Genomic DNA, 111,881 nt, shown 5'->3' on the forward strand with positions numbered 1-111,881 from the left:
CGATCGGCTTGTTGGTCTCTTCGACGATCCGGACAGCTCCCTCACGGAACTCCCGGTCGTACTTCTTCCGCTTCTCTGGCATCTCGATCCTCATTGTCGATGCCTCTACGGTCCGGGGGGAACCTCAAACAGGTCGCCTGCGTGCTGCGACCCGGCAGCGTGTCGGCCACCGACCTCGCGCTGCGTTCGTTCACCGCGTTCCTGCTCGAGTGCGCACCCGAGGTCGGCTCGATCGCGCAGGTGACCCGACGCCACATCGAGGACTTCAAGCCCTGGCTGGCCAAACGGCCCGGACGCACCGCCCCGCGGATAGGGCCGGCGACCACGCTCCAACGCCTCGGGACGCTGCGGATGTTCTTCGTCCGGATCGACGAATGGGACTGGCCCGAGGCACCCGCCCGGGTCCCGATCTTCCTCGGCGACCTGCCACGCATCGACCACCCGTTACCCAAGGCACTCGATGACGCGGCCGCGGCCAGGCTGCTCCGTGCCGCTCAGGCCGACCGCCGCATGCTGGTCCGGGTCACCATCGAGGTGCTGCTGCGCACCGGCCTGCGGGTCAGCGAGTACATCGCACTCCAGGCCGACGCTGTCGTCCAGATCGGTGCCGCACCCTGGCTCCACGTGCCGGTCGGCAAGCTCCACGAAGACCGATACCTGCCGCTGCATCCCGACCTGGTCACCCTGATCCAGGACTACCGCGCCACCTTCGTCGACGCCGAGAACTCCTTGCTGCTGCCTAACGAGCGCGGCGGCCCGCTGGACCGTCACTGCGTCACCCGGATGATCAACCGGGCCGGCCGAGCAGCCGGGCTCCCTCACATGCATCCCCACCAACTGCGCCACACCCTGGCCACCCAGGCCATCAACCGCGGCATGTCACTGGAAGCGATCGCAGCCATGCTGGGACACCGCAGTCTGGACATGACCCTGCGCTACGCCAAGATCGCCAACCGCACCGTCGCCGAGGAGTACTTCGCCGTCACCGACAAGGTCGACGCCCTCTACGGAAAGCCCGCCGCCCTGCCCGCCGACGCCATCGGCCCGAACATGGCCAAGCTGCGACGCGAGCACCACCGCCACCTCGGCAACGGCTACTGCACCAGGCCACCCGAACTCGACTGCGCCTTCGAGTCGATCTGCGAGAACTGCACGTTCTTCCAGACCAGCATCGAGTTCCGGCCCACCCTGCAAGCCCAACACGACGACGCCGCCGCGAAGGGCCAGGACCACCGTGCCGCGCTCTTCAACGCAGTCCTCAACACCCTCGACGACAGCGAAGCATCATGACCCCCTTGACGGCGATCACCCGCATAATGCCGAGTAGCGGTCGCGGCCAATAGCTGAAGTCGGGGCGCTGCGTCCGATCGCGGTCTACCGTAACGAGATGGTGCGCCTCCTGACAGTCCTCTTGATGACCGCCGCGGCGTCGATCCTCCCCGCCCTAGCCGGGCCCAGCGCTGACGCAGGCGCGGCGATGTGCGGAGGCTACGTCGTGACCATCGACCTGAGCCAACCGGGAGCGCCCGACCCCGACCGGGACGCGTCTGACGTCGTGCTGGGCACCCCGGGCGACGACCGCATCGAGACCGGCCATGGCGCGGACGTGGTCTGTGCTGGTGCCGGCCACGACGTGGTGCGGGGCGGTCAGGGCCCCGACGTGCTGTACGGCGAGGCTGGCAACGACCTGGTCGACGGAGCCGACGGCTTCGACGACCTCCACGGCAACGCAGGGGCGGACACACTGCTTGGCGGGCGCCTCCACGACAACCTCTACCCGGGCGGAGGAGCGCCGAGCGGTAGGCGGGACCGATCGTACGGCGGCGGTGACCACGACCGCCTCTACAGCAGCGCCGGCGAAGACCTGCTCGTCGGGGGCAGCGGGCCGGACGCCGTCTTGTACGTCGATCTCGGTGGCGCGACCGGCGGCGTCACGGTCGACCTCATGGTGGCCGGGCGACAGGACACCGGAACCGGCGGCGTGGACGAGCTCGTCAGCATCCGCGGTCTCGACGGCAGCGCCGGCGACGACGTCCTGTCCGGGAACGGCGGAAACAACACGATCTCTGGCCAGGGCGGGGTCGACATCCTGAAGGGCCGAGACGGGAACGACCACCTGACGGGTGGGCAGGGCACCACTGCCCGCGGCGGGAGGGGCAGAGACTGGATCTACGGCGCCGAGTGGGTCTACGCGGGACCGGGCGACGACCAGCTCCCGTCCAGCACCGCTGACGAGCTCATCGTCGGTGGCCCCGGAAGCGACACCATCAGGTACCTCTACCGGGAGTGCCGGCCCGGATGTGAGGACGACCCAGGGCCCGTGTCGCTGACGATCGACCTCGCGAGGAACGGACCTCAGGACACCGGAGGCGGGGGCATGGACGAGCTCGTCGGCATCGAGAACATCATCACCGGCGCCGGCGACGACGTCCTGTCCGGCAACGGCGAAGCCAACCGGCTGGAGAGCCGGTGGGGAGACGACATCCTCAACGGTCGCGCGGGCGCCGACTGGCTGGACGGCGGCGACGACCACGACACCTGCAACGGGGGGCCCGGGCGCGACCGGATCGAAGACTGCGAGTGACGCCCGGAGCGCCACGCTACTGTCGCCCTGCGTGCTCGCGGAGCTGCACGCTATTGCTGCTCGAGGGGCGTTCTTCTCGGACTGACGGGTACTGGTCATGTGCGTGCCCGTCGAGTCTCGCCTTCGGGTGAGACACGCTCATACCCGTGGGTGCGAGCGCGGCGGGCACGCCCACGGGCGGCGCCCTAACGCCGCGCGCCTCGTGCGCGATCAGGCGGTGCGGACGGCGACGACGTCGGCGAAGGCCTCGAGGGCGCTGCGGACGGAGCCCTCGGGGAGTACGCCGAGGCGGGCCTTGGCCTCCTGGGCGCGGGCGACGACGTACGCGCGGGCCTCGTCCATCGCAGGGTGCTTCCGCAGCAGGTCGAGGGCCTCGGCGTGGAGAGCGTCGTCGGTGAGCGGAGCGGCCAGCAGCTCGTGCAGCCGGGCGTCGGCCGGGTCGGTCGACGCCTTCGCCATCAGCACCGGCAGGGTCGGCACGCCCTCTCGGAGGTCGGTGCCGGGCGTCTTGCCGGACTCGGCCGACTCCGAGGCGATGTCGAGGATGTCGTCGGAGAGCTGGAAGGCGGTGCCGACGAGCTCGCCGTACGCCGTCAGGGCGGTGACCACCTCTGCCGGCGCACCGCCGAACAGCGCGCCGTATCGGGCCGACGTGGCGATCAGCGAGCCGGTCTTGCCGGCGACGACCTCGAGGTAGTGCTGCAGCGGGTCCTCGTCGGGTCCCGGTACGACGGTCTCGAGGATCTGGCCCTCGACCAGCCGGGTGAACGTCTCCGCCTGGATCCGCACCGCCTCCGGGCCGAGCTGCGCGGTCAGCTCGGAGGACTTCGCGAACAGCCAGTCGCCGGTGAGGATCGCGACCAGGTTGTCGTAGCGTGAGTTCGCCGAGTCGGCACCGCGGCGCAGCGCGGCCTCGTCCATGACATCGTCGTGGTACAGCGAGCCGACGTGGGTGATCTCGACGACGCACGCCGCGGTCCTGACCTCGTCGGCGTCGGGCCGGTTGCCGGCCTCGGCAGCCAGCAGCACCAGCAGCGGCCGGAACCGCTTGCCGCCGGCGGCGAGCAGGTGGCGGGCCGCCTCGGTGACGTACGGCGCCCGGCTGCTCGCGTGCTCGAAGAGTGCCGCTTCGACGGCCGTCATCCGCTCGCGCAGGCGGTTGGCGAGTGCGTCGTCGGTGATCGGCAAAGCCAGTTCGGCAGGGCTCACCTGATGAAGTCTCCCGCACTCCCCACCAGGTCGAGCACCGGCCCCGGCACAACGCCGAGCACGACCGTCGCGGCGAGGCAGATCGCGACCGTGCCGACGGTCAGCAGCGAGGGCTCACTGACGGCAGCCGTCCCGTCCGGGTCGGGGTCGCTGAAGAACATCACCCGGATGTGCCGGATGTAGAAGTAGACCGCCACGATGCTGGTCCCGATCGCGACCAGGACGACCGGCCAGAACCCGGCCGACATCGCCGAGGTGAAGACCGCCCACTTGCCCACGAAGCCCGAGGTGAGCGGGATGCCCGCCATCGAGAGCAGGAAGAACGCGAACGCTCCGGCGACGAGCGGCGAGCGCTTGCCCAGCCCGGTCCACGCGGCCGTGCCCGTCGCCTCGCCGCCGGCGTCGCGGACCACGGTGACGAGCGCGAAGGCGCCGACCGAGGCGAAGCCGTAGGTCGTCAGGTAGAAGAGCACGCCCTCGAGGGAGGAGTACTGACCGATCGCGAGGTCTCCCGTCCCCTGCGCGCCGATCATGCCGGTCAGCAGGAACCCGGTGTGGGCGACCGCGGAGTAGGCGAGCATCCGCTTCACGTCGGTCTGGACCACGGCGAGCACGGCACCGAGCAGCATCGTGGCGATCGCGACCACCGCGAGCATCGGCTGCCAGCTCCACCGCTCGGCGTCGAACGCGACGTAGAAGAGGCGCAGGAGCGCACCGAAGGCCGCGATCTTGGTGGCGGCCGACATGAACGCGGTCACCGCGGTGGGCGCACCCTGGTAGACGTCCGGCGTCCACGCCTGGAACGGCGCGGCGCCGACCTTGAAGAGGAGGCCGACCGCGAGCAGCGCGATGCCCCCCAGGAGCAGGCCGTGGTCGCCGTTGCCGGCCCGCACCGCCTGGTCGATGCCGGCGAACGAGACCGAGCCGGCGTAGCCGTAGACGAGCGCGGCGCCGTACAGGAAGAACCCGGAGGAGAAGGCGCCGAGCAGGAAGTACTTGAGCGCCGCCTCCTGGCTCAGCAGCCGGCGGCGGCGCGCCAAGCCGCACAGCAGGTAGAGCGGGAGCGAGAGCACCTCGAGCGCGACGAACATCGTGAGCAGGTCGCCGGACGCCGGGAAGAGCAGCATGCCGCCGATCGCAAACAGCAGCAGCGGGTAGACCTCGGTGTGGTCGAGGCCCTTGGTGGCGGCCAGCCGCTCGGCCTCGGTGCCGGGCAGCGCCGCGGCCTGGCCGGCGAACGACGAGAGCCCGCCCTCGAGCCGCCGCTCGGCGAAGAGGGCGGTGCCGAGGATCCCGAAGACCAGCAGCAGTCCCCACAGGTAGAGGGTCGGCCCGTCGACGATGATGCTGCCCTCGGCGCCGACCAGACCCCGTGCGGCGCCATCGGCGTGCACCTCGATGTCGGTCGCGATCCAGATGGTGGCGGCCAGCGCTGCAACGAGTCCGCCCACGGTCACCAGGATCTGCGGCAGCCTCCGCCTCTCACGGGGGAAGAAGGCCTCGACCAGCACGCCGGCGCACGCGGCGCCGAAGACGACGAACAGCGGGAGGAGCTCGACGTACTCGAGGGTCGGCTTGCTGAACTCGGGCATCAGTGGCCACCCTCCGTCTCGCTGTTGGCTTCGTCTGCCGGTGGCACGTCCGGGCCGTCGTCATCGACGCCGACGTGGGCCAGCAGGTCGTCGGTGAACGGGTTCGCGACGTCGAGCAGCGGGGCAGGGTAGAAGCCGAAGAGGACCAGCGCGACCATCAGCGGCGCGACGGCGCCGAGCTCGCGCAGGCCGAGGTCGGCGGTGCCCTCGACATCGGGCGGGGTCGGTCCGGTCATCGTGCGCTGGTACATCCACAGCACGTAGACCGCTGCCCACACGACGCCGGTGACGGCGATCGCACCGGCCCACCAGGCGTAGTCGAAGGCCGACACCAGCACCAGGAACTCGGACACGAACGGGCTGAGTCCGGGCAGGCCCAGCGTGGCCAGGCCGGCGACGAGGAACAGGCCGGCGAGCACCGGCGTGGCCTTCTCGAGACCGGCCATCTCGCTGATCAGCATGGTGCCGCGGCGGTGGTAGATGTAGCCGGCGATGAGGAACAGCGCGGCGGTGCCGATGCCATGGTTGACCATGTAGAGCACCGCGCCGGACGAGCCCTGGCTGGTCAGCGCGAAGATGCCGAGCGTGATGAAGCCGAAGTGGCTGAGCGAGGTGAGACCGATCAGGCGCAGGACGTCGTCCTGACCGATCGCCACGAGCGCGCCGTACACGATCGAGATCAGCGCCAGCACGATCACCACCGGCGTCGCCCACTCCGACGCCTCCGGGAAGATCCCGAGGCAGAAGCGCAGCATGCCGAAGGTGCCGATCTTGTCGAGGACGCAGACCAGCAGCACCGACGTGCCGGGGGTCGCCTTCTCTGTGGTGTCGGCAAGCCAGGTGTGCAGCGGGAACAGCGGCGCCTTGATCGCGAACGCGATGAAGAAGCCGATGAACAGCCAGCGGCCGGCGTCGGTGCCGATGTCGAGCGCGGCCAGGTCGGAGAGGAGGTACGACGGCTCGCCCTGCTCGGCGGAGACGACGTAGAGCCCGATCACCGAGGCGAGCAGCACCAGCCCGCCGGCGAGCTGGAACATCAGGAACTTCATCGCGGCGGCGCCACGGCCCTCGCGGCCGAAGCCACCGATCAGGAAGTACGCCGGGATCAGCGTCGCCTCGAAGACGACGTAGAAGAGGAACACGTCGGTCGCGCAGAAGACCGCGAGCGAGAGCGCCTCGAGCGCCAAGGCCCACGCGACGAACGCCCGGGCCCCACCGCCCTTCGCGTCGTCCGCGGCGAACCACTCGGCAGCGAGCACCAGCGGCACGAGCGTCACGGTCAGCAGGACCATCAGCAACCCGAGCCCGTCGAGGCCGAGGGCGTAGTGGACGCCGAACGCCTCGATCCAGGTGTAGGTCTCCTTGAGCTGCATGCCGTCGTCGAGCTGGTACGAGAACGCGGCGACGATGCCGACGACGAGCGTGGCGACCGCCACGCCCATGCCGAGCAGCTTGCTGAGCGTCGCCGGCGCCACGGCGACGAGGATCGCGCCGACCAGCGGGAGCCAGATCAGGGTGGACAACATCAGAGGTTCACCGCCACCAGGGTCAGGACGAGGATCAGGGCGCCCCCGAGCACGGACAGGGCGTAGGACCGCACGTAGCCCGTCTGGAGCCGGCGCAGTCCCTGGCCGATGCCGCCGACGACGGTCGCGCCGCCGGTGAACGCACCGTCGACCACGCCGCGGTCGCTGGCGACCAGCGCGGTCACCAGCTGCCCAGTGGGCCGTACGACGAGCCCGTCGTTGATCGCGTCGCCGTAGAGGTCGGCGCGGGCGGCCTTGGTCACGAAGGAGACGTCCGTCGGTGCCTCACGCGGGACGTCGCGCCTCTGGAACAGCAGGAACGCGAGCGCCACGCCGACACCGACGACGAGGACGACGATCAGGGTGATCACGATCGCTGGCAGCGGCGGCTCCTCGTGCGCGGCGTGGCCGACCACCGGGCTGAGGAAGTCGACGATCCAGTCACCGGCGAGCATCACGCCGCCGAGGACGGAGAGCGCGGCCAGCACGATGAGCGGGACGGTCATCACGGCCGGCGACTCGTGCGGGTGCACGCCGTCCTCCCAGCGCTGCTTCGTGAAGAAGGTCAGCAGCATCATCCGGGTCATGTAGAAGCCGGTGATGCCGGCGCCGAGCAGGGCGCACAGGCCTACCAGCAGGTTCTCGGTCAGCGCGACCTCGATGATCTTGTCCTTGGAGAAGAAGCCCGAGAACCCGGGGAAGCCGATGATCGCCAGGTAGCCCATGGCGAACGTCAGGAACGTCACCGGAAGCAGCTTCTGCAGGCCGCCGTAGTGACGCATGTCCACGTCGTCGTCCATCGCGTGCATGACCGAGCCGGCGCCCAGGAACATGTTGGCCTTGAAGAATCCGTGCGTCAGCAGGTGGAAGATCGCGAACGCGTAGCCGGCGACACCGAGGCCGGCGCCCAGCATCATGTAGCCGATCTGGCTCATCGTGGACCCCGCCAGGCCCTTCTTGATGTCGTCCTTCGCGCAGCCGAGGATCGCACCCCAGAGGAGCGTGACCGTCGCGACGATGACGACCGCCGTCTGTGCGGTCGGCGCCAGCTCGAAGATGAAGTTGGAGCGGGTGATCAGGTAGACGCCCGCGGTCACCATGGTCGCGGCGTGGATGAGCGCCGAGACCGGGGTCGGGCCCTCCATCGCGTCGAGGAGCCAGGCCTGGAGCGGGACCTGGGCGGACTTGCCGCAGGCGCCGATGAGCAGGAGGACGCCGATCCAGTTCAGGGTCGACTCGTCGAGCGCCCCGATCGCGTCGCCCGCCGAGACCGCGGCGCTGATGCCGCTGAAGCTGAGCGTCCCGAAGGTGACGAACATCAGGAAGATCGCCAGCGCCATCCCCATGTCGCCGACCCGGTTGATGACGAACGCCTTCTTGGCGGCCGCGGCCGCGGACGGCTTGTGCTGCCAGAACCCGATGAGGAGGTACGACGCGAGGCCGACGCCCTCCCAGCCGAGGAACAGCCCGACGTAGTTCTCCGACAGCACCAGCATCAGCATCGCTGCGACGAAGAGGTTGAGGTAGCCGAAGAACCGCCGCCGGCGCGGGTCGTGCGCCATGTAGCCGATCGAGTAGACGTGGATCAGCGAGCCGACGCCGGTGATGAGCAGCAGGAACATCGCCGACAGCGGGTCGTAGAGCAGGTCCATCCCGATGTCGAGGCCACCGGTCTGGATCCAGTCGAAGAGGTGCTGGGAGACCTGGCGGTCCGCGTCGTCGCGTCCGAGGACGCTGAAGAAGCAGATCAGGCTGATCACGAACGACCCGATCGGCAGCCCGGCGCCGAGGTAGTGACCCCACTTGTCGGTGTACTTGCCGCCGAGCAGCAGCACCGCAGCACCGAACAGCGGCAGCGCGATGATCAGCCACAGCAGCGAGAAGACGCCGTCGGCGCCGGTCGGCGCGACCACCGGGATGTGGTGCTCGGCCTCCACGGCAGCGGTCAGCAACAGGTGAGAACTCATCGGCCCCTCAGAACTTCAACAGGCTGGCGTCGTCGACGGAGGCCGACCGACGGGTCCGGAAGATGGTCATGATGATCGCGAGCCCGACCACGACCTCGGCCGCGGCCACCACCATCACGAAGAAGGCGGCCACCTGACCGTCGAGGTTGCCGTGCTGGTGGGCGAACGCCACGAAGGCCAGGTTGCAGGCGTTGAGCATCAGCTCGACGCACATGAACACGACGATCGCGTTGCGGCGGGTCAGCACCCCGATCGACCCGATCGTGAACAGGACCGCCGAGAGGACGACGTACTCGGTCATGCCGGGTCCTCCTCACTGCTGGCCGTAGCGGCGTCCTTGCCGCCGGTCTCGGGCTTGGTCGCCAGGTCCTGCTCGAGCTGCGCGGTGAGCTCGTCGATGTCGTCGGCCAGGTCGCCGGCCACCCGGACGGTGCCGCGTGCGGCGAGCACCCGCGACACCGAGGCCGCTGCGGGGCTGCCGTCGGGAAGCAGCGCCGGGGTGTCGACCGCGTTGTGCCGGGCGTAGACGCCGGGTGGCGGGAGCGGGCCGAGGTGGACGCCCTTGTCGCTGAAGTCGCGCACCCGCTTCGCGGCGAGCTCGGCCTGGTTGGCCCGCGGCGTGAGCCGCTCGCGGTGGGTCAGCACCATGGCGCCGACAGCAGCGGTGATCAGGAGCGCGCTGGTGACCTCGAACGCGAAGACGTAGCGGGAGAACAGCAGGCTCGCGAGCGCCGGCACGTTGCCACCGTCGTTGGCCTCGCCGAGACCGACCGCGGAGCCGAAGGTGATCTGCGTCAGCCCGACGACCATCACGACTGCGAACACCAGGCCCGTCGCCCACGCCAGGGCACGCTGGCCCTTGATCGTCTCGACGAGCGAGTCGGACGCGTCGACCCCGACCAGCATCATCACGAACAGGAAGAGCATCAGGATCGCGCCGGTGTAGACGATGATCTGCACGGCGAAGAGGAACGGCGCCTCGAGCACGAGGTAGAGCACCGCGAGGCTCATCATCACGACGGCCAGGAGCAGCGCGGCGTGGACCGCCTTGCGCACGAAGAGGATGCCGAGCGCGGCCAGCACCATGATCGGCGCGAGCACCCAGAACGCGGTCACGCGGTCTCACCTCCGGTGGCTGCCGGCTTGTAGTCGCCGCGGTAGTAGTCCTTCTCGTCCTCACCGAGCAACATCGGGTGCGGCGGCTGCTCCATGCCGGGCAGCAGCGGCGCGAGCAGGTCGGACTTCTCGTAGATCAGGCTGGACCGGCTGTCGTCGGCGAGCTCGTACTCGTTGGTCATCGTGAGCGCCCGGGTCGGGCACGCCTCGATGCAGAGCCCGCAGAGGATGCAGCGCAGGTAGTTGATCTGGTAGACGCGGCCGTAGCGCTCCCCGGGGCTGAACCGCTCGCCGTCGGGCCCGTCGCTGTTGGACGCGCCCTCGACGTAGATCGCGTCGGCCGGGCACGCCCAGGCGCAGAGCTCGCACCCGATGCACTTCTCCAGGCCGTCGGGCCACCGGTTGAGCTGGTGCCGGCCGTGGAACCGCGGCGCGGTCGGGAACTTCTCCTTGGGGTACTGCTCCGTGACGACCTTGCGGAACATGGTCCGGAAGGTGACGCCGAACCCGGCGACCGGGTCCCAGAACTGCTCCTTGAGAGACGGGTTTCCCTTGTTGTCAGCCATCGTTCGCCCCTAGGTCTGCAGTGCGGTCGGTGGTGCCAGCTGGTCCCGGCGTGCTGGTGATCGGTGCGCCCGACGCGAAGACCAGCGGTCGGGCGGCGCCTCGCACCGCGCCGCCGGCGGGCATCGGCGGGACGGGGAAGCCGCCCTCGCGCGGCGCCGCGACCTGCGTCGCCTCGTCCGCGGCCTTCTTCTCGGGGATCAGGAACAGCAGCAGGAACACCGCAAGCAGTACGCCGGCCACGATCATCGCGGTCTGGCGGTCGAACTCGAGGTCGTCGCGGGCGACCCGCATGGTGGCGACCGCGAGGATCCACACCAGCGAGATCGGGATCAGCCGCTTCCACCCGAACGCCATGAACTGGTCGTAGCGCAGTCGCGGCAGCGAGCCGCGCAGCCAGATGAAGATGAAGATGAAGAACAGGACCTTGCCGAAGAACCAGAGCACCGGCCAGTAGCCCTCGTTGGCGCCGGCCCAGACCTCGTCGATCCAGAACGGTGCGTGCCAGCCGCCGAGGAACAGGGTCGTCGCGAGCGCCGAGACCGTCGCCATGTTGATGTACTCGGCGAGGAAGAAGAGCGCGAATTTCAGCGAGGAGTACTCGGTGTGGAAGCCGCCGACCAGCTCGCCCTCCGCCTCCGGGAGGTCGAACGGCGCGCGGTTGGTCTCACCGACCATCGCGATCGTGTAGATCACGAACGACGGCAGCAGGATCAGGCCGAACCAGAAGTCGTCCTGGGCGGCCACGATCTCGCTGGTCGACATCGAGCCGGCGTACATGAAGACCGACACCAGGGCGAGGCCCATCGCGACCTCGTAGGAGATCATCTGGGCGCTCGAGCGGAGGCCGCCGAGCAGGGAGTACGTCGACCCGCTGGACCAGCCGCCGAGCACGATGCCGTAGATGCCGATCGACGCGATCGCCATCACGAACAGCACGGCGACGGGCATGTCGGTGAGCTGGAGCGGGGTGACCGTGTCGGTGAACGGGATCGTCACCTCGGGGCCGAACGGGATCACACTGAAGGTCACGAAGGCGGGGATGACCGCGATGACCGGCGCGATGATGAAGACCAGCTTGTCGGCGGCCTTCGGCGTCAGGTCTTCCTTGAGGGCCAGCTTGACGCCGTCGGCGAGCGACTGGAGCAGGCCGAAGGGGCCGTGCACGTTGGGACCGATCCGGTGCTGCATCCGGGCCACGACCCGCCGCTCCCACCAGATGTTGAAGAGCGTGAGCAGCACCAGGACCAGGAAGATCAGCAGCGTCTTGAGGCCGATGACCCACCACGCGTCGTTGCCGAACGCGGGCAGCTCGTCGTAGTCCGCCGCGAGCGGCGCCATCAACGCGGTCATCCCTGTCCTCCCTCGACTCGCACCCGGCTGCCTGGCGAGGCCAGGTCGCTGAGCACACCGGCACCGAACGAGTTCGCCGGCACCCACACCACGCCCGCGACCAGGTCGTCGCCGACCTCGGCCGGCAGCGTCACCGAGCCGCGGTCCCCGGTCAGCGTGACCGTCGGCCCGCAGGCGTCGAAGACGTCCTGCGGGAGCAGCGCGACCGGGGTGCGGGCCGTGGCCTTGAGGTACTTGTCGCCGTCCTGCATCCGGCCGTTGTCGATCGACTGCTTCCAGGTCGACAGGACCAGGCCGTCGGTGGCCTCGACCGGCTCGACCGCCGTGTCGACTGCTGCCGAGGCGTTCCGCTCGCCGTCCCACGGACCCAGCTGCGCCATCTCGGCGCGGGTCTGCTCGACGGTGCGGAGGCCGAGCGGCGCGCCCACTCCCAACGAGCTCAGCTCGGTCGCGATGCCGGCCAGGATCCGCACCTCCGGGAGCGACGCCGGGTTGCGCAGCGCCGCATCGAACGGCCGCACCCGGCCTTCCCAGTTGACGAACGTGCCGGCCTTGTCGGTCACCGGCGCGACCGGCAGGACGACATCCGCGGCGCGGGTCACCTCGGTCTCGCGGAGGTCGAGGGCGACGACGAAGCCGGCGGCCTTGATGGCGGCACGGGTGGCCGCCGGGTCGGTGGTGTCGGCCGGGTCGACGCCGGCGATCAGCAGACCGCCGAGCTCTCCTGCGGCGAGAGCGGCGACGATGCCGTCGGCGTCGCGGCCCTCGGTCTCGGTCAGGGAGTCCACTCCCCACGCCGTGGCGATGTCTACCCGCGCGCCCGCGTCGGCCACGGGGCGGCCACCGGGGAGCAGGTTCGGCAGGCAGCCGGCCTCGATCGCACCCCGGTCGCCCGCACGGCGCGGCACCCAGGCCAGCCGGGCGCCCGACCTCGCAGCGAGGTCGGCAGCGGCGGTGAGCGCGCCGGGCGAGGTCGCCAGCCGTTCGCCGACCAGGATCACGGTGCCACCGTCCACGTCGTCGCCGAGGTCGGCCAACGCGGCCGCCTCGTCGCCGGGAACGGTGGGGACCAGGCGGGCGCTGAGCTTCGACAGGCCGCGCGAGGTGTACGGCGCGACCGCGATCACCTCGGTGCCACCGGCCAGGACGCTCTTGCGCAGGCGCAGCCAGATCGCGCCGGCCTCGTCCTCGGGCTCGAGCCCGACCAGGACGACCTTCGCGGCCGACTCCAGGTCGCCGTACGTCACCCCGCCGTTGCCGGGCGCGGTCAGCACCACGTGCTGCGCGAGGAACGCCGTCTCCTCGGCCGACAGTGGCCGCGACCGGAAGTCGATGTCGTTGGTGCCGAGCGCGACCCGTGCCAGCTTGCTGTAGGCGTAGGCGTCCTCGACGGTCAGCCGGCCGCCGGTCAGCACCCCTACACCGCTGCCGCCTCCGGCGTTGGCGTCCATCGCGGCAGCCAGGCCGCGGGCGGCGACGGCGAACGCTTCCGGCCACGACGCCGGGCGGAGCACACCGTCGGTGCCCCGGACCTGCGGGTAGGTGATCCGGTCGTCGCCGTGCGCGTAGGCGAAGGCGAACCGGTCCTTGTCGGTGATCCACTCCTCGTTGACCGCCGGGTCGTCGCCGGACTGCCGGCGCATCACCTTGCCGCGCCGGTGGTCGACGCGGATCGCGGAGCCGCAGGCGTCGTGCTCGGCGACCGCGGGGCTGGAGACGAGGTCGAACGGGCGGGACCGGAAGCGGTAGGCCTCGGAGGTCAGCGCACCGACCGGGCAGATCTGGATGACGTTGCCGGAGAAGTACGACAGGAAGGGCGCGTCGTCGGCGATGCCGATCTGCTGCTCGGCACCGCGCTCGACGAGCGCGATGAACGGGTCACCCGCGATCTCGTCGGCGAACCGGGTGCAGCGCTGGCAGACGATGCAGCGCTCGCGGTCGAGCAGCACGATCGGCGAGAGGTTGATCGGCTTGGGGAAGGTGCGCTTGATGTTGCCGGCGAAGCGCGAGTCGCCACGGCCGTTGGACATCGCCTGGTTCTGCAGCGGGCACTCGCCGCCCTTGTCGCAGACCGGGCAGTCGAGCGGGTGGTTGATGAGCAGGAACTCCATGACGCCCTGCTGCGCCTTGTCGGCGACCGGGCTGGTGACCTGGGTGTTGACCACCATGCCCTCAGCCACCGGCAGCGTGCAGGAGGCCTGGGGCTTGGGGAAGCCCCGGCCGTTGCCGGCGTCCGGTACGTCGACCAGGCACTGTCGGCAGGCGCCGACCGGCGCGAGCAGCGGGTGGTCGCAGAACCGCGGGACCTGGACGCCGACCTGCTCGGCCGCGCGGATCACCAGGGTGTCCTTGGGTACGGCGACCTGGATGCCGTCGATCGTGACGTTGACCAGATCCGTGAGCTTGTCCGGGGTGGTGGTCATGCCGACACCTCCACCGTCGACGCGGAGCCGAACACCGTCGACCGGGCGGGGTCGAACGGACAGCCGCCGTGGGTCAGGTGGGCGAGGTACTCGTCGCGGAAGTACTGGATCGAGCTCGAGATCGGGCTGGTCGCGCCGTCACCGAGCGCGCAGAACGAGCGGCCCAGGATGTTGTCGCACTGGTCGAGGAGCAGGTCGAGGTCAGCCTCGGTGCCCTGGCCCTTCTCCAGGCGGGCGAGCGTCTGGACGAGCCACCAGGTGCCCTCACGGCAGGGCGTGCACTTGCCGCACGACTCGTGCTTGTAGAACTCCGTCCAGCGCAGTACCGCACGGACGACGCAGACGGTCTCGTCGAAGATCTGCAGGGCCCGGGTGCCGAGCATGGAGCCGGCCGCGCCGACGCCCTCAAAGTCGAGCGGGACGTCGAGGTGCTCGGCGGTCAGCAGTGGGGTGCTGGACCCGCCCGGGGTCCAGAACTTCAGGTCGTGTCCCTCGCGGATGCCTCCGGCGAGGTCGAGCAGCTCACGCAGGGTGATGCCGAGCGGTGCTTCGTACTGGCCGGGCTTCTGCACGTGCCCGGAGAGGGAGAAGATGCCGAAGCCCTTGGACTTCTCGGTGCCCATCGACGCGAACCACTTGGCGCCGTTGGTGATGATGCTCGGCACCGAGGCGATCGACTCGACGTTGTTGATGACGGTCGGGCTCGCGTAGAGGCCGGCGACGGCGGGGAACGGCGGCCGGAGGCGCGGCTGGCCGCGGCGGCCCTCGAGACCCTCGAGGAGCGCGGTCTCCTCGCCGCAGATGTAGGCGCCGGCACCGGCGTGGACGACGACGTCGAGGTCGTAGCCGGAGCCGTGGATGTTGGTGCCGAGGTGGCCCGCGGCGTACGCCTCGGCGACGGCGGCCTGGACCCGGCGGATGACGTGGAGGACCTCGCCGCGGATGTAGATGAACGCCTTGTTGGCCCGGATCGCGTAGGAGCTGACGATCACGCCCTCCACGAGGACGTGGGGGTTGCCCATCATCAGCGGGATGTCCTTGCAGGTGCCCGGCTCGGACTCGTCGGCGTTGACCACGAGGTACTTCGGCCTGGGGTTGTCCTGCGGGATGAACGACCACTTCATGCCGGTCGGGAAGCCCGCGCCGCCCCGGCCGCGGAGGCCGGAGTCCTTGACGGCGGCGATGACGTCGTCCTGCTTCATGGCGAAGGCCTTGTCGAGCGACTGGTAGCCGCCCTTGGCCTCGTACGCCGGCAGCGTCCACGCGCGGTCGACGTCCCACATGTCGGTGAGGACCGGGGTCAACGTGTCAGGCATCGGCCTGTCCCTCCTTCGGCGCCTCGACCGCGGGCACCGCCGCGACGTCGGGGGCCTTCCAGCCGTTCTCACGCGCGAGCGCCAGGCCGGCGAGACTGGCCGGCCCGGCAGCGGGACCCTCGTCGACGCGGCCGTCGGGGAAGCCGGCGAGCACGCGCTCGGCCTCGCGCCAGGTGCAGAGCCGGGGCCCGCGGGTCGATCGGACGTCGTGGCCGGCGCGGAGCGCCTCGACCATCTGGACGGCCCCTTCGGGGGTCTGGTTGTCCATGAACTCCCAGTTGACCATCACGACCGGGGCGTAGTCGCAGGCCGCGTTGCACTCGACGTGCTCGAGGCTGACGGAGTACTGGTCGCCCTGGCGCTGCTCGGCGACCTCGTCGTTGCCGATGTCGAGGTGCTCCTTGAGCCGGTCGAAGATCGCGTCGCCACCCATCACCGCGCACAGGGTGTTGGTGCAGACGCCGACGTGGAAGTCGCCGACCGCGTGCCGCTTGTACATCGTGTAGAAGGTCGCGACGCCGCTGACCTCCGCCGCCGAGATGTCGAGGATATCGGCGCAGGCCTCGATGGCCTCCGGGGTCACCTTGCCCTGCGCGGACTGCACGAGGTGCAGCATCGGCAGCAGGCCGGAGCGCTTCTCCGGGTAGCGGCCGGCGATCTCACGCAGCTCGTTGAGCGTCTTGTCGTCCAGGGACTGGTTCTTCATCACCGGTCGACGCCTCCCATCACCGGGTCGATGCTGGCGATCGCGACGATGACGTCGGCGATCATGCTGCCCTCGCTCATCACGCCCATGGCCTGCAGGTTGTTGAACGACGGGTCGCGGAAGTGCGCACGGAACGGCCGGGTGCCGCCGTCGGAGACGACGTGGGCACCGAGCTCGCCGCGCGGCGACTCGATGGGGACGTAGGCCTGGCCGGCCGGCACCCGGAAGCCCTCGGTCACCAGCTTGAAGTGGTGGATCAGCGCCTCCATCGACTCGCCCATGATCTGGCGGATGTGGTCGAGGCTGTTGCCCATGCCGTCGCTGCCGATCGCGAGCTGGCTGGGCCAGGCGATCTTCTTGTCGGCGACCATGACCGGCTCGCCCTCCATCCGCGCGAGGCGGTCGGCCGCCTGCTCGATGATCTTGAGCGACTCCCACATCTCGTTGAGGCGCACCCGGAACCGGCCGTAGGAGTCGGCGGTGTCCCACGTCTGGACGTCGAAGTCATAGGTCTCGTAGCCGCAGTACGGCGACGTCTTGCGCAGGTCCCACGGGTAGCCGGTGCTGCGCACGATCGGGCCGGTGAGGCCGAGCGCGAGGCACCCCTCGAGGTCGAGGTGGCCGACGCCCTCGAGCCGGGCCTTGAAGATCGGGTTGGCGTTGCAGAGTGCGGCGTACTCCGGGAGCCGCTTCTTCATCAGGGCGACGAAGCCGCGGATCTCGTCGAGCGCGCCCGGCGGCAGGTCCTGGGCGACGCCGCCGGGGCGGATGAACGCGTGGTTCATCCGCAGGCCCGTGATCAGCTCGAACAGGTCGAGCACCAGCTCCCGCTCGCGGAAGCCGATCGTCATCACGGTGAGTGCGCCGATCTCCATGCCGCCGGTCGCGATGCAGACCAGGTGGGAGGAGATCCGGTTCAGCTCCATGAGCAGTACCCGCATCACCGAGGCCTTCTCGGGGATGTCGTCCTCGATGTCGAGCAGCCGCTCGATGCCGAGCACGTAGGTCATCTCGTTGAAGAACGGGCTCAGGTAGTCCATCCGGGTGCAGAACGTCGTGCCCTGCACCCAGGAGCGGTACTCCATGTTCTTCTCGATGCCGGTGTGGAGGTAGCCGATGCCGCACCGGGCCTCGGTCACCGTCTCGCCCTCGAGCTCGAGGATCAGCCGCAGCACGCCGTGGGTCGACGGGTGCTGCGGGCCCATGTTGACCACGACGCGCTCCTGCGCGTCGCCGCCCTCCTCGCCGAGGCCGGCCGCGATGTCGTCCCAGTCCTGGCCGCTGACGGTGAAGACTCGGTCAGCGGGCGCGTCGGTGGCCTCCGACGCGCCTGCGTAGAGGTCCTCGTTGGTGGTCATGAGTAAGACCTCCTCTGGTCGGGCGGCGGGATGGTGCCGCCCTTGTACTCGACCGGGATGCCGCCGAGCGGGTAGTCCTTGCGCTGCGGGAAGCCGGGCCAGTCGTCGGGCATCAGGATCCGGGTCAGCGCCGGGTGGCCGTCGAAGATGATCCCGAACATGTCGTAGGCCTCGCGCTCGTGCCAGTCCACCGCGGGGTAGACCGGGCACAGCGACGGCAGGTGCGGGTCGGCGTCGGGAACGCTGACCTCGACCCGGATCCGCCGGTTGAAGGTCATCGACAGGAAGCTGTAGACAGCGTGCAGCTCGCGCCCGGTGTCGGCCGGGTAGTGCACGCCGCTGACGCCGGCGCAGAGCTCGAAGCGCAGCTTCGGGTCGTCGCGCAGCAGCTTGGCCGCGGCGATCAGGTTGTCCGGCGCGATGTGGAAGGTGATCTCGCCGCGGTGGATCACGACCGAGTCGATGAGGGGGTCGAGGCCGTCGGCGACGACGTCGAACCAACCGCCGTAGGGGCGCTCGGCCGCGGGCGGGTAGACCACAGGGGCGACCAGTCCGCCGTACCCGCTGGTGTCGCCGGTGCCCTTGACGCCGAACATGCCGTGCCGCTCGCCGATCGGGCGCACCTCGCCGGTCGGGGCGGGGACGTTCTCGGGCGACTGCTCGACGGCGGGCTGCTCGACCGCGGGCGCCGGCCCGGCAGCCTTCTTCTCGTCCGTCACCGCAGCAGACCCTTCATGTCACTGGTGGGCAGCGCGACCAGGCCCTCGGCCTCGAGCTCGCGGATCTGGGCGAGCCGGTTGACGCCGAGCGGGGTCGCCTTGACCTTGTCGTGGAGCTTGAGGATCGCGTCGATCAGCATCTCCGGCCGCGGCGGGCAGCCGGGGAGGTACATGTCGACGGGTACGACGTGGTCGACCCCCTGGACGACCGCGTAGTTGTTGAACATGCCGCCGCTGCTGGCGCAGACGCCCATCGCGAGCACCCACTTGGGCTCAGCCATCTGGTCGTAGATCTGGCGGAGGACCGGTGCCATCTTCTGGCTGACGCGGCCGGCCACGATCATCAGGTCGGCCTGGCGTGGACTGGCACGGAAGACCTCCATGCCGAACCGGGCGAGGTCGTACTTCGGGCCACCGCTGGTCATCATCTCGATGGCGCAGCAGGCGAGGCCGAACGTCGCGGGCCAGAAGCTGGCCTTGCGGAAGTAGCCGGCGACGCCCTCGACCGTGGTCAGCAGGACGCCGCTGGGGAGCTTCTCTTCGAGTCCCACAGATGTTCCCTCTCAGTCCCAGTCGAGTCCGCCGCGGCGCCACACATAGGCGTACGCGACGAAGACGGTGGCGATGAAGACGACCATCTCGATCAACCCGAACCACGACATCTGGTCGAAGTACACGGCCCACGGGTAGAGGAAGATGATCTCGATGTCGAAGACGATGAAGAGCATCGCGGTGATGTAGTACTTCACCGGGAAGCGGCCGCCGATCGCCTGCGGGGTCGGCTCGATGCCGCACTCGTAGGAGTCGAGCTTCGCCCGGTTGTAGCGAGCGGGCCCGGTGAGCGCACTCATCGCGACCGAGCCGACTGCGAAAAGTGCGGCCAGGGCCGCAAGGACCAGTACCGGCGTGTAGAGCTCCAACTGCCGTCCCTTCCCGTGTGCGGGCCCCTCATCGGGCGTCGCGTTCGTGATCTTGTGAACAGAATCACGAGTGGCGCGGCACACATACTGCCACCCCGCGACACCCGCTGCACAACGGGGTAGGAGGGTCGCGTGGCGGTCCGCTGGACGGCGATTTAGGGCAGCAGGACGTGCACTAAATCCGTCGGCTCAACCGAGGTCGATCGCACCCATACCCCAGAGGATCGCGCCGCCGATGATCGCGAAGACGACGAAGCCGAACGCGCCCGAGATCGCGTTCCTGACCCAGTAGCCGCGGCTCCGGAAGATCCGGACTCTCGTCGGGTCGTCGGGGTCGTAGATGATCGGCATCCCTGTGCCCGGCGTCAGCGCCTTGGGCACCCTCAGCCTGACTCCGAAGAGACGCTCGTCGGACGTGGTGAACCGGAGCTTGACGTAGTGCTCGGTCTCGTACCCTCCGACGCCGTTGCGGTCGATCGTGTACGACTCCTCGGTGTCCGCGTCGACGACCTCCGCGGCCGCCTGCCCCCCGCGCGAGGCCAACCGCTGGTAGACGATCCAGTCGACAGGGGTGAAGAGCAGGGCGAAGAGCGCCACCCCGCCGAAGATCAACCAGACGATCCATGCGCCTTCGGCATCCATCTCGGCACCTCCTCCGCGCTGACTCCCAGCCACTCCCGAGGCTAGGGAGACCGGGCCGCGCGCAGGGCCGAACGCCCGGAAATCGTCCCCAGGGATGAGTCAGGCGGAGGCGCGGTGCAGGGCGACGATGCCGCCCGAGAGGTTGCGCCACTCCGGCTGCTGCCACCCCGCCTCGGCGAGCATCGCCGCCAGGCCGGCCTGGTCCGGCCAGGCGCGGATCGACTCGGCCAGGTAGACGTAGGCGTCCGGCGACGAGGACACCGCCTCGGCGACCGCGGGGAGCGTCTTCATCAGGTACTCGAGGTAGACCGTCCGCCACGGGCTCCAGGTCGGGTGGCTGAACTCGCAGACGACGAGACGGCCGCCCGGTCGGGTGACCCGGCGCATCTCGGCGAGGCCCTTGACCGGGTCGACGATGTTGCGGAGGCCGAACGAGATGGTCACCGCGTCGAACGTGTCGTCGGCGAACGGCAGCTGGGTGCCGTCGCCCGCCGTGAAGGGCAGGTGCGGCAGCTGCTTCTTGCCGACCTGCAGCATGCCGATCGAGAAGTCGCACGGGACGACGGTCGCGCCGGCGTCGGCGAACGGCTGGCTCGACGTACCGGTGCCGGCGGCGAGGTCGAGCACCTTCTCGCCGTACGACGGGTCGACGGCCTCGAGCACCTCGCGCCGCCAGCGGCGGTCCTGCCCGAAGGACAGCACGTCATTGGTGATGTCGTACCGCTTCGCGACGGCGTCGAACATGCGACGTACGTCGGCGGGCTGCTTGTCGAGTGCTGCTCGGGCCACGCTCGAACTCTAGGGCGTGCGCGAGGTTCGCAACCAAACGGGCGGCTGCTGCGTCCTCTGTGTACCGAACCAAGTTGCAGCACCAAGACCCCACGAGGATCCCGCTATGTCCACCCTCCGCCGCTTCACCATCGTCACCGTCGTCGCGACGCTCCTCTGTGGGCTCGCCTACGGCGTCGGCTGGGCCAGCCAGTCCGGCAGCCTCCCGTGGCAGCGCCCGGTGGACGACGCCAACACCGCGCCGGCCGCGCAGGACCGTCCCGCGGGCAAGGGCGCTCCCGACGAGGTCGACGAACCGGCCGACGAGCCCGCCGACGAGCCGGACGAGGAGCCGCGCGAGGAGCCCGAGGAGCCGACGCTGGTGCCCGGCCCCGCCCTGCTCGCTCCCGGCGCCTCCGGCGCCGAGGTCCGCGACCTGCAGGCCCGGCTCGCCCAGATCGACTGGTTCAACGCCGACGTCACCGGGTTCTACGGCGACGTCACCACCGAGGCCGTTCGTGGCTTCCAGGCCAAGCGCGAGATCCCGGTGACCGGCGAGGTCGACCAGCGCACGCTGGACCGGCTCCACCGGATGACGACGGAGCCGACCCAGGCCGAGCTGACCAACCAGACGACCGCGAACACGCCGGGCGCGCTGGACCCGCGCTGCCTCGAGGGCCGGGTGCTCTGCGTCGACAAGTCGAGCAGCACGCTGCGCTGGGTGGTCGACGGCGAGGTGCAGAAGACCCTCGATGCCCGCTTCGGCGGGTCGTCGACGCCGACCCGGGAGGGCGTGTTCAGCGTCTTCCAGAAGAGCCGCGACCACGTGTCCAGCCTCTACGACACCTCGATGCCGTTCGCGATGTTCTTCTCCGGCGGCCAGGCCGTGCACTACTCGCCGGACTTCGCGTCGGTCGGCTACAACGGCGCCTCCCACGGTTGCGTCAACACCCGTGACTACGACGGCATCGCCTGGCTCTACGACCAGGTGCAGATCGGTGACACGGTCGTCGTCTACTGGTCGTAGCCGAGAATTTCTCCCGAAAGCGGGCCCGGGGTGTCACACCCCGGGCCCGCTCGGTGTCTTCATGTCCGACACCCCCACCGAGGAGGAACTGACATGAGCAACACCCGGATCCCCGCCGCCGAGATCACCGGTTTCAAGGGAGCCCTGCTGAAGCGGATGATCACCAAGACGCTGGGCCAGGTGCCCTCGTCCGTCGGCGTCTACTGGCACAACCAGAAGGTGCTGATGACGTTGGGCGGCCTCGGCGGCAAGCTGAAGAAGTGGGACGCCTGCGACGAGGCGTTGAAGACGTTCGCGCACATGGCCGTCGCGTCGTACATCGGCTGCACCTGGTGCCTGGACTTCAACTACTTCGAGGCGCACAACAAGAACCTCGACATGGACAAGGCGCGTGAGGTGCCGCGCTGGCGCGAGTCGGACGTGTTCACGCCGCTCGAGCGGGAGGTGATGGGGTACGCCGAGGCGATGAGCCAGACGCCGGTCTCCGTCACCGACGAGATGGTCCAGAGCCTGCGCCAGCAGCTCGGCGACGCGGCGATGGTCGAGCTGACCGCCGTCATCGCGTTCGCCAACTTCACCACCCGGCCCAACGTGGCGCTGGGCATCGAGTCGGACGGCTTCGCCGCGGCGTGCGGGCTCAAGCCCCTTGCCGAGCCGACGGCGGCCGGGGTCGTACGGTCGTGACCGTGACTCCGCCGTCTGTCGATCCGTTCGTCGAGCACCGCAGCCTGCTCTTCACCGTCGCCTACGAGATGCTCGGCTCCGCGGCCGACGCCGAGGACGTCGTGCAGGAGAGCTGGCTGCGGTGGGCAGACGTCGAGCAGGCCGAGGTGCGCGACCCGCGGGCCTACCTGGTCCGCGTCGTCACCCGGCAGTCGCTCAACCGGCTGCGGTCGAACTCGCGTCGACGGGAGGACTACGTCGGGGAGTGGCTGCCGGAGCCGCTGCTCACCTCGCCCGACGTGGCGGAGGACGTCGAGCTCGCCGAGAACGTGTCGATCGCGATGCTCACCGTGCTCGAGACGCTGGGGCCGGCCGAGCGGGCGGTGTTCGTGCTGCGCGAGGTGTTCGACACGCCGTACGACGAGATCGCCGAGGCGGTCGACAAGTCGCCGGCCGCCGTACGGCAGATCGCGCACCGCGCGAAGGAGCACGTCGCCGCGCGGCGGCCCCGGATTCAGGTGAAGCGCGACGAGCAGCAGGCGGCGGTCGAGAAATTCCTCGCAGCCGTCAAGGGCGGAGACATGCAGGACCTGCTGGCCGTGCTGGCGCCCGACGTGGTGATGGTGGCCGACGGCGGCGGTATCGCCCAGGCAGCCCGCAAGCCGATCCACGGCGCCGGGAAGGTGGCAGCGTTCCTCGGGACCGCGAAGCGGATCAACATCGAGTTCACCGGTGTCCCGATCTCCATCAACGGTCTCCCGGGCGCGCGGCTCGACATCCCGTTCGACGGCTCGACCACGGCGCTCAGCTTCGTCGTCGAGGACGGCCTGATCACCCGGATCTACGCCATGCGCAACCCGAACAAGCTGCAGCGGCTCGCGGACGTGACGTCGCTGCAGCGGTGACGGCTACTCCAGGCCGGCCTGGTCGACGACGTCGTCGACGATCTCGGCGGTCTGCTCGACGGTGAGTCCCGGAGCGGCGTACACGTTGACCGTGCGTCCGGCCACCACCCGCTGGCACTGCACCTGGAACGGCGGGGCCTCCTGCTCGAGGGCCTGCACCTGCCACTGGCCGATGCAGACGCTGTCGCCCTCCTGCAGGAAGTCGCTGTAGGTCTGGGAGTTGGCGGCCATCTCGCGCGGGACCGGGGGACCCTGCTGCAGGAACAGGCCGGACTCGCCGTCGTAGATCGTGACGGCGACCTGGGTCTGGATGTCCGCGGTCGTGTAGAGCGCGACCGCCGTGTCGGTGCCGAACGCCTCGGTCAGCTTCTCGCCGCTGTAGGTCTCGACCTGGTTGGCCATCTCGTCGTACTGCGGGTCGACGTCGGGGTAGCGCTGCAGCGCGCCGTCGAGCAGCGTCTCGGGCAGCAGGTCGGCGGCCGGCCGGCCGTCGCCGCCCTGCTCCTCCGCGGTGGCCTCGGGCTCGTCGCCGACGACCTCGGGGAGGCCGACGGCGAAGCCGACGACGCCGGCGAGCAGGACCACGCCGGAGGCGGCGCCGACGATCGTGGAACGCAGTGGCATCGGGCCATCATGCCCTAGAGGTCGGCGCCGTCCGCGAGCCGGACATAGTCCAGACCAGCAGCGCCGAGGAACCGGCCGAAGTGGCCGTCGACGATCCCGAGCCCGGCCTCGGAGTAGACCCGGTCGTGGATCGCGACGTTGCGGGGAGCCGCGACGGACCGGGCGAAGTCGATGCCCTCGGAGGCCTTCATCCACGGTGCGCACACCGGGGCGAGGAGTACGTCGACCGGCCGGCCGGGCCCCGTCAGCGCGTCCCCGGGGTGGAAGACCGTGGTGTCGCCGAGGGTGAGCAGGTAGCCGCTGTTGTCGAAGCGCGGCAGCTCGGGGTGGATGACGGCGTGCAGCTCGCCGACCGCGGTGACGGGGATGGTCCCGGCATCGAAGGCCTCGCCCGGAGCGACCACCGTCACCCGCTCGGCCAGGTCCGGGGACTGGTCGCGAATCTGGGCGGCGACCGCAGCGATCGTGAAGATCCGCGCGTCGGTCCGGCGCAGGTGGTCGGGGTGGAAGTGGTCCGGGTGCTCGTGAGTGATGAGCACGGCGTCGGCCCCGTCGACGGCGTCGGCCTCGGTGAAGACGCCGGGATCGAGCACCAAGGTCGTGCCGCCGTGCTCGACCCGGACGCAGGAGTGGCCGCACTTGGTCAGTCGCATGGACCCACGCTAGCTCCGGAGTCACTGGTCGCCCGCTGGTTAAGGCGCCGCCCGCTGGTTGAGGTGCGAGGACCGGCACCCGACCACCGCCGAGCTGCAGGCACGACGAGCCTCGAAACCAAGGCCCAGGCACCCGGCGAGCCACTTGTGGTCCACAGGCCAGCTTGACGAACCGTCAGTCCACAGGCGGGTTCCGCGCGTTTCGATGTGTCGGTGGTCCCATGTTGAATGTTCAGTATGGATCTCGGGACCGCACCCCTCTTCGACCTCTCCGCCACCCCGGCGGACGAGGCCGCCGAGGGCGCGCCGGTGACGCGGTCGCAGCAGCTGTTGACGGCGATCCGGGGCCGCCGTGCGGCGATTGCCGACCACGAGATCGGCCTGCTTCGTGAAATCGCCGAATGGGCCGGCGAGCACGTCGTGGCCGAGGGGGCGGAGGCTTCGACGATCACCGAGCGGGGTTTCGACACCGGGCTTCCGGTCGCCGGACCCGGTGCCCCGTTGATCGGCGACTTCGCGGTGATGGAGCTCTCCGCGCTGCTGGGCCGGTCCCTGGACTCCGGCCGCGCTTATGTGGGTCAGGTGGTGGAGCTGGCCTACCGGCTCCCGAAGACCTGGGCCCGGGTGCTCGAGGGCCGGGTTCCGGTGTGGAAGGCACTGCGGATCGCGGAGTCCACCCGCACCCTGCGCGAAGAAGCCGTTGGGTTCGTGGACCGGCAGCTCGCCCCGCTCGCCCGCGGCGTCAGCTGGGCGCAGATCGACCGGCTGGTCGAGGAGGCCCTGGTCAGGTTCGAACCCGAAGCGGCCGAGGAGAAGCGCACGGCGGCCCAAGAGACCCGGCACGTCGACATCGACCTCGACCACGCTGGGTTCGACGGCACCGCCGAGGTCACCGCCACCCTCGACATCGCCGACGCCCTCGACCTCGAAGCCGCGGCCGCCCGCCGCGCCAATCTGCTCGGCCAGCTCGGCTGCGAGGACTCCCTCGACGTCCGCCGGTCGGTCGCGCTCGGGGGAGATCGCCCGCCACGACCTCGCCCTCGACCTCCAGGTCGTCGACCCCGACACCGGGGAGATCACCCGCACCGTCCCCGGCCGCAGGGTCGAGCTGATCGTCCACCTCAACGACGCCATCGGCCACACGGCCGACGGCGCGGTCGGCCGGTTCGCCAACACCCGCACCCCGATCTCACCGGAGCAGGTCAAGGAATGGATGGGCACCCCGGGCACCAGCGTGCTGGTGCGGCCGGTGATCGACCTCAACGGTCACCAGCCGGTCGACTCCTACGAGATCCCGGACCGGATCCGCCGCCAGGTCGAGCTGGCCGACCACCACTGCACCTACCCCTGCTGCACCAGGCCAGCCGAACGCTGCGACCTCGACCACAACGTCCCCCACACCCAGGGCGGACCGACGTGTCGGTGCAACCTGAACCCGAAGTGCCGAGGCCACCACCGGTACAAGACCTCAGGACTCGCGACCTGCCGGATCCTCTCACCCGGCACCTACCTGTGGACCCTGCCCAGCGGGCTGTACCTGGTCGACCCCACCGGCACCTACGACCTCACACCCGACCCGGCACCACCCAGCCGTCCGAGCCGCCGACCGACCCGGCCGATCCACCCGACGAGTAGCCACCGAGCCCCGCACCCCCGCCACCTGGTTCCACCGGCGGGGATATCGGCGCGCTCCAGGGGTGGCTTCGAGGCTCCTCGGTGCGTTCGTCGCACCTCAACCACCGCGCGCCCGGCCGCCGACCGCGACCACCCGCCGTACCTGCCCCGGCCGCAACCCGAGCGAGCACCCCAGACCTCGCCGCGCCCTCCCTGGCGCGCGACCAAGTGCCGCAACCCACAACGACGGCGACCACGCCTCCTCGAAAGCTCAACGATCCGCCAGCCGACGACGGCGGTGCGGCTGCCGCTGACGGGATCCGTGGAATCAGGCGACGGACGGTCAGGTTGAGCCGGGCATGATCGCGATCACCGGCGCCACCGGAGCCCTCGGCGGGCAGGTCGCACGCCTGCTGGCCGACCAGTCCCCCACCCTCGTCGTCCGCGACCCGTCGCGGGCACCGGACGTGGGCGGGGAGGTACGGCAGGCGTCGTACGACGACCGGGCCGCTGCCGAGCTCGCCCTCGCCGGCGTCGACACGCTCCTGCTCGTGTCGGCCGCCGAGTCCGCGACCCGGCGCCAGCAGCACCGGACGATGGTGGAGGCGGCTGCGGCGGCGGGCGTCCGGCACCTCGTCTACACCTCGTTCGTGGGCGCGGGTGCCGATGCGACGTTCACCCTCGGCCGGGACCACGGCGACACCGAGCAGGCGATCCGGGACGCCGCGGCGCGCAGCGGGATGACCTACACCCTGCTCCGCGACAACTTCTACGCCGACGTGCTGCCGTGGTTCGCCGACGCGTCCGGGGTGATCCGCGGGCCGGCCGGCGACGGGCGGGTCGCGGCGGTCGCCCGGGCGGACGTGGCGGGCGTGGCGGCCGCCGTACTCCTGGCGCCGGAGGCGCACGCCGGCGCGATCTACGAGCTCACCGGTCCGGAGGCTCTGACGATGGCCGAGGTCGCCGCCCGTGCCGGAGCGGCGGTCGGGCGGGAGCTGCGCTACGAGGAGGAAACGATCGAGGAGGCCTACGCGTCGCGGCGCGCGGGCTATCCCGACGCCGCCGACTTCGAGCTCGACGCCTGGGTGAGCACCTACACCGCGATCGCCGACGGCTCCGTCGCGACCGTGACGAACGACGTCGAGAAGGTCACCGGTCGCCCGGCCCGCACCCTGGAGGAGGCGCTCAGGCCGTGAGGTGGTGCACGTAGCACCAGCGCCAGGTCTCAGCCGGCTCCACGGACCGCATCACCGGGTGGGCGGTCGCATGGAAGTGCGCGGTGGCGTGGCGGTGGGGTGAGGAGTCGCAGCAGCCGATGGTGCCGCAGGTGAGGCACATCCGCAGCGCCACCCAGCGGCTGCCGATCGCGAGGCACTCCCCGCAGCCGAGCTCGCCCGTGGGCTCCGTGAGCGGGGCGGACAACAGGTGGTCGCACTCCTTGCCAGCCGGTCTGCGCACGCGCTCTGCCTCCACGTCTGCTCGTTCCTCCTCGGCGGCGTCCAGCATGGACTCCTCGATGTCGAGCATGGCCAGCACGTCGCTGACCACCTCCGACGGTACGGACCCGGTGGACCGGATCTCCAGCACCCGCCGGCGCTCGGCCTCGATCATCTCCTCGCGCACGCGGGCGTAGAGCGCGGCGGGGCTCTCCTCGCCCGCGGTCGTGCCGAGCCGCTCCCAGGCGGCGAAGTTGCGCTGCTCGATGCGCTGCCGGATGAGGTCGGCGACGCCGTACGGGTCGTCACTGTCGAGATCGTCGAGCACCTGGTGGCCGGCCTTCGACGCCTGCTGCAGCAGCGTCGCGCGGGCCAGGGCGTCGTCCATCGGGTCGGGCGCCGGCACCTTCAGCCGGCGCGCGATCCAGCCCAGGCTCGTGCCCTGCAGCAGGAGGGTGCCAGCGACCACGGTGAACGCGATCATCAGCAGCACCTCACGGTGCGGCACCGTCTCCGGGATGATGAACGCGGCAGCGAGGGTGACCACGCCGCGCATCCCCGCCCAGCCGATGAGGAACGTGTACGACGCCGGTGGCCGGCGCCCGGTCGCGGGGTCGGGCCCGGGGCGGATCAGCAGGTAGCGGGCGGGGAACACCCACGCCATCCGGAGTACGACGACCGCGGCCAGTGTCGCCAGGCAGACGCTCACGATCGTGCCGGTGGGGAGCGTGCTCGCGCGGACGTCGTCGACCAGCCAGCGGGCCTGCAGGCCGATCAGCAGGAAGACGGTGTTCTCGAGGATGAACGCCAGCGTGCGCCAGTTCATCCGCTCCGCGATCCGCGACTGGGCGGTCTGCAGGATCGGGGCCTTGTGGCCGAGCAGCAGGCCGGCCACGACGACCGCGACCACGCCCGACGCGTTGATCTCCTCGGCCGCGATGTAGGTGGCGAACGGCACGACCAGCGAGATGCCGGTGTCGAGCACGGGGTCCTTGACGTGCTTGCGGATCTTCGCGACGAGCAGGAAGCCGAGGATGCCGACGACCAACCCGCCGCCAGCGGCGACGAGGAAGTCGAGCCCGATCTCCCCCGCCGAGGTCATCGCCACGGAGGTGGTCCCGATGGCTGCGATCGCCGTGCGCAGGGCGACCAGCGCGGTCGCGTCGTTGAGCAGGGACTCGCCCTCGAGGATCGTCACGATCCGGCGGGGCAGCCCGATGCGGCGGCCGATCGCGGTCGCCGCGACGGCGTCAGGCGGCGCCACGACAGCGCCGATCGCGAACGCCGCGGGCCACCCGACCTCGGGCAGGATCGCGTGCACCACCAGGGCCACGCCCACGGTCGTGAACGCGACCAGCCCGACCGACAGCAGCAGGATCGGCCTGCGGTTGGCGTTGAAGTCGACGAGTGAGGTGCCGAGGGCCGCCGCGTAGAGCAGGGGCGGCAGCAGGCCGAGGAGCACCACCTCCGGCTCGAGGTGGATGGTCGGCACGCCCGGCAGGTAGGACCCGGCCCAGCCGACCAGGATCAGCGGGATCGGCGCGGCGATCCCCAACCGGCCCGAGATCGCGGTGACCGCGAGCACGGTGACGGCGATGGCCACGAGCAGCAGCGCGATCTCCACGGGCTCATTCTCCCCGGTGCCCGGGGACGGCCGTCAGCGCCACAGCATCGTGAGAAGCCGGGTCGCCCCCTCCACCATCCGCTCGGTGCTGAACCGGTCGGGATCGTCGATCAGCAGCCGACCGAAGTGCTCGCAGACGGCGACCATGGCGTGGGCGTAGAGGTCGGCGTCGAACGGCGGGCCCGGCTGGGACTCGCTGACGCCGGCGATGAACGAGCTGAACACCCCCCGGATCTGCTCCCGGTCCGCCTCGATCCGCTTCAGGACCAGGTCGGGCAGGCCGTCGGGCGGCTGCAGGATCGGACGCCAGGTGTCCGGGTCCTCCCGAATCATCGTGACCAGCCGCTCGATCCCGACCGTCACCAGGGCCACCGGGTCGCTCAGGTCGCCGTCGTCCGGCATCGCCTCCAGCAGCCGGCCGAACGCGCGGACCTGCTGGCGGTCGAGCAGCGCGGTCAGCAGGTCGCCGAGTCCCTCGAACGCGCCGTAGACCACCGGCCGGGTCACCCCGGCCTCCTTGGCGATGGCATCGACCGAGACGCCGCCGTACCCCTCGCGGACGATCACGGCGAGCGCTGCGTCCATCAGCTGTTCGCGCCGTACGTCGATGGGCACCCGCGCGGCGTACGGGCGACGTTGACGCGGGGGACTCGACACAGCGGAGACCTTAATCGCTCCCACTTTCCGGTACAGCCTCTTCCCTAATTACTACAGTTATGTAGTAATAGTGCCATGAGACGCAAGCATGTGCAGCCCCACGAGGACTACGGGTTCTTCGGACCCGACTCCGTCACCTGGAAGGTCTGGTCCTACCCCACGTCGCTCACCATCGGCTTCCAGCGCGCGGTGGTCGTCGAGGAGCTCGACCCCGCGCTCGTGGCGTCGGTGACCGAGACGCATGCGATCTTCGACCGGCCGCGGACCCGCTACGACCGGACGCTGCGGTACTTCGCGCTGGTCGCGTTCGGCTCGAGCCGCGAGACCTCCAAGGCCGCCGACGTGCTGGTGAAGATCCACTCCAAGGGGATCGGCACCTGCCCCGTGACCGGGATCCGGTACGACGCCAACGACCCCGACAGCCAGCTCTGGATCCAGCTCACGGGATGGCACTCGATCCTGCTCGCCTACGAGCGCTACGGCCCCGGCAAGCTGAGCCCGGAGGAGGAGGCGCAGTACTGGGCCGAGTGCGCGGTCGCCGCCGAGCTGCAGACCTGCGACCCGGCCGACATCCCGCGCAGCCGCGAGGAGCTCCGCGCCTACTACGAGCGGATGCGGCCGCAGCTGCTCGGCAGCGACATCGCCAAGCAGGCGATGAACCAGCTGCTCGACGCACGGGTGATGCTGCCGAAGCTGCCCTGGTTCATGGCGCCCGCCAGCTGGGTCGTCGCCTTCGCCCTGCGCACGGGGACGATCGCGACCCTGCCGCAGTGGATGCGCGAGGAGAGCGGGCTGAAGCAGTCGCGGCTGATGGACGCGCTGATCCGGCCGGTGCTGCGGATCGCGTTCTGGCTCGCCGCGCTCAGCGGCGCCGTCCAGGTCCAGCTGCTCCGCCTGATCTCACCGATGACGGTCTCGGTCGCGGCGCCGATCCTGCTCGGCGTCCCTCCGGAGAACGAGGAGGTGCTGACCCCCGCGCAGGCGCGCGAGCGCTACGGCTACGACCGGCCGCGCGACGCCCACCTCGAGCTGCGTGCCCGCCAGCAGGCCAAGGTGTTCGGCGAGGGCGCGAGGCCGAGCGAGGAGGGGATCATCGAGTCCGAGCCGATCCTGGGGCGGATCGGCTGATCGGCTGACCGGGTGGCGCCGGAGCCCGAACCGGCGCCACCACCTCAGAACCGGTCGGGCGAGTCGACGCAGGTCCCGATCGTGAAGTCCGGCGGCGCGGAGCTGTCGCCGCCGATCTCGCCGATGAACGCCTGGAGCTTGGGGTCGCCGAAGAAGGCTTGGAAGTGCTCGATCGTGTCCCACTCGTCGACCACCATGACGTGGTCCGGACCGACGGCGAACTGGTGGTGGAGGGCACCGGCCGCCTGCGCGGCCTGGCCGAACTCGCGGAACTCGTCAGCGCGGTCGACGAGGGACGTGGTGAAGACGTCGACGTCGCCGGGGACCTTGAAGCTGATCAGTACGGACATGGGGTTTCCCCTCTCGGGCAGAGGCTGGGATGACCCATCGACGCTAGACCCGTGGGGCCGCGCTGACGCCTCGAAGCCGGAAAAATTGTCGAAGGAGCTCCAGCGGGCTAGACCGGGTCGGTCGCGAGTGCCCGGATCCGGGCGTCCAGGTCGCGGCGGGTGCTGCGGTCGACGACCGCCTCGACGACCTCGATCCCGCCGTTGGGCGAGGCGAGCGCCTGGTCGAGCTCGGGGCGGGAGGTGACCCGCAGGTGCGGGGTCCGGGTCGCGGCGCAGAGAGCGCCGAGGTCGACGCCGTGCGGGGTGCCGAAGAGCCGCTCGAACGCGTCCGCGTGCGTCGGAGCGCCCTGCTCCAGCATCGAGAAGATCGCACCGCCGTCGTCGTTGACCACCACGATCGTCAGGTCGGGGCGGGCCTCGTCCGGCCCGAGCACCAGCGAGGACTGGTCGTGCAGGAACGTCACGTCGCCCATCAGGGCGATCGCCCGGCTGCTCTCCGGACGGCCGAGCGCGGCGCCGATCGCCGTACTGATGGTGCCGTCGATCCCCGACAGCCCACGGTTGGCGATCACCTTCCGCCGTTCCCCGACCGGCGCGGGCCGCTCGATGATGTCCAGGTCGCGGATCGGGCTCGAGGCGCCGATGACGAAGAGGCTCTCGGCCGGCAGCGCAGCCGCCACCGCGGCCGCGACGTCGTACGGCGTCAGCGCCGGCTGCTCCGCGAGCAGCCGGTCGATCCTCCGGCCCAGGGCACGGTCGGCCTGCTGCCATCCCTCGAGCCAGTCCGGGTCGTCCGGCTCGGTGGGACCCGGCGGTCCGTCGAGGACGACCGAGCCGGGCGGGCGGACCGGCCACACCCCGCGGCCCGGCACGACCAGGACCTCGACGTCCTCGCGCGCGAGCAACCGGGTGACCGGGCGGGACAGGGTCGGGCGGCCGAGGACCACCACCCGCTCGATATGCGCGCCCAGCTCCGTGCCGAGGAGGAGCCGGTAGGTCCGCACCGCGTTGGCTCCGCGTCGGGCCCCGCTCGACGGCTCGGCGAGGAGCGGCCAGCCCGACCGCTCCGCCAGCAGTCGCGCCCCCGGGCCGGCGTCGTCCCCGGCCACCACGACGGTGCGCGGGCCGCGGGGCAGTGCCGGACCCTCGTCGTACCTGAAGTTTCGGCCCCCTTTTTCGCGAATTCGGGGCGGAAAGTTCAGGTACGACGACTCGTCCGGCACCAGCGGCTCGTCGAGCCGGACGTTCACGTGGAGGGGGCCCGGCGTGTCCCAGGGGACGGCGTCGAGGTCGGCGACCTGGGCGATGTCGTACGTCGGCACGAGCGGGCCGAAGATCCCGACCTGGTCGGTCGTCTGGTTGGCGCCGGTGGCGCGGAGCCGCGCCGGTCGGTCCGCGGTCACCGCGACGAGGGGCACCCCGGAGTGGGCGGCCTCGAGCACGGCCGGGTGCAGGTTGGCGACGGCGGTGCCGGACGTGCAGATGACCGCGGTGCGCGCACCGACCTTGGACAGCCCGAGCGCCAGGAACCCGGCCGAGCGCTCGTCGATCCGCGTGTGCAGGTCGAGCTCCTGCCGCCACACCGCGAACGCGAGCGGCGCGTTGCGCGACCCGGGAGCGAGCACGACCGCGGTGACGTGCTCGTCGACGAGCCGTGCGATGACGGCGGCGCCGAGGTCGACCCCACTGATCCCGCTCACGACCGGCGATCCTGCCGCAGCGCGCTGACCTCGTCGTACCTGGCCTGCCACCACCCCACCCGCTCGGCCGACGCGGCCACCCGCTCGAGCGCGGCCTCGTCGACGACCGGCCGGGTCACGGGGAGTGCTCCGTCGACCGGGAGCAGCGGCACGACGGCGACGTCGTCGGTCAGCAGCTGGACGGTGGCGAGCCCACAGGCGTAGGGCAGCTCGGGCAGGGCCGCTGCCAGCGCGACCCCCGCCGCGATCCCGACCGACGTCTCGAGCGCGGATGACACGACGACCGGCAGGGCGATTTCCTCCGCGATCCGCAGGCACGCCCGGACCCCGCCGAGCGGCTGCACCTTGAGGACGGCGATGTCCGCGGCCGCCAGGTCGCGGACCCGGTAGGGGTCCTCGGCCCTCCGGATCGACTCGTCGGCGGCGATCGGCACGGACACGCGGCGGCGTACGGCGGCGAGGTCCTCGACCGAGGGAGACGGCTGCTCGACGTACTCCAGGCCGCCCGCGGCCCGGTCCAGCACCGCGATCGCAGCGACCGCGTCGTCGACGGACCAGCCGCCGTTGGCGTCGACCCGGACCCTGCCGTCGGGCCCGAGCGCGTCGCGCACCGCCTCGAGCCGGGCCTCGTCGTCGGCGAGGGTCTGGCCGGGCGCGGCGACCTTGACCTTCGCCGTGCGGCAGCCGCCGCGGGTCACGATCGTGTGCGCCTGCTCGGGACCGACGGCAGGCACCGTCACGTTCACCGGTACGGCGTCGCGGACGGGCTCGGGCCAGTCGCCTGCCGCGGCCTCCTCCGCGCACCGCAGCCACGGCTCCGCGACCAACGCGCTGTACTCGAGGAACGGGCTCCACTCCCCCCAGCCGGCCGCGCCGGGCAGCAGCACCGCCTCGCGCACCGTCACCCCGCGGAAGCGGGTGCGCATCGGGATCGACACGACCCTCATTCGTCCTCCCACTCCGCGACCTCGGCCAGCATCGCTCGCCGGTCGGGCTTGCCGTTGGGGAGCAGGGGCAGGGCCTCGTCGTAGACGAACACCTCCCGTGGTGCCCACGAACGCGGGTGCACCGCGGCGACCCAGTCGCGCACCTCGGGCAGCGTGACCGACCCGACGACGAACGCGACCACCCGGTTGCCCCACTCGTCGTCCGGCACGCCGAACACCTCCGCCTCGAAGATGGCCGGGTGGTCGCGGAGTCGCGCGGCCACCGCTACCGCCGGGACGTTCACGCCGCCGCTGACGACGACGTCGTCGACCCGACCGAGGACGACCAGCCGGCCGTCCTCGTCGATCCGGCCGGCGTCGGAGGTGAGGTACCACCCGTCGACCAGGGCCTGCGCCGTGAGCACCGGGTCGTCGACGTACTCGTCGAAGAGGGTCGGCCCGCCGATCCGGATCCGGCCGCCATCGCCGACCGCGACCGCCACGCCGTCGAGGGGCAGGCCGTCGTAGACGCAGCCGCCCGCGGTCTCCGCGGCGCCGTACGTCGCCACCACCCGCACGCCCGCCTCCCCCGCACGCCGGCGCAGGCCCGGGTCGATCGGCCCGCCGCCGAGGAGCACGGTGTGCGCGCGGCACAGCGCAGCGACCGCCGCGGCGTCGTCGAGGAGCCGCCCGAGCTGCGTCGGCACCAGCGAGACGAACCAGCCCTCCCCCGCCGGCCAGCCATCGCGTTCCAGCAGCACCGGCTCGTGCCCGGCGACCAGCGAGCGGACGACGACCTGGACGCCCGCGACGTACGTCGGCGGCAGCGCCAGCACCCACGGCCCCGTCGCCCCGAGCCGGCGGGCGGAGGCCGTCACCGAGGCGAGCACCGCGTCCCGGCTGAGCGCGACCCGCTTGGGGGCGCCGGTCGAGCCGGACGTCGCCACGACCAGCCGTCCGGCCCCCGCGTCGGCCAGCCACCCTCGCAGCTGCTCGACCACGTCGGCCGGCGCTCCCTCGGGTGTCAGGTCGGCCATGCGCACGAGGTTAGGGCGTCGCGGATATTCGGTGGCCGGGTGTCGGTCCGGTGGGGTGGAATGCACCAGGTGACGACCACGTTCCCGGGAGACCAGCGCGGCTTCTTCCGCCGCCTGGTCCCGCCCACGCCGCTGTCACGCCGGCTCGCGACTCAGTCGATGCTCTTCGCGACCGGCGAGAGCACCTTCATGACCGGGAGCGCTGTGTTCCTGACCCTCGTCGTCGGGATGTCCGCGGGCAAGGTCGGCATCGCGCTCACGATCATGGGCGTCGCGGAGTTCCTGTTCGCCTACCCCGCCGGCCGGGTCGTCGACCGGTTCGGGCCGAAGCGGATCTGGGCGCTGTCGACCCTGGGCCGCGCCGGCGTGTTCTGCGCCCTCCCATTCGTCACCGGCTTCCAGGAGTACGTCGCCGTCGCCATCGTCTTCGCGCTGTTCGGGTCGCTCGGGGCGTCGAGCCACCAGGCCTACGTGCTCGACGTCCTGCCCCGCGGCGAGCGGGTCGAGACCCAGGCCTACATGTACTCCTGGCTCAACGTCGGCCACACCCTCGGCGCGATGCTCGGCGGGTTCGCGCTCGCGACCGACAGCCTGACCGTGATCCGGTGGACGCCGATCTTCGCCGCGGCGATGATGCTCGCCAACGCGTTCTGGGTCTCCCGACTGCCGGCAGCGCCCCACGACCTGCGGGTCGCCAGCGGCGAGCGTCGGGTCAAGCCCATCGGCCCCGGGCCCATCCGCAACGTCGGCTGGATCCTGACGACGTTCTTCATGGGCGTGCTGTGGACCAACCAGGTCCTGCTCCAGATCGTGATCCCGCTGTGGCTGGTCGAGGCGACCGACGCCCCGCACGTGCTGCTGGCCTGGCTGTTCGGCACCAACACAGTGCTCTGCATCTTCCTGCCGGCGTACACCTCCAAGGGGGTGCGCAACCTGGGCGACGCCCTGCGCTACACCTACATCTCGTCCGCGTTCTTCATCGCGTCCTGCCTCGTCACCATGGTCACCCACTCGACCGTCGGCCTGATCACCGTGCTCCTGGTCTGGCTGGGCCACCTCACCGTGACCGGGGCCGAGCTGGCGATCTCCGGCGCGAGCTGGTCGTTCGAGGCCGAGCTGTCGGATCCGGCGCGACGCGGCGAGTACCAAGGCGTCCAGGAGGTCAGCAGCGCGCTCGGCTTCCAGTGGGCGCCCGCCCTCTACACCTGGCTGGCGCTGTCGTGGGCGGGCGGCCTGGGCTGGCTGGTCATCGCCGGCATCGTGGTCCTGGCGACCCTCGGGCTGGTGCCCTCGGTGCGGATGGCCGAGCGGTTCCGCGACCGCCACTTCCCGCCCGAGCCGGAGTCGGAGCCGGAGCCGGAGCCGGCGGGGATGCACGCTCCACTCGATTTCTCTTGATGTCAAGATACCTGCCCGAGCGGTTGCTCCGCCTGGCCGGCCCCACGTCGCTCGTCCGCCGGCTCTCCGCGCAGTCGGTGCTGTCGGCGTTCGGCGACGGCGTCTTCTTGACGGGCAGCGCGGTGTTCTTCACCCAGATCGTCGGCCTGTCGGCCGCCCAGGTCGGCCTCGGCCTCTCGATCGCCGGCGTCGCGACGTTCGCGCTCGCCGTCCCCCTCGGCAAGCTCAGCGACCGGTACGGCGCCAAGCGGGTCTGGGCGCTCAGCTCGCTGGTCGAGGCGCTGCTCTACCTGGTGTGGCTGTCCATCGGGGACATGGGCTCGTTCGTGGCGATGATGATCGGGCTCGAACTGGTGCAGACCGCGAGCCGATCGTCGCGCAACGCCTACCGTTTCGATGTCTTCCCCCGCGAGGAGCGGGTCCGGTCCAACGCCTACTTCCGCGCGGCCCGCAACGTCGGCTACACCCTCGGCGCGCTCCTGGCCGGCATCGCGCTCGCGACCAACAGCGACGACGTCATCCGGATGGTGCCGGTCGTCACGGCCGGCCTGCTGCTGCTCAACGCCGCGCTCGTCGCCCGGCTCCCGCGCGCCGCCCACCACGTCGACACCGAGCCGCTGCTCGAGGTGGCCCTCGAGGCCTCGGGCGAGCGGCGGAGCGCACTCCGCAACCGCGGCTACGTCGTGATGTCGGTCCTCGGGGGCGTGCTGGCGACCCACCAGGTCCTGCTCAACGTCGTGATCCCGCTGTGGCTGGTCGAGGAGACCGACGCCCCCCGGGTGCTGCTGGCCTGGCTGTTCGGCACCAACACCGTGATGGCGGTGGCACTCCAGGTCGCGGCGGCCCGCGGCATCACGACCGTCGCCGACTCGCTGCGGGCGCAGCGCCGCGGCGCGTTCTTCTTCGTGCTGTCCTGCGGCATCGTCATGGTCACCCACGACACCGTGGGCTGGGTGACCATCGCGCTGGTCTGGATCGGGCACGTCACGGTCACCGGCGCCGAGCTGTTCCACTCGGCGGGCGAGTGGGGCCTCCAGGCCGAGCTCTCGGATCCCGAGCGACGCGGTGAGTACCAAGGCGTCTCCCAGCTCGGCTACACCCTCGGCTCGGTGTGGGCGCCGGCGCTCTACACGTTCCTCGCCATGTCGTGGGGCACGCCGGGCTGGCTGGTGATCGCCGCGATCGTGCTCGTGGCCGCGGTCCTGATCCATCCCGCCGCCCGCGCGGCGGAGCGACACCTGGCCGAACAAGGCGTGACGCAACCTGCTTGAATCCCAGCATCATGGCCACCGCTTCCCACTGGCTCGCAGGCGCCCGTCCGCGCACCCTCCCCGCCGCAGTCGCGCCGGTGATCGCCGGCACCGGCGTCGCGGCGTACGACGACGACGCGGTGTGGTGGAAGGCGCTGCTCGCGCTCGTGGTCAGCCTCGCGCTGCAGGTGGCGGTCAACTACGCCAACGACTACTCCGACGGCATCCGCGGGACCGATGACGAGCGGGTCGGACCGCTCCGGCTGGTCGGGTCCGGGCTCGCCTCGCCGGCCGCGGTGAAGCGGGCGGCGTTCCTGGCGTTCGGCGTCGCCGGTGTCGCGGGGCTGGTGCTCGCCGCCACCACCGCCTGGTGGCTGGTCGCCGTCGGCCTGCTCTGCGTGCTCGCGGCCTGGTTCTACACCGGCGGCTCGAAGCCCTACGGCTACCTCGGGCTCGGCGAGGTCATGGTCTTTGTGTTCTTCGGCCTGGTCGCCGTCGTCGGCACCACCTACGTGCAGACCGAGACCTTCGGCGACAGCGGCTGGGCGGCGGTCGTCGCGGGCGCCGGCATCGGCGCGCTCGCCTGCGCGATCCTCGTCGCCAACAACCTGCGGGACATCCCCACCGACACCGTGTCGGGCAAGATCACGCTCGCGGTCCGGCTCGGCGACCGCCGTACTCGTGGCTTCTTCGCCACGCTCGTCCTGCTCTCGGCCGGCGCCCTGGTCGGGGTCGCCGTGCTCACGACGCCCTGGGCCCTGCTCGGCCTGCCGTTCCTCGCGTTCGCGCTGCCGGCCTGCCGGATCGTGCTCGGCGGCGCGGCCGGCCCCGGCCTGATCCCCGTGCTGCAGCAGACCGGGCTCGCCGAGCTGCTGTGGGCGGTCGGCTGCGGGATCGGGCTCGCCGCCGGGTGACGCGGCCTGCGGGCAACGCGCCCGTGCTACCCGAAGGTCAGTCCGCGTCTTCCTTCGAGCGCTGCTCGGCGAGGCGCTCGGACACCTTGCCCGCGCGCGCCTCGACCTTGGCGGCGAACCCCTCCCGCTGGTGGCGCAGCAGGTAGTACGACGCGACGCCGCTGGCGATGAACGCCACGATGACCGACCAGAAGATCGCCCGGTCCACCTCGTCGCGCACGAGCGACGACCAGTCGCCGCCGCTGATCGCCAGCAGCCAGATGCCGAGCACGATGCCGAACGACCCGGCGAACAGACCGAGGCGCAGCAAGGTGTAGACCCAGAACTCCTTCACCGGTCCAGGGTAGGTGCCGGAGGAGGACTGTTCTCAATCCGTGACCACAGGTGACCAGGGACGATCTACCCTGGAGGTGTGCTCAAGCTGCTGGTGGTCGTCCTGGTCTTCGCGACTGTGACCTACCTCGTCGCTCGTGCGCTCCAGGAGCGCGGGACCGGCGAGCGTCCCAGCATGCCGCGGCCCAAGAGCCCGAAGCGGCCCGGCCCGCCCCCGCGGCCGGTGGCGCCGGACGACGACGAGGACTTCCTGCGCGACCTCGATCGCAAGCGGCTGAACCCGCCCGACGAGACCTGACCTACTCCAGGACCGTCGTCCGCTGCACCAGCTCCGGCCCCTCGATCGCGTAGGAGTGCTGACTGGTGGACGAGAAGTAGTTGATCCCGATGAAGTTGAACCAGAGCGTGGCCAGCCCGACCAGGGCGAGGATCGCCGCGTTGCGGCCCTTCCACCCGGCGGTCGCGCGGGCGTGCAGGTAGCAGGCGTAGACCACCCAGGTGATGAACGCCCACACCTCCTTGGGGTCCCAGTTCCAGTAGCGCGACCAGGCCTCGTGCGCCCAGATCGGCCCGGTGATGAGCACCGCGAAGGTCCACACCGGGAACGCGAACGCGTGCACGCGGTAGGCCAGCTTGTCGAGGGTGTCGAGGCCGGGTACCCGCCTGAGCCAGCCGCCCTTGGTGGTCGAGCCTTCGCCGGCGCGCATCTTGACCAGGTACATGATCGACGCGATGCCGCCGAGCGTGAACGCTCCGGTGGCGATGACGGCGGACACGACGTGGATGACCAGCCAGTAGGAGTTGAGTGACTCCATCAGCGGCTGCACCGGCTCGTGCAGCCAGATCACCGCGACCATCAGGATCGTGAGCACGAAGCCGACGACGATCGGTGCCATCCAGTCGAGCCGGAACCGGCGGTGGAGGACGAGGTACATCAGCGTCACGACGAAGGTGCCCGAGACCGTGAACTCGTACATGTTCCCCCACGGCACCCGGTTGGGGTCCGCGGCCATCCCGCGCCCGACCATCGCGACCAGGTGGGCAGCGGCGGCGATGCAGGTCACCAGGAAGCCGAGCCGGCCGAGGAACGCGACCCGCTCGCTCGCCGTACGGCGACCGAGGTCTCGGGACGGTTGCAGCGCAACCTCCTCGACCAACGCATCGTTCTCGAGCCCACGGGTCTCGCCGACGAGCGCGGCCTCACGGGCAGCGGGCTGGCGCAGCGCCGCCCACTCCGCCAGGTGCACGAGCAGGGCGATGAAGTAGGCGAGCCCGGCCGCAGCGACGGCCTGGTTGCCGAGGGTCTCCCACGCAGCGTTGGTCATCAGGGCAGATCTCCTTCGTCCTGCGGTGCTGCCTTCTTCAGGTCCGCGACCAGGTCGGCCAGCACCTCGGCCAGGTCGCCGTTGCCGGACCGGTCGAGCCCCGCGACCTCGACGACCGTTGTCGTCCTGCCGGCCATTGTGTCCCCGGCGTCGCCCGCGGCCACAGTACGGGCCCGCACCCACACCCGGCGCGGCCGGACGTAGAGCGACCCGCACAGGCCGATCAGGGCGAGGACCACGCCGAGGAGCGCGACCTCCTTGCCGGGCGTCTGGCTGATCTGGACCCGGACCCACGGCTTGACCCCCTCGAGGGTCACCGAGCCGAGGCCGTCGGGCAGCTTGACGGTCTCGCCGACCGAGAGGTCGACCCGGAACGGCTTGCCGTCCTCGTCGGTGACCTGGGTGGCGTTGCTCTTGTCGAGGACGTAGATCGACTGGGACTCGCCGGTGTCGAGACCGAGGTCGCCGGTGTAGACGAGCATCGAGACCAGCGGGTTGCGGGCGTCGGGGAACACCGAGGCCGGGTCACCGTCGTAGAGGTAGAAGGTCGGGTAGAGCAGCCCCTCGAGCCCGATCTGGCCGGGTTCCGCCGCCGCCGTCTTGACGACCCCGAACGACACGAACGACTGGTCCTGCGGCAGGAACGGCGTCGGCCCGGTGGAGGCGATGTTGCCCTCGCCGTCACGGATCGTGATCACCGGCGCGTAGCCGTGGCCGATGAGGAAGACGTCGGTGTCGTTGATCGACAACGGGTGGTTGACCCGGAGGTTGTACTCCTGCTCCCGAGCATCGCCCTCGCGGTAGGACAGCCCCGCCCGGAAGCCCCGCGCGGTCCCGGCGCCGGCGCCGCTCTCGACCCACTCGACGTCGAAGTCCTCGACGGTGAAGTCGAACTCGTCGAGCTGCTCCGGCGTGAAGAGACCCCCGGGGTCGAAGTCGTCGTACTGGGTGAGGTTGTTGCCGAACGTCGACCCCTGCACCAGGATCACGCCGCCCTGGTAGCCGAAGAGGCCGCCGATCGCGAACCCGGCGAGGACGATCAGCACCGACAGGTGGAAGAGCAGGTTGCCGGCCTCGCGCAGGTAGCCCCGCTCGGCGCTGACCGCGTCCCCGCCCGCCGAGGCGTCCTCCGCCTTCCGCAGCCGGTAGCGCTTCCCGAGCACGGCGCGCGCCCGGGCGAGCACCTCGTCCGCCGGGAGCGCCGTCTCGTACGACGAGTGGTCCGGGAGGCGGGAGAGGTTGCGGGGCGCAGGCGGTGGCTGTGCCCGGAACGCCCGGGCGTAGACGAAGAGCCGGGGCACGATGCAGCCGACCAGCGACAGCACGAGCAGCAGGTAGATCGCCGAGAACCAGATCGAGTCGTAGACCGAGAAGAGGTCGAGCTTCTCGTAGATCGGCGTGAGGTCGGGGTGCTCGTCCTTCCAGCGGGTCACCGCGATCGCGTCGACCCCCGCCTGGGGGACCACCGAGCCGGGGATCGCGGCAAGCGCGAGCAGGAGCAGGAGGACCAGCGCCGTCCGCATCGAGGTGACCTGGCGCCAGGTCCACCGGACCAGCTCGCGCGCGGTCAGCTCGCCCCGGCCGACGGGGCGTTCGTCGGGTGAGCTCATCCGGCACTCACAGCGCGGTCTCGCCGTAGTCGACGACCTGGAGCTGGACCCACTGCACCAGGTGGTCCCACCACCCGGTCAACATCGCGACTCCGAGCAGGACGAGGAACCCGCCGCCGACCCGCATCACCCAGACCTGGTGGCGGCGCACCCAGGCGACGGCGCCGAGGGTGCGCCGGTAGGCGAGGCCGGCGAGGATGAACGGGATCCCGAGCCCGAGTGCGTAGAACAGGGAGAGCAGCGCACCGCGTGCGGCGGTCGCGTCGGCGTAGGTCAGGTTGGCGATCACGCCGTACGTCGGGCCGATGCAGGGCGTCCACCCGATCGCGAAGAGGGCACCGATCAACGGTGCGGCTCCGAGCCCGACCGCGGGGATCTTGTGGATCCGCCAGTCCCGCTGCAACCAGGGCACGACGCCGGCGAACACCAGCCCGAGCACGATCAGCATCAGGCCGAGGGCGATCGTGATCTCGTCCTGCCACGACCGCAGCTGCGAGCTGACACCGCCGAATGCGGCGCCCAGGAGCACGAAGACGACCGCGAAGCCAAGAACGAAGAGCACCGAACCGAGGAGCATCCGCCAGCGGTGGCGGGTGGCCTCCCCGGCAGCAAGATCAGCACCGGACAGCCCGGTCGCGTAGGACATGTAGCCGGGCAGCAGCGGGATGACGCACGGGGAGAAGAAGGAGACCAGACCAGCGATCACAGCCACCGGTACGGCGAGCGTCAGAGACCCGGTCGCAGCCTGGGTCTGGAACCACTCACCCATCGGCCGACTCCGCCAGCACGTCTTCGACGACGGCCGTCAGGGTGCTCTTCGACGGCACCGGACCGTTGATCAGCGCCGCCACCCGGCCGTCGCGGTCGAGGACCCAGGTCGTGGGCGGCGCGTACGGCGCGTAGCGGCCGAACGCGTCGACGCCGGTGCTGCCGGGGTCGTAGATCGACGGGTAGTCGACACCGAGGTCGCGCTCGAACGCCGCGGCGTTCTCGGGAGCGAGGTCGCGGATGTTGATGCCGACGAACTCGGTCACGTCGGCCGGGAGCTCGGCTTCCGCCTCGACCAGCATCGGCATCTCGGTGCGGCAGGGACCGCAGCCCGACCACCACATGTTGACGACCACGACCTGCCCACGCAGGTCCGCGAGATCGAGGTCGTCGCCCTGCACCGTCTCGCCGGCGATGTCGACCGGGTCCTCCCGATCATCGACAGCGACCTCGACGACCTTGCCGTCGCCGGGCACGTAGTCGCCGTCACCGGTGCCCGAGATGTCGGTGCAGCCAGTGAGGAGGAGAGCGCCGACGACTGCCGGCGCGGCGAAGCGGAGGATGCTCAGGACTCGTCCAGCTCCTCGGGCGGGAGGGCGCCCTCCGGGCGCTTCTCGACGGGAGCGTCGCCGGCCGAGAACGGTGCGCTGCGGTCACCCTTCGGGATCAGGTCGATCGCCGGCTCGTGGTAGCTGACCTGGGTCAGCCTGTCGCCCACGAAGTGGAACGAGGTGACCGAGCACAGCGTGCACTGCCGGCGCCGGGGGTCGTGCAGGAACGACCGGCCCTCCGCGTGCAGGCGGGTCGTCCAGATCGGGAGCTGGTGGGAGACGATCACGCCCTCGTGGCCGGCCGCGTCGCGTCGTACGTCGTGGACGGCGGCCATCATCCGGGTGACGATCTGCTTGTAGGGCTCGCCCCACGACGGCTTGAACGGGTTGTAGAGGTAGCGCCACAGCAGCGGGTTGCGCAGCGCGTTGTTGCCGCGGCCGAAGGTCAGGCCCTCGAACCGGTTCGTCGACTCGATCACCCGCGGCTCGAGCCCGACCTCGAGCCCGAGCTTGTCGGCGAGCGGGGCGGCTGTCTCCTGCGCGCGCTCCAGCGGGGAGGACCGGAGCACGGTGATGTCACGCGACGCGAGCGACGCCGCTGCCTTCTCGGCCATGTCCCGACCGAGGTCGGACAGGTGGAAGCCGTCGCGCCGCCCGTAGAGCACGCCGTCGGGGTTGTGCACCTCCCCGTGGCGTACCAGGTGGACGACGGTGTCGGGCGTGGCCATCAGCTCTCTCCGTTCGCTGGTCGAGCCTGTCGGGACCCGGCGGCCTCGGCTGCCGCGGGCAGGGCGTCGAGCACGGTCTGCACCGCTCGGTCGTCGTGAGCGGCGGACACGAACCATGCCTCGAACGCCGAGGGCGGCAGGTGGACGCCGCGGTCGAGCATGGCGTGGAAGAAGGCGCCGTACGCCGCCACGTCCGTGCGGGAGGCACCGGCGAAGTCGCGGACCGGCTCGTCGGTGAGGAACACCGAGAACATCGATCCCGTCGACTGGATGACGTGGGGCACGCCGGCCGCCGTGAACGCATCGGCCACTCCGGCACGGAGGGTGTCGGCGACGGCGGCGAGGTGGTCGTAGACGTCCGGAGTCGCCAGCCGGAGCGTGGCGAGGCCGGCGGCGGTGGCGATCGGGTTCCCGGACAGGGTGCCGGCCTGGTAGACGGGGCCGTCCGGTGCGAGCGCGGCCATCACGTCCGCCCGGCCGCCGAACGCAGCCGCGGGCAGGCCGCCGCCCATCACCTTGCCGAAGGTCACCAGGTCGGGACGCCAGCCCTCGACCGCGCCGTCGGTGCCCCACTGACCGCTGCGCGAGACCCGGAACCCGGTCATCACCTCGTCGCTGACGAACAGCGCCCCGTGGCGGCGGCAGGTCTCGGCGAGGAACGCGTTGAAGCCGGGCTCGGGCGGGACGACGCCCATGTTGCCGGGTGCGGCCTCGGTGATCAGGCAGGCGATCCGGTCGCCGTGCTCGGCGAAGGCCGCCTCGACGGCGGCGCGGTCGTTGTAGGGCAGCACCAGGGTCAGCGCGGTCGAGGACGCCGGGACACCGGGCGTACCCGGGATCGAGAACGTCGTGAGCCCCGAGCCGGCCGAGGCGAGCAGCGCGTCGAGGTGGCCGTGGTAGCAGCCGGCGAACTTCACCACCACGTCGCGGCCGGTGAAGCCGCGGGCGAGGCGGATCGCCGACATCGTCGCCTCGGTGCCGGAGGAGACGAGCCGGACCTTCTCGACCGGCGTGCGGCCGATGATCTCCTCGACCAGGGTGACCTCGCCCTCGGTGGGCGTGCCGTACGACGTACCGCGGGCGACTGCCGCCTGGACGGCCGCGACCACCTCCGGGTGGGCGTGGCCGAGCAGCATCGGGCCCCAGGAGCAGATCAGGTCGACGTACTCGTTGCCGTCGACGTCGGTCAGCCAGGGGCCGCGTGCCGACGCGATGAAGCGCGGGGTGCCGCCGACCGCGTTGAACGCTCGGACGGGCGAGTTCACGCCGCCCGGGGTCACGGCGCGCGCTCGGTCGAAGAGCTCCTCGGAGCAGGGCGTCGGGGCGGGCGTCACCGAGTCATTGTGGCCGATCGGAGGACGGATCTACTCCTCGGGGGCAGTCTGTCCTACGCCTTTCACGGGTACTGTGGTGTGTGCCACGCCGGTGACACCCAAAATGGACGGTGTGACACCCGTAACGTAAGTGTGACACCATTCGTTCTTACCGTTGTCGCACCCGTGGGAGCAGGCGCGACGACACAGCGGGCCCGGTTCACTGGGGAGAGGCTCGCGTGACCGAATTTGGGGCCGATCGAAGGGCCGGGGAGAGAGACCGAATGTCGAGGAAGCGCTTGGGACGGCTGCAAAGGGCCGCCACGATCGTTCCGCTCGCACTGCTGTCAGCCGCTTGGACGGCCAGCGTGGCGGGCATCGGCGGGGTCACCCCCGCCGTCTCCGCCAGCCAGGAGCCCGACGGCGCCCTGCCGGACGGCACCAGCGTGTCGGACGAGGAGTACGAGGTCCCGGCGAGCGTGTCCGACCCGGGCGAGCTGAGCCCGACCGGCAACACGCAGAACATCGTCGCGACCGCGTCCACCAACCAGATCCCGTCGGCCGCCCTCGCCGCCTACCAGCGCGCTGAGGCGATCATCAACAAGGCCGACGCCAGCTGCAACCTCACCTGGCAGCTCGTGGCCGCGATCGGCCGCGTCGAGTCCAACCACGGTCGCTTCGGCGGCAACGTCCTCGACGACGACGGCGTGGCGCAGCCCGGCATCTACGGCATCGCGCTCAACGGCCGCAAGGGCACCAAGGCGATCAGCGACACCGACGCCGGCCAGTTCGACGGCGACACCCGCTGGGACCGCGCGATCGGCCCGATGCAGTTCATCCCGTCGACCTGGTCGATCGTGGGCCTGGACGCTGACGGCGACGCCAAGCGCAACCCGCAGGACATCGACGACTCGGCGCTCGCCACCGCGGTCTACCTCTGCTCCGGCAAGGACGACCTGTCGACGGTGGTCGGCCAGCGGTCCGCGGTCTTCCGCTACAACCACAGCCAGTCGTACGTCGACCTGGTGCTGTCGATCATGGACGCCTACCTCGAGGGCGACTTCACCACGATCCCGAACAACACCACCTCCGCCGGCTACGTCGTGCCGGAGGCCCCGAGCTACAACCCGGGCACCAACAACGGCGCCAACAACGACGGCCCGTCCGGTCAGCCCGACATCTCCGGCGACGACGGCTACGTCCCGAACGATGACGGCGACGACGACGGTGGCGGCGAGGACCCGCCGACGCAGCCGCCGACGCAGCCCCCGCCGGGCGGTGGTGGCAACAAGAACCCGCTCGACCCCGACGATGACAACGTCCCGAACACGAACACGCCGATCGACGAGCCGCTCGAGAACCTGATCGACGGCCTGCTGGGCCCGCTCAGCAAGGTCCAGGCTCAGCTGCAGTGCACCGCGCAGTTCCTGCTCGAGCCGGCCAAGAAGGAGCAGTGCCTGAGCTCCTACGGACTCTGACACAGCCATGACGAAGGCCCCGGACCTGCTGGTCCGGGGCCTTCGTCATTCCTGCTGTCAGCGCACCAGGCCGGCGGCCTCGACGGCCCAGTAGGTGAGGATGATGTCGGCGCCGGCCCGCCGGATCGCGGTGAGCGTCTCGAGGATCGCCGGCTCCCGGTCGATCCAGCCGTTGGCGGCGGCCGCCTCGACCATGGCGTACTCGCCGCTGACGTTGTAGGCCGCGACCGGAACGTCAACGGTGTCCCGGACCTGGCGGAGCACGTCCAGGTAGGCCAGCGCCGGCTTGACCATCACGATGTCGGCGCCCTGCTCCACGTCGAGCACCGCCTCCCGGACGCCCTCCAGCGCGTTGCGGGGGTCCTGCTGGTAGGTCCGGCGGTCTCCCTGGAGGGATGAGTCCACGGCCTCCCGGAACGGCCCGAAGAAGGCCGAGGCGTACTTGGCGCCGTAGGCGAGGATGCCGGTGTCGGCGTACCCGGCCGCGTCGAGCGCCGCGCGGACCACAGCGACCTGCCCGTCCATCATCCCGCTCGGACCGACCAGGTCGACGCCGGCCGCCGCCTGCGCGACCGCCATCTCGGCGTACGCCGCCAGCGTCGCGTCGTTGTCGACCCGGCCGTCGGCCGTCAGCACGCCGCAGTGCCCGTGGTCGGTGAACTCGTCGAGGCAGAGGTCGCTCATCACCACGACCGCGTCGCCGACCTCGGCGACGACGTCACCGATCGCGACGTTGAGGATGCCGTCCGGGTCGACGGCCCCCGAGCCGAGCGCGTCCTTCCTCTCCGGGATCCCGAACACCATCACACCGCGGATCCCTGCCTCGGCCGCCTCGGCGACCGCCTTGCGCAGCGAGTCGCGGGAGTGCTGGACGACCCCCGGCATGGATTCGATGGGCCGCGGCGCTGTGCTGTTGTCGAGGCCCTCGCGCACGAACAGCGGCAGCACCAGCTGCGACGGCCGCAGTGTCGTCTCCGCCACCATCTCCCGCATCGCCGGAGTGGTCCGCAGCCGCCGCGGGCGGATGATGGGGCGCTCGATGTCGCTCACGGGGTCATTGTCGCGCACGCCGAAGTGTCAAGGTTGGTCGTCCGAAGTGTCAGGCTCGGTGCGCCGAGGTGTCGATGTCGGTGCATTTCGGACCGCAGACATCGACACTTCGGACGACCAACCTTGACACTTCGGCGGCTACTCGGCCTTCCGGCGCCGCCCCGAGGCCTTCCGGTCGCTCGGCTTGGTGACCGGCTCCCCCGCCTCGACCATCGCGGCCCGGCGGGAGGCGCCGAAGTCGGCGAGGGCCTCGACGAGTACGTCGACGTCGGGCTTGGGCGACATCACGTCGACCCGCAGCCCGTGCTCCTCGGCACTCTTCGCCGTGGCGGGCCCGATCACCGCGATCACCGTCGACGGGTGCGGCTTGCCGGCGATGCCGACCAGGTTGCGCACGGTCGAGGACGACGTGAAGACGACCGCGTCGAACTTGCCGGTCTTGATCGCGTCGCGGGTCGGCGCCGGCGGCGGAGCCGCGCGGACGGTCCGGTAGGCCGTGACGTCGTCGCACTCCCAGCCGAGGTCGATCAGGCCGGCGACGAGGTTCTCGGTGGCGATGTCGGCACGCGGCAGGAAGACCCGGTTGATGGGGTCGAGCTGCTCGTCGTACTCGGGCCAGTCCTCGAGCAGGCCGGCGGCGGACTGCTCGCCCGACGGGACCAGGTCGGCGCGGAGGCCCCACGCGGCGATCGCCTGGGCGGTCTTGTCGCCCACCGCGGCGATCTTGAGGCCGCTGAAGGCACGCGCGTCGAGGCCGTACTCCTCGAACTTCTCGCGGACGGCCTTGACCGCGTTGACCGAGGTGAACGCGATCCACTCGTAGCGGCCCTCGACCAGGCCGCGGACGGCCTTGTCCATCTGCTGCGGGTTGCGGGGCGGCTCGACCGAGATGGTCGGCACCTCCTCGGGCACGCCGCCGTAGTGGCGCAGCCGCGCCGACAGGGTCGCGCTCTGCTCCTTGGTGCGGGGCACCAGCACCCGCCAGCCGAAGAGCGGCTTGGTCTCGAACCACGACAGCGTCGAGCGCAGGTCGACGACGGATCCGACCACGGTGATCGCCGGCGGGGCGATCCGGGCGGCGCGCGCGTCGGCGGCGATCCGGGCGAGGGTCGAGGTCACGGTCTGCTGCTCGGTGGTGGTGCCGACCCGGGTCATCGCGACCGGCGTCTCCGGCGACTTGCCCGCGGCGATCAGGTCCTTGGCGATGTCACCGATCTGGCCGACGGCCGACAGCAGCACCAGGGTCGGGGTGCTGCAGTAGCGGCTCCAGTCGACCCGGTCGCCACAGGTGACGACGGTGACCTCGCGGTGGTCCTTGGTGGTGAGCGGGATGCCGGCGTACGCCGGGACCGCGCCGACCGACGACACACCGGGGACGATCTCGAACGCCAGGCCGGCCTTGGCGACGGCCTGCGCCTCCTCGGGTCCCGACGCGTAGAGGAAGGGGTCGCCGGCGAGCAGCCGTACGACGCGCAGCCCGCGCTTCGCCTGCTTGACGACCACCTTGGCGCGGGAGGCGTGGGTGAGGGGCTGACCGTCCTCGCCGAAGCCGCCGTCGATGACCTCGGGGCCGTCGGTGCCGTCGGGGGACCCGCCGCGCACGCGGGCGATGAGGTCGTGGTGCTCCGGCGCCTCGGTGATGAGGACGTCCGCTTCCTCGATCAACCGGAGCGCGCGCACGGTCAGCAGCTCCGGGTCACCGGGACCGGTGCCGACGAACGCCACGCCGCCGGCGTGGGTGGCCGTGGCCGTGGACTTGGCAGCCGGGGAGGGGGCTGTCTTTCGCGTCATGCGTTGTGCACCTCTGTCGATCCTGCGGTGGGGGCGGCGGGGTTGGGGCCGGGGTGATGGGGAGTGGGGGAAGCGGAGTCGAGCTGGCCGGCGCCCTCGTCGAGCAGCTCCTGCGCCAGCTGCGCCCCCAGGTGGGCGGCTGCTGCGGTGTCGGTCAGCGGTGCGGAGGCGGAGCGTCGTACGGCGAGCGTCCCGTCGGTCGAGAGCACGACGGCCCGCAGCCACAGCTCGGGGCCGTCCTCGCCCTCGGCGACGTCGGCCAGGGCGCCGATCGGCGCGGAGCAGCCGCCCTCCAGCGTGGCGAGGGCGGTGCGCTCCGCGAGTACGGCTGCGTGGGTCGCCGGGTCGTCGAGCACGGTGAGAAGGTCGGCGAGCGGGTCGTCGGCGCGGCACTCGACAGCGAGCGCACCCTGACCGGGTGCGGGCAGCATCTGGAGGGGGTCGAGCACCTCGCTCACCTCGTCCAGCCGCCCGATCCTGGCCAGCCCGGCCCGCGCCAGCACCACCGCGTCACACTCTCCTGCCCGCACCTTGGCGATCCGGGTATCGACGTTGCCACGAATGGCGACGACGTCCAAACCGAGGCCGAGGGCATGCAGCTGGGCGGCCCGTCGCGGGGACCCGGTGCCGACCTTGCTGCCGGCCGGGAGCTCGCCGAGGGTGAGGCCGTCGCGGGCGACGACGACGTCGCGGGGGTCCTCGCGCGGGGGTACGGCGACCAGGGCGATCCCCGTCTCGGGGTAGGTCGGCAGGTCCTTCAGCGAGTGCACGGCGAGATCGATCTCACCAGCGAGCAGGGCCTGTCGGAGCGCGCCGACGAACACGCCGGTCGTCGGGGATTCCGGGAGCGGCGTGCCGGCCGCCTGGCTCCGGTCGCCCTCGGTCGTGACCTCGACCAGCTCGGTGTCGACGCCGAGCCGGTCACGGACCATGGCCGCGACCTGCTCGGCCTGGGTGGTCGCCAGCAGGCTGCGCCGGGTGCCGACCCGGAGCGTGCGGCGGTCGGTGGCGACGGAAGGGCTCGTCCCGGTCACGGCGCACCCTCCTCGGGCACGCCGATCGGCCGGGTGACGGCGTCGACGGCCTCGGGGTCGAGCGCGAAGAGCTCGGCGAGCGCCGCGGCGTAGGACACCGCGCCCTGCTCGTTGGCGAGCTCCTTGACCCGGACGGTGGGCTCGTGGAGAAGCTTGTCGGCGACCCGGCGGACGGCGTGGCGGATCTCGGCGCGGACCTGCTCGTCCAGGTCGGGGAGCCGGCTCTCGAGGCGGGTCATCTCGGCATCGACGACGGACGTCGCCATCGAGCGGAGTGCGACGACGGTCGGCGTGACACTGGCCTGGCGGCGGGCGGCGAGGAAAGCGGTGACCTCCTCGCCGAGGATCCGGCGGACCTCGAGCACCTCGGCCCCGCTCGTCCCGTCGTGGAGCGCCTCGGCGAGCTGGGCGAGCCCGACCAGCGTGACGCCGGGCAGGTCGGCCGCGTCCGGGTCGACGTCGTGCGGGAGCGCGAGGTCGACGATCGCGAGCGGCCGGTCCGCCACCCCGGCCCGCGCCGTCGCCAGCAGGTCGCGGCTGACGAGGGTGCCGGAGGAGCCGGTGCAGGTGATGAGCACGTCGGCGTCGGCCAGGGCCTCGGCGAGTCCCGTCATCGCGACGGCCCGGGCGTCGTACTGGGACGCCAGCCGCCGGGCCCGGTCCAGCGACCGGTTGACGACCGCGACCCGCCCGGCGCCCATGCGCGCGACGGTGGCGGTGGCCAGCCCGGCCATCGCGCCGGCGCCGATGACGACGACGTCCTTGCCCTGGACGGCGTCGCTCGCGCCGTCGAGCTGGTCGAGCGCGGCGGACACCAGGGTGGGGGCGACCTGGTCGATCGCGGTCTCGGCACGGCTGCGCTTGCCGACCCGGAGCGCCTGCTGGAACAGCGTGTTGAGGGCGGGGCCGACGGTGCCGAGCTCCTGGCCGCGGCGCAGTGCCTCCCGGGTCTGGCCGAGGATCTGGCCCTCCCCGACCGCCATCGAGTCGAGACCGGCAGCGACCTGGAACAGGTGCGAGATCGCGCCGTCGTCGTAGTGGACGTAGAGGTGCGGGAGCATCGCCTCGGTCGTCGCGCCGGCACGGTCGACGAGGAGCCGCGAGAGCGACTCGACGCTGCCGTGGAAGCGGTCGACCTCGGTGTAGATCTCGACCCGGTTGCAGGTCGCGATGACCGTGGCCTCCGCGACGTGGTCGCAGGCGGCCGCGTCGGCCATCAGCTTCTGCACGCCGTCGTCGTCGAGCGCGACCCGCTCGAGCAGCGCGACCGGGGCCGAGTTGTGGGAGATGCCGACCACGAGGACGCTCATGCGTCACCTCCAACAGCTAGGGCGGCGGCGCCGTGGTCATCGGCGTCGACACGCGCGTGCTCATGAGCCTTGCGCTGTTCGTGGTAGGCGAGGATCTGCAGCTCGATCGAGAGGTCGACCTTGCGTACGTCGACGCCGTCGGGCACCGAGATCACGGCCGGTGCGAAGTTCAGGATGCTGGTGATGCCGGCGGCGACCATCTGGTCGGCGACGTCCTGCGCGGACCCGGCCGGCGTGGCGATGACCCCGATCGCGACGGCATGCTCACGGGCGATCGCCTCGAGGTCGGCGAACGGACGCACGGGTACGCCGGCGACGATCTCCTCGTGCCGCTCCGGGTCGGCGTCGAGCAGGGCCACGACGCGGAAGCCCCGACTGCGGAAGCCCGAGTAATTGGCCAGCGCGTGACCGAGGTTTCCGATGCCGACGATGACCACGGGCCAGTCCTGGGTCACGCCGATCTCGCGAGCGATCTGGTAGCGCAGGTAGTCGACGTCGTAGCCGACACCGCGGGTGCCGTAGCTGCCGAGGTAGGACAGGTCCTTGCGGAGCTTGGCGCTGTTGACGCCGGCGGCAGTGGCGAGGTCCTCGCTGGAGCAGGTGCGGATGCCGGCGTCGGCGAGCGCGGTGAGCGCCCGCAGGTAGACGGGCAGGCGCGCGACCGTCGCCTCCGGGATCACCCGGGTCGTCTCGCTCGAACTCCGTGCGGTCACTGCTCTACTTTCCAGCCGGTCCTGTCGTTCGGATCGGGAACCGGCCAGATCACTTTAAGAGTTTGTGAATGGGAGAACAAATCACCGCCCGTCAGAGATCGAGGGGATGAGATCTAGTGACCGGCCCCCGCCTCAGCGTGGTGTGTGATGGGCCACACCACGAACCGGTAAGCAGCGAAGTTGAGCACCAGGCTGCACGCGATCGAGGCGAGCTTGGCCGCTGCCAGCCGCAGGTCGCCGTCCTCGACGAGATGCTCCAGGACCCACAGCCAGCCGTGGATCAGGAGCGGCTGCGCGACCCACATCACGGCGCCCGTGGTCGCGACGAACAGCGCGGCCTGGCGCAGCGTCAGCCGCTCGGCCTGGAACGTGAAGAGCCCGTTGACGACGAAGCTGAACACCATGCCCGCGCTCGACGAGCAGAAGTTCGCGAGCGTGATCCCGAGCCGGTCGTGCAGCACCAGGAACAGCGCCCAGTCGATCGCGGTGTTGACGACGCCGACCCCGGCGAACCGTACCGCCGTCCAGGGGACGCGGCTGGTCAGGAGATCACTCCCGGGTCGTCCTGACCCATGTCCCGGTGCCGGCGCGGATGGGGTGGCGCACCGTCGCGCGCGACCAGGGCGAGGGAGTAGAGCGGCCGGTCCTGGGCCTCGATGTAGACGCGACCGAGGTACATGCCGATCACGCCCATCATGATCAGCTGGATGCCGCCCAGCAGGAACATGCCGACGCCGAGGAACGCCCAACCGGGGACGGACTGGTCCGGGCGGAACAGCCGGACGAAGAGGACGTAGATCGCGAGCAGCACGCTCAGCAGGGAGATGAAGATCCCCAGCCGGCTGATCATCCGCAGCGGCGCGGTCGAGAAGCCCAGGATGCCGTTGGCCGCGAAGCTGAGCATCTTGCGCAGCGGGTAGCCGGTCTCGCCGGCGAACCGCTCGTCGCGGTCGAAGAGCAGCGCCTCCTGCCGGAAGCCCACGTCGGCCACGATGCCGCGGAGGAACCGGCCGTGCTCGCGGTAGCGCGCGACCTCGGCGACCACCCTGGCGTCCATCAGCCGGAAGTCGCCGACGTTGCGCGGGATCTCGATCGAGGCGAGCCGGTCGAGCGCCCAGTAGAAGAGGTACGCCGTGCTCCGCTTGAACACGGTGTCCTTGCGGCTGCGGCGCTGGCCGTAGACGACGTCGACGCCGTCCTCCCACAGGTCGAGCATCTGCACGCTGACCTTGGGCGGGTCCTGGAGGTCGGTGTCCATCACGATCACGGCGTCCGCCGAGGCGTCCTCGGCGACCAGGTCGAGACCGGCGGTCACGGCGAGCTGGTGGCCGAAGTTGCGCGACAGGGAGAGCACGGTGACCCGCGGGTCCTTGGCGCGCAGCTCGAGAAGCCGCTCGAGCGAGTCGTCACGGCTGCCGTCGTTGACGTAGACGAACTCGAAGTCGAGGTCGCTCCGGGCATCGGTCGCCTCGCTGAGCGCGGCGTGGAACACCGCGATGTTGTCCTGCTCGTTGTAGACGGGCAGGACGTACGCGATCCGGCGCCGCTCTGTGACGTCCGAGTCGGTGGGATCGGGCATGCGCGAACTCTAGTGTCCGCGTGGAGTCCGGCTGAGGCGACCTCGCCCTGCCGAGGTCTTCAGCGGCTCATTGCCAGGTGAACAGGTCCGCGGCCACCGCCGGGCTGGTGCCCCCTCCCGTGGTGACCCGGACGTTGCGCGTGGTCGCGGTCGCCGAGGCCGGTGAGATCGCGGTGATCTGGATGTCGGAGTCGACCGTGAAGCTGGTGGCCGGGTTCCTCACGCCGAAGCTGACCGCGGTGGCGCCGGTGAAACCGCTACCGGTGATCACCACCTCGGTGCCCCCGGCCAAGGGACCCGAGGGCGGGGCGATCCCGGTGATCGCAGGCGCCACCAGCCACTGCGCGTGCGCGGTGACGTGCACCGGCGCGCCGTCGCCGCTGGAGCCGGGCAGTACGCTGGTCGCGGTGACCGGGTCCCCGGTCCCGTCGGCCGCGGTGTTCCGTGCCGGTTTCGGTAAGCCCTCACGTGGCCCACCGCCGGAGCGGCTAGATGGCCATCAGGCCGAGCACCACGATCACCAGCCCGAACACACCGGACAGCGTCAGCTGGATCGGCTTGAGCCACTGGCTGAGCCGGGCGTCGGTGCCGTCGAGCCGCTCGCGCACCGGATGGGCGTGGCTTCGTCGTACGTGGGACTCGCGGAGGAAGCCTGCGGCGGCGACGACGAACAGCGGCCCGGCGGTCGTCCAGTAGCGGGACCCGGCGATGTGGACGAACGGCTGGACGAAGAGGGCGAGGAGCGCGACCTTGGTGAGCGTGTCCAGGATCTGCGCCTCCAGCGACCGGAGCTGGACGAAGAGCATCGAGAGCAGCATCAGCACGAGCACCGGCACGTAGAGGAGGTACGTCAACACCCACACGATCCCCTGCCCGACTTGACCCACGGGGCCCCGCCCCTCCTCCGGCGCGATGTAGCGGGTGAAGTTGGCGGGGATGAAGAAGTAGGAGCCGATGTTCCACCACGCCTGGCGCGCGTACTCCTGGCGCTCGAGGTCGCGCAGCGCGTAGTCGGACATCTGCTTCTCGACCTCGACCTCGGACTCGCCGGTCACCCGGGCGACCTCGCGGGCGTAGCGGAGCGGGCGGAACCACAGGTAGCTGTCGGGGTCGCACTTGCCGAAGCACACCTGCTCCCGGTCGCCGAAGGTGTTGGCGAGCGAGATCGGCACGGTGGTCGTGGTGACCACGCGCGTGTCGAGGGCCTTCGACGCGGCGATCGACCACGGCGCGAGGAGCATCACGAAGACCACGCCGGCGAGCCCGGCGGCGGTGAGAGCCCGCCAACGCTGGGCGCCCTTGAGCAGCACCAGCGCCGCGACCAGCGTGACGCAGCCGAGGACGGCGAGCACGATCGACGTGCTCGAGCGCAGGTAGAGGACGGCGATCGCCAGGAGGCCGAGCTGGAGCGCCTCCTTCCACGCCGGCGGCTCGCTGGCCCGCATCTTGCGGATCATGTCGACGACGTGGGCGACCAGCACGATCAGCACGACGCCGCTGAGGGGGTCGCCGTACGCCGTGAACGACATCAGCACCCAGCTCGGCAACAGGGCGGGGAACGCGACGAACAGGGCGGCGTATCCGGAGCCCAGGCGCTGACGGACCGACCGCACCGCCCACAGCAGCACCAGCAGGTTCGCCAGCCCGAGGTAGGCGCGGCAGAGCGGGTCCGCGGCGTCGGGGATCACGACGAACAACGGCGTCATCAGGATCGCCATGCCGGGCATGAACCAGCCGGACGCGACGACGTTGCGCTCGAGCTCCGCGCTGTCGGGCGAGGTGAAGGCGAAGGTGTCGCGCAGCAGGTTGGAGAGGGCTCGAGCGCCGTCGTAGTACTGCTGCTCGTCGTTGTACGCCGGAGCATCCATCGTCAGCGGGTAGATGAGCAGCTTGAGCATGACGTGCGCGCCCAGCAGCCAGAGCAGCAGTACGTCGGGGCGCGGCATCCGGGCCGCGACCCGGGTCACGAGGTCGGTGGCGGCCGTCATGAGTCCTCGTCCCAGCGCTTCGTGGACGAGGGGTCGTCGCAGTCGGGTGCGTCGGACGCGAGCTCGGCGACCGGGAGGTCCAGCTCGAAGGTTCCGCGGACGATCGTGTCGTCCTCGACCCCGGGGAGCGGCTCGACCACCGCCCGCACCACGTCGGCTCTCGCGTCGCCCGGCCGGCGGAGCACGGCGTCGTACGGCGGCGCGGGCCGCTCGGAGGCGACGAAGCCGGCCTCGGCGAAGTCGTCGACGATCGCGGCGAGCGCCTCGTCCTCGTCCATCTCGTCGTACTGCGCGAACAGGACGCGGCGCTTCTCACCGTCGACCTCGACATCGCCGTCGCGCCGAAGCTGGTAGCCGAAGTCGAACGTGACACCACCGGGGAGCGGGTAGCAGCCGAGCGCCAGCCCGTCCGGCACCAGCACGGGGCGGTAGTCGCCCGTCGGGTCGGCGCGCCCGAACCGGTGGCTGAGCAGCAGCACCGCGAGGACGACCGCGATGCCCGCCAGCGTCCCCACGCGTCGCGCCCGCCCCGTCACGCCCCAAAACCTAGAGGGTCCGTGTCGTCAGCCGGCGAGGGCCCGCCGGAGGCGGGCGGGGTCGACCCGCCAGTAGTCGTGCTGCCGCCCGTCGACGAACGTCACCGGGATCTCGTCGCCGAACCGGCGCTGCAGGTCGGGGTCGTCGTCGATCGAGATCTCGACGTACTCCTCGCCCAGCTCGGCACAGACCGCCTCGATGAGGACCCGTGCCTCGTCGCACAGGTGGCAGCCGGGGCGCGTGTAGAACGTCACCCTCGGCTCCGGCTTGCTGGTCACTCCAGGAGCCCGAGGGAGCGGCGGCGCTCCTGCCCGCGCAACCGGCCCTTCTGCACCTTCCCGGTGCCGGTGTGGGGCAGCTCGGCGACGACCTCGAGCCGGGTGGGCTGCTTGAACCGGGCCAGCCGGTCGCCGCAGTGCGCCTGCACAGCCGCCGCCAGCGCCTCGGGGTCGGCGCCCGACTCCGCGGGTACGACGTACGCCACGACTGCCTCGCCGGTCAGCTCGTCCTCGGTGCCGATGACAGCTGCCTCGCGCACGTCCGGCAGCTCGAGGATCACGGCCTCGACCTCGGTCGGGTAGACGTTGAACCCGGAGACGATGACCAGCTCCTTGACCCGGTCGACGAGGTGCAGGTCGCCGGCCGCGTCGAGCACGCCGACGTCGCCGGTGGGCCACCAGCCGTCGGTGTCCGGGCCGTCGGCGCCGTCGGGCCAGTAGCCGCTGAAGAGGTTGGCGCCGCGGATCTCGATCTCGCCCGGGTCGGTGAGGGCGGCGCCGCTCAACGGCACCCCTTCGTCGTCGACCAGCCGCAGGTCGATGCCGTCGAGCGCCGCACCCACCGAGCCCGGCTCGGACTTCTCCGAGCGGAGCGTGGTGGTGACCACGGGCGCGGCTTCGGTGAGGCCGTAGCCCTGGTGCACCGGGACACCGGTGCGCTGGGTGAACTCGTCGATCACCTCGGCGGCGAGCGGCGCCGAGCCGGAGAGCACCAGCCGCACCGGACCGAGCCGCTCCTCGAGGGCCTCGATGTCGCGCCAGTACGCAAAGACCGGCGGCGCGACGGGCACCACGCTGCAGGCCTCGTCCTCGATCAGGTCGAGCGTGCCCTCGGGGTCGAACCGGTCGGCGAGCACCAGCTTGGCGCGGTGCCGCAGCACACCGCCGAGCACCGCGTTGAGGCCGTAGACGTGGAACAGCGGCAGCACACCGAGCACCACGTCGTCGCTGTGGATCATCGGCGGCTTGACGGCGGCGACCTGCTCGATGTTCGCGATCAGGGCGCGGTGCGTCAGCATCACCGCCCGCGGCAGCCCGGAGGTGCCGCTCGTGTAGAGCAGCACCGCGAGCTTCTCGGGGTCCCGCAGCGGCGGGACGTCCCGGGGCTCGACCGCCCGGAGGACGTCGTACGACTGCTCGCCCGGCGCGGGCTCCAAGCCGACGACGACGGTCCGCACCGACCGGCTGTCGCGCTCCGCGACGGTGCCGACGGCCGTCCGCACGGCGCCCACGGTGTCGGGGTCGGCGAACGCGAGCCGCGCACCGGAGTCGGCGAGCATCCGGGTCAGCTCGTCGGGCGTGGAGCCGGGATTGACGGGTACGGCGACGGCCTGCGCGCGCAGCACAGCGAGGTACGCCGTCACGAACTCCATCCGGTTGCCGAGCGCCAGCAGCACCCGGTGCCCGGCAACGATCCCCGCCGCGCCGAGACCGCTGGCGACCCGGGTCACCTCGGCGTCGAGCTCGGTCCAGGTCATCCCGCGGCCGCCTGCCTCGACGACCGCGAGCCGGTCTCCTGCCTCGGCTGCGGCGGTGCTCACGAGAGCGGCCACGTCGGGGACAGACATGACCGCGATCCTACGCAGGTTGGGTGTCGGGACTCGCGAGTCCGCAAATCATCCGGCCCAACTAGTCTTTCCCTATGGCAGCGCCTTCCGACCGCGCCAAGCGGCTCAACCTGAAGCAGCGCTCCAAGCTCGCCGGCGAGGCCGCCGCGGCCGCCGCCGAGGTCGAGACGGCGCTGACGACACCGGCCGACGCAAGCGCCGCGGCGTTCTTCGACGTCGACAACACGGTGATGCAGGGCGCGAGCATCTTCCACCTCGCGCGCGGTCTCTACCGCCGGAAGTTCTTCACCACCCGCGACCTGCTCGGCGCCGCCTACAAGCAGGCCTACTTCCGGTTCGTCGGGGTCGAGGATCCCGAGCACGTCGCCGAGGCGCGCAACTCCGCGCTGGCCTTCATCGCCGGTCACACGGTCGCCGAGCTGGAGGAGCTGGGCGAGGAGATCTTCGACGAGGCGATGGCGCACCGGATCTGGCCCGGCACCCGCGCCCTCGCCCAGCTGCACCTCGACGAGGGCCAGCGGGTCTGGCTGGTCACGGCCGCACCCATCGAGATCGCCCAGGTGATCGCCCGGCGGCTCGGCCTCACCGGCGCGATGGGCACCGTCGCCGAGCACGAGGACGGCGTCTACACCGGCCGCCTGGTCGGCGACATGCTGCACGGCCCGGCGAAGGCCGAGGCGATCATCGCGCTCGCCGAGCGCGAGGGACTCGACCTCGCCCAGTGCTCGGCGTACTCCGACTCCTACAACGACCTGCCGATGCTGACCCTGGTCGGCGACCCGTGCGCGATCAACCCGGACCCGAAGCTGCGTTCCTACGCCCGTGAGCACGGGTGGCGGGTGCGCGACTACCGGACCGGCCGCAAGGCGGCGCGGGCCGGGCTCGTCGTCGGCTCGGCGGCGTCCGGCGCGGCGGTGGCCAGCGTGCTGGTCCGGAGGCAGGTACGACGCCACCTCCGCTGACGTGACAGATGACCAGATCCGATTACATGCGCCGGGGTGACCATTCTGGTTTCACTGGGGGCCTATCGGCCCTAAGATCCCTGTGGGGCGTCAACCTGGGAGGGAAACCGGTGAGCCTGGACGAGGACATCACGCGCGGCCTTGCGGCCCTGCGCGCGGTCGTCGCGTCCGCTCTGCTGCCTCCCCCGGCCCCCGCGCTCGCCCTCGCCGGCGGAGCGCCCGCGCCCGCCGCCGGCCGTCCGTCACCGTTCGGCTGGCTGCTGAGCGAGGTCGACGCGGCGTACGGCTCCGACCACGAAGCGGGCCGCGGCTTCGGTGACGCCAAGCTCGCAGCGTCGTCGGAGGAGTCGCCCGAGGAGCGCGAACGGCTGATCGGACTGGTCGAGCTGGCCCGCGGCGGTGACGCCGACGCGTTCGGCCTGCTCTACGACCACTACCAGCCGTCGATCTACCGCTTCCTCTACTACCGCACCCGGTCGGTCGTCGTCGCCGAGGACCTGACGTCGGAGACGTTCTTCCGCGCGCTGCGCAACATGGCGTCGTTCCGGTGGCAGGGCAAGGACTTCGGCGCCTGGCTGATGACGATCGCCCGCAACCTCGCCACCGACCACTTCAAGGCCGGGCGGACCCGCCTCGAGATGACGACCGAGGACATGGGCCAGCACGACGACGCGACTGACGGGCCCGAGACCGCCGTACTCGCCAGCCTCACCAACGAGATCCTGCTCGAGGCGCTCACCGAGCTGCCGAACGAGCAGAAGGACTGTCTGGTCATGCGCTTCCTCCAGGGCATGAGCATCGCCGAGACCGCCCAGGTGCTCGGGCGGAGCGAAGGCGCGATCAAGCAGCTCCAGCTCCGCGGCGTCCGCAACCTCGCCAAGCTGATGCCGGAGGGGCTGCGATGAGCGCGCTTCTCCGCATGACCCGTTCGGGCTATGCCGCCCTAGTCAGGATGGACGATGCAGGTCACGCCCGATCGGGCGTAACCAACGCTCCCGCGCGGTCGTTGCCCGGGTGGGAACACCACATCGATCAAGGATGGCACGCATGACCGGGGCGTTCGTGAGCAGGCGCCGCGCCGACGAGTTCGACGCGCTGCTGTCGGGCCATGCCCCGGCGCGCCACAACGCCACCGCGTACGTCGACCTGCTCGAGGTCGTCGGGGCCCTCCAGACCGTGCCGACGGTCACGGCCCGCCCCGACTTCGTCTCCGACCTGCGCAGCCAGCTGATGGTCGAGGCCGCCCGCCAGGCGCGCCCCGTCGACGACGCCCTGCGCCTGCGACTCACCCCGCAGCAGCGGAACGGTGTGCGCGAGCGTCGGATGGCCACGGTGCTCGGCGGCTTCGCGATCGTCGCCGCCTCGGGCTCGATGGCGATGGCCTCGCAGGCCGCGCTGCCGGGCGAGGTCCTCTACCCCGTCAAGCGGGCCATCGAGAACGCCCACACCAACCTCCAGTCCGGCGATGCCGCCAAGGCCGAGACGCTGATCGCCCACGCCGAGCAGCGACTCCAGGAAGCCAAGCAGCTCACCGCCGAAGGCGCTGACGCCAGCATCGTGGCCGAGACCCTGCAGGACTTCACCGAGCAGTCCAACCAGGCCACCGAGCTGGCGCTCGACGACTACGCCGCGACCGGCGACCAGACTGCGATCGGCGAGCTCCGTACCTTCACCGCACGGTCGATGGGCGATCTCGACGCCCTCGGCGACGTGGTCCCGGCCGACGCCCGAGCGGCCCTCATCACCGCCGCCCAGTCGGTGGCGCAGGCCGACACGGCCGCCTTCCAGGTCTGCCCGACCTGCGGCGAGGGCGGCGTCACCGAGCTCCCGGAGTTCGCCACCGCGCCGATGGCCCTGGTCACGGACGGGCTGCTGGACTTCGAGGGCAGCGCGCTGGCGATCCCCATCGAGGACCTCCGCCAGGAGGCCGAGGGGATGGCGGGCGACGAGCCGGTCGAGCCGACCAGGACCGACGGCAACCGCAACAACGGCGGCCCCACCACGGAGCCCGTGGACGACACCGACGTGGCGCCGGTCATCGACCCGATCGACGAGCCCGAAGAGGTCAGCGGCCCGCTCGGCGACCTCGGCGACAAGATCACTGACGGGATCGACCGCGACCACTCCGGCGACCTCGACGCCGTCAACGGAGTCGTCGACGGCGTCGACGGCCTCGTCAACGGCATCCTCGGCAACTAGCGCAGCGCCCAGGCATCCTCCTAGCCCGACAGCGGCGGTGTGATCCGCCTGACGGTCGGTCCGTGACGACCTCGTCGGCGGCTCAGTGCTCCGGGTGAGTCGCACCGAGCCGTCCGTCGAGCCCGCCGGCCACGGCAATCGCCCACAGTGGCAGCAGGAACTGCGGGACCCAGGCGAAGCCGAGCCACAGGAGCGGCGCCACGACGAAGCCGGTCACCGGGAGCCAACGGGGTGCGCTCTCGACTCGGCGGAGTGCGATCGACACGGACGCAACGAGCACGCTCGCGACGCCGAGGCCGCCGACGAGCATCAGGTGGAAGCCCGTGTTGCTCAGGACCCTGTACAGGTACGGGTCGGTCCCGGCCTCGAGCTCACCCAGCGCGACGCCCATGGGGATGCTGCTGAACAGGGCGGCGGCGGCCGCCAGTATCGCGGCGTAGACGCCGGCGGATGGCAGGGCCATGCCGAGCCCCGTCGGGCGGACTTCGCGGCCGATCCGGGCGGCCAGGCTGGCCGTGAAGACCAGCAGGAAGATCGCCGCGGCGACCAGGGCGTACCCACCGACGATAATCCGGGTCCGGTCAGCGGGGTCCTCGAGCAGCGCCAGCACCCGGGCGTCGGAGTACGCCCCTTCGGGCAGCGTGGGCAGGAACATCGCGACGACGTATGCCGCCGCAAACGCGATGGCGCTGACCCGGAGGGTCAAGGTGGAGCCGAGGTCGAGCCGTCGTCCGGAGGCGGAGGCGGTGGTAGATGAGAGCGAGGTGGTCATGGTCGTTCCTTTCGGGAGTACCTGGGATCACGACCGTAGGAACGCCGCCGGCTTGCCACCTCAGGCCCAGGTCTGGTCCGGGTGCGACTGAAGGTGGAGTCGGGTCCACCCGGAATCGGACGCGCCGCCGACCGGGCGTGGCTACCGTGGCTCGGTGACCATCAGCCGGACGAGCCGTGTCGACGCCGTGCTGGCCGCCGCCCTGCTGGCCGCCGGCCAGGTCGACGTGTGGACCACCGGTGGCGTGGACGGCCGACGGGCAGCGGCCATCGCCGTGCTCGCCACCGCACCCCTCGCCTGGCGGTCCCGGGCGCCGATCACCGTGGTCCTGGTCGGTGTGGGTGCGCTCACCCTGCTCACGGCACGGGGGGAGGACCAGTTCACCGTTGCACAGCTCCTCGGCCTGATGCTGGCGACCTACACCGTGTCGGCGCTGAGGCCCGCGCGCACCGCCGCCCTCTGCGTCACCGCGGTGGTTTTCGCCGCCCTGACCAACAGCGCCGCGGCGGGCAGTAGGACACCGGGCGACTACGTGTTCCCCCTGATCCTGCTTGGTGTGCCCGCGGCCGCGGGCGCCTCGCTTCGTCAGTGGCGCCGCCGAAGCGAGGAGCTCCGCCAGCTCACCGAGGAGCTCCTGGCCGAGCGCGAGGCGCACGCCAAGCTGGTGGTCGCCGCCGAGCGCGGCCGCATCGCCCGCGACCTGCACGACTCACTCGCCCAGTCCCTCAGCGCTGTGGTCTTGCACGCGGAGGCCGGTGAGGGAGCACTCGGCCGGGACGACGAGCGCGTGGCCACCTCGCTGGCCCGGATCCAGGAGGTCGGACGTTCATCGCTCGCCGAGACCCGACAGATCCTCGGCGCACTCCGCCAAGAGGACGACGCCGTCGGGCAGCCTCGCCTCGACCAGCTCGACCAGCTGCTGCAGCGCTACCGGGCAGCCGGGCTGAGCGTCGCCCTCGACGCCACGGCAGACCGGACGCCGGTCTCGTCGGCAGTGGAGGCGGCGGCGTACCGCATCGTCCAGGAGAGCCTGACGAACGTGCTGCGTCACTCCTCTTGTCGGCAGGCGTCGGTGATGGTTCGTGGCGGTGACGGTCTCGAGATCGAGGTGTGTGACGCCGGGCCGGGCGCCTACGACGATGGCGGCCCGGCCGGCTTCGGGTTGCTCGGGATGCGCGAGCGTGCCGAGCTCCTGGGCGGCGAGCTGGTGGCCGGTCCGCACGGGTCCGGGTGGCGGGTGCGTGCCCGGCTCCCGCGAGAGGTGGGCCGATGATCAGCGTCGTCCTCGCCGAGGACCACGGACTGGTCCGCGAAGGACTCCGCGCGATCCTCGACCTCCAGGACGACATCGAGGTCGTCGCCGAGGCCACCGATGGCGTGCAAGCGCTCAGCGCGGTGGCTCGGCACCGCCCCGACGTGCTCGTCCTCGACATCCAGATGCCGCGCCTGGACGGCCTGGAGGTCGTGGAGCGCATCGCCTCACAAGCCGGCCCCGGGCCTGCAGTGCTGATGCTCACCACGTTCGACCGTGACGACTACGTATACCGCGCCCTGAAGGCAGGCGCCGCCGGTTTCCTGCTCAAGGACGTGCCCAGGAGCCAGCTCCTGCACGCGATCCGACTGGTGGCGCAGGGCGACGAGCTGCTGTCACCGTCCATCACCAGGAAGCTCGTCGAGCGTTTCCTGCGGGGACCCCAGGCGACCGGACTGCTCGACCGGCTCACCGCGCGGGAACGAGAGGTCCTCGAGCTGGTCGGCCACGGGCTCAACAACCGGGAGATCGCCGACCGGCTCTCCCTCGGCGAAGCCACCGTCAAGACCCACCTGGGCAGCCTGTTCTCCAAGTGCGGACTGCGTGACCGCGCCCAGGCGGTGGTTCTGGCTTACGAGTCCGGGCTGGTGACCCCCGGGTCCTAGCCATCGCACAGTCCGACCAGCGCTCCTGAGCGCATCGCAGGCGCTGGGATCGCCCAGCACGCGCTCGCGCCCTACTTGAAGACCGAGTTGCGCTGCATCAGCAGGCTGTAGAGCGTCTGCTGGATCGTCTCCCGCACCTGGTCGGTGACGTTGAAGACGAGCATCGGGTCCTCGGCGGCGCCGTCGTCGTACTCGTCGGTGCGGATCGGCTCGCCGAACTCGAGCAGCCACTTCGACGGCAGCGGCACCATGCCGAGCGGCCCGAGCCACGGGAAGAGCGGGGTGATCGGGATGTAGGGCACCCCGATCAGCCGCGCCAGCGCCGGGACGTTGCCGACCAGCGGGTAGATCTCCTCCGCGCCCACGACGGACAGCGGCACGATCGGCACCTGGGTGCGCAGGGCGGCGGACACGAAGCCACCGCGGCCGAACCGCTGCAGCTTGTAGCGCTGCGAGTACGGCTTGCCGATGCCCTTGAAGCCCTCCGGCCAGACGCCGACCAGCTCACCGCCGGCGAGCATCCGCTCCGCGTCCTCCGCGCACGCGAGCGTGGCACCGCCCTTGCGGGCGACGGCGCCGACGAACGGGAGCCGGAAGACGAGGTCGGCACCCAGCGAGCGCAGGTAGCGGTCGGTCTGGTCGCGCACCGAGAACATGGTCATCAGCGCGTCGACCGGCACCGTGCCGGAGTGGTTGGAGACGATCAGCGCCCCGCCGGTCGTCGGGATGTTCTCGGCGCCGCGGACCTCGATCCGGAACCACTTCTGCGCGATCGGCCGCAGCGCGGTCATGAAGAACCGCTCGGTGATCTCCGGGTCGAAGCCGAACTCGTCGACGACGTAGTCGCCCGTGAGACGACGGCGGAGGAAGGCAAGGAAGTGGGCGAGCTGGGACTCCCACTGGTCGCCGAAGACCTCGCGTGCGGCCGCCTGGATCGCCGACAGCCAGTCGCCGATCGGGATGCCGGGCGCCTCGCGCTCGGTGACCGTGAGGCGCGGCGAGATCGCCGGCGCCGCGGACTCGGAGGGAGTGAGCGGCATGACCTCGTCACCCAGGAGCGGGATCACCGACTGCGCTTCGGGCGGGTCGGCAGGAGGCGCCGACGGAGCGGCCTCGTCGGCGGGGGTGGCTTCCGCGCTGTCCGGCTTCTCGGTCGGCGCGTCCGGCTTCGCAGCGCCGGAGCGACCCTTGCCCGCCAGGTTGCGGGCAGCCGCCGACGGGCGCGTGCCCGTGCCGCGGCCGGGCCGGCCGCGAGTGCCGATCGGGATGATCTCGGCGTCACCCATCGCTACCTCCGGTAACGGTCAGAGCGGGCGGGCGGTCGTCGGTGACCTCGGGCAGACGTTCGGCGACAGCGGCCAGCACCCGGTCGGCGCGGCCACCGGTCGGCGGCAGGGTGGAGGCGAACTCACCGAACGCCTCCTCGGTGGAGTAGCGGGGCTCGAACCCGAGCATGTCGCGCATCCGCGAGGTGTCGACGCCGCGGCCGTAGGTGAGGAAGGCGACCAGCTCGGGCGACAGGTCGGCGTAGCGCGCCGAGCGCAGCGCCGATCCGAGGCCGCCGAAGGCGAGGCCGGGCAGCGGGACGCCCGGGCGCTGGAGCCGGCGCAGGGCCTGCGACAGCATTAGTACGCCGTCGCCGGCGACGTTGAACGTGCCGTGGACGCCGGCGGTGACCGCGTGGCGGAGGACCCGGTTGAGGTCGGACTCGTGGAGGAACTGGAGCCGCGGGTCGAAGCCGAGCACGGTGGGGATGACCGGCATCCGGAAGTACGACGTGACCGGGCTGACCACGCGCGGGCCGATGACGTTGGCGCAGCGCAGCGTGGTGACGGTGACGTCGGGCCGCCGCCGGGCGAATCCGCGGACGTAGCCCTCGACCTCGGCCACGTCCTTGGCGTAGCCGGTGCGCGCCGGGCGTCGCGGCTCGAGGTCCTCGGTGAACATCGCCGGGTCTCGGTTGCTCGCGCCGTAGACGGTGGTCGTCGACTTCACCACGAGCGTGCGCAGCGACTCGGCCTTCTGGCAGGCAGCGAGCAGCTGCATCGTGCCGATGACGTTGAGCTCCTTCATCGTGCCGCGTCCGCCGGCAGAGCCGGGGGTGGCGATGACGCTCATGTGGACGACGGTGTCGACGTCCTCCCGGGCGATCACCTTGGCGATGACCGGGTTGCGGATGTCGGCGCGCACGAACTGGACGTCGCCGATGTCGCCGCGCGGCGGCATCACGTCGACGCCGATCACGCGCTCGACCGAGGGGTCGTTCGCTAGCGAGCGGGCGCAGGTGCGGCCGAGGTCACGCGACACTCCGGTGACGAGAACGGTACGACCGCTCATACCCAACGACTCCCGACTCCCCCAGCCAACCGATCGACCCAAGGTCAATGCACAACTGCCGCCCCTGTCGGGGCGTGGGTCACTTGCCGAGCTTGCGGCGCTGCACCCGCGTCTTCTTCAGAAGCTTGCGGTGCTTCTTCTTCGCCATACGCTTGCGCCGCTTCTTGATGACAGAACCCACGTGGACCTCTCCAACACGCCGGACCCGTGGACCGGCATTCGACAATCGCCGTACCGACGGTGGTCGGACGACTCGCACAGCCTAGCCGCGCGGGCGAGCGTCTGGAGAATCAGGAGCGGAGATGAGAGGAACGTCCCATCACCGTGCGTCGAAGCATCGATCGTCTTGCCGCCAAGCAGCCTCTCCCCGTGACCGCCTCGACTGCGGGCCGGCAGCGTGTCGCACGGCGGCGAAGCCGCACGGCCCGAAGCCCGTGGGCCGAGCTTGCGAGGTCCGGGCGGCGAGGGGCGTCTGCGACACGCTCGGCCTATCCAGCGTTGTAGAAGCTCTTGCGGAGGTAGTCGTCGACGTCGCTCTCGGGGACCCGGAACGAACGGCCGACGCGGACGGCGGGCAGCTCCCCGCTGTGCACGAGTCGGTAGACGGTCATCTTGGAGACGCGCATCATGGTCGCCACCTCGGCGATGGTGAGGAACTTCGGGTCCGGTCGAGACTCAGACCGTTCCTGGGACGAAGCCATGGCCAACCACACTTTCTGCGCGCCCGTCACCGCCTTCCCCAGCCGTGAACTGCGGACGCCTAGGCGTGAGAATAGAGCCAGATGTGACTCGTGGGGAAGAGATTCACCTCTGCAACTTTTGTGAACTCGGCGTGTCGGCTTGACGGTAACGCGCGAGACCAAACCGATCGACTACGGTTGCGGGTCGAGTCCGTGCAGCGGGAAGACGGCGGAACGGGTCGATTGGACGGCCCGATCGAGCCAGGCGTCGGGGTCGAATCCCTCCTCCCAGCGGCGGTAGTCGGCAAGCCCCCCGTCGGTCATCCGCCGGGGCGCGTCGGCGCCGTACCGCTCCAGCGCGTACTCGCGCCACGCCTCCGGCACCAGCAGCGCCGGGTCGAGCGGCTGGCCGGCCACAGCGGCCAGCAGGTGGGTCCACGCGCGCGGGACCACGCCGACGACGGCGTACCCGCCACCGCCGGTGGCGACCCAGCGACCGCCGGCGACCTCGTGGGCGAGGTCGTGGAGGGCGAGGTACGCCGACCGCTGGCCGTCGACACTCAGCATCAGGTGGGCCAGCGGGTCGTCGGCGTGGGAGTCGCAGCCGTGCTGGGTCACGAGTACGTCGGGCGCGAACTCGCGCAGCAGCGGCGGCACCACGGCGTGGAACGCCCGCAGCCAGCCGGCGTCGCTGGTGCCGGGCGGCAGCGCCACGTTGACCGCACTGCCCTCGGCCTCCGGCCCGCCGGTGTCGGCCGGGAAGCCGGTGCCCGGGAAGAGGAACTGGCCGGACTCGTGCAGCGAGATCGTCAGCACCCGCGGGTCGTCGTAGAAGATCGCCTCGACGCCGTCGCCGTGGTGGACGTCGACGTCGACGTACGCGACCCGCTGCGCGCCGTTGTCGAGGAGCCACCGGATGCCGACGGCCACGTCGTTGTAGATGCAGAAGCCGCTCGCACGGTCGGGCATCGCGTGGTGGAGACCGCCGGTCACGTTCGCGCTGTGCAGGCTCTCGCCGGTCCAGACCCGTCGGAACGCCTCGTGGCTGGCGCCGACGATGTGCGCCGCCGCCTGGTGCATGCCACGGAAGACCGGGTTGTCGTCGGTGCCGAGCCCGCGCAGCTCCTCGCCCGGACCCGGCTTCGCGCTCATCCGCTGGACGGCCTCGATCAGGGCGGGGTCATGGACGGTCGCGAGCAGGTCGTCGGAGGCCATCGGAGCGGGGACCTGCTCGAGGTGGTCCAGTACGCCGCACTCCCCCGCGAGCCGCATGGTGAGGTCGACCCGCAGCGGTGCCATCGGATGCTCCGGCCCGAAGTCGTAGTCGGTCAACGAGGGGTCGAACACCACGCTCGAGCGACCCGCGCAGGGTTCCGGTGACCTCGTCGTCATGGCCAGCAACGTACCGCTGTGGGACGCTGCCGCCATGTTGACCGCCGGACTCGTGCTCGCGGGGATCGCCGCCGCGCTCCACGTCTACATCTTCTACATGGAGTCGTTGGCCTGGACCCGGCCCAGCACGAGGGCGGTCTTCGGCACCTCGGCCGAGGATGCCGAGACGACCAAGGAGCTCGCCTTCAACCAGGGCTTCTACAACCTGTTCCTCGCCGTCCTGGCCGGGCTCGGCATCGCGTTGACCGCCTCGGGCGCCGACGACGTCGGCCCCGCGCTGGCGCTGGCCGGCACCGGCTCGATGGCCGCCGCGGCGATCGTGCTCCTGCTGTCGAGCCCCGCCCACGCCTCGGCGGCGCTCAAGCAGGGCGTCATCCCGCTCGTCGCGGTCGTGCTCGTGGTGCTGGGGCTCGCCACCAGCTAACCGGTTCGTCAGCCCGCCGCGGCATCCGGCCCGCGGCGTCGTACCTCCTCGACCTGGACCAGCGAGTCGCGAAGCTCGGCGAGCCACTCGTCGGCGTGCTGCTGCACCAGCCGTACGCACCAGCCGAGCGCGTCGCTGCGGCTGCGGGCGACACCGCCGGCGACGAGCAGGTCGAGCACCCGCCGCTCGGGCTGGCGGAGCCGGGTCATCACCGGCGCCGCGATGTGCGTGAACATCGCGCGGGTCTCGTCGCACTCGACGCCCCACGACACCTTCCGGTCGAAGCGGCGCTCCGCCTCGCGGGCGACCTTCATCCGGTCGCCCCGGGTGCGCTCACGGAACTCCGCGATCCGCCCCTGGACCGTGGCGGCGCGCTCGGCTTCGGAGGTGTCGTCGGCGACCTCGGGGACCGGGATCCGGCCGATGACGGTGATCTCCTCGCGGTCGACCACGACCTCGACCAGCTCCTCGAACAGCCCCTCGGGCAGGCGGCCGGCGAACCAGCCGCGGATCTCCTCTGTTGTCATGTAATTATAATTACTCGCTTGCACGCCCCGCACAAGGGCGTGGCCGGGTCCGTTCGACCGCCGGTCGCCGGACTGTCGGCGGCGGCTGCGAAAATGGCGAGCATGACGGCAGCGACGTGGCTCGGGAGGCCGGTGACCGGGGTGCTGTTCGACCTCGACGACACCCTCGTCGACCACCGCGGCGCGGTCGAGCGCGGGCTGCGGGTGTGGCTCGCCTCGCTGGGGCTCGACGAGATGCTCGAGGAGCACGTCGAGCGCTGGTTCGCGCTCGAGGCCCTCCACTACGAGCGGTTCCAGCGCGGCGAGATCTCCCACATGGAGCAGCGGCGCGCGCGGATCCGCGGGTTCTTCCCCGGCTGCGACCTGCGCGACGACGCCGTCGCCGACGACGTGATCGGCGGCTATCTCGCGTGCTTCCGCGCGGCCTGGTCGGCGTTCCAGGACGCCGGCCCCGCGCTCGCCCGGGTGCGGGCGCTGGGACTGCCGGTCGGCATCCTCACCAACGGCGACCAGACGGCGCAGGAGGAGAAGGTGCGACGCACCGGCCTGGCGTCGTACGACGTCCCGGTCTACGCGTCGTCCTCGCTGCCCGCGGCGAAGCCCGACCCACGCGCGTTCCGGCACGCCTGCGCCGACCTGGGTGTCGACCCGGGCGGCGTGGTGATGGTCGGCGACTCCCTGCGCCACGACATCCAGGGCGCCCGCGCCGCCGGGATGGCCGGGGTGCTGATCGACCGGGTCGCCCGCTACCGCGCCGACGAGGTGCGGGGTGTGGACCGGATCAAGTCGCTCGCCGAGCTGGGCTGGGCGTCCTAGGACCCGCTGGCGAGCTCGCGGGAGCGGTCACGGGCGGCCTCGAGGGCAGCGAGGAACGCCGCACGGACCTTGTGGATCTCGAGCTCCCGCAGGGCCGCGGCGGTGGTGCCGCCGGGCGAGGTGACCTGCTCGCGCAGGACGGTCGGGTGCTCGTTGGTCTCGCGGAGCATGTGCGCCGAGCCGACCAGGGTCTGGACGACCAGCTCGTGCGCGGTCGCGCGGGGCAGGCCGAGGTGCACGCCCGCCTCGATCATCGACTCGACCACGAAGAAGATGTACGCCGGGCCGGAGCCACTGATCGCGGTGACCGCGTCCTGCTGCTTCTCGGGGACCCGGATCACCTTGCCGACCGATGCCATCAGCGCCTCGGCCTCGGCCAGGTGCTCCTCGTCGCAGTGGGAGCCGGCCGAGATCGCCGACATGCCCTCGTCGACGAGCGCGGGCGTGTTGGGCATGACCCGGACGACCGCGACCCCCGCCGGCACCCGCGCTTCGATGAAGGCCGTGGTGATGCCGGCCGCGAGCGACACCAGCAGCTGGCCCGGACGGAGCGAGCCCGCGATCTCGTCGAGGACGTCGGCCATGTCCTGTGGCTTCACCACGAGGGCGACGGTCTCCGCCTTGGCGGCGGCCTCGACGTTGGAGACGACCGCGACGCCGTACCTCTCCTCGAGCTCGGCGGCGCGCGCTTCCCGCTTCTCTCCGACGAGGAGCTGGTCGACGCGGCGACCTGCTCGGACCAGGCCGGACAGCAGGGTCTCGCCCATCACTCCGGCGCCGATGACGGCGGTCTGCTTCATGGGAGGCTCGCTAGCTCTTCTTGATCAGGGACGTCAGGAAGAATGACAGGTTCTGCGGGCGCTCCGCGAGCCTTCTCATGAGGTAGCCGTACCACTCGGTGCCGTAGGGCACGTAGACCCGGACGGTCTCGCCGGCAGAGGCGAGGCGGCGTTGCTCGTTGGGGCGGATGCCGTAGAGCATCTGGTACTCGTAGGTGCCCTGCGCACGGCCGTAGCGGCTCGCGAGCGAGGACGCGATCTCGATCAGGCGCGGGTCGTGGGTGGCGATCATCGGGTAGCAGTCACCCTCGGAGCCGGCGTGGCCGAGCAGGATCTTGAGGCAGCGCACGTACGCCTTGTCGACCTCGCCGGGGTCGGTGAAGGCGACCTCGGACGGCTCGTCGTAGGCGCCCTTGCAGAGGCGGACCCGGCTGCCGGCGTACGCCAGCGCCCGGCAGTCGGACTCGGTGCGATGCAGGTAGGCCTGCAGCACGGCGCCGGTCTCGGGGAAGTCCTTGCGCAGCTCGCGCAGGATGTCGAGCGTCCGGTCGGTGGTGGTGTGGTCCTCCATGTCGAGGGTGACCGTGGTGCCGGCGTTGCGCGCGGCGCGGCAGATGGCGCGGGCGTTCTCGAGGGCGATCTTGCGGCCGCCGCCGGGCGCGACGTCGTCGTCCAGTGCGAGCCCGATCGCGGTGAGCTTCACGCTGACCTCGGCCCGGCGGGCGAGGCCCTTGGCGGCGAGCTGCTTGAGGAGCTCGAGGTAGGCCGCGACCGTCGCCTCCGCCTGCTCGACGTCGGTCGTGTCCTCGCCGAGGTAGTCGAGGGTGATGTTGATGCCCTCCCCCGCCAGCTGGGCCGACGCCGCGACCGCGTCCTCGGCTCGCTCGCCCGGGACGTAGGACCGGACGACGGCTGCCGACACCGGGAGCGTGGTGATGAGCCGCTTCACGGTGTGGCTGCGCGAGAGGAGAAGGAGCGAATCACGCACGGGACGCATACGAACAAAGGTACGACGACAGCCCAGCAGATGCCGCTTCGGGACGGGTCACTCGCTCCGGCGTCGCAGGGTGCCGGCGCCGAGGGCCAGCCCGGCGACGGCGTACGCCGCGACGACCGCGAGGTCGGTCCACACCTCGCCGGTGCTGGCCGAGGTGGTGAGCTGCTGCATCGCGTCGACGGCGTACGAGAGCGGCAGGACGTCGCTGACGGCCTCAAGGATCTCGGGCAGCGCGAACCGCGGGACGAACAGGCCGCACAACAGGATCTGCGGGATCACCAACGCCGGCATGAACTGCACCGCCTGGAACTCCGTGCGCGCGAACGCGCTGACGAAGAGGCCGAGGGCGCTGCCGAGGACGGCATCGCCGACGGCGACCACGGTCAGCAACCACACCGGGCCCTCGATGCTGAGGTCGAGCAGGCCGACGCTGAGCGCGACCGCGAGCGCGGACTGGACGGCGGCGACCAGGCCGAACGCGATCGCGTAGCCGAAGAGGAAGTCGAGCTTGCCCATGGGCATCGCGAGCAGCCGTTCGAGGGTGCCGCCGGAGCGCTCGCGGAGCGTGGTGACGCTGGTGACCAGGAACATCACGATGAAGGGGAACATCGCGAGCAGGGCGGGCCCCAGCCGGTCGAAGGTGTCGCCCGGCAGGTCGTCGAACATCCACCAGAGCAGGCTGATCAGCAGGCACGGCAGCACCAGCATGATCACCAGCGTGCGGTGGTCGCGGCGCAGCTGGGTGAGGACGCGGGCCGCGATGGCTGCGGTGATCCGGGGGCTCATGCCGCCTCACCCCTCACGATCGCGAGGAACGCCTGCTCGATGTCGTCGACGCCGGCCTTCTCCTTGATCTCGGTCGGGGTGCCGTCGGCGATGAAGACGCCGTCCCGCATGAGGAGCAGCCGGTCGCAGCGCTCGGCCTCGTCCATGACGTGGCTGGAGACGAGTACGGCGACGCCGTCGTCCGCGAGCCGGTGGAACATCTGCCACAGGTCCTCACGCAGCACGGGATCGAGCCCGACCGTCGGCTCGTCGAGCACGAGCATGCTCGGGTTCCCGAGCAGCGCGACGGCGAGGCTGGCGCGCGACCGCTGGCCGCCGCTCAGGCGGGCGACGACGTCGTCGGCATGGTCGACGAGGTCGACCGCCTCGATGCACCGGGTCGCCTCGGCGCGGTCGACACCGAGCACGCGCGCGAAGAAGGCGAGGTTCTCGGTGACGCTGAGGTCGTCGTACACGCTGGGCGCCTGGGTGACGTAGCCGACCCGGTGCCGGAGCGCCTTCGCGCCGGCGGGCTCCCCGAAGACCGTGGCCGTGCCGGTCACGCCCGCCTGCACGCCCACGAGGACGCGCATCAGCGTCGACTTGCCGCAGCCGGACGGCCCCAGCAGGCCGGTCACCTGGCCGACCGGGATCGTGAAGTCCAGCCCGTGCAGCACCTCGCGCCGGCCCCGGACGACGGCCAGGCTCGCTACCTCCACAGCATTATTCATCATGTGATGAATAATGCTCCTGGTGGGCGGCGGAATCAAGGGGCGCGCACCGTCGCGAGCCCCACCTAGGGCAGCGGGCCGGTGAGGTAGCGCTGGATCGTGGGCGCGTAGATCGCGACCAGGTGTTCGGGTTCGAGGGTGGCGATCGGCTCGATCCGGACGACGTAGCGGGCGACGATCAGCCCGATCACCTGGCTGGCGACCAGCGGCATCCGCAGGTCGGGGCGGTCGATGCCGAGCTGCTCACCGACGGGCAGGAGTACGACGGGGAGGAACCCCTCCCGGATCAGCTTGTCGCCGCCGGGCTCGAGGATCCGCCGTACGGTCGCGAGCAGCGCCGGCTGGAAACCGGGGTCGTCCCAGACGGACAGGAAGGTGCGCAGCAGCTTCTCCGCGGCCTCCTCCGCCGGTCCGGCGACCGCGGCGCCGATGACGGCACGCGGGTCCACCGGCAGCTCGAGCGCCGCGACGAACAGGTCGTCCTTGGAGCCGAAGTAGTGGTGGACCAGGGCGGCGTCGACGCCGGCGTCGTTCGCGATCGCGCGGATCGTCGTACCTCCGAAGCCGGAGGCGGCGAACCGCTCCCGCGCGGCGACGAGGATCGCCGCCTTGGTGTCGGGTCGGCCGGGTCGGCGGCCGCGACGGGTGCTGGTGCTCACGGGCCGGTGACCGTCTCCCCCGCCTCGGTGGAGGCAGTACGGCGGACCGCGCCCGCCTCGCGCGGCGCCAGGTGCTCGCGCGCGAACTCCAGCGACTCCCGGAGGTCGGCCTCCCGCTCCTCGCGGGTCGTGCACCGCCGGGTGTTGATCTCGAGCACGACCTCTCCGTCGAACCCGGTGTCGGCCAGGTGGCGCAGGAAGTCGGCCGCGCCCATCTTCCCGCGCCCGGGCACCAGGTGCTCGTCCTTGGCGGAGCCGGACCCGTCGGTGAGGTGGATGTGCCGCAGCCGCGAGCCGAGCCGCTCGGCCATCTCGATCGGCGGGGCGTGCGCGATGGCGGCGTGGGAGAGGTCGATGGTGGTGTTGGCGTAGGGCTCGGCGGACGGGTCCCACCCCGGGAGGTACATCTCCAGGTGGCGCCGCGACGCCCGCCACGGGTACATGTTCTCGACGGCGAAGGCGATCCCGGTCGACTCCTCCAGCGCCGCGATGCCGTTGACGAAGTCGCGGGCGTAGTCCTTCTGCCACCGGAACGGCGGGTGCACGACGACCACGTCGGCGCCCACCGCCGCGGCCATCTCCGCCGAGCGCGAGAGCTTGCCCCACGGCTCGGTGCCCCAGACCCGCTGCGTGAAGAGCAGGCAGGGCGCGTGGATCGCGCACACCGGCATCTCGTGGTGGTCGATGAGCTGCTGGATCGCGACGGTCTGCTGCGAGAGCGCGTCGATCCCGACCATCACCTCGACCGCCTCATAGCCGATCTCGGCGGCCCAGCTGAACCCGTGGGCGGTCGACTCGGGGTAGACGGACGAGGTCGACAGCCCGATCCGCGGACGTCCCTGTCCGGACATGTCAGGCCCCCTCAGTCCGGGTCGGCCCCGACATCACTGCCGAGCTTGTCGATGCGTTCGAGGATCACGCCCTCGCGCAGGGCCCACGGGCAGATCTCCAGCTCGGCGAGGTCGAAGATGTCCATGCACGCCTCGGCGACGATCGCCCCGGGCACGATCTGGTGGGTGCGGCTGAGCGAGACGCCGGGCAGGTCGGCCAGCTCTGCCGGGGACATGCCGACCAGCTTGGGGATCCACTCGCGCAGGTCTGCGAGCGCCAGCGACCGCGGCACCAGCGGGCCGTCGGTCGACGGCGCCGCGCCGCAGATCCGGGCCAGCGAGCGGAAGGTCTTGGAGGTGGCAGCGGCCCGGTGCGTCGTACCGGTCCTCAGGACCTGACCCGCGTCCTTCGCCATGTCGGCGCGGATGCTGCGGCGGATCCGCTTCAGCTCGGCCTCGTCGACCGGGGACGAGAAGTACGTCGACGCCAGTCGCGCCGCCCCCAGCGGAAGGGACTGGGCGACATCGGGACGCTCGTCGGCGCCGGTCGCGATCTCGAGCGAGCCGCCACCGATGTCGAACACGGTCAGCTTGCCGGCCGACCAGCCGAACCAGCGCCGTACGGCGAGGAACGTCAGCCGTGCCTCGTCCTCGCCGGACAGCACCTCGATCTTCACGCCCGTGCTGCTGTGCACGTGGGCGAGCACCGCGTCCGCGTTGCGGGAGTCGCGCACCGCCGAGGTGGCGAACGAGAGCATCGCCTCGCAGCCCTTCTCCTCGGCCACCACGAGCGCCTCGGCGGTGAACGAGGTCAGCGCGTCGATGCCGGTCTGGTTGACCGCGCCCTCGGCGTCGAGGTGCTCGGCCAGTCGTAGCGGCTGCTTGAGCGAGAAGGCCGGCAGCGGGGCGGCGCCGTCGTGGGCATCGACCACCAGCAGGTGCCCGGTGTTCGATCCGATGTCGAGCACGCCCAGCCGCATGGGACCACCGTATCGCCCATCCCACAGGCGGGAAGCGGGGGCGAGCCCGAACCCCGGACGAGTAGGTTTGACCAATGCCCGAGGTCGACCTGGACTTCCCCCGAGCGTTCGTCGAGTTCGTCAACCCGGCCGACGAGACCGAGGTGATGCGCTGCGACCTCACCTGGCTGACCTCGTCGTTCACCTGCATCTTCGGCCAGGGCTGCCACGGCATCTACGCCGACTCCCCCGACACCGGCTGCTGCACGCTAGGCGCGCACTTCAGCGACAAGGACGACGAGCAGCGGGTCGCGTCGTACGTCGACCAGCTCACGCCCGAGCAGTGGCAGTTCCACCCCCGCCGCCCCGACGGCAAGGTGCGGAAGAAGGACTGGGTCGAGAAGGACGAGGACGGCGACCGCAAGACCAAGGCGATCGAGGTCGACGGCCAGCGCGGCTGCGTGTTCCACAACCGCGCCGACTTCCCGACCGGCGCCGGGTGCGCGCTGCACGGCCTGGCGCTGGAGCAGGGCAGGAACCCGCTCGAGACCAAGCCGGACGTGTGCTGGCAGCTGCCGATCCGCCGGCTCTACCGCGAGGTCGAGCGGCAGGACGGGTCGACGTACACCGAGGTCACCATCACCGAGTACGACCGCCGCGGCTGGGGCGCGGGCGGGCACGACCTGGACTGGTACTGCTCGGGCAACACCGAGGCGCACGTCGCCGTCGAGCCGGTCTACGTCACCAACGAGCCCGAGCTGGTCGCGCTGATGGGGCGGGAGGCGTACGACGAGCTCGCCCGCCACTGCGAGGCCCACCTGCGGTCGCGGTCGGCGCTGGCGCTGCATCCGGCCGACCGGGGCTGATCGGGGACGGCGACCGCCGTACCTCTCGATATCAAGAGAACCCGACCCCGATTGAGCGTGGCGATCGACACAGGCTGAGAATGTCTGACATGCGCCTGGATCACCTGTCGTACGCCGCCGGACCGGACGGACTTGCGGGCACCGCTGCCCGCCTCGGTGCCGCACTAGGGCGCGACTTCGTCGACGGCGGTGTGCACCCGCGCTTCGGCACCCGCAACATGATCCTGCCGCTCGCTGACGCGACGTACCTCGAGATCGTCGAGGTGCTCGACCACCCCGCGTCCGACAAGGCGCCGTTCGGCCAGGCCGTGCGGGCGCGCTCGGCGCTCGGTGGCGGCTGGCTCGGCTGGGTCGTCTCGGTGCCGGACATCACGCCGGTCGAGGAGCGCCTCGGACGCGCGGCCGTTATCGGCAGCCGGCACCGCCCCGACGGCACCGAGCTCAGGTGGAAGCAGATCGGCATCCAGGGCCTGATCGCCGACCCGCAGCTCCCGTTCTTCATCCAGTGGGACGTGCCGGGCGACCTGCACCCGTCGGCCGGCGCCGACGGCTCCGTCTCGCTCGCCGGCATCGAGATCGCCGGTGACCCGCAGCGGGTCAGCGAGTGGCTCGGCGAGAGCGTCGAGGCGCCGCTCGAGGACGTCAAGGTCGAGTGGGTCGCCCCGCACGGCACCCCGGGCATCCTCGCCGCGCAGGTGCAGACGCCGGACGGCATCGTCCGGATCTGAGCTTCGCTCTGAACGAGCGGCCGGTCGCGGGCGCCGTACCCAGCCCGAACATCTGGCAGCACACCGCCACCTATGAGCTCGAGAACCGCGCCGCCGATCCCGACGGCCGCCTCTGGGCCGCGATGGAGTCGCGCGTCTCCTGGCGGGGGCGCACCGTGCTCGACCTCGGCTGCGGGTCGGGCTTCCACCTGCCGCGGTTCGCCGGGACCGCCGCCACCGTGGCGGGCGTCGAGCCGCATCCGGGACTGGCGCGGCTGGCGCAGCGTCGTACCCGCGGCCTGGACACCGTCGACGTACGGCTCGGGACCGCCCAGGAGATCCCGCTCCCCGACGCCAGCGTCGACGTGGTGCACGTCCGCTGGGCCTACTTCTTCGGCCCCGGCTGCGAGCCGGGTCTTGCCGAGCTCGACCGGGTCGTCCGGCGCGGCGGCACCGCGCTGGTCATCGACAACGACGGGTCGCGGTCGACCTTCGGCTCCTGGTTCCGCCGCGGCTACCCGCACCTGCCCGCTCCGGCCGAGATCGAGCGGTTCTGGTCGCAGCGCGGCTGGACCCGCACGCCGGTCGACATGGGCTGGCGGTTCGCGAGCCGCGCCGACCTCGAGGCCGTGGTGCGGATCGAGTTCAAGCCCGAGGTCGCCGACACGATCCTGCGGGGACACGCGGGGCTCGAGGTCGACTACGCGGTGAACCTCTGGTCGCGGGACTTCTGACCCGGGATGCCCACCTAGCCGGACGACCCCCGCACAGCCAGCGTCGGAGTGAGCAGCACCCCGCGCCCGTCGTACGGCTCGCGCGCCAGCAGGGCCTCGAGCGTGCGCACCAGCTCGAGGGCGACCTGCTCGAGCGGTTGCCGGACCGAGGTCAGGCCGGGGGGCACCACCTGGGCGACCTGGGAGTCGTCGAACCCGACCACCGCGATGTCGCGTCCCGGGTAGAGGCCGCGCTCGGCGAGCGTGTGGAGTACGCCGACCGCGAGCGTGTCGGACGCGCACACGATCGCCGAGGGGTGGGCCGTGTCCAGGAGGGCGGCGCTCGCCTCGCGGCCGCCGGCGACGGTGTCGGTGACGCTGAGGGCGAGGCCGTCTGTCGCGCGGCCGGCTGCGGCCATGGCGCGCTCCCAGCCCGACCGCCGGTCCTGGCCGATGAACGACGACTCCGCCCAGCCGATCCAGGCGATCCGCTCGTGGCCGCGCCCGATGAGGTGCTCGGTCGCGAGTACGACGCCCGCGGCCCCGTCGACGTCGACCCACGGATGGGTCGCATCCGGGTCCGCCCAGGGCCGGCCGAAGGCGACGAACGGCGCCCGTCGCTCGCTCAGCCACCGGGTCTGGGGGTTGCCGAGATAGGTGTCGGTGACGATGAAGGCGTCGACGGCGGTGGAGCGGAGCAGGTCGTCGTACCCCCGCACCAGGTCGGCGGCCGTGGTGTCCGGCTTCCCGGGTCCGCCGGAGAAGAGCAGCACGTGGTAGCCCGCCTCGCGGGACGCCTCGACCAGCGCGTGCACGAAGCGGTCCATCGCGGCGTTGGCCGTGAACTCCTGCGCGGGCGACATCCGCAGCCCGATCAGGTGCGAGGCACGGGTGCGCAGGTGGCGGGCAGCGCGGTTGGGCAGGTAGCCCAGCGCCTGGATCGCGTCCTGGACCCGCACCAGTGTCTCGGGCCGCAGCAGGTCCGGGTTGTTGATGGCGTTCGACACCGTCTGCCGGGAGACCCCGGCCCGCTCGGCGACGTCGGCGAGGGTCGGCGGCAGCGGCGCTGGCGGTCGAGACGGCACTGTGTGCTCCGCGCGGTCGGGGGAACGGCTGGGTGTGTCGAGGATACGGCCGGGCGTGCTCGCCGGAGACACGCCTGGCCGCATTCGAACATATTGTCGGATGGGTCCCCTACCGTCAGGGGCATGGCCTCCACCTCGCGAACCCTCCGTCCCGCCGCGTCGCGCGCGACCTACCGCTGCTCCGAGTGCGGCTGGGCGACCGCCAAGTGGGTCGGGCGCTGTGGGGAGTGCCAGGCGTGGGGATCGGTGGCCGAGGTCGGCGTCACGCCCGCCGGCCGCACGACCGCGACGCCGGTGACCACGCCGGCGGTGCCGATCGGATCCGTGCCGGCCGACGAGGCGGTCCACGTCGCGTCGGGCGTGCCCGAGCTCGACCGGGTGCTCGGCGGCGGCCTGGTGCCCGGCGCCGCCGTACTGCTGGCCGGCGAACCCGGCGTCGGCAAGTCCACCCTGCTGCTGGAGGTTGCTGCCCGCACGGCGGCCCGCCACCAGCGCACCCTCTACATCACCGGCGAGGAGTCCGCGGCCCAGGTGCGGCTGCGCGCCGACCGCACCGACGCCGTGCACGACGAGCTCTACCTCGCCGCCGAGACCGACCTCGGCGCGGTCCTCACCCACATCGAGGACGTCCGCCCCCGGCTCGTCGTCGTCGACTCGGTGCAGACGATCGGCGCGTCCGGCGTCGACGGGGTGCCCGGCGGCGTCACCCAGGTCAAGGAGGTCGCCGCCGCGCTGGTGCGCGTCGCCAAGACCCGCGGCATCACCGTGGTGCTGGTCGGCCACGTCACGAAGGACGGGTCGATCGCCGGTCCCCGGGTGCTGGAGCACATCGTCGACGTGGTGCTGCACTTCGAGGGCGAGTCCGGCAGCCGGTTCCGGATGGTCCGCGCGGTCAAGAACAGGTTCGGCCCCGTCGACGAGGTCGGCTGCTTCGACCTCGGACCCGACGGCATCACCGCCGTCACCGACCCGACCGGCATCTTCGTCGAGCGCCACCACGGCCGGGTCGCCGGCACCTGTGTCGCGGTGACGATGGAGGGCCGCCGCCCGCTGCTGGCAGAGGTGCAGTCCCTGGTGGCGCCGGCGTCGCAGGAGCGCCCTCGCCGTACGACGTCCGGGGTCGACGGGTCCCGCCTCGCCATGGTGCTCGCGGTCCTCCAGCAGCACTGCGGCATCGGGCTCGGCCAGCGCGACGTCTTCGCCTCGACCGTCGGCGGCGCGAAGCTCACCGAACCGGCGGCCGACCTCGCGCTGGCGATCGCGCTGGCGTCGTCGCACCACCTCAACCCGACCCCGGGCGGCGTCGTCGCCATGGGCGAGATCGGCCTGTCCGGCGAGCTGCGCCGGGTCCGCGACGTGCAGCAGCGGCTGGCCGAGGCCGCGCGGCTCGGCTTCGAGCTCGCGGTCGTGCCGGCCGAACCCGGCTCGCCGGGATCGTTCCGCGCGGTCGACGGCATGCGGGTCGTCGAGGCGCCCGACGTCCGCACGGCGCTCCGCCTCCTGCACCTCGACCGGGCGCTCAAGGTCGTCGAGAGCGGATAACGGCCGCACGCTCCGACCCGGTTGGCCTTAAGGTTGCGATCGACCGGGTGACGACCCGGCTAGGGATGGGAGTTCGTTGTGGCTGAGCGGCCGGGTGACCCGCGCCTCCGCGAGACGCTGGCGTCGATCGCGCCGGGGACCGGGCTTCGCGACGGGCTCGAGCGGATCCTGCGCGGCCGCACCGGCGCGCTGATCGTCCTCGGCAACGACAAGACGGTCGAGCAGATCTCGACGGGCGGGTTCGAGCTCGACGTACCCTTCACCGCCACCGGGCTCCGCGAGCTGGCGAAGATGGACGGCGGCATCATCATCGACCGCGACATCACCCGGATCATCCGCGCCGCGGTCCACCTGATGCCCGACCACACGATCCCCTCGGAGGAGACCGGCACCCGGCACCGCACCGCCGACCGGGTCGCCCGCCAGACCGGCTTCCCCGTCATCTCGGTGTCGCAGTCGATGCAGATCATCGCGGCGTACGTCGGCGAGACCCGGCACGTCCTCGAGGACTCGGGTCAGATCCTGTCCCGCGCCAACCAGGCGCTGGCGACCCTGGAGCGCTACAAGCTGCGGCTCGACGAGGTGTCCGCCACCTTGTCCGCGCTCGAGATCGAGGACCTGGTGACGGTACGCGACGTCGCCGTGGTCGCCCAGCGGCTCGAGATGGTCACCCGGATCGCGCGCGAGATCGACGACTACGTGCTCGAGCTCGGCACCGACGGCCGACTGCTCGCCCTCCAGCTCGAGGAGCTGATCACGGGCGTCGACATCGAGCGGGAGCTGGTCATCCGCGACTACGTGCCGTCCCGGCGCCGCAGCCGCGAGCCCGACGAGCTGCTGGCGAAGCTGGAAGGACTCTCCGCGACCGACCTGGTCGACCCGGCCTCGGTCGCGCGGGTGCTCGGCATCGGCGCCGGTGAACACCTGGACGGTGCGGTCGCGCCGCGCGGCTACCGGCTGCTCACCAAGGTCCCCCGGCTGCCGGCGGGCGTCGTCGAGGGCCTGGTCGACCACTTCGGCACGCTGCAGAAGCTGCTCTCGGCCGGCATCGACGACCTCCAGGCCGTCGAGGGCGTCGGCGAGCTCCGGGCCCGGAGCGTGCGCGAGGGGCTGTCGCGCCTCGCCGAGTCGACGATCCTCGAGCGTTACGTCTGAGTCGCGTCCGACCTACCGGCGGGGCTCGTCGGTCGACGTGTCCGTCGGCTCGTCGTCCTGCCGCTCGTCGTCCTGCCGCTCGTCGCCCTGCTGCTGGTCGTCCTGGTCCTGGGCGCCCTCGTCACCGCCGCGCTTGCCCTTGCGGTCGCCCTTGGGGTCGGGCGGGATCGTCTCGCGGGCCGGCGCGGTCAGCTCGAAGTCCGTCTCGGCCGGCTCGCCCCCGAGCGCGGCAGCGGTGACCGTGTAGTCGTTGGGCAGCAGCCACTCGTCGGCGCCGGGGCACTCGTGGCCGCGCCGGGCTCCCACGGGATGGGGGATCCACTGCATCTCCACGACGGTGGCCACCATCCGCCGTACGACCACCGACTCGTCCGGCACCGGTGCGGGACACTCCCGCGACGTCCAGACCTCGCGGCCGTCGCGGGTGACCTTGATCGTGATCTTGTCCGAGCCGATCCGGAAGTAGCACGCCTCGGCCTGCACGGTCTGGAGGCTGAGGCCGATGAGCACCGGCTCACCGGCAACGCCGGACTCGACCCGGGGCGTCACCCGGACGTCGGCCGCGTCGCAGTTGCCGTCGGGCTCCACGAGCGCGTTGGGGTCGAAGGTCGGGCCCTGCGGAGTGCTCCGGTTGCGCTTGCCCTTGCGGTTCTTCTTCTTGCCCTCGTCGACGGTGATCGTCTGCGAGGCCTCGACCTCCCCGCCGGCCTGCTGGGCCGTCGGGACCTTGTCGTCCCGGGCGTCGCTGCCCCCGCCGAGCACGTTGGCGATGACGAAGACCAACGTCGCGGCCAGCGCGAGGACGAAGACCCGGCGGCGCCAGTAGACGCCCGCCGGCAGCGGGCCACGGGTCAGCGGCGGCATGGTCCGAGGCTAGGCAGCAGTCGGGTCCGCGCGGCGGAGGCGCGTCGACACAGGGGACAATCGTTGCGATGACCACACTCCCGTCCGCCGACCGCCTGGTCGACCCGATCCTCGAGTGGTACGACGCGCACGCCCGCGACCTGCCGTGGCGACGCACGTCGGCCTCGCCGTGGTCGGTTCTGGTCTCGGAGTTCATGCTGCAGCAGACGCCGGTCTCCCGGGTGCTGCCCGTGCACGAGGCCTGGCTGGACCGCTGGCCGACCCCGGCCGACCTCGCCGCCGAGCCGGGTGGCGAGGCGGTGCGGGCCTGGGGGCGGCTCGGTTACCCCCGCCGGGCACTCCGCCTGCACGCGGCCGCGGTGGCGATCGTTGCCGACCACGAGGGCGTCGTACCCGACTCGTACGACGCGCTCCGCGCCCTCCCCGGCGTCGGCGACTACACCGCGGCCGCTGTCGCTGCGTTCGCCTACCGGCAGCGGCAGGTCGTGCTCGACACCAACGTCCGGCGGGTGCTCGGGCGGGCGGTGACGGGGGTGGAGTTCCCGGCACGCTCCGTGACGAAGGCCGAGCGGGCCGTCGCCGAGTCGCTCCTCCCCCAGGACCCGCCGACCGCCGCCACCTGGTCGGTCGCGGTGATGGAGCTCGGCGCGCTGGTCTGCACCGCGGACCGCCCGAAGTGCGCGAGCTGCCCCGTCGTCGATCGCTGCGCATGGCACATCGCCGGGCGACCGGCGTACGACGGACCGCCCCGCCCCGTGCAGACCTATGCCGGCACCGACCGCCAGTGCCGGGGCCGGCTGCTGGCCGTGCTGCGCGATGCGCCGGGCTCGGTGCCGAAGGAACGACTCGACGCCGTGTGGGACGACGACGACCAACGCGAGCGCTGCCTGGCTTCGCTGCTCGACGACGGCTTGGTGGTCATTGCCACCCCCGGCCGCTACGCACTCCCGTGAGTGGAGGGGCGTCCGTGCACCTGCTTCACGGAATCCCCTCTGGTTACGCCGCTTGCCGCAGCGCCGCCGGTGATCCCGGCGTCGGGAACCAGCGCCAGACGACCGCAGACTGGGCGAGCGTCCAGAGCGCGTTGATGAGCCAGTACGCGAGCAGCGCGACCGGCACCACGCCGCCGGCGCCGAGGATGCCCACCGCTGCCACGCCCGGCATCAGCTGCTGGGCACTCACCACGGCTTCGGGCAGGTCGGCCGTGACGACGTTGGTGGCGACGAGGTAGCGCTGGGTGACGTAGCCGACGACGGCGGTCACCGCAGCCAGGCCGGCGACCACGGCCAGGTGGGTCCCGCCGGCGCCGAGGTAGCCACGCCCGGCGAGGGAGACACCGAGCACCGTGGCCCCTCCGAGCGAGGCCGCCAGCCCGGCGTCCATCGCCCCGACCGGCGTCCCGGCCGCGACATCGGCCACCAGGTGGTAGAGCGCCAGCCAGATCGGCAGTTGGAGCAGCAGCGGCAGGCAGCCCAGGCGGGAGACGCCGTGCTCGGCCGCGACCAGGCGCCGCTCGGCCATCATCTTCCGCAGGCTCTCGGCGTCCTTGCGGTCGCGGTAGCGCTCGGTGATCTTCCTGAGGTGCGGTCTCGCCCGCGCCGCGGCATGGGCTTGACGGACGCCGCGCACGACGAGCGGCAGCAGCGCGAGCCGGACCACCGCGACGACCGTCGCGATGCACAGCAGCCAGGTGGTGCCGGCGGACGGATCGGCGCCGAGGGCGGTCAGGCCGGAGTGGGCGCCGGCGACGACCGCCGCGAGCGCGTGGGAGATCGGATCGAGGACAGGCATGGGTGTGCTCCTGAACGGGAGAAGGGAAAGGGCTGATGTGGTCGCGACGGAGCGCGAGGATCAGCCGTGTTCAGGAGCGCGCGGTCGGCGCGGGGAGCAGACGGGGTCGGTGACCCGCTGGGAGAGGTACGGCGTCGCCCGGTCCGCGCGGGCGACGGCGCTCATCCGCTCAGGGCCGAGGGTCGCCGCGTGGTGACTGCTGAGCGCGGCGACGGCCACCGCCAGGGAGACGAGCGCGACGGCGAGCGCCGCCGAGGCGTCGTACGGGGATCCGGCGAGGGCCGGCGCCAGGACCGCGACCAGCAGCCCCAGCGCAAATGCAGGACGGCGTCCGACCCCAGTCATCAGGTGACTGCGATCGGACGCCATCTCGCGTGCTTTGCTACTCGCCCGCAGAGCGGGGTACGTCGGTCGGGCCACCCTCGGCCGGCGTGCTAGGGCTGGCCGGTCCGTCCAGTCCGCCCTCGACCGCGGTGGTCTCGAGCGGCGGCATGTCGGGCAGCTCGCTCATCTTCTGGCCCTCGAAGGTGAAGGTCGCCGTCGGACCCTCCCCGTCGACGTCGACCAGCACGATCTGACCGGGGCCGACCTCGCCGAACAGCATCTTCTCGGAGAGCACGTCCTCGATCTCGCGCTGGATCGTGCGCCGCAGCGGCCGGGCGCCCAGCACCGGGTCGAAGCCCCGCTCGGCGAGCAGGTTCTTGGCTGCCTGGGTCAGCTCGAGCGTCATGTCGCGGTCCTTGAGGCGCAGCTCGACCCCCGCGATCATGTTGTCGACCATGTGCACGATCTGCTCCTGGGTCAACGGCGGGAAGACGATGATCTCGTCGACGCGGTTGAGGAACTCAGGCCGGAAGTGCTGCTTGAGCTCATCCCTGACCTTGGTCTTCATCCGCTCGTAGGCGTCTTCGCCGCCGCCCTGCCCGAACCCGAGATTGACGCTCTTGGAGATGTCGCGGGTGCCGAGGTTGGTGGTCATGATGATGACGGTGTTCTTGAAGTCGACCACCCGGCCCTGCGAGTCGGTCAGGCGACCTTCCTCCAGGATCTGCAGCAGGCTGTTGAAGATGTCGGGGTGCGCCTTCTCGACCTCGTCGAACAAGACGACCGAGAACGGCTTGCGGCGCACCTTCTCGGTGAGCTGCCCGCCCTCTTCGTAGCCGACATAGCCCGGAGGCGAGCCGAACAGCCGCGAGACGGTGTGCTTCTCGGAGAACTCCGACATGTCGAGCTGGATCAGCGCGTCCTCGTCGCCGAACAGGAACTCCGCCAGCGTCTTGGACAGCCAGGTCTTTCCGACACCGGAGGGTCCCGCGAAGATGAACGAGCCACCGGGCCGCTTGGGGTCCTTCATGCCGGCACGGGTACGGCGGATCGCCCGCGAGATCGCCTTGACGGCCTCTTCCTGGCCGATGACCCGCTTGTGGAGCTCGTCCTCCATGTGCAGCAGCCGGGTGGACTCCTCCTCGGAGAGCTTCACGATCGGGATGCCGGTCGCGACCGCGAGGACCTCGGCGATGAGCTCCTCGTCGACCTCCGCGACCTCGTCCATGTCACCGGCGCGCCACTGCTTCTCGCGCTCGGCCTTCTTCAGGATGAGCTGCTTCTCCTCGTCGCGGAGCCGCGCGGCCGCCTCGAAGTCCTGCCCGTCGATCGCCGCCTCCTTGCGCTGGCGGACCTCGGAGATCTTGTCGTCGAACTCGCGCAGGTCGGCGGGCGCGGTCATCCGGCGGATGCGCAGCCGCGAGCCGGCCTCGTCGATCAGGTCGATCGCCTTGTCGGGGAGGAACCGGTCGGAGATGTAGCGGTCGGCCAGCGTCGCCGCAGAGACCAGCGCCTCGTCGGTGATGGTCACCCGGTGGTGCGCCTCGTAGCGGTCACGCAGGCCCTTGAGCATCTCGATCGTGTGCGCGATGGAGGGCTCGGCCACCTGGATCGGCTGGAACCGGCGCTCGAGCGCTGCGTCCTTCTCGAGGTACTTGCGGTACTCGTCGAGCGTCGTCGCGCCGATCGTCTGCAGCTCGCCACGGGCCAGCATCGGCTTCAGGATGCTGGCGGCGTCGATCGCGCCCTCGGCGGCACCGGCGCCGACGAGCGTGTGGATCTCGTCGATGAACAGCACGATGTCGCCGCGGGTGCGGATCTCCTTGAGCACCTTCTTGAGGCGCTCCTCGAAGTCACCGCGGTAGCGGCTGCCCGCAACCAGCGCGCCGAGGTCGAGGGTGTAGATCTGCTTGTCCTTGAGCGTCTCGGGCACGTTGCCCTTGACGATGTCCTGGGCCAGTCCCTCGACGATGGTCGTCTTGCCGACGCCGGGCTCGCCGATGAGGACCGGGTTGTTCTTCGTACGGCGGGACAGGATCTGCATGACCCGCTCGATCTCCTGCTCGCGACCGATGACCGGGTCGAGCTTGCCCTCACGGGCATCCTGGGTCAGGTTGCGGCCGAACTGGTCGAGCACCAGCGAGGACGACGGGGCGTCGCTGCCGCTGCTGCCGGTCGACGCGGCGGTGGAGCCGGACTCCTTGCCCTGGAACCCGGACAACAGCTGGATCACCTGCTGGCGGACCCGGTTGAGGTCGGCGCCGAGCTTCTGCAGCACCTGGGCGGCGACGCCCTCACCCTCGCGGATCAGTCCGAGCAGGATGTGCTCGGTGCCGATGTAGGAGTGGCCGAGCTGCAGCGCCTCGCGCAGCGACAGCTCCAGCACCTTCTTGGCGCGCGGCGTGAACGGGATGTGACCGCTCGGCGCCTGCTGCCCCTGGCCAATGATCTCCTCGACCTGGGCGCGCACGGCCTCGAGCGAGATGTCGAGCGACTCCAGGGCCTTCGCGGCAACGCCCTCACCCTCGTGGATGAGGCCGAGCAGGATGTGCTCGGTGCCGATGTAGTTGTGGGAGAGCATGCGGGCCTCTTCCTGGGCCAGCACGACCACCCGGCGGGCTCGGTCAGTGAACCGCTCGAACATCTGTTGCTCCTCCACACGTCACGGGGCGTACGACGGGTACAACCCGATGAACAGCCTACGCGTTCCGTGCGCAGCGAAAATCCCGTCCGCTGATAGCGAAATCGGCCGGACGGCCGCGATCAGTTCGCGGAGTCGAACGCCTCGCGCACGTCGGCGGGGATCCGGCCACGGTCGGGCACCTTGAAGCCGTTGGAGCGGGCCCAGTCACGGACCTCGCGGGCGGAGGGTCCGGTCGTGGCAGCCCCGGCCTTGGCGCGGGTACGGCGACCGCCGCCCACCTTGCGGGCGTGACCCACGTAGCTCGCCAGCGCGTCGCGCAGCTTGGCGGCATGCTTCTCGTTGAGGTCGATCTCGTAGGACGTCCCGTCGAGACCGAACGCGACCGTCTCGGTCGCGTCGGAGCCGTCGATGTCATCGACGAGAACGATGTTGACGCGCTGTGCCATGGCTGGAGCCTTCCCCTCAAGTGATAGCCGCCCGATATCCGGGCACCCAAGGCGAATATTGCCGTATTGCCCCGACAAAGGAAAGTCAGCCCAATTCGAACCGTCACCGCCGGAGCTTTCACTTCACGTTGCGGAGGAACACCTTCTCCAGGCCGCGCAGCGTCAACCACGGCGAATGGTCGGTGAAACACCGGCATTCGTCGACGACGAGTTCTGCAAGATATCCGGTGGCGATCACGCGCACATCTCCCGCAGCGACACCGAGGGCGCCGATGATCCGTTCCACCATTCCCTCGACCTGGCTGGCCACCCCGAACAGCATTCCGGACTGCAGTGCCTCGACGGTGTTCTTGCCGATCACGCCGCGCGGACGCACCAGCTCGACCATCCGCAGCTGGGCCCCGCGCCGGCCCAACGCCTCGAGCGAGATCTCGATGCCGGGCGTGATCGCGCCGCCGACGTACCGGCCCTCGCTGTCGATCACGTCGAACGTCGTCGCGGTCCCGCCGAAATCGACGACGATCGCCGGCCCGCCGAAATCATTGGCGGCGGCCAGTGCGTTGATGATGCGGTCGGTGCCGACCTCGCGCGGATTGTCGACGAGGATAGGCACGCCGGTGCGCACACCGGGTTCTACGACGAGGTGCGGGATATCGGAGAAATGCCGCATCAGCATCTCGCGCCAGGAATTCAGGACGGCCGGGACCGTCGCGCACACCGATATCCCGGAGATCTCCGCGGCCTCCGGACCGAGCAGGCCGCGGAGCAGCACCGCCCACTCGTCGGCGGTGCGGTGCTCGTGCGTGGCGACCCGCCAGTGCGACCCCACCTCACCGTCCCGGATCATCCCGAGCACGGTGCTCGCGTTGCCGATGTCAGCCGCGAGGAGAGTCATCGCGCAGGTCCATGCCGAGGTCGAACACCCTGACCGAGTGGGTCAGCGCCCCGACCGAGATGAAGTCGACGCCGGTCTCCGCGACCTCGCGGGCACGCTCGATGGTGAGACCGCCGGACGCCTCGAGGGTCGCTCGGCCGGCATTGATCGCTACTGCCTCCGCCATGGTCGCTGACGGCATGTTGTCGAGCAGGATCTCGGTGCAGCCGGCGTCGAGCAGCTCCCGCAGCTGGTCGAGGTCGGTCACCTCGACCTCGACCCGCAGGTCGGGGTAGGCGGCTCGGACCGCCCGGTAGGCGGGCACCACACCCCCGGCGGCCAGCACGTGGTTGTCCTTGACCATCGCCCGGTCCGACAGGCTGAACCGGTGGTTGACCCCGCCGCCGCAGGCGACGGCGTACTTCTGCAGGGCGCGCAGCCCCGGCAGCGTCTTGCGGGTGTCGAGCACCCGGGCGCGGGTGCCCTCCAGCGCGGCGACCCAGGCGGCGGTGGCCGTGGCGACGCCGGAGAGGTGGCAGGCGAGGTTGAGCGCGGTCCGCTCGGCGGTCAGCAGGCCACGCACCGGGCCGGCGACGGTCAGCACCGGGTCGCCGGGCGAGACGGGGGTGCCGTCGGCGATCCGCAGCGGCACCTCGACACCGGCGCCCAGCACCATCCGGAAGACCAGCTCGGCCACACCGAGTCCCGCGACGACACCCGGCTCGCGGGCGTTGAAGTCCGCCACGCCGTGCGTGTCGGCGGCGATGGTCGCGGCGCTGGTGACGTCCTCGGTCGGCACGTCCTCGGCCAGCGCGGCGGCGATCAGGTCGTACGTCGCCCGCGGGTCGAGGCCGCCCTTGGCGAGCTCGTCGAGCAGCAGCTCCGGGACCGCGTCGTACGGCGTGAGGGTCAGCGTCATTCGGCCCCTCCGAGGGTGGGCAGGTCGGTGTCGGTGGCCGCCGCGGCGTGGAACGTCACGGTGGTCACCCCGTCGGTCATCGAGACGTCGAAGTGGCCCGCCCACCGCTCGTCGTCGCGCTCGGCGAAGTCGTCGCGCCAGTGGGACCCGCGGGTCTCCTCCCGCAGCGCGGCGGCGTCGGCGAGGGCAGCGCTGATCGTCAGCAGGTTGGTCGTCTCCCACGAGTCCTGGTCGACCTGCTCGGCCGAGTTGCCGGCCAGCTTGTCGAGCAGGGCCGAGGCCTCGCCCAGCCCGTCGGCCGAGCGGAGCACGCCGACCCGTGAGGTCATCGTCTCCTGCAGGTCGCGCCGCACGGTGCCGGCCACCAGCCCGGCGGTGCGCTCGTCCACGACGGGGTCGGACCAGGGCGGCAGCTCGTCGGGCAGCACGGCGGCGATCCGGCGGGAGAAGACCAGGCCCTCGAGCAGTGAGTTCGACGCGAGCCGGTTGGCCCCGTGCACGCCGGAGCAGGCGACCTCGCCGGTGGCGTAGAGGCCGGGAAGGTCGGTCCGGCCCTCCAGGTCGGTGCGGACGCCGCCCGACGCGTAGTGGCAGGCGGGCGCGACGGGGATCAGCTCGGTCACCGGGTCGACCCCGTGCGAGCGCGCGGTGGCGAGGATGGTCGGGAAGCGCCTCTCCCAGAAGGCCTGGCCGAGGTGCCGGGCGTCGAGCCACATGTGCGGTCGCCCGGTCTCGATCATCCGCTTCATGATCGCCTTGGCGACCACGTCGCGGGGCGCCAGGTCGGCCAGCTCGTGCACCCCCTGCATGAACCGGTTGCCCTCGTCGTCGACGAGGAACGCGCCCTCGCCGCGGACCGCCTCGGAGATGAGCGGCTGCTGGCCGCGCGAGTCCGGCCCGAGGTACATCACCGTCGGGTGGAACTGCACGAACTCCAGGTCGCGCAGGGTCGCCCCGGCGCGGAGCGCGATCGCCAGGCCGTCGCCGGTGGACACCGCCGGGTTGGTGGTCTGGGAGAAGACCTGGCCGAGCCCGCCGCTCGCGAGCACGACCGCGCGGCAGTGGACGGCGCCGACGCCGTCGCGGACACCCTCGCCGATGACGTGCAGCGTCACGCCGACGACCCGTTTTCCGCCGGCCGCCTCGGGGTCGGGGCCGAGCAGCAGGTCGACCGCCAGCGCGTGCTGGATGACCTCGATGTCGGGAGCCGCCTCGATGGCGGCGATCAGGGCCCGCTGGATCTCTGCGCCGGTGGCGTCGCCGCCCGCGTGCGCGATCCGGTCCCGGTGGTGGCCGCCCTCGCGGGTCAGCGAGAGCTCGCCGGCCGCGTCGAGGTCGAAGTTCGTGCCGAGCGCGATCAGCTCGCGGACGGCGTCGGGCCCCTCGGTGACCAGGACCCGGACCGCGTCCCGGTCGCATGCACCGGCGCCGGCGACGAGGGTGTCGACCTCGTGCTCCTCGGGAGTGTCCTCGGGGCCGAGGGCCGCGGCGATGCCGCCCTGGGCCCACTGGGTCGAGCCGGCGTTGAGCACGTCCTTGGTCACGACGAGCACCGTGCCGACGTGCTCGCGGAGCCGCAGCGCGGCGGTGAGCCCGGCGACCCCCGAGCCGATGATCACCACGTCGGCCTGCGTCGTCCAGCCCGGCGAGGGCGCCGTCAGCCGGCCGGGCAGGCGCCGCGTCGCGGCCGGTGCGTCAGGCATCCGTGCAGGCTACCGAGTCCGGGCCTCAGACACCGGCGGCGGTGAGGTCACCGCGCCGGAGGGTGGGGTCGTCGAAGGTGTCGGCCGGGTCGGCGCTGGTGCCCATGATCGTGTTGTCGGCGTCGACGAAGACGACGTGCGGCTCGTAGGCCTTCGCCTCCTCGGTCGTCATCTGCCCGTAGGCGATCAGGATCACCAGGTCGCCGGGGTGCACGAGACGCGCGGCGGCGCCGTTGATGCCGATCACGCCGGACCCGCGCTCGCCCGCGATCGTGTACGTCTCCAGCCGGGCGCCGTTGGTGATGTCGACGATGTGCACCAGCTCGCCGGGCAGCAGGTCGGCCGCCTCGAGCAGGTCCTCGTCGACGGTGACCGATCCGACGTAGTGCAGGTCGGCCTGGGTCACCGTGGCGCGGTGGATCTTCGACTTCATCATGGTGCGCAACATCAATTGCTCCCCTCGGGTGGGTCCTGGGTGGTCGGCCCTCCGATGGTGAGGGCCAGGTTGTCGATCAGGCGGGTGATCCCGACCCGGGCTGCGATGAGCGCGCGAGCCGGCGTGCCGGGTCCGATCTGTGCCGGGTCGGCCGGCAGCTCGGTGAGGTCCGGGGACCGGATCTCGAAGTAGTCGAGGTCGACGCCGTCAGCCGTCCGGAGCTCGGCCCGGGCAGCGTCGAGAGCGGCCTCAACGCCGTACGTCGCGTCCCTGCGGGCCGCGTGCAGCACCCGGCTGAGGGCCGCGGCCTGCCGGCGCTGCTCGGGATCGAGGTAGCGGTTGCGGCTGGACCGGGCGAGGCCGTCGGTCTCGCGGTCGGTCGGGGCGCCGACGATCTCGAGGGCGCCGCGGCTGCCACTGATGCAGAGGTCAGCGACCAGCTGCCGGATCAGCACCAGCTGCTGGTAGTCCTTCTCGCCGAAGATCGCGACGTCCGGTCCGACCAGGCCGAAGAGCTTGGCGACGACGGTGAGAACGCCGCGGAAGTGACCGGGGCGGGTGCGCCCCTCCAGGACGTCCGCAGTCGGGCCGGGATCGACCGTCACCTGCGGCTCGCCGGGATACATCTCCTCGACCGTCGGCGCGAACACCACGTCTGCACCCTCGCGGCCGCACAGCTCGAGATCGGCGTCGAACGTCCGCGGGTAGCGGTCGAGGTCCTCGTTGGGCCCGAACTGGAGCGGGTTGACGAAGACCGAGACGACGACGGTGCCGTCCCCACCGGCGCGCTCGCGCGCGAGGCGGACCAGGCTCGCGTGACCCTCGTGCAGCGCTCCCATGGTGGGCACGAGCACGACAGGACCGGCCGCCCGCTTGTCAGCGAGCAGCGTGACCAGGTCGGCGCGCGTGCGCGCGATGACAGGCGCCTTCACGGCGGTGGTCACGGATCAGCGCTCCGCGCCGTGGGTGCTGCGGACGATCGCCCCGTCGAGGAGCGCGGCGATCCGGTGCGCCCGGATCGGCAGCACCCGGCCGTCGGTGACCGCGCGGTCGAGGGTGGCCCGGGCCATCGCGACGTACGACGGCAGCGTGTCGGGCCGGTTGGCCTCGATGTCCTCGAGGTGGGCGGCGACCGTCTTCACGTCGCCGCGCACGATCGGGCCGGTCAGCGCGGCGTCGCCGTGGGCGAGGGCGTTGTCCAGCGCCGCCTCGAGCAGCGGGCGGAGGGTGCTCGCCGGATCGTCGGACCCGGCCGCGGCCAGCAGCTCCATCGCCTCGGTCACGAGGGTGACGAGGTGGTTGGCGCCGTGCGCGAGGCCCGCGTGGTAGAGCGTGCGCATCTCCTCGGGCACCCAGGTCGCACGGCCACCCAGCTCGGCGACGAGCTGCTCGGCGAGCGCGCGCTCGGCGGCACCGGCGGTGAGCCCGAAGACGCAGCCGTCGAGGCGCTCGAGGTCGACCTCGGTGCCGGTGAAGGTCATCGCCGGGTGCAGCGCGATCACCTTGGCGCCGACGGCGACGGCCGGCGCGAGCACCGCCAGACCGTGGCGACCGGAGGTGTGGACGACGTACTGGCCCTCGTGCAGGGCACCGGAGTCGGCGAGCACGCGGACCACGTTGGGCAGCATGTCGTCGGGGACGGTGAGCAGCAGCAGGTCACAGCCCCGCGCGACGGCGCTGGGCTTCTCGACCGGGACGCCCGGCAGCAGGGCGGCGGCGCGATCGCGCGAGGCGTCGGACTCGCCGGCGACGGCGGTGATCGTGTGTCCGGCCTCGCGGAGGCGGGCGGCCAGGACGGCGCCGACCTTGCCGGCACCCACTACGCCAATGCTCAGCGCGTCGGGCGCAGGCATCATCGTCGTCATCTGTTCGAACCTTTCGTTCCAATCCCTCCGACCACCCGCCGTGTGCGGGCCGGTGTGGGTACCGGACGTTTGCTCATTCGATGTAACGCAAGCGTAGGTGCAACCGATGGCGGGCGGACAGGTCACGGGTGCGTGACATGGACTACACGGCGGCGGCGCGGGTGTGACGGAGGTGACTTGAGTACGGTCATGGTGTGTTCCGGCGCCGCAGGTCGACCCCGTTGGTCAGCGTGGTGGTTCCGGCGTACGACGTTGCGGCGTACCTCCCGGCCTGTCTCGACAGCCTGCTGGAGCAGACCCTGCCCGAGCTCGAGGTCGTGGTCGTCGATGACGGCGCGACCGACGACTCCGGCGCGATCGCCGACTCGTACGCCGATCGCGACCCCCGGGTGCGGGTCGTGCACATCGAGAACGGCGGACTCGGCGCGGCGCGCAACGAGGGGATCCGGCACGCCCGCGGGGAGTACCTCGGCTTCTGCGACGCCGACGACCTGATGCCGCCGCGCGCGCTCGAGCGCCTGCTCGCCGGCGCGCGCGAGCACGATGCGCCGCTGGTGACCGGCAACGTCGTGCGGCTCGAGGGCGAGCGGCGCGCGCGGATGGGCTGGATGGACCGGTTCCACGCCGAGGCGCGCACCATCGCGATCGACGACTTCCCGGAGCTGCTCGGCGACGTCTTCGCGTGGAACAAGCTCTTCCGCCGCGACTTCTGGGACCGCGCGGGCCTCGCGTGGCCGGAGCGGATCCGCTACGAGGACCAGCCCGCGACGACCGACGCGTACCTCCGTGCGGGGCGGATCGCCATCGTGCCCGAGGTCGTCTACCAGTGGCGGGTGCGCGACGACGGCAGCTCGATCACCCAGCAGCGGGCGACCGTCGCCGACCTCACCGACCGGTGGACAACGAAGCAGATGGCGCTGGCCTCCGTCGAGGAGTACGGCGCACCCGGGGTGACCGAGGTCTTCCGCGAGCGGGTGCTGCCGGGCGACATGGGCCAGTACTTCGTGCACATCCCGGACTGCTCCGACGACTGGTGGGACCTGCTCGTCGCCGGCGTCCGCGAGATCTGGGGGCCGGCGCGGTCACTGACCGGCAGCACGCTGCCGCCCGCGCAACGGCTGATCGGGTGGCTGGTCGAGGAGGACCGCAGGGCGGACGCCGCGCTGGTCAGCTCCTACGCGCGCGGCCTGGGTGGGCCGCTGCCCCGGGTCACGCTGAGCGACGGATCGGTCCGCGTCGACGTACCGGGTCTGGACCCGGCCACCGTGGTCCCGGAGGCGATGCTGCTCCGGGACCACGAGGCCTGACGGCGCGACTCAGTCGAGCAGGCCCTCCTGCTCGAGGAAGTCCTCGGCGACGTCCTCCGGGGTCTCCCGGTCGACCGTGACCCGGACGATCAGCTCGCCGAGGGTCGCGTTGTCGAGCGCCGCCATCAGCTCGTTGAGGGGCTCCTCGACGTCCGGGTGCTCCTCGAGGAAGGCGACCGACACGGCCGGGACCAGGTTCTGTGCGGGCTGGATGCCGCGGTCGTCCTCGAGCAGCACCAGGCCCTGGTCGTCGAGGGTGCCGTCGAGGGTGCCGGTCTGGCCGAGCTGGGACTCACCGTCGAGGACGGACTGGTAGGTCTGCGGCGAGGCGTAGCCGAGGGGCAGCAGCTCGATGTCGATCCCGTAGACCTCGGTGAGCCCGGCCTCGCAGTCGTCGCGGCCGGCACAGTCGGGGTGCGCCGCGAGCTTGATCGACTCCCCCTCGAGGTCGGACAGCCGCGTGACGCCGTTGTCCTCGGAGTACTCCTGCGTCACGAAGTAGGCGTTCTGGGACGCGGCCTCGGACGGCTCGAGGAGGGTGAGGCCCTTGTCCTCGAGCAGCGGCTGCATCGCCTCGAGAGTGGCGTCGAGGTCGCTGCTGCTGATCGGCTCGGCGTTCTCCCCGTTCGCGTCGGTGTTGAGCTGGTCGCCGAGGCCGGCGACGTACTCCGGGACGATGTCGACCGACCCGGGGAACTCGCCCAGGTAGTTGGGACGGCTGTCGACCAGCTTGGTCTCGACCTCGTAGCCGGCCTCGTCGAGCAGCGCGGCGTACATCGCCGTGACGAGGGCGGCTTCGTCGAAGCTCTGGCTCGCGAGGACGACCTTGCCGCCCCCGCCCGAGCCCGCGTCCTTGCTGTCGTCGTCCTCGGCGAGGTCGTCGCCGGCACAGCCGGCGGTGATGAGGAGGCCACCCGAGAGGGCAGCCGCGATGAGGGTCCGGCGGAGGGTCATGGGTGTCTACCTTCTGTGTCCCGCGGCGGCCGCCGCGCGTGTCCGGTCGGCGGGGAGCCCGCCTGGCGCTGCTGGGCGCCTCCCGACACCTTAGATGAGCAAGTCCAAGGGGCCGTGCAAGCGAGCAGCGTTCCGGGCGTGCGATGGCAAGGCGGAGGAGGGAGCCGGGACGGAGTCCCGGCGACTGACGACAACGCCGCCAGCGTGCGTCCGGAACGTGGCGCAGCGTGCGGCCCCTTGGACTTGCTCATCTTCAGAGCGAGTCGCCGACAACGGCCCTCACCTTTGCCGGGACCCGGCGTTCGCGGGTCGGCTCGACCAGCTTCTGGGCGCCCGCCGCCGCGACCTCGAGGACCAGTGCGACCGCGGCCACGACCAGGGCCGCCCCGATCCCCTCGCTGTAGTGGTTGCGGGCGAACCCCGAGACGATGATCGCCCCGACGCCCGGGCCGGCGACCAATGCCGCGATGGTCGCCGTCGCCCAGACCTGGACCAGGGCCAGCCGCACTCCGGACATCATCAGCGGCAGCGCCAACGGCAGCTCCACGCGCCAGAACCGCTGGACGCCGGACATGCCCATCCCGTCGGCTGCCTCGAGGACGTCGTCGGGCACCTCGCGGATCGCCGTGTAGGTGGTGGTGACGAGCGGCGGCAGGGCGAAGAGCGCGAGGGCGATGAGCGTCGCCAGCCCGGCGCGTCCGTAGGGTCCGAGCTGCGCCGGGCCGGGCCAGTCGGCGGTGACGAGCACGGCGAGGAGGGCGAAGGTCGGCACCGCGCGCCCGATGTTGGAGATGTTGATCGCCAGGAACCCGCCCCGCCCGATGTGGCCGAGCCAGAGTGCGACCGGGAGCCCGACCAGCAGGCCCATCAGCAGGGCGGTCACCGTCAGCAGCAGCTGCTCGGCCAGCCGGTCGAGGAGCCCGCCCGACCCCGTCCAGCTCGCCGCCGTCGTGAGGTACTGCCAGGTCAGCTCGAAGAGGCTCATCGCGCCGCCTGCCTCGTCCACGGCGTGAGCAGCCGCTGCATGACGACCAGGAGGATGTCGAGCAGAACCGCGAGCAGCACGCACAGCACGGCAGCGGTGACCAGCTCGGCGCGGAAGTTGCGTTGGACACCGTGCGAGATCAGGTCGCCGAGCCCGCCGTACGACACCAGCGTGCCGACCGTCGTCAGCGCGACCGTCGACACCGTCGCCACCCGCATCGCCGCGACCAGCACCGGCAGCGCAAGCGGGAGCTGCACCTTGAACAACAGCCGGGTCGGTCCGTAGCCGAGGCCCACCGCCGACTCGACGACGTCGTCGGGCACCGACCGGAGGCCGTCGAGGAACCCGCGCACCAGGACGGTCAGCGCGTAGACGCCCAGGCCGATGATCACCGTGTTCGCGGACAGCCCCGTGAACGGCACCAGCAGGGGCAGCAGGGCCAGCGACGGGATCGTGTAGAGCCCCGTCGAGACGCCGAGGACAGTTGCCTCGAGCCTCGGGTAGCGGCGAGCAAGCAGGGCCAGCGGGAAGGCCAGCACCAGCCCGAGGACGACCGCGGCGACGGTGATCTGCAGGTGCTCGGTGGTGGCGGCGACGATGTCGCCGCGGCGGTCCTCGACGTACTGCGCGCACCACCACTCGTTGACCAACGCGCTGTAGCAGCTCGGCTCCCGCGCTGCTGCCAGTAGGGTCACGGCATGGACGCTATCGCGCCCCGGGGACCCGACGAGCCGATGATCCGGCTCACCGGTGTCAGCAAGGAGTACGCCGGCCGGGTCGTCGTACAGGAGCTGGACCTCGAGGTGGGGCGCGGAGAGCTGGTCTGCCTGGTCGGCCCGTCCGGCTGCGGCAAGTCGACGACGCTGAAGATGATCAACCGGCTGGTCGAGCCGACGACCGGCGTGATCGAGATCGAGGGCCGCGACGTCACCCACGCCGACCCGGTCAAGCTGCGGCGCGGGATCGGGTACGTGATCCAGCAGATCGGGCTCTTCCCGCACCAGCGGATCACGACCAACGTCATGACGGTGCCGCTGCTCTACGGCGAGTCGAAGGCGACCGCCCGGGCCCGCGCGCACGAGCTGCTGTCACTCGTCGGGCTCGACCCCGAGCAGTACGGCGAGCGCTACCCCCATCAGCTCTCCGGTGGCCAGCGGCAGCGGGTCGGTGTGGCGCGGGCGCTCGCCGCGGATCCGCCGGTGCTGCTGATGGACGAGCCGTTCGGAGCGGTCGACCCGGTGGTGCGGCGCCGGCTGCAGGAGGAGTTCCGGCGGTTGCAGCAGGAGCTGGGGAAGACCGTCGTACTCGTGACCCACGACATCGACGAGGCGGTCCTGCTCGGCGACCGGGTGGCGGTGTTCGCGGAGGGCGGAAGGCTGCTGCAGTACGCGACGCCCGCGGAGCTGCTGGCCCGACCCGTGAACGAGGAGGTCGCGACCTTCGTCGGGGCCGAGCGCGGCCTGCGCCGGTTGTCGGTCACCCGGATCGACCACGAGCACCTCGAGCCGGTCGACGGCATCAAGGCGGCCGAGCTGGCCTCGACCGTCGCCGTCGGGGCGACCCTCGAGGAGGCCCTCGCGCTGATGCTGCGTAACGACCGCGCGATGGTCGGCGTCACCGACGGCCCGCGGTTCGTCGGCGTCCTGACCCCCGCCGGCGTCCACCGGGCACTGCGGCGGTCGCTGCGGCCCTGAAATCGGCATAGTCCCTGACGTTTCTGTCGTGAATCCGTGATCGGAAAGACAGAAACGTCAGGGACTATCGCGCGTGGTGCGCCAGGTTCAGGCGCCCTTGCGGATGCTGGTGTGGGCGACGAGGGCGGCCTCGGCGGCCTCCCACTGCGCGGTCAGCATGTCGACCTCGACCTCGAGCTCGGCGACCCGGACGACGGCCTGGGTGGCGCGCTCCTCGGCGTCGCCGAGGCGCTCGCCGAGGTTGCTGTTCTCGCGCTCGGCGTAGGCGAGCTGCTCCTCGACCTCGGTCAGGCTGCGGCGGGCGTCGGCGAGCTCCTCGGCCGTGTCGGCGAGGCGCCGCTCGAGCCGGGAGACGATCGCGTCGCGCTTCGCGACCTGGCCCTGCATGTCGGCGGCGAACTCGACGCCTTCGGCCGAGCGACGCTCGTCGAGGACGCGGAAGGCCTGGGCCTGCTCGGCCCGGTCCCGCGCGGCATCGACGCGCGACGTCATCAGCTCGCTGTGGGTGATCTTGGTGGCGGCGGCGCCGAGGAGTACGGCGAACCCGCCGGCGACGGTCGTGGCCAGCCACGAGCCGCTGACCGCGGTGCCGGCGACCGCAGCGGCGGCCCCCAGCAGCAGGAGCACGGCGACCACGAGTCGGGTCGACCGCTGACGACGGCGGGAGTTGGCCGCAGGCTGAGTCATGTGGCTGAGGTTACGGGTTGTGACCAGAGTTTCTGATGCGACACGCACGCTCGAGGAGGACCGCCGCAGCGACACCGAGCAGTCCGGCCACCGCCGCCGCGACCGATCGCCAGAGCCGGTCGTCGGCCATCTCCGCCGGATCGTCGATCCAGCTCAGCCCGTAGCCGAGGTAGCCACCCGCGACGAGCGCGGCCACCAGGGCGCACGCGCGGGCCAGCACGAGCCGGTTGACGGCCTGCTGCGGGAGCAGCCGCTCGCGTCGTACGTGCACCGTTCGCCAGGTCGCCCAGGCGACGTAGCCCAGGATCACGGCGAGGAGGAGCAGCGCCAGCGGCTGACCCCAGGTCACCAGCGGGGGAACCCGGCCGAGCCGGTTGCTCACCGGGTGGAGTGCCCAGCCCAGGACGAGGCCGGCGACCGCCCACCCGACGATCACACCCGGAGGCGTGGGCCGCAGCGTGCCGAGCGGGGACTCGGGATCCTCGGGACCGTTGCCGGTGGGATCCGGCTCCGGCTGGTCCCTCACTCGTCGTACTCGAGCACCAGCTCGTCGCGGCGGGCGAGGCCGTCGGTGCCCACCTTGTCGAGCAGGACCGAGATCGGACCCATGTCGGGGATCTCGGCGTCGGGCTCGAGGTCCAGCCACGGCTTCAGCACGAACGCCCGCTCGTGCGCCTGCGGGTGGGGCAACCGGAGCGCATCGGTGTCGCTGCGCCGGTCGCCGACCACGATCAGGTCGACGTCGAGGGTGCGCGGCGCGTTGACGCCGTGGCTGCGGTCGCGGTCATAGGCGTCCTCGATCGCCAGCGCCCGGTCGAGCAGCCGGTGCGCGGACAGCGTCGTGTCCATGAGGACGACGGCGTTGAGGAACGTCGGGGAGTCCGGCGGGCAGTCGAGCGGCTCGGTCTCGTAGACCGGGGAGATCCCGGTGATCCACACGTCGGGGGTGTCGGCGAGCGCGTCGATCCCGCCCTGGAGGTTGGCCAGCCGCTCGCCGAGGTTCGATCCGAGCGCGACCACGACCCGACGGATCGGCCGCATCTCGCCGGTCAGGGTGTCGGCATCGATGATGTTCGGGTTCGGGCTCTCACTCATCGTCGGCCTCTCCCTTTCCGGGGGATGTCGGGGTTCGGTGTCGGGTGATCGTCAGCCGCACGTCGCCGAACGTCGCCTCGATCGGCGCGTCCGGCTTGTGCACGGTCACCCGAGCCCATTCAACACGAGCGTCCAAGAGGCACACACCGGCGATCCGCGTAGCGAGAGTCTCGATCAGGTCGACCGGTTCCCCCTGGACTGCCGCCGTCACCTCGCCGACGAGACTTCCGTAGTCGATCGTGTCGCGCAAGTCGTCCGACGCCGCCGCGGACGACACGTCGACACCGAGGGTGAGGTCGATCACGAACCTCTGCCCGTCCCGCCGCTCGTGCTCGAACACGCCGTGATGCGCCCAGCACTCGATGCCCAGGACGCTCAGCTCGTCACTCATCGTTCCCTCTCGATTCGGGCCACCGTGGCCAGGACGTCGCAGGTCGCCCGGACGTCGTGCACGCGGAACGCCCAGATGCCGGCCGACGCCAGGAGGGCGACGATCGCGGCATGGGCGAGCTCCCGCTCGTCGACCGGCCGGGGGTTGCCGTCGGCGCCGGCGAGCAGCTCGCCGAGGAAGCGCTTGCGGCTGGCGCCGACGAGCACCGGGAACCCGAGCTCCTGGACCCGTCCGATACCGCCGAGCAGCTCCCAGTTCTGGTCCCGGGTCTTGGCGAACCCGATGCCGGGGTCGAGCACGACCCGCTCGTCGGCGATGCCGGCAGCCCGGATGGCGGCCACCCGGGCGCTCAGCTCCTCGGCCACGACAGCGGCCACGGGTCCGTCGTACGACGTGAACTGCTGCATCCGGTCGCTGTGTGCGCGCCAGTGCATGGCGACGTACGTCGCGCTGCTCCCGGCCACGACGCCGAGGATCTCCGGGTCGGCCAGCCCGCCGGACACGTCGTTGACGATCCGCGCTCCGGCCGCGAGCGCGGCGGCCGCGACCTCGGCCCGCATCGTGTCGACCGAGACGAGGGCGCCGTCGGCAGCCAGCGCCTCGATGACGGGTACGACGCGGTCGAGCTCCTCGCCCACCAGCGGCCGGGTCGCGCCGGGCCGGGTCGACTCGCCGCCGACGTCGAGGATGTCCGCCCCGTCGGCCAGCAGCTGCCGTCCGTGCGCGATCGCGCGCTCGGTGTCGAGGAAGTGGCCGCCGTCGGAGAAGGAGTCAGGGGTGACGTTGACGACCCCCATCACCAGCGGTGTCCCCGACCTCCCCGACCGCTCCGTCATGCGCGGCAGGCTATCCCGCTCCCCCGACGCCCCGGCCGAGGGCGTTCTCCCCAGGCCGCCGGCCCGGCATTGACACGCCGTGATCCGGGTGTTCTGATTGTCCCACTCTGAACTGTCCCAATGTGAACACCGGCGGTCGACGCCGGTGTCGCCCAACTCTCGGGGGCCTTATGCGCTGCTCATTGATCCTCTTCCTCACGTCGCTGCTCCTGCCGCTGACGATCACCCACGACGCGACTGCCCGCGTCCCCGACGAGACGTCCACGACGCAGGGTGGTCGTCCGATGCACCTGGTGAAGAAGTACGACAACCTCCGGGACCCCATCTGCCGGAAGAAGCGGAGAGCGCACCACAGGCCCGGTCCTTGCAAGCGAGTCCTCACGCTCAGGACGACGTACCGCTACGCGCACCCGAACCCCGCGCGTCAGCTGACGCGGGGCGACAACGAGTTCTGGTGCAAGGACTGGTCGGCGGTCGCTCGCGGCACCTACTACGTGAACTGGAAGGAAGAGATCAAGGGGACGTACTGCTGGATCACCGGTCCCCGCTTCCCTGAGATCTACAGGAACGACTGGCGCTGCGGCTACAGCTCCGCGATCGGCTACGACGTCCGGGTCGAGGACTGCTGGGACGAGCGGCGCACGGGCGACACCACGGCCGGCTGGTGGATCTCGGTCTACGACAAGTGGCGAGTCTCGGCAGCCTTCCGGGGATTCCCGCTGCACTGGACCTACCAGATGCACGTCAACCTTCACCCGACCGGCAACATCACCCTGAAGCACGACGACTGATGAGCGAGGGCGGGTGGGTGCCGCCGCGCTACGACAAGGGCGCGGGAGCGCACCTGCCCGACCCCGCTGACCCAGCACGCTGTCTCTGTGGGCACTCGTGGCCGGCTCCGCCCTCCGTGGAGGAGTTCCGGGAGCATCGCTTCGGACCAGAGACCTGAGGCTCAGCGGGTCCCGTGCATGATCAGGCTCATCGCCTCGTTGCGGGTCGCGGCGTTGTGCATGGAGCCGCGGATCGCGGACGTGATGGTGCGGGCGCCGGCCTTGCGCACGCCGCGCATGGTCATGCAGAGGTGCTCGGCCTCGACGACGACGATCACGCCGCGGGCCTCGAGGATCCGCATCAGGGCGTCGGCGATCTGGGTGGTCAGCCGCTCCTGCACCTGCGGGCGCTTGGCGTAGACGTCGACCAGTCGCGCGAGCTTGGACAGGCCGGTGATCTTGCCGGTCTCGGCCGGGATGTAGCCCACGTGTGCGACACCGGTGAACGGCACCAGGTGGTGCTCGCACATCGACCACAGCTCGATGTCGCGGACCAGGACCATCTCGTCGTGACCGAGGTCGAAGGTCGTGGTGAGCACGTCCTCGGGCCGCAGCCGCAGGCCGGCGGTGAGCTCGGCGTACGCCCTGGCGACCCGGGCCGGGGTCTCGAGAAGGCCCTCACGCTCCGGGTCCTCGCCGACGGCGATGAGCAGCTCACGGACCGCGGCCTCGGCGCGCACGTGGTCGTAGGGAGGGACCTGCGCAGGGTCGCGGTCCGGCGTGTGGATGGGATCGGCCACCGGAGACGGACCTCAGGCGCCCATCGGCGGGCTCGGCGGCTTCGGTTCGGACGGCGGGGAGACCGGCGAGCCTCCGTAGACGTCGCCACCCGGACCGGGCGGGGTCAGGACGGCGCCCGCCTCCTCTTCCTCCGGCGCGGTGCCGTTGACCCGGTTCATCGCCGCGCGCTGGCGGATCTCCTCGGGGATCTCGACCGGCGGGAGCGTCGACGGCACCCGGGTCGGGGACCCGGTCCAGGCCGGCCGCTCCGGACGTCGCCTCAGCGGCTCGAAGATCGCGGCGACCTCCGCCTTGTCGAGGGTCTCCTTGTCGAGCAGCGCGAGAACGAGGGCGTCGAGCACGTCGCGGTTCTCCTCGAGGATGTCGAAAGCCTCCTGGTGGGCGACGGTGAGGAAGTTCTTGGTCTCCTCGTCGATGATCGCCGCGACGTCCTCGGAGTAGTTGCGGGTGTGGCCGATGTCGCGCCCGAGGAACGGCTCCCCGTTGGCCTCACCGAGCTGGATCGCGCCGAGCCGCTCGGTCATGCCGTACTGGGTGACCATCGCGCGGGCGAGGCTGGTCGCCTTCTCGATGTCGTTGCCGGCGCCGGTGGTCGGGTCGTGGAAGATCAGCTCCTCCGCGGCGCGCCCACCGAGCATGTAGGCGAGCTTGTCTTGCATCTCGCTGCGGGTCTGGCTGTACTTGTCCTCGTCCGGCAGCACCATCGTGTAGCCGAGCGCCCGGCCGCGCGGGAGGATCGTGATCTTGTGCACCGGGTCGGTGCCCGGCAGCGCCGCCGCCACGAGCGCGTGGCCGCCCTCGTGGTAGGCCGTGATCAGCTTCTCCTTCTCCGACATCAGCCGTGAGTTGCGCTGCGGTCCGGCGATGACGCGGTCGATCGCCTCGTCGAGCGCGGAGGCGACGATCTGCTTCTGGTTGTTGCGCGCGGTGAGCAGGGCGGCCTCGTTGAGCACGTTGGCCAGGTCGGCGCCGCTGAAGCCAGGAGTACGGCGGGCGACCGCCATCAGCTCCACGTCCTCCGCGAGCGGCTTGCCGCGGGCGTGCACCTCGAGGATCTGCTTGCGGCCGGCCAGGTCCGGCGCGTCGACACCGATCTGGCGGTCGAAGCGGCCGGGCCGCAGCAGGGCCGGGTCGAGGACGTCGGGCCGGTTGGTGGCCGCGATCAGGATGACGCCGCCCCGGACGTCGAAGCCGTCCATCTCGACGAGCAGCTGGTTGAGGGTCTGCTCGCGCTCGTCGTGACCGCCGCCCATGCCGGCGCCGCGGTGGCGGCCGACGGCGTCGATCTCGTCGATGAAGACGATCGCCGGAGCGTTCTCCTTCGCCTGCTCGAACAGGTCGCGGACGCGCGATGCGCCGACGCCGACGAACATCTCGACGAAGTCCGATCCGGAGATCGAGTAGAACGGCACGCCTGCCTCACCGGCGACCGCGCGGGCGAGCAGGGTCTTGCCGGTGCCCGGAGGACCGTAGAGCAGGACGCCCTTGGGGATCTTGGCGCCGACGGCCTGGAACTTGGCCGGCTCCTGGAGGAACTCCTTGATCTCGCCGAGCTCCTCGATCGCCTCGTTGCAGCCGGCGACGTCGGCGAACGTGGTCTTCGGCATGTCCTTGCTGATCAGCTTCGCCTTGGACTTGCCGAACTGCATCACGCCCCGGCCGCCGCCCTGGACGTTGTTCATCAAGAAGATGAACAGCAGGATGATCAGCGCGAACGGCAGCAGCGTGGCGAGGATCGAGCCGAGCAGGCTGGGCTGCGGGTTCTCGGAGTTCGACTTCTCGATCGTGCCCTCGGCCACCTGCTCGTCGACGGCAGCGAGGATCGTCTCCTGCTGGCCCTGGATGTAGTGGGCCATGACCTTGTCGCCCTCGTCGCGGGCGCCGGAGTCGAGCGTGGCCTCGATGGTCTGGTCACCGTCGATGAAGTTGATCTCCTTGACGTCCCCGTCGGCGATGTACTCGCTCATCCGGGAGGTCGAGACCTCGTCGTACCCCCCGCCGGGCGCGAGGAACTCCAGGGCAAGGAGGACCGCGAGGACCGCAACCACGATCCATACCCAGGGACCCCTGAACACGCGCTTCACAGACTCATCCGCTCCTACCGGGTCCCTCGGGACCCCGACCCCGGGTCACGCCCGGGCACAAGTGATCCGACGACGTTACCTGCCGCCGTACTGGTTCATTGTCGCAGCCCGGTGGTAGGACGAAGAGCCAACGAGCCACAGCCGACCAGAGGTACGTCGCCAGCGGCCCCAATTGGGCTAGGACCCGGCGCCAAGCGCGGCTCGCGCAATTATGAATAGACGTGGGGGGCGAGGGTGCCGATGTCGCGGAGGTTGCGGTAGCGCTCGCGGTAGTCGAGGCCGTAGCCCACGACGAACTCGTTGGGGATGTCCCAGCCGACGTACTTGACGTCGACCGGCATCTGCAGCGCCTCGGGCTTGCGAAGCAGCGTGCAGATCTCGACGCTCGCCGGGCCGCGCGAGCCGAGGTTGGAGGTCAGCCAGGACAGCGTCAGGCCGGTGTCGATGATCTCGTCGACGATGACGACGTGCCGGCCGGTGATGTCGGCGTCGAGGTCCTTGAGGATCCGGACGACGCCGGACGACTTGGTGCCCGAGCCGTAGGACGAGACCGCCATCCAGTCCATCTCGACGTGGCGGCCGAGCGCCCGGGCGAGGTCGGCCATCACCATGACCGCGCCCCGGAGGACGCCCACGATGACGAGGTCCTTGCCCTCGTAGTCGCGCTCGATCTCCGCCGCCAGCTCACCCAGCCGGTCGATGATCTGCTTCTCCGTGAACAACACCTCGACGAGGTCGCTCTCGACCGCCCCAGAGTCCATGTCGCTCAGGATGACACAGCGGTTCGCCGAAAGAGGAGCCGGTCGCGGTCGCGGTACGCCGTCACGTGCCCCGGCAGCTGGACCTCACCGTGAAGATCGCCGGCGGCGAGGTCGACCAGCGCGCGGACGTGGACGTGGAAAAGCTCGCTGTCGATCGCTCCGGCGTCGAGCGCGGCCAGCCGCAGGACGCGGGAGGCGACCGCCCGGTAGAGGTCGTGGAGCCGGCGGAGCGCGATGCCGTCGCCCTCGGCCCGGAGGTCGTCGTACGCCGTTCGCGCCAGCGCGTCGAGCGCCTCCACGTCGTCGCGCACCTGATCGGCGGTGCGGGCCAGGGTGGCGGCCACGCCGGGGCCGAGCTGCTCCTCGAGGAGCGGCAGGACGGTACGGCGCACGCGGACCCGCGTGTAGCCCGGATCGTCGTTGTGCGGGTCGTCCCACGGGACCAGCCCCTCGACCTGGCAGGCGGTCACCGTGTCGTCGCGGGTGACGTCGAGCAGCGGCCGCGCGTAGTGGTCGAACGCCCGCCGCATGCCGGCCAGCGATCGCGGGCCGGAGCCGCGGGTGAGGCCGAGCAGCACCGTCTCGGCCTGGTCGTCGCGGGTGTGGCCGAGCAGCACGAGCGCGGCACCGAGGCGCTCGCGGAGCTGCTCGAGGACGTCGTACCGTGCCTGCCGGGCGGCCGCTTCCGGGCCGCGACCGTCGCCGACGACCTCGACCCGGACCGTGGCTGTCTCGTCCACGCCCAGACCCACCAGCTGGGCGACGACGCGCGCCGCCTGGTCGGCTGAGCCTGGCTGCAGCCCGTGGTCGACGGTGGCGCCGACCACTCGCAGCCCCTGCCGGTGACCCTCGAAGACGGTCGCAGAGGTGAGGGCGAGCGAGTCGGCTCCGCCGGAGCAGGCGACGACCACGGCGTCCCCCGGCTCGAGACCGGACAGCACAGAGCGGACACCGCGCCGGCAGGCAGCGACGGCGGGGTGGAGCGACATGGCCCTAGTTCAGCACGCGCCGGATCCAGGCGTCGTGGTCGCTCAGCTCGGCCTTCGACGGCAGGTGGGCCGGCTCTGCCCAGACGGCGTTGAACTCGTCCATGCCGACCTTGTCGACGACCGCGCGGACGAAGCGGGCGCCGTCGCGGTACTGCGCCATCTTGGCCTCGAGGCCGAGCAGCCGGCGCAGGATCCGGTCGAGCGCGCCGATGCCCTCCCGGCGCTTGGTGAACTTGGCGCGGATCTCCTTGACCGACCCGATGACCTGGGGACCCACGTCGTCCATCACGACGTCGGCATGGCCCTCGAGGAGCGACATCATGCCGGTGACGCGGTCCAGGATCTCCCGCTGCGCGGGGGTGCTGAACATGTCGACGATGCTGCCGCCGTTGCGGCCCGCCTTGATCGCATCGGTGATCCGCTCGAGCCCGCCCTCGAGGAGCGAGCTCGGCTCGATGGTGTCGCTGATCGCCTCGATCTCGGAGAAGAGGTGGTCGCGCATCCACGGCACCGCCGTGAACTGCACCCGGTGCGTCTCCTCGTGCAGGCACACCCAGAGCCGGAAGTCGGCCGGGTCGACGCCCAGCTCGCGCTCGACGTGCACGATGTTGGGGGCGACCAGGAGCAGCCGGCCCGCCGACCCGTGGAACGGGTCGAACTGGCCCAGCACCTTGCTCGCGAGGAAGCCGAGCAGGCCACCCACCTCGGCGCCGGTGACCTTGGAGCCGACGCGCTGGGCGATCCGGTGCGGCTCCCGCTTGTCGGCCAGCTTGCGCATCATCGGCCCGGTCGCGACCTGGAACCCCTCGGCGTTGGCGCGCACCCAGCCCGGCCGGTCGACGACCAGGATCGGCGCGGTGCCGTTGGCGGCGTCGAGGCCGGTGAAGTCCCGCACCAGACCGGTGCTGCGGGTCGCGCCCGCCCGCAGCTCGGCGACCACGGCGTCGGCCTCGGCTCGGGTCACGGTCGGACCGTCGCCCGCCAGCATCGACCCGACCGACACGGCGAACGCCCAGTCCACCATCTGCGGCTCGGAGGTCGGCGCGTCAGCCGGCACGGGGCTCGTCATGCGTTGAAGCGTACGGGTGGGATGTGCAGGCGCACCCAGGGTCGGCAGTCCTTCTCAGCGGGAGCAGTAGCAGGCACCCAGCGCCGCGGCCGCGTTGTCCATCGAGATCTCGGCCAGTCCGCCTCGGTTGTCACGGACCTTGTCGGCGATCATCGCGAAGACGACGATCGATCCGTCGAGGTCGACGGCGATCCCGGCGAGCGAGGTGACGCCGGTGAGGGTGCCCGTCTTGGCGCGCACCCGGCCCGGCCCCTCGGCCGCGCCCTGGTCGAACCGGTCGGCCAGCGACCCGGTGAAGCCGGCGACGGGGAGGCTGGTGATCACCGCGCGGAGGTCGGGCTGGTCGTCGGAGGCGGCCCAGCGGATCACGTCGACGAGCAGCCGGGGCGACATCAGGTTCTCGCGGGAGAGGCCGCTGCCGTCGTACAGGACGCTGCCGTGCATGCCGATCCCGTTGGCGCGCAGCACCCGTTCGACCGCAGCCTGGCCGCCGATGAACGACCCGTCGCCCTGGTCGGCGAGACCGACGTGGCGGAGCAGCACCTCGGTGGCCTCGTTGTCGCTCACCTCGATGATCCGCTGCACGATCTGCGCCAGCGGCGCCGAGCTCACGGACGCGACGTCGCCCGCGCCGTCGTCGGCGACCGTCGCCTCGGGCGTGCCGACCACGGTGATGCCGGCGTCGGCGAGCGCGTCCGCGAACAGCACGGCGGCGGTGAGGGACGGGTCGGAGACCTTGCCGTAGCCGATCGGGTCCCGGCCCTCGTCGGCCCAGAGCGCCGTGATCGGCGAGACGACGTCGTCGGGGATGTAGTCCGCGCGCCAGTGCGGGTTCGCGGTCGGGCCGCTGAAGAGGCTGTCGTCGTAGCCGAGCCGCACCCGTCGTACGCCGTCGTAGCGGAGCGAGCGCGCCGTCTGCCGCGCGAGGGTGACCACGTCGGCCTTCTTCGGCGCGAACGTCGCCTCGGTGCTGGTGCCCCACTGCGACTGCGGGCTGCTCAGCAGGAACGGGTCGCCGCCGCCGACCAGCACCAGCTGCGGCGTGCCGCCGCCGCGCTCGAGAACGGTGCGGGTCTCGAAGACGTGGTCCGGGCCGAGGAGGAACAGCGCGACCGCCGACGTCACGACCTTGGTGGTCGAGGCGGGGATGCCGACCTCGGCGCCGGACGAGGAGTACGAGAAACGTTCGCTGTTGCCGGTCAGCGGCGCCACGGCGGCGAGCACACTGCGGCCGAGGTCGCGGTCGGACAGGTTGCCCGCAAGCGCGGACTCGACGGCCGCGAGGTCGAGCCGGCCGGCGTCGGCAGCGGGTGCGACCGCACGCGGCTTGCGCACCGGAGGTACGTCGAGGCCGGGCGGTGGTGCGACCGACGCCGGGTCGATCGGCTGGTCGGCGTCGTCTCCGAGGAGGTCCGCGAGCCAGCCGAGCTGCCAGCCGCCGACCACGGCGACGAGCAGCAGCGCCAGTGCGGCGGACACCCACCCGACGAGGGACCCACGGGTGTGGTCTGGGTCACGCTCGGCCACGGTCCGACCCCTCTCGACTGCGCGTTCGGGCACATTCTGCGGGAGGATGCTCGCAGTAGTGGAAACGGGCCTCCCGCTGGCCCCGCGGAGTGGAGGAAGAAGTGCTGGAGTTCGACGTCCTCGTGGAGATCCCCAAGGGGAGCCGGAACAAGTACGAAGTCGACCACGAGACCGGTCGGATGCGTCTCGACCGCTTCCTCTTCACCTCGACGATGTACCCCGCCGACTACGGCTACATCGAGGACACCCTCGGCCAGGACGGCGACCCGCTCGACGCGCTCGTGCTGCTCCAGGAGCCCACCTTCCCCGGCTGCCTCATCCGCTGCCGCGCGATCGGCATGTTCCGCATGACCGACGAGAAGGGCGGGGACGACAAGGTCCTCTGCGTCCCCACCAGCGACCCGCGGATGGAGCACATCCGCGACATCAACCACGTCCCGAAGTTCGACCGCCTCGAGATCCAGCACTTCTTCGAGGTCTACAAGGACCTCGAGCCCGGCAAGTCCGTCGAGGGCGCCGACTGGGTCGGCCGCACCGAGGCCGAGCTCGAGATCGACGCGTCGTTCAAGCGGTACGTCCCGCCGGCCGACCACTGAGCCCGTCGCGTCGTCGTACCTGAAGTTCCGGCCCTGATTTCGTCGAAATCAGGGCCGTTTCTTCAGGTACGACGCGCTACCCGCGCTTGATCGCCCGGAAGTAGCCGATCGCTCCGCTGCGGTCGAGTACGACGTCCGCCATCCGCTGCGCGTCGAGCCAGCTCACCAGCTGCGCCCCGGTGCAGCCCGGGCCGAGCAGTCCGGCGGCCCGGCCGACCCGGCGCATCGGCTCGTGATGGAGCCCGCTGTCGTTGAGCAGGGCGCTGCCGGTCAGCACGCCGCCGGGCTTGAGCACCCGGACCATCTCGATGACGGCCCGCGCGGGGTCCGGGAAGCAGTGGAGCCCCGTGAACGAGACGACGAGGTCGAACGAGGCGTCGTCGAACGGCAGGTCGCCGACGTCGGCGATCCGCGGCTCCACCTGGTCGGCCACGCCGCGCCGCTCGGCGGCGCGCATGGTCCGGTCGAGCATCGTCTGCGCGATGTCGGCAGCGACGTACTCCACTCCCTGGGCGGGCTTCAGCCCCCGGAGGGCGACCCCGCCGCCGCAGGGGATGTCCAGCACCCGGGCGCCGGCCGGCTGGCGCCCGATCTCGGCCGCGGCGTCGTACAGCCGCTGGAGGTCGCTCTGGATGCCGATCCGCCAGGCCAGGCCGCCGAGGCGCCGGTGCTCCACGGTCCAGTCGTAGAAGTGGGCCCAGAGCGGGTCGTCGTCCCAGCCGCCCAGGCCCGGGATCCGGCTCAGCTGCACGGTCACTCCTCGCCCCACGCCAACAGCGCCTCGGAGCGCAGCATCTCGCGGGGCACGCCGAAGGCGCGGACCAGCTCACCGGCGACCGGTCGGACGCGGCGGCAGAGATCGTTGACCTCGCGCGAGATCGTCTTGGAGCGCTGGGTGGTGAGCCGCCCGTGCTCCATGAACCAGGCCCGGTCCGCCTCGATCGACGACAGCGCGTGCAGGTCGCAGACCAGGTTGAGGACGGTCTTGAGATCGCCGTCCGGCTGCTCGGCCACCGCGTCGAGGAACGCGTC

The 111,881-nt window shown here is 71.3% G+C and carries 117 protein-coding genes (1 of these 117 running past the window's edge); 30 read left to right on the forward strand and 87 right to left on the reverse strand.

Annotated features, from left to right (window positions below; all coding sequences use genetic code 11):
- The first annotated feature begins 141 nt into the window (after window positions 1-141).
- Window positions 142-1,290, forward strand: coding sequence for a tyrosine-type recombinase/integrase (locus D0Z08_RS12435; RefSeq protein ID WP_182481282.1), 1,149 nt, complete (start codon window positions 142-144; stop codon window positions 1,288-1,290).
- Between the two features lie 97 nt (window positions 1,291-1,387).
- Window positions 1,388-2,584, forward strand: coding sequence for a calcium-binding protein (locus tag D0Z08_RS12440; RefSeq protein WP_118925574.1), 1,197 nt, complete (start codon window positions 1,388-1,390; stop codon window positions 2,582-2,584).
- 210 nt (window positions 2,585-2,794) lie between these two features.
- Here the strand turns inward: D0Z08_RS12440 and D0Z08_RS12445 are convergent, their stop codons facing one another.
- The 17 genes from D0Z08_RS12445 to D0Z08_RS12525 all read right to left on the reverse strand — a co-directional run bounded on the left by D0Z08_RS12445 (window position 2,795) and on the right by D0Z08_RS12525 (window position 20,784).
- Window positions 2,795-3,793 carry a polyprenyl synthetase family protein gene (locus D0Z08_RS12445; protein ID WP_245993912.1) on the reverse strand — a complete coding sequence of 333 codons (999 nt, stop codon included), beginning with the start codon at window positions 3,791-3,793 and terminating at the stop codon, window positions 2,795-2,797.
- The gene (gene nuoN, locus D0Z08_RS12450; protein ID WP_118925575.1) at window positions 3,790-5,385 is read right to left on the reverse strand and encodes an NADH-quinone oxidoreductase subunit NuoN; all 1,596 of its coding nucleotides are present in this window, start codon (window positions 5,383-5,385) and stop codon (window positions 3,790-3,792) included. The genes D0Z08_RS12445 and nuoN overlap by 4 nt, the downstream gene beginning before the upstream one ends.
- On the reverse strand, window positions 5,385-6,911 hold the full coding sequence (locus D0Z08_RS12455) for an NADH-quinone oxidoreductase subunit M (protein ID WP_118925576.1): 1,527 nt from the start codon (window positions 6,909-6,911) through the stop codon (window positions 5,385-5,387). Before D0Z08_RS12455 ends, nuoN begins: the two co-directional genes overlap by 1 nt.
- On the reverse strand, window positions 6,911-8,878 hold the full coding sequence (nuoL, locus tag D0Z08_RS12460; protein WP_118925577.1) for an NADH-quinone oxidoreductase subunit L: 1,968 nt from the start codon (window positions 8,876-8,878) through the stop codon (window positions 6,911-6,913). Before nuoL ends, D0Z08_RS12455 begins: the two co-directional genes overlap by 1 nt.
- Window positions 8,879-8,885: 7 nt before the next feature.
- The gene (gene nuoK, locus D0Z08_RS12465; protein WP_118925578.1) at window positions 8,886-9,179 is read right to left on the reverse strand and encodes an NADH-quinone oxidoreductase subunit NuoK; all 294 of its coding nucleotides are present in this window, start codon (window positions 9,177-9,179) and stop codon (window positions 8,886-8,888) included.
- Window positions 9,176-9,994 (reverse strand): NADH-quinone oxidoreductase subunit J, encoded by an 819-nt coding sequence (locus tag D0Z08_RS12470; RefSeq protein WP_118925579.1) that lies wholly within the window; start codon window positions 9,992-9,994, stop codon window positions 9,176-9,178. Before D0Z08_RS12470 ends, nuoK begins: the two co-directional genes overlap by 4 nt.
- Complete coding sequence (nuoI, locus tag D0Z08_RS12475; RefSeq protein ID WP_118925580.1) at window positions 9,991-10,560, reverse strand: NADH-quinone oxidoreductase subunit NuoI; 570 nt, start codon at window positions 10,558-10,560, stop codon at window positions 9,991-9,993. Before nuoI ends, D0Z08_RS12470 begins: the two co-directional genes overlap by 4 nt.
- Window positions 10,553-11,911, reverse strand: coding sequence for an NADH-quinone oxidoreductase subunit NuoH (nuoH, locus tag D0Z08_RS12480; RefSeq protein WP_220454160.1), 1,359 nt, complete (start codon window positions 11,909-11,911; stop codon window positions 10,553-10,555). The genes nuoI and nuoH overlap by 8 nt, the downstream gene beginning before the upstream one ends.
- Window positions 11,908-14,334 (reverse strand): NADH-quinone oxidoreductase subunit G, encoded by a 2,427-nt coding sequence (locus tag D0Z08_RS12485; protein WP_118925581.1) that lies wholly within the window; start codon window positions 14,332-14,334, stop codon window positions 11,908-11,910. The genes nuoH and D0Z08_RS12485 overlap by 4 nt, the downstream gene beginning before the upstream one ends.
- Window positions 14,331-15,650, reverse strand: a complete 1,320-nt coding sequence (nuoF, locus tag D0Z08_RS12490) for an NADH-quinone oxidoreductase subunit NuoF (protein WP_118925582.1) — start codon at window positions 15,648-15,650, stop codon at window positions 14,331-14,333. Before nuoF ends, D0Z08_RS12485 begins: the two co-directional genes overlap by 4 nt.
- Window positions 15,643-16,356 carry an NADH-quinone oxidoreductase subunit NuoE gene (gene nuoE, locus D0Z08_RS12495; protein ID WP_118925583.1) on the reverse strand — a complete coding sequence of 238 codons (714 nt, stop codon included), beginning with the start codon at window positions 16,354-16,356 and terminating at the stop codon, window positions 15,643-15,645. The genes nuoF and nuoE overlap by 8 nt, the downstream gene beginning before the upstream one ends.
- Window positions 16,356-17,714: an NADH-quinone oxidoreductase subunit D gene (locus D0Z08_RS12500; protein WP_118925584.1), complete on the reverse strand. Its 1,359-nt coding sequence runs from the start codon at window positions 17,712-17,714 to the stop codon at window positions 16,356-16,358. The genes nuoE and D0Z08_RS12500 overlap by 1 nt, the downstream gene beginning before the upstream one ends.
- The gene (locus tag D0Z08_RS12505) at window positions 17,711-18,433 is read right to left on the reverse strand and encodes an NADH-quinone oxidoreductase subunit C (RefSeq protein WP_118925585.1); all 723 of its coding nucleotides are present in this window, start codon (window positions 18,431-18,433) and stop codon (window positions 17,711-17,713) included. The genes D0Z08_RS12500 and D0Z08_RS12505 overlap by 4 nt, the downstream gene beginning before the upstream one ends.
- On the reverse strand, window positions 18,430-18,984 hold the full coding sequence (locus D0Z08_RS12510; RefSeq protein ID WP_118925586.1) for a NuoB/complex I 20 kDa subunit family protein: 555 nt from the start codon (window positions 18,982-18,984) through the stop codon (window positions 18,430-18,432). The genes D0Z08_RS12505 and D0Z08_RS12510 overlap by 4 nt, the downstream gene beginning before the upstream one ends.
- Window positions 18,985-18,996: 12 nt before the next feature.
- A complete protein-coding gene (locus D0Z08_RS12515) occupies window positions 18,997-19,353 on the reverse strand; it encodes an NADH-quinone oxidoreductase subunit A (RefSeq protein ID WP_118925587.1) in 357 nt (118 codons plus the stop codon).
- A 189-nt stretch (window positions 19,354-19,542) separates the two neighbouring features.
- Entirely contained in the window at window positions 19,543-19,995 is a 453-nt protein-coding gene (locus D0Z08_RS12520) for a DUF3592 domain-containing protein (protein ID WP_118925588.1), read from the reverse strand.
- Between the two features lie 99 nt (window positions 19,996-20,094).
- A complete protein-coding gene (locus tag D0Z08_RS12525) occupies window positions 20,095-20,784 on the reverse strand; it encodes a demethylmenaquinone methyltransferase (protein ID WP_118925589.1) in 690 nt (229 codons plus the stop codon).
- A gap of 106 nt (window positions 20,785-20,890) precedes the next feature.
- Here D0Z08_RS12525 and D0Z08_RS12530 point away from each other — a divergent pair, with 106 nt between their 5' ends.
- From D0Z08_RS12530 to D0Z08_RS12540, 3 genes are all read left to right on the forward strand, one after another.
- On the forward strand, window positions 20,891-21,790 hold the full coding sequence (locus tag D0Z08_RS12530; RefSeq protein WP_118925590.1) for a L,D-transpeptidase family protein: 900 nt from the start codon (window positions 20,891-20,893) through the stop codon (window positions 21,788-21,790).
- Between the two features lie 93 nt (window positions 21,791-21,883).
- On the forward strand, window positions 21,884-22,474 hold the full coding sequence (locus D0Z08_RS12535) for a carboxymuconolactone decarboxylase family protein (RefSeq protein ID WP_118925591.1): 591 nt from the start codon (window positions 21,884-21,886) through the stop codon (window positions 22,472-22,474).
- Between the two features lie 2 nt (window positions 22,475-22,476).
- Window positions 22,477-23,358, forward strand: a complete 882-nt coding sequence (locus D0Z08_RS12540) for an RNA polymerase sigma-70 factor (RefSeq protein WP_118925767.1) — start codon at window positions 22,477-22,479, stop codon at window positions 23,356-23,358.
- Window positions 23,359-23,361: 3 nt separating this feature from the next.
- On the opposite strand, the gene D0Z08_RS12545 is transcribed toward D0Z08_RS12540, so the two are convergent.
- Genes D0Z08_RS12545 through D0Z08_RS12555 form a run of 3 tightly spaced genes read right to left on the reverse strand, consistent with a single transcriptional unit; the run spans window position 23,362 to window position 25,856 of the window.
- Entirely contained in the window at window positions 23,362-23,982 is a 621-nt protein-coding gene (locus D0Z08_RS12545; protein WP_118925592.1) for a hypothetical protein, read from the reverse strand.
- A 14-nt stretch (window positions 23,983-23,996) separates the two neighbouring features.
- Complete coding sequence (locus D0Z08_RS12550) at window positions 23,997-24,635, reverse strand: MBL fold metallo-hydrolase (protein WP_118925593.1); 639 nt, start codon at window positions 24,633-24,635, stop codon at window positions 23,997-23,999.
- A gap of 39 nt (window positions 24,636-24,674) precedes the next feature.
- The gene (locus D0Z08_RS12555) at window positions 24,675-25,856 is read right to left on the reverse strand and encodes a hypothetical protein (RefSeq protein ID WP_118925594.1); all 1,182 of its coding nucleotides are present in this window, start codon (window positions 25,854-25,856) and stop codon (window positions 24,675-24,677) included.
- Here D0Z08_RS12555 and D0Z08_RS12560 point away from each other — a divergent pair.
- Complete coding sequence (locus D0Z08_RS12560) at window positions 25,849-26,601, forward strand: HNH endonuclease signature motif containing protein (RefSeq protein ID WP_118925595.1); 753 nt, start codon at window positions 25,849-25,851, stop codon at window positions 26,599-26,601. The genes D0Z08_RS12555 and D0Z08_RS12560 overlap by 8 nt on opposite strands.
- 7 nt (window positions 26,602-26,608) lie before the next feature.
- Window positions 26,609-27,445 carry an NAD(P)H-binding protein gene (locus D0Z08_RS12565; protein WP_118925596.1) on the forward strand — a complete coding sequence of 279 codons (837 nt, stop codon included), beginning with the start codon at window positions 26,609-26,611 and terminating at the stop codon, window positions 27,443-27,445.
- On the opposite strand, the gene D0Z08_RS12570 is transcribed toward D0Z08_RS12565, so the two are convergent.
- Complete coding sequence (locus D0Z08_RS12570) at window positions 27,435-29,309, reverse strand: cation:proton antiporter domain-containing protein (protein WP_118925597.1); 1,875 nt, start codon at window positions 29,307-29,309, stop codon at window positions 27,435-27,437. The genes D0Z08_RS12565 and D0Z08_RS12570 overlap by 11 nt on opposite strands.
- 33 nt (window positions 29,310-29,342) lie before the next feature.
- Window positions 29,343-29,966: a TetR/AcrR family transcriptional regulator gene (locus D0Z08_RS12575; RefSeq protein WP_147381419.1), complete on the reverse strand. Its 624-nt coding sequence runs from the start codon at window positions 29,964-29,966 to the stop codon at window positions 29,343-29,345.
- A 75-nt stretch (window positions 29,967-30,041) separates the two neighbouring features.
- On the opposite strand from D0Z08_RS12575, the gene D0Z08_RS12580 reads away from it, so the two are divergent.
- On the forward strand, window positions 30,042-31,094 hold the full coding sequence (locus tag D0Z08_RS12580) for an oxygenase MpaB family protein (RefSeq protein WP_118925599.1): 1,053 nt from the start codon (window positions 30,042-30,044) through the stop codon (window positions 31,092-31,094).
- A gap of 44 nt (window positions 31,095-31,138) precedes the next feature.
- Here D0Z08_RS12580 and D0Z08_RS12585 read toward each other — a convergent pair whose 3' ends face one another.
- The 4 genes from D0Z08_RS12585 to D0Z08_RS12600 all read right to left on the reverse strand — a co-directional run bounded on the left by D0Z08_RS12585 (window position 31,139) and on the right by D0Z08_RS12600 (window position 35,107).
- Entirely contained in the window at window positions 31,139-31,444 is a 306-nt protein-coding gene (locus D0Z08_RS12585) for a hypothetical protein (protein WP_118925600.1), read from the reverse strand.
- A gap of 107 nt (window positions 31,445-31,551) precedes the next feature.
- A complete protein-coding gene (menD, locus tag D0Z08_RS12590; RefSeq protein ID WP_118925601.1) occupies window positions 31,552-33,144 on the reverse strand; it encodes a 2-succinyl-5-enolpyruvyl-6-hydroxy-3-cyclohexene-1-carboxylic-acid synthase in 1,593 nt (530 codons plus the stop codon).
- A complete protein-coding gene (locus D0Z08_RS12595; protein ID WP_118925602.1) occupies window positions 33,141-34,091 on the reverse strand; it encodes an o-succinylbenzoate synthase in 951 nt (316 codons plus the stop codon). Before D0Z08_RS12595 ends, menD begins: the two co-directional genes overlap by 4 nt.
- The gene (locus tag D0Z08_RS12600) at window positions 34,088-35,107 is read right to left on the reverse strand and encodes an AMP-binding protein (RefSeq protein WP_118925603.1); all 1,020 of its coding nucleotides are present in this window, start codon (window positions 35,105-35,107) and stop codon (window positions 34,088-34,090) included. The genes D0Z08_RS12595 and D0Z08_RS12600 overlap by 4 nt, the downstream gene beginning before the upstream one ends.
- Before the next feature lie 69 nt (window positions 35,108-35,176).
- On the opposite strand from D0Z08_RS12600, the gene D0Z08_RS12605 reads away from it, so the two are divergent.
- The 3 genes from D0Z08_RS12605 to D0Z08_RS12615 are packed head-to-tail and all read left to right on the forward strand — an operon-like array spanning window position 35,177 to window position 38,669.
- Entirely contained in the window at window positions 35,177-36,505 is a 1,329-nt protein-coding gene (locus D0Z08_RS12605; protein ID WP_245993913.1) for an MFS transporter, read from the forward strand.
- On the forward strand, window positions 36,505-37,776 hold the full coding sequence (locus D0Z08_RS12610) for an MFS transporter (RefSeq protein ID WP_118925605.1): 1,272 nt from the start codon (window positions 36,505-36,507) through the stop codon (window positions 37,774-37,776). Before D0Z08_RS12605 ends, D0Z08_RS12610 begins: the two co-directional genes overlap by 1 nt.
- Window positions 37,777-37,787: 11 nt before the next feature.
- A complete protein-coding gene (locus D0Z08_RS12615; RefSeq protein WP_118925606.1) occupies window positions 37,788-38,669 on the forward strand; it encodes a 1,4-dihydroxy-2-naphthoate polyprenyltransferase in 882 nt (293 codons plus the stop codon).
- Window positions 38,670-38,706: 37 nt separating this feature from the next.
- Here the strand turns inward: D0Z08_RS12615 and D0Z08_RS12620 are convergent, their stop codons facing one another.
- Complete coding sequence (locus D0Z08_RS12620) at window positions 38,707-39,003, reverse strand: DUF4229 domain-containing protein (RefSeq protein ID WP_118925607.1); 297 nt, start codon at window positions 39,001-39,003, stop codon at window positions 38,707-38,709.
- Between the two features lie 78 nt (window positions 39,004-39,081).
- On the opposite strand from D0Z08_RS12620, the gene D0Z08_RS12625 reads away from it, so the two are divergent.
- Window positions 39,082-39,300 carry a hypothetical protein gene (locus D0Z08_RS12625; protein WP_118925608.1) on the forward strand — a complete coding sequence of 73 codons (219 nt, stop codon included), beginning with the start codon at window positions 39,082-39,084 and terminating at the stop codon, window positions 39,298-39,300.
- A gap of 1 nt (window position 39,301) precedes the next feature.
- Here the strand turns inward: D0Z08_RS12625 and ccsB are convergent, their stop codons facing one another.
- The 6 genes from ccsB to hemL all read right to left on the reverse strand — a co-directional run bounded on the left by ccsB (window position 39,302) and on the right by hemL (window position 45,318).
- A complete protein-coding gene (gene ccsB, locus D0Z08_RS12630) occupies window positions 39,302-40,327 on the reverse strand; it encodes a c-type cytochrome biogenesis protein CcsB (protein WP_118925609.1) in 1,026 nt (341 codons plus the stop codon).
- A complete protein-coding gene (resB, locus tag D0Z08_RS12635) occupies window positions 40,327-41,937 on the reverse strand; it encodes a cytochrome c biogenesis protein ResB (protein ID WP_118925610.1) in 1,611 nt (536 codons plus the stop codon). Before resB ends, ccsB begins: the two co-directional genes overlap by 1 nt.
- A gap of 7 nt (window positions 41,938-41,944) precedes the next feature.
- Complete coding sequence (locus D0Z08_RS12640) at window positions 41,945-42,706, reverse strand: cytochrome c biogenesis CcdA family protein (RefSeq protein ID WP_118925611.1); 762 nt, start codon at window positions 42,704-42,706, stop codon at window positions 41,945-41,947.
- Entirely contained in the window at window positions 42,699-43,181 is a 483-nt protein-coding gene (locus tag D0Z08_RS12645) for a TlpA family protein disulfide reductase (RefSeq protein ID WP_245993914.1), read from the reverse strand. Before D0Z08_RS12645 ends, D0Z08_RS12640 begins: the two co-directional genes overlap by 8 nt.
- Window positions 43,182-43,270: 89 nt before the next feature.
- The gene (locus D0Z08_RS12650) at window positions 43,271-43,984 is read right to left on the reverse strand and encodes a histidine phosphatase family protein (protein ID WP_118925613.1); all 714 of its coding nucleotides are present in this window, start codon (window positions 43,982-43,984) and stop codon (window positions 43,271-43,273) included.
- Window positions 43,984-45,318: a glutamate-1-semialdehyde 2,1-aminomutase gene (gene hemL / locus D0Z08_RS12655; protein ID WP_118925614.1), complete on the reverse strand. Its 1,335-nt coding sequence runs from the start codon at window positions 45,316-45,318 to the stop codon at window positions 43,984-43,986. The genes D0Z08_RS12650 and hemL overlap by 1 nt, the downstream gene beginning before the upstream one ends.
- 278 nt (window positions 45,319-45,596) lie before the next feature.
- Between hemL and D0Z08_RS12660 the strand changes: the two genes are divergently transcribed.
- On the forward strand, window positions 45,597-46,775 hold the full coding sequence (locus D0Z08_RS12660) for a lytic transglycosylase domain-containing protein (RefSeq protein WP_118925615.1): 1,179 nt from the start codon (window positions 45,597-45,599) through the stop codon (window positions 46,773-46,775).
- Window positions 46,776-46,832: 57 nt separating this feature from the next.
- On the opposite strand, the gene hemB is transcribed toward D0Z08_RS12660, so the two are convergent.
- The 12 genes from hemB to D0Z08_RS12720 form a co-directional block, all read right to left on the reverse strand.
- Window positions 46,833-47,825, reverse strand: coding sequence for a porphobilinogen synthase (hemB, locus tag D0Z08_RS12665; protein ID WP_118925616.1), 993 nt, complete (start codon window positions 47,823-47,825; stop codon window positions 46,833-46,835).
- Window positions 47,826-47,963: 138 nt separating this feature from the next.
- Entirely contained in the window at window positions 47,964-49,616 is a 1,653-nt protein-coding gene (locus tag D0Z08_RS12670; protein ID WP_118925617.1) for a bifunctional uroporphyrinogen-III C-methyltransferase/uroporphyrinogen-III synthase, read from the reverse strand.
- Entirely contained in the window at window positions 49,613-50,650 is a 1,038-nt protein-coding gene (gene hemC / locus D0Z08_RS12675) for a hydroxymethylbilane synthase (protein ID WP_118925618.1), read from the reverse strand. The genes D0Z08_RS12670 and hemC overlap by 4 nt, the downstream gene beginning before the upstream one ends.
- Window positions 50,647-51,960, reverse strand: a complete 1,314-nt coding sequence (locus D0Z08_RS12680) for a glutamyl-tRNA reductase (RefSeq protein ID WP_118925619.1) — start codon at window positions 51,958-51,960, stop codon at window positions 50,647-50,649. Before D0Z08_RS12680 ends, hemC begins: the two co-directional genes overlap by 4 nt.
- Window positions 51,957-52,673: a redox-sensing transcriptional repressor Rex gene (locus D0Z08_RS12685; RefSeq protein WP_118925620.1), complete on the reverse strand. Its 717-nt coding sequence runs from the start codon at window positions 52,671-52,673 to the stop codon at window positions 51,957-51,959. Before D0Z08_RS12685 ends, D0Z08_RS12680 begins: the two co-directional genes overlap by 4 nt.
- Window positions 52,674-52,786: 113 nt before the next feature.
- Complete coding sequence (locus D0Z08_RS32105) at window positions 52,787-53,218, reverse strand: GtrA family protein (protein WP_281271732.1); 432 nt, start codon at window positions 53,216-53,218, stop codon at window positions 52,787-52,789.
- Window positions 53,215-54,252 carry a glycosyltransferase family 2 protein gene (locus tag D0Z08_RS12695; protein WP_118925622.1) on the reverse strand — a complete coding sequence of 346 codons (1,038 nt, stop codon included), beginning with the start codon at window positions 54,250-54,252 and terminating at the stop codon, window positions 53,215-53,217. The genes D0Z08_RS32105 and D0Z08_RS12695 overlap by 4 nt, the downstream gene beginning before the upstream one ends.
- Window positions 54,253-54,319: 67 nt before the next feature.
- Window positions 54,320-54,616, reverse strand: a complete 297-nt coding sequence (locus D0Z08_RS12700; RefSeq protein ID WP_220454161.1) for an IPT/TIG domain-containing protein — start codon at window positions 54,614-54,616, stop codon at window positions 54,320-54,322.
- Between the two features lie 124 nt (window positions 54,617-54,740).
- A complete protein-coding gene (locus tag D0Z08_RS12705) occupies window positions 54,741-56,240 on the reverse strand; it encodes a hypothetical protein (protein WP_118925624.1) in 1,500 nt (499 codons plus the stop codon).
- Window positions 56,237-56,776, reverse strand: coding sequence for a hypothetical protein (locus tag D0Z08_RS12710; RefSeq protein ID WP_147381420.1), 540 nt, complete (start codon window positions 56,774-56,776; stop codon window positions 56,237-56,239). The genes D0Z08_RS12705 and D0Z08_RS12710 overlap by 4 nt, the downstream gene beginning before the upstream one ends.
- Before the next feature lie 27 nt (window positions 56,777-56,803).
- Window positions 56,804-57,031, reverse strand: coding sequence for a glutaredoxin family protein (locus D0Z08_RS12715; protein WP_220454162.1), 228 nt, complete (start codon window positions 57,029-57,031; stop codon window positions 56,804-56,806).
- Window positions 57,032-57,051: 20 nt separating this feature from the next.
- Window positions 57,052-58,623, reverse strand: a complete 1,572-nt coding sequence (locus D0Z08_RS12720) for a class I adenylate-forming enzyme family protein (protein WP_118925627.1) — start codon at window positions 58,621-58,623, stop codon at window positions 57,052-57,054.
- Window positions 58,624-58,697: 74 nt separating this feature from the next.
- Here D0Z08_RS12720 and D0Z08_RS12725 point away from each other — a divergent pair, with 74 nt between their 5' ends.
- The 3 genes from D0Z08_RS12725 (at window position 58,698) to D0Z08_RS12735 (ending at window position 61,784) form a co-directional block, all read left to right on the forward strand.
- Complete coding sequence (locus D0Z08_RS12725) at window positions 58,698-59,585, forward strand: HAD family hydrolase (RefSeq protein WP_118925628.1); 888 nt, start codon at window positions 58,698-58,700, stop codon at window positions 59,583-59,585.
- A 110-nt stretch (window positions 59,586-59,695) separates the two neighbouring features.
- Entirely contained in the window at window positions 59,696-60,490 is a 795-nt protein-coding gene (locus D0Z08_RS12730) for a sigma-70 family RNA polymerase sigma factor (protein WP_245993915.1), read from the forward strand.
- A 142-nt stretch (window positions 60,491-60,632) separates the two neighbouring features.
- Window positions 60,633-61,784: a DUF5667 domain-containing protein gene (locus tag D0Z08_RS12735; RefSeq protein ID WP_118925630.1), complete on the forward strand. Its 1,152-nt coding sequence runs from the start codon at window positions 60,633-60,635 to the stop codon at window positions 61,782-61,784.
- An 82-nt stretch (window positions 61,785-61,866) separates the two neighbouring features.
- On the opposite strand, the gene D0Z08_RS12740 is transcribed toward D0Z08_RS12735, so the two are convergent.
- Window positions 61,867-62,556, reverse strand: a complete 690-nt coding sequence (locus D0Z08_RS12740) for a hypothetical protein (RefSeq protein ID WP_118925631.1) — start codon at window positions 62,554-62,556, stop codon at window positions 61,867-61,869.
- A 154-nt stretch (window positions 62,557-62,710) separates the two neighbouring features.
- Between D0Z08_RS12740 and D0Z08_RS12745 the strand changes: the two genes are divergently transcribed.
- On the forward strand, window positions 62,711-63,829 hold the full coding sequence (locus tag D0Z08_RS12745) for a sensor histidine kinase (RefSeq protein WP_118925632.1): 1,119 nt from the start codon (window positions 62,711-62,713) through the stop codon (window positions 63,827-63,829).
- Entirely contained in the window at window positions 63,826-64,473 is a 648-nt protein-coding gene (locus D0Z08_RS12750) for a response regulator (RefSeq protein ID WP_118925633.1), read from the forward strand. Before D0Z08_RS12745 ends, D0Z08_RS12750 begins: the two co-directional genes overlap by 4 nt.
- Window positions 64,474-64,544: 71 nt before the next feature.
- Here the strand turns inward: D0Z08_RS12750 and D0Z08_RS12755 are convergent, their stop codons facing one another.
- The 5 genes from D0Z08_RS12755 to D0Z08_RS12775 all read right to left on the reverse strand — a co-directional run bounded on the left by D0Z08_RS12755 (window position 64,545) and on the right by D0Z08_RS12775 (window position 68,882).
- Window positions 64,545-65,759: a lysophospholipid acyltransferase family protein gene (locus D0Z08_RS12755; protein ID WP_118925634.1), complete on the reverse strand. Its 1,215-nt coding sequence runs from the start codon at window positions 65,757-65,759 to the stop codon at window positions 64,545-64,547.
- Window positions 65,752-66,810: an NAD-dependent epimerase/dehydratase family protein gene (locus D0Z08_RS12760; RefSeq protein WP_118925635.1), complete on the reverse strand. Its 1,059-nt coding sequence runs from the start codon at window positions 66,808-66,810 to the stop codon at window positions 65,752-65,754. Before D0Z08_RS12760 ends, D0Z08_RS12755 begins: the two co-directional genes overlap by 8 nt.
- Before the next feature lie 79 nt (window positions 66,811-66,889).
- Window positions 66,890-66,991 (reverse strand): 30S ribosomal protein bS22, encoded by a 102-nt coding sequence (locus D0Z08_RS12765; protein ID WP_008356322.1) that lies wholly within the window; start codon window positions 66,989-66,991, stop codon window positions 66,890-66,892.
- A 307-nt stretch (window positions 66,992-67,298) separates the two neighbouring features.
- A complete protein-coding gene (locus D0Z08_RS12770) occupies window positions 67,299-67,511 on the reverse strand; it encodes a helix-turn-helix domain-containing protein (RefSeq protein ID WP_118925636.1) in 213 nt (70 codons plus the stop codon).
- A gap of 171 nt (window positions 67,512-67,682) precedes the next feature.
- Window positions 67,683-68,882, reverse strand: coding sequence for an acetoin utilization protein AcuC (locus D0Z08_RS12775; protein ID WP_118925637.1), 1,200 nt, complete (start codon window positions 68,880-68,882; stop codon window positions 67,683-67,685).
- On the opposite strand from D0Z08_RS12775, the gene D0Z08_RS12780 reads away from it, so the two are divergent.
- Window positions 68,881-69,306: a DUF1304 domain-containing protein gene (locus D0Z08_RS12780; RefSeq protein ID WP_245993916.1), complete on the forward strand. Its 426-nt coding sequence runs from the start codon at window positions 68,881-68,883 to the stop codon at window positions 69,304-69,306. The genes D0Z08_RS12775 and D0Z08_RS12780 overlap by 2 nt on opposite strands.
- Window positions 69,307-69,314: 8 nt before the next feature.
- On the opposite strand, the gene D0Z08_RS12785 is transcribed toward D0Z08_RS12780, so the two are convergent.
- Complete coding sequence (locus D0Z08_RS12785; RefSeq protein ID WP_118925638.1) at window positions 69,315-69,833, reverse strand: hypothetical protein; 519 nt, start codon at window positions 69,831-69,833, stop codon at window positions 69,315-69,317.
- A gap of 102 nt (window positions 69,834-69,935) precedes the next feature.
- Between D0Z08_RS12785 and D0Z08_RS12790 the strand changes: the two genes are divergently transcribed.
- Window positions 69,936-70,649, forward strand: a complete 714-nt coding sequence (locus D0Z08_RS12790) for an HAD family hydrolase (protein WP_118925769.1) — start codon at window positions 69,936-69,938, stop codon at window positions 70,647-70,649.
- Here D0Z08_RS12790 and proC read toward each other — a convergent pair.
- From proC to D0Z08_RS12825, 7 genes are all read right to left on the reverse strand, one after another.
- Window positions 70,646-71,449, reverse strand: coding sequence for a pyrroline-5-carboxylate reductase (gene proC / locus D0Z08_RS12795; RefSeq protein WP_118925639.1), 804 nt, complete (start codon window positions 71,447-71,449; stop codon window positions 70,646-70,648). The genes D0Z08_RS12790 and proC overlap by 4 nt on opposite strands.
- A 10-nt stretch (window positions 71,450-71,459) precedes the next feature.
- Window positions 71,460-72,425: a proline dehydrogenase family protein gene (locus D0Z08_RS12800; RefSeq protein ID WP_118925640.1), complete on the reverse strand. Its 966-nt coding sequence runs from the start codon at window positions 72,423-72,425 to the stop codon at window positions 71,460-71,462.
- 48 nt (window positions 72,426-72,473) lie between these two features.
- Window positions 72,474-73,211 (reverse strand): ABC transporter permease, encoded by a 738-nt coding sequence (locus D0Z08_RS12805; protein ID WP_118925641.1) that lies wholly within the window; start codon window positions 73,209-73,211, stop codon window positions 72,474-72,476.
- Window positions 73,208-73,909, reverse strand: coding sequence for an ABC transporter ATP-binding protein (locus tag D0Z08_RS12810; protein WP_245993917.1), 702 nt, complete (start codon window positions 73,907-73,909; stop codon window positions 73,208-73,210). Before D0Z08_RS12810 ends, D0Z08_RS12805 begins: the two co-directional genes overlap by 4 nt.
- A 77-nt stretch (window positions 73,910-73,986) precedes the next feature.
- Window positions 73,987-74,580 (reverse strand): TetR/AcrR family transcriptional regulator, encoded by a 594-nt coding sequence (locus tag D0Z08_RS33395; protein ID WP_118925643.1) that lies wholly within the window; start codon window positions 74,578-74,580, stop codon window positions 73,987-73,989.
- On the reverse strand, window positions 74,577-75,431 hold the full coding sequence (locus D0Z08_RS12820) for a sugar phosphate isomerase/epimerase family protein (protein ID WP_118925644.1): 855 nt from the start codon (window positions 75,429-75,431) through the stop codon (window positions 74,577-74,579). Before D0Z08_RS12820 ends, D0Z08_RS33395 begins: the two co-directional genes overlap by 4 nt.
- An 11-nt stretch (window positions 75,432-75,442) precedes the next feature.
- Window positions 75,443-76,390 (reverse strand): Ppx/GppA family phosphatase, encoded by a 948-nt coding sequence (locus D0Z08_RS12825; RefSeq protein ID WP_118925645.1) that lies wholly within the window; start codon window positions 76,388-76,390, stop codon window positions 75,443-75,445.
- A gap of 74 nt (window positions 76,391-76,464) precedes the next feature.
- Here D0Z08_RS12825 and D0Z08_RS12830 point away from each other — a divergent pair, with 74 nt between their 5' ends.
- The 3 genes from D0Z08_RS12830 (at window position 76,465) to D0Z08_RS12840 (ending at window position 78,676) form a co-directional block, all read left to right on the forward strand.
- Window positions 76,465-77,235, forward strand: coding sequence for a DUF3109 family protein (locus D0Z08_RS12830; RefSeq protein WP_118925646.1), 771 nt, complete (start codon window positions 76,465-76,467; stop codon window positions 77,233-77,235).
- An 89-nt stretch (window positions 77,236-77,324) separates the two neighbouring features.
- Entirely contained in the window at window positions 77,325-77,963 is a 639-nt protein-coding gene (locus D0Z08_RS12835) for a VOC family protein (RefSeq protein WP_118925647.1), read from the forward strand.
- Window positions 77,888-78,676 (forward strand): class I SAM-dependent methyltransferase, encoded by a 789-nt coding sequence (locus D0Z08_RS12840; protein ID WP_245993918.1) that lies wholly within the window; start codon window positions 77,888-77,890, stop codon window positions 78,674-78,676. Before D0Z08_RS12835 ends, D0Z08_RS12840 begins: the two co-directional genes overlap by 76 nt.
- 14 nt (window positions 78,677-78,690) lie before the next feature.
- Here D0Z08_RS12840 and D0Z08_RS12845 read toward each other — a convergent pair whose 3' ends face one another.
- Window positions 78,691-79,740: a LacI family DNA-binding transcriptional regulator gene (locus D0Z08_RS12845; protein ID WP_245993919.1), complete on the reverse strand. Its 1,050-nt coding sequence runs from the start codon at window positions 79,738-79,740 to the stop codon at window positions 78,691-78,693.
- A 123-nt stretch (window positions 79,741-79,863) separates the two neighbouring features.
- On the opposite strand from D0Z08_RS12845, the gene radA reads away from it, so the two are divergent.
- Window positions 79,864-81,282, forward strand: coding sequence for a DNA repair protein RadA (gene radA / locus D0Z08_RS12850; RefSeq protein WP_118925649.1), 1,419 nt, complete (start codon window positions 79,864-79,866; stop codon window positions 81,280-81,282).
- A 78-nt stretch (window positions 81,283-81,360) separates the two neighbouring features.
- Entirely contained in the window at window positions 81,361-82,437 is a 1,077-nt protein-coding gene (disA, locus tag D0Z08_RS12855; protein ID WP_118925650.1) for a DNA integrity scanning diadenylate cyclase DisA, read from the forward strand.
- Between the two features lie 12 nt (window positions 82,438-82,449).
- Here the strand turns inward: disA and D0Z08_RS12860 are convergent, their stop codons facing one another.
- Entirely contained in the window at window positions 82,450-83,301 is an 852-nt protein-coding gene (locus tag D0Z08_RS12860; RefSeq protein ID WP_118925651.1) for a hypothetical protein, read from the reverse strand.
- Between the two features lie 68 nt (window positions 83,302-83,369).
- On the opposite strand from D0Z08_RS12860, the gene D0Z08_RS12865 reads away from it, so the two are divergent.
- Window positions 83,370-84,254: an HhH-GPD family protein gene (locus D0Z08_RS12865; protein ID WP_118925652.1), complete on the forward strand. Its 885-nt coding sequence runs from the start codon at window positions 83,370-83,372 to the stop codon at window positions 84,252-84,254.
- Window positions 84,255-84,297: 43 nt separating this feature from the next.
- Here D0Z08_RS12865 and yidC read toward each other — a convergent pair whose 3' ends face one another.
- The 10 genes from yidC to D0Z08_RS12915 form a co-directional block, all read right to left on the reverse strand.
- Window positions 84,298-85,092 (reverse strand): membrane protein insertase YidC, encoded by a 795-nt coding sequence (gene yidC, locus D0Z08_RS12870; protein WP_118925653.1) that lies wholly within the window; start codon window positions 85,090-85,092, stop codon window positions 84,298-84,300.
- A 60-nt stretch (window positions 85,093-85,152) separates the two neighbouring features.
- Window positions 85,153-85,437, reverse strand: a complete 285-nt coding sequence (locus D0Z08_RS12875; protein ID WP_147381421.1) for a hypothetical protein — start codon at window positions 85,435-85,437, stop codon at window positions 85,153-85,155.
- Between the two features lie 37 nt (window positions 85,438-85,474).
- On the reverse strand, window positions 85,475-88,060 hold the full coding sequence (locus D0Z08_RS12880; RefSeq protein WP_220454163.1) for an ATP-dependent Clp protease ATP-binding subunit: 2,586 nt from the start codon (window positions 88,058-88,060) through the stop codon (window positions 85,475-85,477).
- Between the two features lie 119 nt (window positions 88,061-88,179).
- The gene (locus D0Z08_RS12885; protein ID WP_118925655.1) at window positions 88,180-88,506 is read right to left on the reverse strand and encodes a histone-like nucleoid-structuring protein Lsr2; all 327 of its coding nucleotides are present in this window, start codon (window positions 88,504-88,506) and stop codon (window positions 88,180-88,182) included.
- Window positions 88,507-88,624: 118 nt separating this feature from the next.
- Window positions 88,625-89,401 carry a type III pantothenate kinase gene (locus D0Z08_RS12890; protein ID WP_118925656.1) on the reverse strand — a complete coding sequence of 259 codons (777 nt, stop codon included), beginning with the start codon at window positions 89,399-89,401 and terminating at the stop codon, window positions 88,625-88,627.
- Window positions 89,382-90,299, reverse strand: a complete 918-nt coding sequence (gene nadC, locus D0Z08_RS12895; protein ID WP_118925657.1) for a carboxylating nicotinate-nucleotide diphosphorylase — start codon at window positions 90,297-90,299, stop codon at window positions 89,382-89,384. Before nadC ends, D0Z08_RS12890 begins: the two co-directional genes overlap by 20 nt.
- Window positions 90,296-92,002, reverse strand: a complete 1,707-nt coding sequence (locus tag D0Z08_RS12900) for an L-aspartate oxidase (protein ID WP_118925658.1) — start codon at window positions 92,000-92,002, stop codon at window positions 90,296-90,298. Before D0Z08_RS12900 ends, nadC begins: the two co-directional genes overlap by 4 nt.
- A gap of 25 nt (window positions 92,003-92,027) precedes the next feature.
- Window positions 92,028-92,450 carry an aspartate 1-decarboxylase gene (gene panD, locus D0Z08_RS12905; protein WP_118925659.1) on the reverse strand — a complete coding sequence of 141 codons (423 nt, stop codon included), beginning with the start codon at window positions 92,448-92,450 and terminating at the stop codon, window positions 92,028-92,030.
- Window positions 92,450-93,382, reverse strand: a complete 933-nt coding sequence (gene panC, locus D0Z08_RS12910; protein ID WP_245993920.1) for a pantoate--beta-alanine ligase — start codon at window positions 93,380-93,382, stop codon at window positions 92,450-92,452. The genes panD and panC overlap by 1 nt, the downstream gene beginning before the upstream one ends.
- Window positions 93,383-93,385: 3 nt before the next feature.
- Window positions 93,386-94,303, reverse strand: a complete 918-nt coding sequence (locus D0Z08_RS12915) for a Rossmann-like and DUF2520 domain-containing protein (protein ID WP_118925660.1) — start codon at window positions 94,301-94,303, stop codon at window positions 93,386-93,388.
- A 194-nt stretch (window positions 94,304-94,497) separates the two neighbouring features.
- On the opposite strand from D0Z08_RS12915, the gene D0Z08_RS12920 reads away from it, so the two are divergent.
- Window positions 94,498-95,610, forward strand: coding sequence for a glycosyltransferase family 2 protein (locus D0Z08_RS12920; protein WP_118925661.1), 1,113 nt, complete (start codon window positions 94,498-94,500; stop codon window positions 95,608-95,610).
- 9 nt (window positions 95,611-95,619) lie between these two features.
- On the opposite strand, the gene D0Z08_RS12925 is transcribed toward D0Z08_RS12920, so the two are convergent.
- The 3 genes from D0Z08_RS12925 to D0Z08_RS12935 all read right to left on the reverse strand — a co-directional run bounded on the left by D0Z08_RS12925 (window position 95,620) and on the right by D0Z08_RS12935 (window position 98,244).
- Window positions 95,620-96,564, reverse strand: coding sequence for an ABC transporter substrate-binding protein (locus D0Z08_RS12925; protein ID WP_118925662.1), 945 nt, complete (start codon window positions 96,562-96,564; stop codon window positions 95,620-95,622).
- A gap of 253 nt (window positions 96,565-96,817) precedes the next feature.
- Complete coding sequence (locus tag D0Z08_RS12930) at window positions 96,818-97,549, reverse strand: ABC transporter permease (protein WP_118925772.1); 732 nt, start codon at window positions 97,547-97,549, stop codon at window positions 96,818-96,820.
- Window positions 97,546-98,244 carry an ABC transporter permease gene (locus D0Z08_RS12935; protein WP_118925663.1) on the reverse strand — a complete coding sequence of 233 codons (699 nt, stop codon included), beginning with the start codon at window positions 98,242-98,244 and terminating at the stop codon, window positions 97,546-97,548. Before D0Z08_RS12935 ends, D0Z08_RS12930 begins: the two co-directional genes overlap by 4 nt.
- Before the next feature lie 3 nt (window positions 98,245-98,247).
- Here D0Z08_RS12935 and D0Z08_RS12940 point away from each other — a divergent pair, with 3 nt between their 5' ends.
- Complete coding sequence (locus tag D0Z08_RS12940) at window positions 98,248-99,243, forward strand: ABC transporter ATP-binding protein (RefSeq protein ID WP_281271729.1); 996 nt, start codon at window positions 98,248-98,250, stop codon at window positions 99,241-99,243.
- 87 nt (window positions 99,244-99,330) lie between these two features.
- Here D0Z08_RS12940 and D0Z08_RS12945 read toward each other — a convergent pair whose 3' ends face one another.
- Genes D0Z08_RS12945 through folP form a run of 5 tightly spaced genes read right to left on the reverse strand, consistent with a single transcriptional unit; the run spans window position 99,331 to window position 102,252 of the window.
- The gene (locus D0Z08_RS12945) at window positions 99,331-99,930 is read right to left on the reverse strand and encodes a hypothetical protein (protein ID WP_147381422.1); all 600 of its coding nucleotides are present in this window, start codon (window positions 99,928-99,930) and stop codon (window positions 99,331-99,333) included.
- Window positions 99,931-99,940: 10 nt separating this feature from the next.
- On the reverse strand, window positions 99,941-100,456 hold the full coding sequence (locus D0Z08_RS12950; RefSeq protein WP_118925666.1) for a DUF3180 domain-containing protein: 516 nt from the start codon (window positions 100,454-100,456) through the stop codon (window positions 99,941-99,943).
- Window positions 100,453-101,025: a 2-amino-4-hydroxy-6-hydroxymethyldihydropteridine diphosphokinase gene (folK, locus tag D0Z08_RS12955; protein WP_118925667.1), complete on the reverse strand. Its 573-nt coding sequence runs from the start codon at window positions 101,023-101,025 to the stop codon at window positions 100,453-100,455. The genes D0Z08_RS12950 and folK overlap by 4 nt, the downstream gene beginning before the upstream one ends.
- Window positions 101,018-101,416 (reverse strand): dihydroneopterin aldolase, encoded by a 399-nt coding sequence (folB, locus tag D0Z08_RS12960; RefSeq protein ID WP_118925668.1) that lies wholly within the window; start codon window positions 101,414-101,416, stop codon window positions 101,018-101,020. The genes folK and folB overlap by 8 nt, the downstream gene beginning before the upstream one ends.
- Entirely contained in the window at window positions 101,413-102,252 is an 840-nt protein-coding gene (gene folP / locus D0Z08_RS12965; protein ID WP_245993921.1) for a dihydropteroate synthase, read from the reverse strand. Before folP ends, folB begins: the two co-directional genes overlap by 4 nt.
- 182 nt (window positions 102,253-102,434) lie before the next feature.
- On the opposite strand from folP, the gene D0Z08_RS12970 reads away from it, so the two are divergent.
- A complete protein-coding gene (locus D0Z08_RS12970) occupies window positions 102,435-103,043 on the forward strand; it encodes a hypothetical protein (protein ID WP_147381423.1) in 609 nt (202 codons plus the stop codon).
- A 161-nt stretch (window positions 103,044-103,204) separates the two neighbouring features.
- On the opposite strand, the gene folE is transcribed toward D0Z08_RS12970, so the two are convergent.
- From folE to dacB, 6 genes are all read right to left on the reverse strand, one after another.
- Window positions 103,205-103,822, reverse strand: a complete 618-nt coding sequence (gene folE, locus D0Z08_RS12975; protein ID WP_425454057.1) for a GTP cyclohydrolase I FolE — start codon at window positions 103,820-103,822, stop codon at window positions 103,205-103,207.
- 12 nt (window positions 103,823-103,834) lie between these two features.
- A complete protein-coding gene (gene ftsH, locus D0Z08_RS12980; RefSeq protein WP_118925671.1) occupies window positions 103,835-105,907 on the reverse strand; it encodes an ATP-dependent zinc metalloprotease FtsH in 2,073 nt (690 codons plus the stop codon).
- Window positions 105,908-106,116: 209 nt separating this feature from the next.
- A complete protein-coding gene (gene hpt, locus D0Z08_RS12985; protein ID WP_118925672.1) occupies window positions 106,117-106,668 on the reverse strand; it encodes a hypoxanthine phosphoribosyltransferase in 552 nt (183 codons plus the stop codon).
- 5 nt (window positions 106,669-106,673) lie between these two features.
- On the reverse strand, window positions 106,674-107,657 hold the full coding sequence (gene tilS, locus D0Z08_RS12990) for a tRNA lysidine(34) synthetase TilS (RefSeq protein WP_118925673.1): 984 nt from the start codon (window positions 107,655-107,657) through the stop codon (window positions 106,674-106,676).
- Window positions 107,658-107,661: 4 nt separating this feature from the next.
- Window positions 107,662-108,726, reverse strand: a complete 1,065-nt coding sequence (locus D0Z08_RS12995; RefSeq protein ID WP_245993922.1) for a zinc-dependent metalloprotease — start codon at window positions 108,724-108,726, stop codon at window positions 107,662-107,664.
- Between the two features lie 54 nt (window positions 108,727-108,780).
- Complete coding sequence (gene dacB / locus D0Z08_RS13000; protein WP_147381424.1) at window positions 108,781-110,253, reverse strand: D-alanyl-D-alanine carboxypeptidase/D-alanyl-D-alanine endopeptidase; 1,473 nt, start codon at window positions 110,251-110,253, stop codon at window positions 108,781-108,783.
- 89 nt (window positions 110,254-110,342) lie between these two features.
- Here dacB and D0Z08_RS13005 point away from each other — a divergent pair, with 89 nt between their 5' ends.
- Window positions 110,343-110,849 carry an inorganic diphosphatase gene (locus D0Z08_RS13005; protein WP_425454058.1) on the forward strand — a complete coding sequence of 169 codons (507 nt, stop codon included), beginning with the start codon at window positions 110,343-110,345 and terminating at the stop codon, window positions 110,847-110,849.
- A 76-nt stretch (window positions 110,850-110,925) separates the two neighbouring features.
- Here D0Z08_RS13005 and D0Z08_RS13010 read toward each other — a convergent pair whose 3' ends face one another.
- Window positions 110,926-111,600, reverse strand: a complete 675-nt coding sequence (locus D0Z08_RS13010) for a class I SAM-dependent methyltransferase (RefSeq protein ID WP_182481283.1) — start codon at window positions 111,598-111,600, stop codon at window positions 110,926-110,928.
- 2 nt (window positions 111,601-111,602) lie between these two features.
- Window positions 111,603-111,881, reverse strand: partial view of an acyl-CoA dehydrogenase family protein gene (locus tag D0Z08_RS13015; protein ID WP_118925676.1) — the end only. It continues 1,710 nt past the right edge of the window; the window shows 279 of its 1,989 coding nt (coding positions 1,711-1,989); its start codon lies off the right edge, out of view; its stop codon occupies window positions 111,603-111,605.

This window comes from Nocardioides immobilis (assembly GCF_003515065.1).
In the GTDB taxonomy this organism is placed as follows: domain Bacteria; phylum Actinomycetota; class Actinomycetes; order Propionibacteriales; family Nocardioidaceae; genus Nocardioides; species Nocardioides immobilis.

Coding starts and splice junctions, on each gene's coding strand:
- D0Z08_RS12440 (WP_118925574.1), top strand. CDS start 1,388: ATGGTGCGCCTCCTGACAGTCCTCTTGATGACCGCCGCGGCGTCGATC.
- nuoN (WP_118925575.1), bottom strand. CDS start 5,385: ATGCCCGAGTTCAGCAAGCCGACCCTCGAGTACGTCGAGCTCCTCCCG.
- D0Z08_RS12455 (WP_118925576.1), bottom strand. CDS start 6,911: ATGTTGTCCACCCTGATCTGGCTCCCGCTGGTCGGCGCGATCCTCGTC.
- nuoL (WP_118925577.1), bottom strand. CDS start 8,878: ATGAGTTCTCACCTGTTGCTGACCGCTGCCGTGGAGGCCGAGCACCAC.
- nuoK (WP_118925578.1), bottom strand. CDS start 9,179: ATGACCGAGTACGTCGTCCTCTCGGCGGTCCTGTTCACGATCGGGTCG.
- nuoI (WP_118925580.1), bottom strand. CDS start 10,560: ATGGCTGACAACAAGGGAAACCCGTCTCTCAAGGAGCAGTTCTGGGAC.
- nuoH (WP_220454160.1), bottom strand. CDS start 11,911: ATGACCGCGTTGATGGCGCCGCTCGCGGCGGACTACGACGAGCTGCCC.
- D0Z08_RS12485 (WP_118925581.1), bottom strand. CDS start 14,334: ATGACCACCACCCCGGACAAGCTCACGGATCTGGTCAACGTCACGATC.
- nuoF (WP_118925582.1), bottom strand. CDS start 15,650: ATGCCTGACACGTTGACCCCGGTCCTCACCGACATGTGGGACGTCGAC.
- nuoE (WP_118925583.1), bottom strand. CDS start 16,356: ATGAAGAACCAGTCCCTGGACGACAAGACGCTCAACGAGCTGCGTGAG.
- D0Z08_RS12500 (WP_118925584.1), bottom strand. CDS start 17,714: ATGACCACCAACGAGGACCTCTACGCAGGCGCGTCGGAGGCCACCGAC.
- D0Z08_RS12520 (WP_118925588.1), bottom strand. CDS start 19,995: ATGGATGCCGAAGGCGCATGGATCGTCTGGTTGATCTTCGGCGGGGTG.
- D0Z08_RS12530 (WP_118925590.1), top strand. CDS start 20,891: ATGTCCACCCTCCGCCGCTTCACCATCGTCACCGTCGTCGCGACGCTC.
- D0Z08_RS12535 (WP_118925591.1), top strand. CDS start 21,884: ATGAGCAACACCCGGATCCCCGCCGCCGAGATCACCGGTTTCAAGGGA.
- D0Z08_RS12545 (WP_118925592.1), bottom strand. CDS start 23,982: ATGCCACTGCGTTCCACGATCGTCGGCGCCGCCTCCGGCGTGGTCCTG.
- D0Z08_RS12550 (WP_118925593.1), bottom strand. CDS start 24,635: ATGCGACTGACCAAGTGCGGCCACTCCTGCGTCCGGGTCGAGCACGGC.
- D0Z08_RS12560 (WP_118925595.1), top strand. CDS start 25,849: ATGGGCACCCCGGGCACCAGCGTGCTGGTGCGGCCGGTGATCGACCTC.
- D0Z08_RS12565 (WP_118925596.1), top strand. CDS start 26,609: ATGATCGCGATCACCGGCGCCACCGGAGCCCTCGGCGGGCAGGTCGCA.
- D0Z08_RS12580 (WP_118925599.1), top strand. CDS start 30,042: ATGAGACGCAAGCATGTGCAGCCCCACGAGGACTACGGGTTCTTCGGA.
- D0Z08_RS12585 (WP_118925600.1), bottom strand. CDS start 31,444: ATGTCCGTACTGATCAGCTTCAAGGTCCCCGGCGACGTCGACGTCTTC.
- D0Z08_RS12595 (WP_118925602.1), bottom strand. CDS start 34,091: ATGAGGGTCGTGTCGATCCCGATGCGCACCCGCTTCCGCGGGGTGACG.
- D0Z08_RS12600 (WP_118925603.1), bottom strand. CDS start 35,107: ATGGCCGACCTGACACCCGAGGGAGCGCCGGCCGACGTGGTCGAGCAG.
- D0Z08_RS12610 (WP_118925605.1), top strand. CDS start 36,505: ATGTCAAGATACCTGCCCGAGCGGTTGCTCCGCCTGGCCGGCCCCACG.
- D0Z08_RS12615 (WP_118925606.1), top strand. CDS start 37,788: ATGGCCACCGCTTCCCACTGGCTCGCAGGCGCCCGTCCGCGCACCCTC.
- ccsB (WP_118925609.1), bottom strand. CDS start 40,327: ATGACCAACGCTGCGTGGGAGACCCTCGGCAACCAGGCCGTCGCTGCG.
- resB (WP_118925610.1), bottom strand. CDS start 41,937: ATGAGCTCACCCGACGAACGCCCCGTCGGCCGGGGCGAGCTGACCGCG.
- D0Z08_RS12640 (WP_118925611.1), bottom strand. CDS start 42,706: ATGGGTGAGTGGTTCCAGACCCAGGCTGCGACCGGGTCTCTGACGCTC.
- D0Z08_RS12650 (WP_118925613.1), bottom strand. CDS start 43,984: ATGGCCACGCCCGACACCGTCGTCCACCTGGTACGCCACGGGGAGGTG.
- D0Z08_RS12670 (WP_118925617.1), bottom strand. CDS start 49,616: ATGACGCGAAAGACAGCCCCCTCCCCGGCTGCCAAGTCCACGGCCACG.
- D0Z08_RS12680 (WP_118925619.1), bottom strand. CDS start 51,960: ATGAGCGTCCTCGTGGTCGGCATCTCCCACAACTCGGCCCCGGTCGCG.
- D0Z08_RS12695 (WP_118925622.1), bottom strand. CDS start 54,252: ATGCCCGATCCCACCGACTCGGACGTCACAGAGCGGCGCCGGATCGCG.
- D0Z08_RS12705 (WP_118925624.1), bottom strand. CDS start 56,240: ATGACGGCCGCCACCGACCTCGTGACCCGGGTCGCGGCCCGGATGCCG.
- D0Z08_RS12720 (WP_118925627.1), bottom strand. CDS start 58,623: ATGTCTGTCCCCGACGTGGCCGCTCTCGTGAGCACCGCCGCAGCCGAG.
- D0Z08_RS12725 (WP_118925628.1), top strand. CDS start 58,698: ATGGCAGCGCCTTCCGACCGCGCCAAGCGGCTCAACCTGAAGCAGCGC.
- D0Z08_RS12735 (WP_118925630.1), top strand. CDS start 60,633: ATGACCGGGGCGTTCGTGAGCAGGCGCCGCGCCGACGAGTTCGACGCG.
- D0Z08_RS12740 (WP_118925631.1), bottom strand. CDS start 62,556: ATGACCACCTCGCTCTCATCTACCACCGCCTCCGCCTCCGGACGACGG.
- D0Z08_RS12750 (WP_118925633.1), top strand. CDS start 63,826: ATGATCAGCGTCGTCCTCGCCGAGGACCACGGACTGGTCCGCGAAGGA.
- D0Z08_RS12755 (WP_118925634.1), bottom strand. CDS start 65,759: ATGGGTGACGCCGAGATCATCCCGATCGGCACTCGCGGCCGGCCCGGC.
- D0Z08_RS12760 (WP_118925635.1), bottom strand. CDS start 66,810: ATGAGCGGTCGTACCGTTCTCGTCACCGGAGTGTCGCGTGACCTCGGC.
- D0Z08_RS12770 (WP_118925636.1), bottom strand. CDS start 67,511: ATGGCTTCGTCCCAGGAACGGTCTGAGTCTCGACCGGACCCGAAGTTC.
- D0Z08_RS12780 (WP_245993916.1), top strand. CDS start 68,881: ATGGCCAGCAACGTACCGCTGTGGGACGCTGCCGCCATGTTGACCGCC.
- D0Z08_RS12775 (WP_118925637.1), bottom strand. CDS start 68,882: ATGACGACGAGGTCACCGGAACCCTGCGCGGGTCGCTCGAGCGTGGTG.
- D0Z08_RS12785 (WP_118925638.1), bottom strand. CDS start 69,833: ATGACAACAGAGGAGATCCGCGGCTGGTTCGCCGGCCGCCTGCCCGAG.
- D0Z08_RS12790 (WP_118925769.1), top strand. CDS start 69,936: ATGACGGCAGCGACGTGGCTCGGGAGGCCGGTGACCGGGGTGCTGTTC.
- proC (WP_118925639.1), bottom strand. CDS start 71,449: ATGAAGCAGACCGCCGTCATCGGCGCCGGAGTGATGGGCGAGACCCTG.
- D0Z08_RS12800 (WP_118925640.1), bottom strand. CDS start 72,425: ATGCGTCCCGTGCGTGATTCGCTCCTTCTCCTCTCGCGCAGCCACACC.
- D0Z08_RS12805 (WP_118925641.1), bottom strand. CDS start 73,211: ATGAGCCCCCGGATCACCGCAGCCATCGCGGCCCGCGTCCTCACCCAG.
- D0Z08_RS12820 (WP_118925644.1), bottom strand. CDS start 75,431: ATGTCCGGACAGGGACGTCCGCGGATCGGGCTGTCGACCTCGTCCGTC.
- D0Z08_RS12825 (WP_118925645.1), bottom strand. CDS start 76,390: ATGCGGCTGGGCGTGCTCGACATCGGATCGAACACCGGGCACCTGCTG.
- D0Z08_RS12830 (WP_118925646.1), top strand. CDS start 76,465: ATGCCCGAGGTCGACCTGGACTTCCCCCGAGCGTTCGTCGAGTTCGTC.
- D0Z08_RS12835 (WP_118925647.1), top strand. CDS start 77,325: ATGCGCCTGGATCACCTGTCGTACGCCGCCGGACCGGACGGACTTGCG.
- radA (WP_118925649.1), top strand. CDS start 79,864: ATGGCCTCCACCTCGCGAACCCTCCGTCCCGCCGCGTCGCGCGCGACC.
- D0Z08_RS12860 (WP_118925651.1), bottom strand. CDS start 83,301: ATGCCGCCGCTGACCCGTGGCCCGCTGCCGGCGGGCGTCTACTGGCGC.
- D0Z08_RS12865 (WP_118925652.1), top strand. CDS start 83,370: ATGACCACACTCCCGTCCGCCGACCGCCTGGTCGACCCGATCCTCGAG.
- yidC (WP_118925653.1), bottom strand. CDS start 85,092: ATGCCTGTCCTCGATCCGATCTCCCACGCGCTCGCGGCGGTCGTCGCC.
- D0Z08_RS12875 (WP_147381421.1), bottom strand. CDS start 85,437: ATGACTGGGGTCGGACGCCGTCCTGCATTTGCGCTGGGGCTGCTGGTC.
- D0Z08_RS12880 (WP_220454163.1), bottom strand. CDS start 88,060: ATGTTCGAGCGGTTCACTGACCGAGCCCGCCGGGTGGTCGTGCTGGCC.
- D0Z08_RS12885 (WP_118925655.1), bottom strand. CDS start 88,506: ATGGCACAGCGCGTCAACATCGTTCTCGTCGATGACATCGACGGCTCC.
- D0Z08_RS12890 (WP_118925656.1), bottom strand. CDS start 89,401: ATGACTCTCCTCGCGGCTGACATCGGCAACGCGAGCACCGTGCTCGGG.
- nadC (WP_118925657.1), bottom strand. CDS start 90,299: ATGACGCTGACCCTCACGCCGTACGACGCGGTCCCGGAGCTGCTGCTC.
- D0Z08_RS12900 (WP_118925658.1), bottom strand. CDS start 92,002: ATGCCTGACGCACCGGCCGCGACGCGGCGCCTGCCCGGCCGGCTGACG.
- panD (WP_118925659.1), bottom strand. CDS start 92,450: ATGTTGCGCACCATGATGAAGTCGAAGATCCACCGCGCCACGGTGACC.
- D0Z08_RS12915 (WP_118925660.1), bottom strand. CDS start 94,303: ATGACGACGATGATGCCTGCGCCCGACGCGCTGAGCATTGGCGTAGTG.
- D0Z08_RS12925 (WP_118925662.1), bottom strand. CDS start 96,564: ATGACCCTCCGCCGGACCCTCATCGCGGCTGCCCTCTCGGGTGGCCTC.
- D0Z08_RS12930 (WP_118925772.1), bottom strand. CDS start 97,549: ATGAGCCTCTTCGAGCTGACCTGGCAGTACCTCACGACGGCGGCGAGC.
- D0Z08_RS12940 (WP_281271729.1), top strand. CDS start 98,248: ATGGACGCTATCGCGCCCCGGGGACCCGACGAGCCGATGATCCGGCTC.
- D0Z08_RS12945 (WP_147381422.1), bottom strand. CDS start 99,930: ATGACTCAGCCTGCGGCCAACTCCCGCCGTCGTCAGCGGTCGACCCGA.
- folK (WP_118925667.1), bottom strand. CDS start 101,025: ATGAGTGAGAGCCCGAACCCGAACATCATCGATGCCGACACCCTGACC.
- folB (WP_118925668.1), bottom strand. CDS start 101,416: ATGAGTGACGAGCTGAGCGTCCTGGGCATCGAGTGCTGGGCGCATCAC.
- folP (WP_245993921.1), bottom strand. CDS start 102,252: ATGACGGAGCGGTCGGGGAGGTCGGGGACACCGCTGGTGATGGGGGTC.
- hpt (WP_118925672.1), bottom strand. CDS start 106,668: ATGGACTCTGGGGCGGTCGAGAGCGACCTCGTCGAGGTGTTGTTCACG.
- tilS (WP_118925673.1), bottom strand. CDS start 107,657: ATGTCGCTCCACCCCGCCGTCGCTGCCTGCCGGCGCGGTGTCCGCTCT.
- D0Z08_RS12995 (WP_245993922.1), bottom strand. CDS start 108,726: ATGACGAGCCCCGTGCCGGCTGACGCGCCGACCTCCGAGCCGCAGATG.